The sequence below is a fragment of the Mycobacterium hippophais genome (assembly GCF_027529605.1).
GTDB classification, from domain to species: domain Bacteria; phylum Actinomycetota; class Actinomycetes; order Mycobacteriales; family Mycobacteriaceae; genus Mycobacterium; species Mycobacterium arseniciresistens.
Genome location: NZ_JAPZPY010000007.1, coordinates 112,614 through 225,398, shown reverse-complemented (window position 1 = coordinate 225,398; position 112,785 = coordinate 112,614). Strand labels below are relative to the sequence as shown.

The 112,785-nt window shown below is 69.3% G+C and carries 108 protein-coding genes (2 of these 108 running past the window's edge); 62 read left to right on the top strand and 46 right to left on the bottom strand.

The annotated features are described in order from the left end of the window. A protein-coding gene (locus O6P37_RS16975; protein WP_269895176.1) for a mycofactocin-coupled SDR family oxidoreductase crosses the window boundary here: on the bottom strand, window positions 1–803 show its 5' portion. Its footprint begins 16 nt before the window's first position; the window shows 803 of its 819 coding nt (coding positions 1–803); its start codon is at window positions 801–803; its stop codon lies beyond the left edge, outside the window. A gap of 48 nt (window positions 804–851) precedes the next feature. Beyond that, complete coding sequence (locus O6P37_RS16970) at window positions 852–2,027, bottom strand: acyl-CoA dehydrogenase family protein (protein ID WP_269895175.1); 1,176 nt, start codon at window positions 2,025–2,027, stop codon at window positions 852–854. Between the two features lie 96 nt (window positions 2,028–2,123). Between O6P37_RS16970 and fabG the strand changes: the two genes are divergently transcribed. The 6 genes from fabG to O6P37_RS16940 all read left to right on the top strand — a co-directional run bounded on the left by fabG (window position 2,124) and on the right by O6P37_RS16940 (window position 7,813). Then, a complete protein-coding gene (gene fabG / locus O6P37_RS16965) occupies window positions 2,124–2,864 on the top strand; it encodes a 3-oxoacyl-ACP reductase FabG (protein ID WP_264012087.1) in 741 nt (246 codons plus the stop codon). Next, window positions 2,864–4,078 (top strand): acetyl-CoA C-acetyltransferase, encoded by a 1,215-nt coding sequence (locus O6P37_RS16960; RefSeq protein WP_269895174.1) that lies wholly within the window; start codon window positions 2,864–2,866, stop codon window positions 4,076–4,078. The genes fabG and O6P37_RS16960 overlap by 1 nt, the downstream gene beginning before the upstream one ends. Next, on the top strand, window positions 4,075–5,268 hold the full coding sequence (locus O6P37_RS16955; RefSeq protein WP_269895173.1) for an acyl-CoA dehydrogenase family protein: 1,194 nt from the start codon (window positions 4,075–4,077) through the stop codon (window positions 5,266–5,268). Before O6P37_RS16960 ends, O6P37_RS16955 begins: the two co-directional genes overlap by 4 nt. A 3-nt stretch (window positions 5,269–5,271) precedes the next feature. Continuing rightward, window positions 5,272–5,940, top strand: a complete 669-nt coding sequence (locus O6P37_RS16950) for a GntR family transcriptional regulator (RefSeq protein ID WP_269895172.1) — start codon at window positions 5,272–5,274, stop codon at window positions 5,938–5,940. 82 nt (window positions 5,941–6,022) lie between these two features. Beyond that, the gene (locus O6P37_RS16945) at window positions 6,023–7,207 is read left to right on the top strand and encodes a CaiB/BaiF CoA transferase family protein (protein ID WP_269895171.1); all 1,185 of its coding nucleotides are present in this window, start codon (window positions 6,023–6,025) and stop codon (window positions 7,205–7,207) included. Window positions 7,208–7,414: 207 nt separating this feature from the next. Then, window positions 7,415–7,813, top strand: coding sequence for a hypothetical protein (locus O6P37_RS16940; protein ID WP_269895170.1), 399 nt, complete (start codon window positions 7,415–7,417; stop codon window positions 7,811–7,813). Window positions 7,814–7,840: 27 nt separating this feature from the next. Here O6P37_RS16940 and O6P37_RS16935 read toward each other — a convergent pair whose 3' ends face one another. Continuing rightward, entirely contained in the window at window positions 7,841–10,471 is a 2,631-nt protein-coding gene (locus O6P37_RS16935; protein WP_269895169.1) for an ATP-binding protein, read from the bottom strand. 417 nt (window positions 10,472–10,888) lie between these two features. Between O6P37_RS16935 and O6P37_RS16930 the strand changes: the two genes are divergently transcribed. Continuing rightward, window positions 10,889–11,842, top strand: a complete 954-nt coding sequence (locus tag O6P37_RS16930) for an alpha/beta hydrolase (protein ID WP_269895168.1) — start codon at window positions 10,889–10,891, stop codon at window positions 11,840–11,842. A 27-nt stretch (window positions 11,843–11,869) separates the two neighbouring features. On the opposite strand, the gene O6P37_RS16925 is transcribed toward O6P37_RS16930, so the two are convergent. The 7 genes from O6P37_RS16925 to O6P37_RS16895 are packed head-to-tail and all read right to left on the bottom strand — an operon-like array spanning window position 11,870 to window position 20,065. Further along, window positions 11,870–12,997, bottom strand: a complete 1,128-nt coding sequence (locus tag O6P37_RS16925; RefSeq protein ID WP_269895167.1) for an NDMA-dependent alcohol dehydrogenase — start codon at window positions 12,995–12,997, stop codon at window positions 11,870–11,872. Next, the gene (locus O6P37_RS16920) at window positions 12,994–14,553 is read right to left on the bottom strand and encodes a class I adenylate-forming enzyme family protein (protein ID WP_269895166.1); all 1,560 of its coding nucleotides are present in this window, start codon (window positions 14,551–14,553) and stop codon (window positions 12,994–12,996) included. Before O6P37_RS16920 ends, O6P37_RS16925 begins: the two co-directional genes overlap by 4 nt. Then, on the bottom strand, window positions 14,550–16,115 hold the full coding sequence (locus O6P37_RS16915) for a class I adenylate-forming enzyme family protein (RefSeq protein ID WP_269895165.1): 1,566 nt from the start codon (window positions 16,113–16,115) through the stop codon (window positions 14,550–14,552). The genes O6P37_RS16920 and O6P37_RS16915 overlap by 4 nt, the downstream gene beginning before the upstream one ends. Continuing rightward, window positions 16,105–17,604 carry a class I adenylate-forming enzyme family protein gene (locus O6P37_RS16910; protein WP_269895164.1) on the bottom strand — a complete coding sequence of 500 codons (1,500 nt, stop codon included), beginning with the start codon at window positions 17,602–17,604 and terminating at the stop codon, window positions 16,105–16,107. The genes O6P37_RS16915 and O6P37_RS16910 overlap by 11 nt, the downstream gene beginning before the upstream one ends. Continuing rightward, window positions 17,605–18,399, bottom strand: coding sequence for an enoyl-CoA hydratase/isomerase family protein (locus O6P37_RS16905; protein ID WP_269895163.1), 795 nt, complete (start codon window positions 18,397–18,399; stop codon window positions 17,605–17,607). After that, window positions 18,396–19,208 carry an enoyl-CoA hydratase/isomerase family protein gene (locus O6P37_RS16900; protein WP_269895221.1) on the bottom strand — a complete coding sequence of 271 codons (813 nt, stop codon included), beginning with the start codon at window positions 19,206–19,208 and terminating at the stop codon, window positions 18,396–18,398. The genes O6P37_RS16905 and O6P37_RS16900 overlap by 4 nt, the downstream gene beginning before the upstream one ends. A 23-nt stretch (window positions 19,209–19,231) precedes the next feature. Beyond that, on the bottom strand, window positions 19,232–20,065 hold the full coding sequence (locus tag O6P37_RS16895; RefSeq protein ID WP_269895162.1) for an enoyl-CoA hydratase-related protein: 834 nt from the start codon (window positions 20,063–20,065) through the stop codon (window positions 19,232–19,234). A 102-nt stretch (window positions 20,066–20,167) separates the two neighbouring features. Between O6P37_RS16895 and O6P37_RS16890 the strand changes: the two genes are divergently transcribed. The 3 genes from O6P37_RS16890 to O6P37_RS16880 all read left to right on the top strand — a co-directional run bounded on the left by O6P37_RS16890 (window position 20,168) and on the right by O6P37_RS16880 (window position 23,148). Beyond that, window positions 20,168–21,004 carry a FadR/GntR family transcriptional regulator gene (locus tag O6P37_RS16890; RefSeq protein ID WP_269895161.1) on the top strand — a complete coding sequence of 279 codons (837 nt, stop codon included), beginning with the start codon at window positions 20,168–20,170 and terminating at the stop codon, window positions 21,002–21,004. Further along, window positions 21,001–21,894: an enoyl-CoA hydratase/isomerase family protein gene (locus O6P37_RS16885; RefSeq protein WP_269895160.1), complete on the top strand. Its 894-nt coding sequence runs from the start codon at window positions 21,001–21,003 to the stop codon at window positions 21,892–21,894. The genes O6P37_RS16890 and O6P37_RS16885 overlap by 4 nt, the downstream gene beginning before the upstream one ends. 78 nt (window positions 21,895–21,972) lie before the next feature. Further along, complete coding sequence (locus O6P37_RS16880) at window positions 21,973–23,148, top strand: thiolase family protein (RefSeq protein WP_269895159.1); 1,176 nt, start codon at window positions 21,973–21,975, stop codon at window positions 23,146–23,148. A 19-nt stretch (window positions 23,149–23,167) separates the two neighbouring features. Here the strand turns inward: O6P37_RS16880 and O6P37_RS16875 are convergent, their stop codons facing one another. Continuing rightward, window positions 23,168–23,962 carry a TetR/AcrR family transcriptional regulator gene (locus O6P37_RS16875; RefSeq protein ID WP_269895158.1) on the bottom strand — a complete coding sequence of 265 codons (795 nt, stop codon included), beginning with the start codon at window positions 23,960–23,962 and terminating at the stop codon, window positions 23,168–23,170. Window positions 23,963–24,284: 322 nt separating this feature from the next. On the opposite strand from O6P37_RS16875, the gene O6P37_RS16870 reads away from it, so the two are divergent. From O6P37_RS16870 to O6P37_RS16835, 8 genes are all read left to right on the top strand, one after another. Further along, window positions 24,285–25,082 (top strand): SDR family NAD(P)-dependent oxidoreductase, encoded by a 798-nt coding sequence (locus tag O6P37_RS16870; RefSeq protein ID WP_269895157.1) that lies wholly within the window; start codon window positions 24,285–24,287, stop codon window positions 25,080–25,082. Window positions 25,083–25,293: 211 nt separating this feature from the next. Next, window positions 25,294–26,145 (top strand): enoyl-CoA hydratase, encoded by an 852-nt coding sequence (locus O6P37_RS16865; RefSeq protein WP_269895220.1) that lies wholly within the window; start codon window positions 25,294–25,296, stop codon window positions 26,143–26,145. Beyond that, window positions 26,142–27,350 carry an amidohydrolase family protein gene (locus tag O6P37_RS16860; RefSeq protein WP_269895156.1) on the top strand — a complete coding sequence of 403 codons (1,209 nt, stop codon included), beginning with the start codon at window positions 26,142–26,144 and terminating at the stop codon, window positions 27,348–27,350. Before O6P37_RS16865 ends, O6P37_RS16860 begins: the two co-directional genes overlap by 4 nt. Before the next feature lie 8 nt (window positions 27,351–27,358). Continuing rightward, window positions 27,359–28,990, top strand: a complete 1,632-nt coding sequence (locus tag O6P37_RS16855) for an acyl-CoA synthetase (RefSeq protein ID WP_269895155.1) — start codon at window positions 27,359–27,361, stop codon at window positions 28,988–28,990. Further along, window positions 28,987–29,838 carry an amidohydrolase family protein gene (locus O6P37_RS16850; protein WP_269895154.1) on the top strand — a complete coding sequence of 284 codons (852 nt, stop codon included), beginning with the start codon at window positions 28,987–28,989 and terminating at the stop codon, window positions 29,836–29,838. The genes O6P37_RS16855 and O6P37_RS16850 overlap by 4 nt, the downstream gene beginning before the upstream one ends. Before the next feature lie 3 nt (window positions 29,839–29,841). Then, the gene (locus O6P37_RS16845) at window positions 29,842–30,903 is read left to right on the top strand and encodes an acyl-CoA dehydrogenase family protein (protein ID WP_269895153.1); all 1,062 of its coding nucleotides are present in this window, start codon (window positions 29,842–29,844) and stop codon (window positions 30,901–30,903) included. Window positions 30,904–30,914: 11 nt separating this feature from the next. Next, window positions 30,915–32,108 (top strand): acyl-CoA dehydrogenase family protein, encoded by a 1,194-nt coding sequence (locus O6P37_RS16840; protein WP_269895152.1) that lies wholly within the window; start codon window positions 30,915–30,917, stop codon window positions 32,106–32,108. After that, a complete protein-coding gene (locus O6P37_RS16835; protein WP_269895151.1) occupies window positions 32,105–33,148 on the top strand; it encodes an NAD(P)H-dependent amine dehydrogenase family protein in 1,044 nt (347 codons plus the stop codon). The genes O6P37_RS16840 and O6P37_RS16835 overlap by 4 nt, the downstream gene beginning before the upstream one ends. A gap of 79 nt (window positions 33,149–33,227) precedes the next feature. Here O6P37_RS16835 and O6P37_RS16830 read toward each other — a convergent pair whose 3' ends face one another. Beyond that, a complete protein-coding gene (locus O6P37_RS16830) occupies window positions 33,228–34,373 on the bottom strand; it encodes a thiolase family protein (protein ID WP_269895150.1) in 1,146 nt (381 codons plus the stop codon). An 82-nt stretch (window positions 34,374–34,455) separates the two neighbouring features. Between O6P37_RS16830 and O6P37_RS16825 the strand changes: the two genes are divergently transcribed. Beyond that, window positions 34,456–35,997, top strand: coding sequence for an aldehyde dehydrogenase family protein (locus tag O6P37_RS16825; protein ID WP_269895219.1), 1,542 nt, complete (start codon window positions 34,456–34,458; stop codon window positions 35,995–35,997). 4 nt (window positions 35,998–36,001) lie between these two features. Here the strand turns inward: O6P37_RS16825 and O6P37_RS16820 are convergent, their stop codons facing one another. Continuing rightward, entirely contained in the window at window positions 36,002–37,201 is a 1,200-nt protein-coding gene (locus O6P37_RS16820) for a cytochrome P450 (RefSeq protein WP_269895149.1), read from the bottom strand. Window positions 37,202–37,299: 98 nt separating this feature from the next. Then, a complete protein-coding gene (locus O6P37_RS16815; protein WP_269895148.1) occupies window positions 37,300–38,085 on the bottom strand; it encodes an SDR family oxidoreductase in 786 nt (261 codons plus the stop codon). A 203-nt stretch (window positions 38,086–38,288) separates the two neighbouring features. On the opposite strand from O6P37_RS16815, the gene O6P37_RS16810 reads away from it, so the two are divergent. Continuing rightward, the gene (locus O6P37_RS16810; protein WP_269895218.1) at window positions 38,289–39,719 is read left to right on the top strand and encodes an aldehyde dehydrogenase family protein; all 1,431 of its coding nucleotides are present in this window, start codon (window positions 38,289–38,291) and stop codon (window positions 39,717–39,719) included. Here the strand turns inward: O6P37_RS16810 and O6P37_RS16805 are convergent. The 4 genes from O6P37_RS16805 to O6P37_RS16790 are packed head-to-tail and all read right to left on the bottom strand — an operon-like array spanning window position 39,703 to window position 43,578. After that, window positions 39,703–41,340: an acyl-CoA synthetase gene (locus O6P37_RS16805; RefSeq protein ID WP_269895147.1), complete on the bottom strand. Its 1,638-nt coding sequence runs from the start codon at window positions 41,338–41,340 to the stop codon at window positions 39,703–39,705. The genes O6P37_RS16810 and O6P37_RS16805 overlap by 17 nt on opposite strands. A gap of 14 nt (window positions 41,341–41,354) precedes the next feature. Further along, the gene (locus O6P37_RS16800) at window positions 41,355–41,966 is read right to left on the bottom strand and encodes a PaaI family thioesterase (protein ID WP_264012059.1); all 612 of its coding nucleotides are present in this window, start codon (window positions 41,964–41,966) and stop codon (window positions 41,355–41,357) included. After that, window positions 41,963–42,580 (bottom strand): cysteine hydrolase, encoded by a 618-nt coding sequence (locus O6P37_RS16795; RefSeq protein ID WP_269895146.1) that lies wholly within the window; start codon window positions 42,578–42,580, stop codon window positions 41,963–41,965. The genes O6P37_RS16800 and O6P37_RS16795 overlap by 4 nt, the downstream gene beginning before the upstream one ends. After that, window positions 42,577–43,578, bottom strand: coding sequence for an aromatic ring-hydroxylating oxygenase subunit alpha (locus O6P37_RS16790; RefSeq protein ID WP_269895145.1), 1,002 nt, complete (start codon window positions 43,576–43,578; stop codon window positions 42,577–42,579). Before O6P37_RS16790 ends, O6P37_RS16795 begins: the two co-directional genes overlap by 4 nt. Before the next feature lie 145 nt (window positions 43,579–43,723). On the opposite strand from O6P37_RS16790, the gene O6P37_RS16785 reads away from it, so the two are divergent. Next, window positions 43,724–44,398, top strand: a complete 675-nt coding sequence (locus tag O6P37_RS16785; protein WP_269895144.1) for a Crp/Fnr family transcriptional regulator — start codon at window positions 43,724–43,726, stop codon at window positions 44,396–44,398. Between the two features lie 9 nt (window positions 44,399–44,407). On the opposite strand, the gene O6P37_RS16780 is transcribed toward O6P37_RS16785, so the two are convergent. Beyond that, the gene (locus O6P37_RS16780) at window positions 44,408–45,376 is read right to left on the bottom strand and encodes a diguanylate cyclase domain-containing protein (protein WP_269895143.1); all 969 of its coding nucleotides are present in this window, start codon (window positions 45,374–45,376) and stop codon (window positions 44,408–44,410) included. Between the two features lie 166 nt (window positions 45,377–45,542). Here O6P37_RS16780 and O6P37_RS16775 point away from each other — a divergent pair, with 166 nt between their 5' ends. From O6P37_RS16775 to O6P37_RS16765, 3 genes are read left to right on the top strand one after another with little or no spacing between them, the layout of a single operon-like run. Continuing rightward, window positions 45,543–46,574 carry an NAD-dependent epimerase/dehydratase family protein gene (locus O6P37_RS16775; protein ID WP_269895142.1) on the top strand — a complete coding sequence of 344 codons (1,032 nt, stop codon included), beginning with the start codon at window positions 45,543–45,545 and terminating at the stop codon, window positions 46,572–46,574. Next, window positions 46,571–48,196, top strand: a complete 1,626-nt coding sequence (locus O6P37_RS16770) for a flavin-containing monooxygenase (RefSeq protein WP_269895141.1) — start codon at window positions 46,571–46,573, stop codon at window positions 48,194–48,196. The genes O6P37_RS16775 and O6P37_RS16770 overlap by 4 nt, the downstream gene beginning before the upstream one ends. 9 nt (window positions 48,197–48,205) lie before the next feature. Further along, window positions 48,206–49,354, top strand: a complete 1,149-nt coding sequence (locus O6P37_RS16765) for an alpha/beta hydrolase (RefSeq protein ID WP_269895140.1) — start codon at window positions 48,206–48,208, stop codon at window positions 49,352–49,354. Here the strand turns inward: O6P37_RS16765 and O6P37_RS16760 are convergent. Next, window positions 49,309–49,926, bottom strand: coding sequence for a TetR/AcrR family transcriptional regulator (locus O6P37_RS16760; protein ID WP_269895139.1), 618 nt, complete (start codon window positions 49,924–49,926; stop codon window positions 49,309–49,311). The two genes, O6P37_RS16765 and O6P37_RS16760, sit on opposite strands and share 46 nt — an antisense overlap. A 69-nt stretch (window positions 49,927–49,995) precedes the next feature. Here O6P37_RS16760 and O6P37_RS16755 point away from each other — a divergent pair, with 69 nt between their 5' ends. The 3 genes from O6P37_RS16755 to O6P37_RS16745 are packed head-to-tail and all read left to right on the top strand — an operon-like array spanning window position 49,996 to window position 52,501. Then, window positions 49,996–51,051, top strand: a complete 1,056-nt coding sequence (locus tag O6P37_RS16755) for a phosphotransferase (RefSeq protein WP_269895138.1) — start codon at window positions 49,996–49,998, stop codon at window positions 51,049–51,051. Then, window positions 51,048–51,422, top strand: coding sequence for a nuclear transport factor 2 family protein (locus O6P37_RS16750; RefSeq protein ID WP_264012049.1), 375 nt, complete (start codon window positions 51,048–51,050; stop codon window positions 51,420–51,422). Before O6P37_RS16755 ends, O6P37_RS16750 begins: the two co-directional genes overlap by 4 nt. After that, complete coding sequence (locus O6P37_RS16745; RefSeq protein ID WP_269895137.1) at window positions 51,419–52,501, top strand: TIGR03857 family LLM class F420-dependent oxidoreductase; 1,083 nt, start codon at window positions 51,419–51,421, stop codon at window positions 52,499–52,501. Before O6P37_RS16750 ends, O6P37_RS16745 begins: the two co-directional genes overlap by 4 nt. A gap of 55 nt (window positions 52,502–52,556) precedes the next feature. Here the strand turns inward: O6P37_RS16745 and O6P37_RS16740 are convergent, their stop codons facing one another. Continuing rightward, window positions 52,557–54,053 (bottom strand): acyl-CoA carboxylase subunit beta, encoded by a 1,497-nt coding sequence (locus O6P37_RS16740; protein WP_269895136.1) that lies wholly within the window; start codon window positions 54,051–54,053, stop codon window positions 52,557–52,559. 86 nt (window positions 54,054–54,139) lie between these two features. On the opposite strand from O6P37_RS16740, the gene O6P37_RS16735 reads away from it, so the two are divergent. Both O6P37_RS16735 and O6P37_RS16730 read left to right on the top strand, forming a co-directional pair. Then, window positions 54,140–55,198 carry an LLM class F420-dependent oxidoreductase gene (locus tag O6P37_RS16735; RefSeq protein ID WP_269895135.1) on the top strand — a complete coding sequence of 353 codons (1,059 nt, stop codon included), beginning with the start codon at window positions 54,140–54,142 and terminating at the stop codon, window positions 55,196–55,198. Then, window positions 55,195–56,430 (top strand): cytochrome P450, encoded by a 1,236-nt coding sequence (locus tag O6P37_RS16730; protein WP_269895134.1) that lies wholly within the window; start codon window positions 55,195–55,197, stop codon window positions 56,428–56,430. Before O6P37_RS16735 ends, O6P37_RS16730 begins: the two co-directional genes overlap by 4 nt. Before the next feature lie 9 nt (window positions 56,431–56,439). Here the strand turns inward: O6P37_RS16730 and O6P37_RS16725 are convergent, their stop codons facing one another. Genes O6P37_RS16725 through O6P37_RS16705 form a run of 5 tightly spaced genes read right to left on the bottom strand, consistent with a single transcriptional unit; the run spans window position 56,440 to window position 63,434 of the window. Further along, window positions 56,440–57,723 carry an amidohydrolase family protein gene (locus tag O6P37_RS16725; RefSeq protein ID WP_269895133.1) on the bottom strand — a complete coding sequence of 428 codons (1,284 nt, stop codon included), beginning with the start codon at window positions 57,721–57,723 and terminating at the stop codon, window positions 56,440–56,442. 55 nt (window positions 57,724–57,778) lie between these two features. Continuing rightward, window positions 57,779–57,982 carry a YbdD/YjiX family protein gene (locus O6P37_RS16720; RefSeq protein ID WP_269895132.1) on the bottom strand — a complete coding sequence of 68 codons (204 nt, stop codon included), beginning with the start codon at window positions 57,980–57,982 and terminating at the stop codon, window positions 57,779–57,781. Then, window positions 57,916–60,222, bottom strand: coding sequence for a carbon starvation CstA family protein (locus tag O6P37_RS16715; RefSeq protein WP_269895131.1), 2,307 nt, complete (start codon window positions 60,220–60,222; stop codon window positions 57,916–57,918). The genes O6P37_RS16720 and O6P37_RS16715 overlap by 67 nt, the downstream gene beginning before the upstream one ends. Window positions 60,223–60,278: 56 nt before the next feature. Continuing rightward, a complete protein-coding gene (locus O6P37_RS16710; protein WP_269895130.1) occupies window positions 60,279–61,814 on the bottom strand; it encodes an ATP-dependent DNA ligase in 1,536 nt (511 codons plus the stop codon). Between the two features lie 54 nt (window positions 61,815–61,868). Next, window positions 61,869–63,434, bottom strand: coding sequence for a molybdopterin-dependent oxidoreductase (locus O6P37_RS16705; protein WP_269895129.1), 1,566 nt, complete (start codon window positions 63,432–63,434; stop codon window positions 61,869–61,871). Between the two features lie 111 nt (window positions 63,435–63,545). On the opposite strand from O6P37_RS16705, the gene O6P37_RS16700 reads away from it, so the two are divergent. From O6P37_RS16700 to O6P37_RS16690, 3 genes are all read left to right on the top strand, one after another. Beyond that, window positions 63,546–64,313, top strand: coding sequence for an SDR family NAD(P)-dependent oxidoreductase (locus tag O6P37_RS16700; RefSeq protein ID WP_269895128.1), 768 nt, complete (start codon window positions 63,546–63,548; stop codon window positions 64,311–64,313). 109 nt (window positions 64,314–64,422) lie between these two features. Further along, a complete protein-coding gene (locus O6P37_RS16695) occupies window positions 64,423–65,775 on the top strand; it encodes a neutral zinc metallopeptidase (RefSeq protein WP_269895127.1) in 1,353 nt (450 codons plus the stop codon). A gap of 51 nt (window positions 65,776–65,826) precedes the next feature. Further along, a complete protein-coding gene (locus O6P37_RS16690) occupies window positions 65,827–66,903 on the top strand; it encodes a phosphotransferase family protein (RefSeq protein ID WP_269895126.1) in 1,077 nt (358 codons plus the stop codon). On the opposite strand, the gene O6P37_RS16685 is transcribed toward O6P37_RS16690, so the two are convergent. Then, window positions 66,894–67,652, bottom strand: a complete 759-nt coding sequence (locus O6P37_RS16685; protein WP_269895125.1) for a sulfite exporter TauE/SafE family protein — start codon at window positions 67,650–67,652, stop codon at window positions 66,894–66,896. The genes O6P37_RS16690 and O6P37_RS16685 overlap by 10 nt on opposite strands. Before the next feature lie 250 nt (window positions 67,653–67,902). Between O6P37_RS16685 and O6P37_RS16680 the strand changes: the two genes are divergently transcribed. Then, window positions 67,903–68,439: a 2-isopropylmalate synthase gene (locus O6P37_RS16680; protein ID WP_269895124.1), complete on the top strand. Its 537-nt coding sequence runs from the start codon at window positions 67,903–67,905 to the stop codon at window positions 68,437–68,439. 38 nt (window positions 68,440–68,477) lie between these two features. Here the strand turns inward: O6P37_RS16680 and O6P37_RS16675 are convergent, their stop codons facing one another. Next, the gene (locus O6P37_RS16675; protein ID WP_264012031.1) at window positions 68,478–69,962 is read right to left on the bottom strand and encodes a cytochrome P450; all 1,485 of its coding nucleotides are present in this window, start codon (window positions 69,960–69,962) and stop codon (window positions 68,478–68,480) included. A gap of 118 nt (window positions 69,963–70,080) precedes the next feature. Between O6P37_RS16675 and O6P37_RS16670 the strand changes: the two genes are divergently transcribed. Together O6P37_RS16670 and O6P37_RS16665 are read left to right on the top strand one after the other, a co-directional pair. Further along, window positions 70,081–70,710, top strand: a complete 630-nt coding sequence (locus O6P37_RS16670) for a TetR/AcrR family transcriptional regulator (protein WP_269895123.1) — start codon at window positions 70,081–70,083, stop codon at window positions 70,708–70,710. A gap of 16 nt (window positions 70,711–70,726) precedes the next feature. After that, the gene (locus O6P37_RS16665; protein ID WP_269895122.1) at window positions 70,727–71,593 is read left to right on the top strand and encodes an SDR family oxidoreductase; all 867 of its coding nucleotides are present in this window, start codon (window positions 70,727–70,729) and stop codon (window positions 71,591–71,593) included. Here the strand turns inward: O6P37_RS16665 and O6P37_RS16660 are convergent. Genes O6P37_RS16660 through O6P37_RS16650 form a run of 3 tightly spaced genes read right to left on the bottom strand, consistent with a single transcriptional unit; the run spans window position 71,590 to window position 74,469 of the window. Beyond that, the gene (locus O6P37_RS16660; RefSeq protein ID WP_269895121.1) at window positions 71,590–72,777 is read right to left on the bottom strand and encodes an AAA family ATPase; all 1,188 of its coding nucleotides are present in this window, start codon (window positions 72,775–72,777) and stop codon (window positions 71,590–71,592) included. The two genes, O6P37_RS16665 and O6P37_RS16660, sit on opposite strands and share 4 nt — an antisense overlap. Before the next feature lie 10 nt (window positions 72,778–72,787). Further along, complete coding sequence (locus O6P37_RS16655; RefSeq protein ID WP_269895120.1) at window positions 72,788–73,867, bottom strand: DNA polymerase IV; 1,080 nt, start codon at window positions 73,865–73,867, stop codon at window positions 72,788–72,790. Further along, the gene (locus tag O6P37_RS16650) at window positions 73,867–74,469 is read right to left on the bottom strand and encodes a TetR/AcrR family transcriptional regulator (protein WP_269895119.1); all 603 of its coding nucleotides are present in this window, start codon (window positions 74,467–74,469) and stop codon (window positions 73,867–73,869) included. The genes O6P37_RS16655 and O6P37_RS16650 overlap by 1 nt, the downstream gene beginning before the upstream one ends. Before the next feature lie 87 nt (window positions 74,470–74,556). On the opposite strand from O6P37_RS16650, the gene O6P37_RS16645 reads away from it, so the two are divergent. After that, window positions 74,557–75,099 carry an NADPH-dependent FMN reductase gene (locus O6P37_RS16645; RefSeq protein WP_269895118.1) on the top strand — a complete coding sequence of 181 codons (543 nt, stop codon included), beginning with the start codon at window positions 74,557–74,559 and terminating at the stop codon, window positions 75,097–75,099. 5 nt (window positions 75,100–75,104) lie between these two features. Here the strand turns inward: O6P37_RS16645 and O6P37_RS16640 are convergent, their stop codons facing one another. Further along, window positions 75,105–75,239: a hypothetical protein gene (locus O6P37_RS16640; protein WP_269895117.1), complete on the bottom strand. Its 135-nt coding sequence runs from the start codon at window positions 75,237–75,239 to the stop codon at window positions 75,105–75,107. Window positions 75,240–75,989: 750 nt separating this feature from the next. On the opposite strand from O6P37_RS16640, the gene O6P37_RS16635 reads away from it, so the two are divergent. The 4 genes from O6P37_RS16635 to O6P37_RS16620 are packed head-to-tail and all read left to right on the top strand — an operon-like array spanning window position 75,990 to window position 79,063. Continuing rightward, on the top strand, window positions 75,990–76,232 hold the full coding sequence (locus O6P37_RS16635) for a redoxin NrdH (protein ID WP_264012022.1): 243 nt from the start codon (window positions 75,990–75,992) through the stop codon (window positions 76,230–76,232). 40 nt (window positions 76,233–76,272) lie between these two features. After that, window positions 76,273–76,719, top strand: coding sequence for a class Ib ribonucleoside-diphosphate reductase assembly flavoprotein NrdI (gene nrdI, locus O6P37_RS16630; protein ID WP_264012021.1), 447 nt, complete (start codon window positions 76,273–76,275; stop codon window positions 76,717–76,719). Then, on the top strand, window positions 76,689–78,854 hold the full coding sequence (nrdE, locus tag O6P37_RS16625) for a class 1b ribonucleoside-diphosphate reductase subunit alpha (RefSeq protein WP_269895116.1): 2,166 nt from the start codon (window positions 76,689–76,691) through the stop codon (window positions 78,852–78,854). The genes nrdI and nrdE overlap by 31 nt, the downstream gene beginning before the upstream one ends. A 44-nt stretch (window positions 78,855–78,898) precedes the next feature. Next, window positions 78,899–79,063: a hypothetical protein gene (locus tag O6P37_RS16620; RefSeq protein WP_269895115.1), complete on the top strand. Its 165-nt coding sequence runs from the start codon at window positions 78,899–78,901 to the stop codon at window positions 79,061–79,063. Between the two features lie 18 nt (window positions 79,064–79,081). On the opposite strand, the gene O6P37_RS16615 is transcribed toward O6P37_RS16620, so the two are convergent. Beyond that, window positions 79,082–79,468, bottom strand: a complete 387-nt coding sequence (locus O6P37_RS16615; RefSeq protein WP_269895114.1) for a DUF5997 family protein — start codon at window positions 79,466–79,468, stop codon at window positions 79,082–79,084. Window positions 79,469–79,496: 28 nt separating this feature from the next. Here O6P37_RS16615 and O6P37_RS16610 point away from each other — a divergent pair, with 28 nt between their 5' ends. Further along, a complete protein-coding gene (locus O6P37_RS16610; protein ID WP_269895113.1) occupies window positions 79,497–80,210 on the top strand; it encodes a LysR family substrate-binding domain-containing protein in 714 nt (237 codons plus the stop codon). A gap of 15 nt (window positions 80,211–80,225) precedes the next feature. Here O6P37_RS16610 and O6P37_RS16605 read toward each other — a convergent pair whose 3' ends face one another. The 4 genes from O6P37_RS16605 to O6P37_RS16590 form a co-directional block, all read right to left on the bottom strand. After that, on the bottom strand, window positions 80,226–80,852 hold the full coding sequence (locus O6P37_RS16605; protein ID WP_269895112.1) for an SMI1/KNR4 family protein: 627 nt from the start codon (window positions 80,850–80,852) through the stop codon (window positions 80,226–80,228). Between the two features lie 488 nt (window positions 80,853–81,340). Beyond that, the gene (locus O6P37_RS16600) at window positions 81,341–81,616 is read right to left on the bottom strand and encodes a hypothetical protein (protein WP_269895111.1); all 276 of its coding nucleotides are present in this window, start codon (window positions 81,614–81,616) and stop codon (window positions 81,341–81,343) included. Between the two features lie 18 nt (window positions 81,617–81,634). Continuing rightward, on the bottom strand, window positions 81,635–82,045 hold the full coding sequence (locus O6P37_RS16595) for a VOC family protein (protein WP_269895110.1): 411 nt from the start codon (window positions 82,043–82,045) through the stop codon (window positions 81,635–81,637). Between the two features lie 120 nt (window positions 82,046–82,165). Further along, window positions 82,166–83,347: an NAD(P)/FAD-dependent oxidoreductase gene (locus tag O6P37_RS16590; protein ID WP_264012011.1), complete on the bottom strand. Its 1,182-nt coding sequence runs from the start codon at window positions 83,345–83,347 to the stop codon at window positions 82,166–82,168. A gap of 153 nt (window positions 83,348–83,500) precedes the next feature. Between O6P37_RS16590 and O6P37_RS16585 the strand changes: the two genes are divergently transcribed. From O6P37_RS16585 to O6P37_RS16575, 3 genes are all read left to right on the top strand, one after another. Next, complete coding sequence (locus O6P37_RS16585) at window positions 83,501–84,241, top strand: TetR/AcrR family transcriptional regulator (protein ID WP_264012010.1); 741 nt, start codon at window positions 83,501–83,503, stop codon at window positions 84,239–84,241. Window positions 84,242–84,376: 135 nt separating this feature from the next. Further along, window positions 84,377–85,339: a class 1b ribonucleoside-diphosphate reductase subunit beta gene (gene nrdF, locus O6P37_RS16580; RefSeq protein ID WP_408633189.1), complete on the top strand. Its 963-nt coding sequence runs from the start codon at window positions 84,377–84,379 to the stop codon at window positions 85,337–85,339. 124 nt (window positions 85,340–85,463) lie between these two features. Further along, window positions 85,464–85,916 carry a hypothetical protein gene (locus tag O6P37_RS16575; RefSeq protein ID WP_269895108.1) on the top strand — a complete coding sequence of 151 codons (453 nt, stop codon included), beginning with the start codon at window positions 85,464–85,466 and terminating at the stop codon, window positions 85,914–85,916. Here O6P37_RS16575 and O6P37_RS16570 read toward each other — a convergent pair. Next, the gene (locus O6P37_RS16570) at window positions 85,888–86,514 is read right to left on the bottom strand and encodes a TetR family transcriptional regulator (RefSeq protein WP_269895107.1); all 627 of its coding nucleotides are present in this window, start codon (window positions 86,512–86,514) and stop codon (window positions 85,888–85,890) included. The genes O6P37_RS16575 and O6P37_RS16570 overlap by 29 nt on opposite strands. 111 nt (window positions 86,515–86,625) lie before the next feature. Between O6P37_RS16570 and O6P37_RS16565 the strand changes: the two genes are divergently transcribed. The 4 genes from O6P37_RS16565 to O6P37_RS16550 are packed head-to-tail and all read left to right on the top strand — an operon-like array spanning window position 86,626 to window position 90,552. Then, window positions 86,626–87,456 (top strand): mycofactocin-coupled SDR family oxidoreductase, encoded by an 831-nt coding sequence (locus tag O6P37_RS16565; RefSeq protein ID WP_269895106.1) that lies wholly within the window; start codon window positions 86,626–86,628, stop codon window positions 87,454–87,456. A 6-nt stretch (window positions 87,457–87,462) separates the two neighbouring features. Further along, entirely contained in the window at window positions 87,463–88,275 is an 813-nt protein-coding gene (locus tag O6P37_RS16560; protein ID WP_269895105.1) for a mycofactocin-coupled SDR family oxidoreductase, read from the top strand. Between the two features lie 13 nt (window positions 88,276–88,288). Then, a complete protein-coding gene (locus O6P37_RS16555) occupies window positions 88,289–89,101 on the top strand; it encodes a carboxymuconolactone decarboxylase family protein (protein WP_269895104.1) in 813 nt (270 codons plus the stop codon). Then, window positions 89,098–90,552 (top strand): aldehyde dehydrogenase family protein, encoded by a 1,455-nt coding sequence (locus O6P37_RS16550; RefSeq protein ID WP_269895103.1) that lies wholly within the window; start codon window positions 89,098–89,100, stop codon window positions 90,550–90,552. Before O6P37_RS16555 ends, O6P37_RS16550 begins: the two co-directional genes overlap by 4 nt. Before the next feature lie 2 nt (window positions 90,553–90,554). Here the strand turns inward: O6P37_RS16550 and O6P37_RS16545 are convergent, their stop codons facing one another. Further along, window positions 90,555–91,835 (bottom strand): cytochrome P450, encoded by a 1,281-nt coding sequence (locus tag O6P37_RS16545; protein ID WP_269895102.1) that lies wholly within the window; start codon window positions 91,833–91,835, stop codon window positions 90,555–90,557. A gap of 250 nt (window positions 91,836–92,085) precedes the next feature. On the opposite strand from O6P37_RS16545, the gene O6P37_RS16540 reads away from it, so the two are divergent. Beyond that, entirely contained in the window at window positions 92,086–92,688 is a 603-nt protein-coding gene (locus O6P37_RS16540) for a TetR/AcrR family transcriptional regulator (RefSeq protein ID WP_269895101.1), read from the top strand. A gap of 13 nt (window positions 92,689–92,701) precedes the next feature. Here the strand turns inward: O6P37_RS16540 and O6P37_RS16535 are convergent, their stop codons facing one another. Both O6P37_RS16535 and O6P37_RS16530 read right to left on the bottom strand, forming a co-directional pair. Beyond that, window positions 92,702–93,541, bottom strand: coding sequence for a mycofactocin-coupled SDR family oxidoreductase (locus O6P37_RS16535; RefSeq protein WP_269895100.1), 840 nt, complete (start codon window positions 93,539–93,541; stop codon window positions 92,702–92,704). Window positions 93,542–93,544: 3 nt separating this feature from the next. Further along, window positions 93,545–94,354, bottom strand: a complete 810-nt coding sequence (locus O6P37_RS16530; protein ID WP_269895099.1) for a hypothetical protein — start codon at window positions 94,352–94,354, stop codon at window positions 93,545–93,547. Between the two features lie 328 nt (window positions 94,355–94,682). Between O6P37_RS16530 and O6P37_RS16525 the strand changes: the two genes are divergently transcribed. Then, on the top strand, window positions 94,683–94,874 hold the full coding sequence (locus O6P37_RS16525) for a hypothetical protein (protein WP_269895098.1): 192 nt from the start codon (window positions 94,683–94,685) through the stop codon (window positions 94,872–94,874). A 194-nt stretch (window positions 94,875–95,068) separates the two neighbouring features. Further along, a complete protein-coding gene (locus tag O6P37_RS16520) occupies window positions 95,069–96,028 on the top strand; it encodes an alpha/beta hydrolase (RefSeq protein WP_269895097.1) in 960 nt (319 codons plus the stop codon). A gap of 57 nt (window positions 96,029–96,085) precedes the next feature. On the opposite strand, the gene O6P37_RS16515 is transcribed toward O6P37_RS16520, so the two are convergent. Both O6P37_RS16515 and O6P37_RS16510 read right to left on the bottom strand, forming a co-directional pair. Continuing rightward, window positions 96,086–97,132: an NAD(P)-dependent alcohol dehydrogenase gene (locus tag O6P37_RS16515; protein ID WP_269895096.1), complete on the bottom strand. Its 1,047-nt coding sequence runs from the start codon at window positions 97,130–97,132 to the stop codon at window positions 96,086–96,088. A 93-nt stretch (window positions 97,133–97,225) separates the two neighbouring features. After that, the gene (locus O6P37_RS16510; protein WP_269895095.1) at window positions 97,226–97,501 is read right to left on the bottom strand and encodes a YciI family protein; all 276 of its coding nucleotides are present in this window, start codon (window positions 97,499–97,501) and stop codon (window positions 97,226–97,228) included. Between the two features lie 74 nt (window positions 97,502–97,575). Between O6P37_RS16510 and O6P37_RS16505 the strand changes: the two genes are divergently transcribed. Continuing rightward, window positions 97,576–99,450, top strand: coding sequence for a hypothetical protein (locus tag O6P37_RS16505; RefSeq protein ID WP_269895094.1), 1,875 nt, complete (start codon window positions 97,576–97,578; stop codon window positions 99,448–99,450). Here O6P37_RS16505 and O6P37_RS16500 read toward each other — a convergent pair. After that, entirely contained in the window at window positions 99,443–100,522 is a 1,080-nt protein-coding gene (locus O6P37_RS16500; protein WP_269895093.1) for an ABC transporter substrate-binding protein, read from the bottom strand. The two genes, O6P37_RS16505 and O6P37_RS16500, sit on opposite strands and share 8 nt — an antisense overlap. Before the next feature lie 171 nt (window positions 100,523–100,693). Here O6P37_RS16500 and ctaD point away from each other — a divergent pair, with 171 nt between their 5' ends. Together ctaD and serB are read left to right on the top strand one after the other, a co-directional pair. Continuing rightward, window positions 100,694–102,424 (top strand): aa3-type cytochrome oxidase subunit I, encoded by a 1,731-nt coding sequence (gene ctaD, locus O6P37_RS16495; protein ID WP_264011993.1) that lies wholly within the window; start codon window positions 100,694–100,696, stop codon window positions 102,422–102,424. Window positions 102,425–102,446: 22 nt separating this feature from the next. Beyond that, entirely contained in the window at window positions 102,447–103,685 is a 1,239-nt protein-coding gene (gene serB, locus O6P37_RS16490) for a phosphoserine phosphatase SerB (protein WP_269895092.1), read from the top strand. Here the strand turns inward: serB and yczR are convergent. Then, the gene (gene yczR / locus O6P37_RS16485) at window positions 103,682–105,139 is read right to left on the bottom strand and encodes a MocR-like transcription factor YczR (protein WP_269895091.1); all 1,458 of its coding nucleotides are present in this window, start codon (window positions 105,137–105,139) and stop codon (window positions 103,682–103,684) included. The two genes, serB and yczR, sit on opposite strands and share 4 nt — an antisense overlap. Before the next feature lie 62 nt (window positions 105,140–105,201). Here yczR and O6P37_RS16480 point away from each other — a divergent pair, with 62 nt between their 5' ends. From O6P37_RS16480 to O6P37_RS16445, 8 genes are all read left to right on the top strand, one after another. Next, window positions 105,202–105,357, top strand: a complete 156-nt coding sequence (locus O6P37_RS16480) for a hypothetical protein (protein ID WP_269895090.1) — start codon at window positions 105,202–105,204, stop codon at window positions 105,355–105,357. Between the two features lie 68 nt (window positions 105,358–105,425). Next, window positions 105,426–106,100, top strand: a complete 675-nt coding sequence (gene yczE / locus O6P37_RS16475) for a membrane protein YczE (protein WP_264012251.1) — start codon at window positions 105,426–105,428, stop codon at window positions 106,098–106,100. Continuing rightward, window positions 106,052–106,900, top strand: coding sequence for an ABC transporter ATP-binding protein (locus O6P37_RS16470; RefSeq protein WP_264011990.1), 849 nt, complete (start codon window positions 106,052–106,054; stop codon window positions 106,898–106,900). The genes yczE and O6P37_RS16470 overlap by 49 nt, the downstream gene beginning before the upstream one ends. Next, a complete protein-coding gene (locus O6P37_RS16465; protein ID WP_269895089.1) occupies window positions 106,897–107,727 on the top strand; it encodes an NUDIX hydrolase in 831 nt (276 codons plus the stop codon). The genes O6P37_RS16470 and O6P37_RS16465 overlap by 4 nt, the downstream gene beginning before the upstream one ends. A 2-nt stretch (window positions 107,728–107,729) precedes the next feature. Beyond that, on the top strand, window positions 107,730–108,407 hold the full coding sequence (locus tag O6P37_RS16460; RefSeq protein WP_269895088.1) for an enoyl-CoA hydratase: 678 nt from the start codon (window positions 107,730–107,732) through the stop codon (window positions 108,405–108,407). A gap of 10 nt (window positions 108,408–108,417) precedes the next feature. After that, window positions 108,418–109,392, top strand: coding sequence for a class I SAM-dependent methyltransferase (locus O6P37_RS16455; RefSeq protein ID WP_264011987.1), 975 nt, complete (start codon window positions 108,418–108,420; stop codon window positions 109,390–109,392). Further along, window positions 109,326–110,564, top strand: coding sequence for a THUMP-like domain-containing protein (locus tag O6P37_RS16450; RefSeq protein ID WP_269895217.1), 1,239 nt, complete (start codon window positions 109,326–109,328; stop codon window positions 110,562–110,564). Before O6P37_RS16455 ends, O6P37_RS16450 begins: the two co-directional genes overlap by 67 nt. A 75-nt stretch (window positions 110,565–110,639) precedes the next feature. Continuing rightward, a complete protein-coding gene (locus O6P37_RS16445; RefSeq protein ID WP_269895087.1) occupies window positions 110,640–111,335 on the top strand; it encodes an esterase in 696 nt (231 codons plus the stop codon). Here O6P37_RS16445 and O6P37_RS16440 read toward each other — a convergent pair. After that, a protein-coding gene (locus O6P37_RS16440) for an alanine/glycine:cation symporter family protein (protein WP_269895086.1) crosses the window boundary here: on the bottom strand, window positions 111,332–112,785 show its 3' portion. Its footprint extends 97 nt past the window's final position; 1,454 of the gene's 1,551 nt are visible here — the last part of the coding sequence; the start codon falls outside the window, past its right edge; the stop codon is at window positions 111,332–111,334. The genes O6P37_RS16445 and O6P37_RS16440 overlap by 4 nt on opposite strands.

The following is a 112,785-nucleotide window of genomic DNA, read 5'->3' as shown; positions in this document are numbered from 1 at the left end:
CCGCAGTCGACAGCGATCGCGGCCGCGGTCACGAAGCGTGACTCGTCGCTGGCCAGCCAGGCCACTGCGTCGGCGATGTCCTCGGGCTGGGCGATGTCGGGGATGAACGGGGTGACCATGTTCATCAGACCCGGGTTCGTCGCGTCGGCGCGAACCAGTCCTTCCACCATGTCGCCGGTGCCCATCGGCGTGTTGACCGCTCCGGGATGCACACTGTTGACCCGGATTCGGTGCTTGCCCAGTTCGGCGGCGAACGCCCGCGCCATGCCCGTGACGGCGTGCTTGCTGGCCGTGTAGTGCACCATGAATGGCTGCATCTTCAACCCTGCGGCCGAACTGATCAGGATCACCGATCCGCCGCGGCCACCGTCGATGAGGTGCTGTGCGGCTGCCATCACCGTGTTCCAGGTGCCGGTGATGTTGACGTCGGTCACGTCGCGGAAGTCCTCGGGCGTGATGGTGTTCCACGCCTGCGGTGCGGTGATTCCGGCGTTGGCGACGACGACGTCGAGCCGGCCCAGCTCGGCGACCCCCGCGTCGACCGCCTCGCGGAGTCCGTCGTGGTCGCGGGTGTCGACCACCGTGGACAGGATCCGTCGTCCGGTCGCCTCCACGAGATCGACGGTCTCGGCGAGGTCCTCCGGAGTGGCGGAATCGTAGGGAACGCACGACGGCAACTTGCCCGCGACGTCCACCGCGATGATGTCGGCGCCCTCGGAAGCCAGCCGGACGGCGTGGGCGCGCCCCTGTCCGCGCGCGGCCCCGGTCACGAACGCCACTCTGCCACTGAGTCTCTCGCTCAAATCCGTACTCCTATGTCGTCTTGGTCATGTGGGTCGACAGAAGGTGGCTCAGCTTCGGCGCTGTGCCGCCCGCACCAGCCCGCCGCCGATGATCAACCGCTGGATCTCGCTGGTGCCCTCGTAGAGGCGCAGCAACCGGACATCGCGGTAGATCCGCTCGACGGGCACGTCGCGCATGTAGCCGCTGCCGCCGTGCACCTGCACCGCCAGGTCGGCGACCTTGCCGACCATCTCGGTGCAGAACAGTTTCGCGGTGGACGGGGCGATCCGGCGGTCCTCACCGGTCACCCACATCCTGGCCGCGTCGCGCACCAGCGCACGGCCGGCCATCACGCCCGCCTGCATGTCCGCGAGCATCGCCTGGACGAGCTGGAAGCTGCCGATCGGCGTACCGCCCTGAGTGGCGTTGGCGGCGTAGGCGACCGACTCGTCCAGCGCACGCTGGGCCGCCCCGACCGACAGCGCGGCGATGTGGATCCGTCCGCGGGCGAGTGACGTCATCGCGGCGCGATAGCCGATGTCCTCGGCGCCGCCGATCAGCGCCGAGGCTTCGACCCGGACGTCGTCGAAGTTGACGTCCGCGGTCCAGGCGCCCTCCTGGCCCATCTTCGCGTCCTTGGCGCCGACCGTGACGCCGTCGGCGTCGGCGGGAACCAGGAACACCGCGATGCCAGGCCCGTCGGAATCCGCCGGCCGGGTCCGCGCGAAGGTGACGAAGAGGTCGGCCGTCGGGGCGTTGGTGATGTACTGCTTGCTTCCCGTGATCACCCAGTCGTTATCGTCTTGCGAGCCGTCGCGAACCGCCTTCGTGCGCAGCCCCGCGGGGTTCGAACCGGCGCCGGGTTCGGTGAGCGCGAACGACGCGACCACGGCGCCGGACGCGATGTCCTCGAGCCAGCGGGTCTTCTGTTCATCGGTGCCGAAGCCCACGAGCACCTGTCCGGCGATGCCGTTGTTGGTGCCGAACATCGACCGCAGCGCCAGCGAGGTGTAGCCGAACTCCATCGCCAGTTCCACGTCCTGGGCCAGGTCGAGGCCGAGGCCGCCCCACTCCTGGGGGATCGCGTAGCCGAACAATCCCATCTTCTTGGCCTGCTCACGCAGGTCGTCGGGGACGCGGTCGGCGGCCAGGATCTCCTGCTCGCGCGGCACCACGGCGGTGCGCACGAAGTGCCGGGTCTGGTCGAGGATCTCGCGGAAATCTTCGTCGCCGACTTCACTCATGGAGATTCTCCTTCCGCGGGCCAGTGTTCTCGTGCATCGTATATGAAATATGATCACCCGAACCGGGCGGTCCGGGGTCGAGGAGAGGGGTAGGCAGTGTCGTTGCTCAGTGGTCAGACGGCGGTCGTCACCGGCGGTGCGCAGGGTCTCGGCCTGGCCATCGCCGAGCGATTCGTCGCCGAAGGGGCACGCGTCGTACTCGGCGACCTGAACCTGGAGGCCACACAGGCCGCCGCCGAGCGGCTGGGAGGGGACGACACGGCGGTCGCAGTGCGGTGCGACGTGACCTCGGGCGCCGACGTCGACGCCCTGGTCGCCGCGGCGACCGAGCGGTTCGGCCGGTTCGACATCATGGTGAACAACGCAGGCATCACCCGCGACGCGACCCTGCGCAAGATGACCGAGGACCAGTTCGACCAGGTGATCGCCGTCCACCTGAAGGGCACCTGGAACGGCCTGCGGGCAGCCGCCGCGGTGATGCGCGAGAACAAGCGCGGCGCCATCGTCAACATGTCGTCGATCTCGGGCAAGGTCGGCATGGTCGGGCAGACCAACTACTCGGCGGCCAAGGCGGGCATCGTCGGGATGACCAAGGCCGCCTCCAAGGAGCTCGCCCATCTCGGGGTGCGGGTCAACGCGATCCAGCCGGGACTGATCCGGTCGGCGATGACCGAGGCGATGCCGCAACGCATCTGGGATTCCAAGGTGGCCGAGGTCCCGATGGGCCGGGCCGGCGAGCCCGAGGAGGTCGCCAAGGTGGCCCTGTTCCTTGCCTCCGACCTGTCCTCGTACATGACGGGCACGGTCCTCGAGGTCACCGGGGGACGGCATCTGTGATGCGTGAGGCGGTCATCTGCGAACCCGTGCGCACGCCGATCGGGCGCTACCACGGATCGCTGACGTCGCTCACCGCGGTCGACCTCGGCGTCGCCGCACTTCAGGGACTGCTCGAGCGGACCGGTGTGGCTCCCGACGCGGTCGAGGACGTGATCGTTGGGCACTGCTATCCGAGCATGGAGGCGCCGGCGATCGGGCGGGTGATCTCTCTCGACGCGGGACTGCCGGTGACGGTGCCCGGTATGCAGATCGACCGTCGCTGCGGATCCGGGTTGCAGGCGGTGATCCAGGCGTGCATGCAGGTGGCGGGCGGCCACAACGAACTCGTCGTCGCCGGGGGCGCCGAGTCCATGAGCAACGTGGTGTTCCACTCCACCGACATGCGATGGGGTGGCGCCCGCGGCGGCATCACCGTCCACGATGCGCTCGCGCGCGGCAGGACGACCGCAGGCGGCAGGAACCATCCCGTGCCCGGCGGCATGCTGGAGACCGCCGAGAACCTGCGCCGCCGGTACTCGATACCGCGCGAGGAGCAGGATGAACTGGCCGTGTTGTCCCACCGGCGTGCCGTCGGGGCGCAGACCGACGGGCTGCTGGCCGAGACGATCGTCCCGGTCACGGTGTCGACCCGCAGCGGAACAGAGGTGGTCGACACCGACGAGCACCCCCGCGCCGACACCTCGCTGGAGTCGCTGTCGAAACTCAAGCCGGTGCTCGGCAAGACCGACCCGGAAGCCACTGTGACGGCGGGGAATTCGAGCGGGCAGAACGACGCCGCGGCGATGTGCCTGGTGACCACGGCGGAGCGGGCGGCCGACCTCGGGCTCACGCCGCTGGTCCGGATGGTGTCCTGGGCCGTCGCCGGCGTGCCGCCCGAAGAGATGGGCATCGGCCCGGTCCCCGCCACCGAGGCCGCGCTGGCCAGGGCCGGACTCGGCCTCGCCGACATGGATCTCATCGAACTGAACGAGGCGTTCGCCGCGCAGGCGCTGGCCTGCACCCGCGAGTGGGGATTCTCGTCCGGCGATCTGGAGCGCACCAACGTGCACGGCTCGGGGATCTCGCTCGGCCACCCGGTGGGAGCGACCGGGGGACGGATGCTGGCGACACTGGCGCGCGAACTGGACCGCCGCGGCGGGCGCTACGGCCTGGAGACCATGTGTATCGGCGGCGGCCAGGGGCTGGCGGCGGTGTTCGAGAGGGTGGGCGCATGACCAGACTCGCGCAGACACTGGGGCTCAGCGAGTTCCAGACCGAGATCCTCGCCACTGTGCGGCAGTTCGTGGACAAAGAGGTGATCCCGACCGCACAGGAACTCGAACACGCCGACACCTACCCGCAGGCGATCGTCGACGCCATGCGGGAGATGGGTCTGTTCGGACTGATGATCCCGGAGGAATACGGCGGCCTCGGTGAGTCGCTGCTCACCTACGCGTTGTGCGTGGAGGAGCTGGCGCGCGGGTGGATGAGCGTGTCGGGGGTGATCAACACCCACTTCATCGTGGCGTACATGATCCGTCAGCACGGCACCGACGAGCAGAAGCGCCACTTCCTGCCGCGGATGGCCACCGGCGAGACCCGCGGTGCGTTCTCGATGTCCGAGCCCGAACTCGGCTCCGACGTCGCCGCCATCCGCACCCGTGCCAGGCGCAACGGCGACGGCGGATACACGATCGACGGGCAGAAGATGTGGCTCACCAACGGCGGGAGTTCGACGCTGGTGGCCGCCCTGGTGCGCACCGACGAGGGCGCCGACAAGCCGCACCGCAACCTGACCGCGTTCCTCGTCGAGAAGCCGGCCGGCTTCGGCGAGGTCTCACCGGGGCTGCTGATCCCCGGCAAGCTCGACAAGCTCGGGTACAAGGGAATCGACACCACCGAGATGATCTTCGACGGCTACCAGGCTGCCGCGGACACCGTGCTGGGGGAGGCGCCCGGACAGGGTTTCTTCCAGATGATGGACGGCGTCGAGGTCGGCCGGGTCAACGTGTCGGCCAGGGCGTGCGGTGTGGGTGTGCGGGCCTTCGAGCTGGCCGTCCGGTACGCACAGCAGCGCCAGACGTTCGGCAAGCCCATCGCCGAGCACCAGGCGATCGCCTTCCAGCTGGCCGAGATGGCCACGAAGGTGGAGGCCGCGCATCTGATGATGGTCAACGCCGCCCGGCTCAAGGACTCCGGCGAGCGCAACGACGTCGCGGCGGGGATGGCCAAGTACTTCGCCAGCGAGGTGTGCTCGGAGGTCACCCAGCAGAGTTTCCGGATCCACGGCGGCTACGGCTATTCCAAGGAGTACGAGATCGAACGGCTGATGCGCGATGCGCCGTTCCTGCTCATCGGCGAAGGCACCAGCGAGATCCAGAAGAACATCATCAGCAAGCGCCTGCTGGCCGATTACCGGGTCTGACCGATGACCGTCCCGGATTTCGCTGCGCGGCCTCAACTCTCGGAGGACGTCGCCCGGCTGGTGCGCAGGCGGATCTTCGACGGCAGTTACCCGGCGGGGGAGTACATCCGGCTCGACCAGCTCGCCGTCGAACTCGGCATCAGTGTCACGCCGGTGCGCGAGGCATTGTTCGCGTTGCGCGCCGAGGGCCTGCTCGACCAGCAGCCGCGCCGGGGGTTCGTGGTGCTGCCGGTCACCAGCCGGGACATCGCCGACGTGGCCAACCTGCAGGCCCACGTCGGAGGTGAACTCGCCGCGCGGGCGGCCGGCGCCGTCACCGACGAGCAGGTCCGCGAGCTGGCCGCCATCCAGGAGGCGCTGGAGGCCGCCTACGCCCGCGACGACGACGAGGCCGCGACGCGGCTGAACCACGATTTCCACCGGGCCATCAATGTCGCCGCGGACTCGCCGAAGCTGGCGCAGCTGATGTCGCTGATCACCAGATACGCACCGGAGTCGGTGTTCCCGACGATCGCCGGTTGGCCCGCCCAGTCCACCGACCACCACCGCAGGCTGCTGGCCGCGCTGGCGGCGCACGACGAATCGATGGCGCGCGAGGTGATGTCGGAGCATCTCGCGGCAGGCGCGGAGCCGCTGACCGCCCACCTGCTCACCCGCGGCGTGGTCCGGTGATCCCGCGAGCAGACGCAAAGTCGCACAACGCGGAGCTGTTCCGTGCGAATTCGTGTCTGCTCGCGGTCAAGAGGGGTACGTGATGGGTGTCCTCGACGGCGTGCGGGTGCTCGACTTCGGCCGGTTCATCGCCGCGCCGTGGTGCAGCGCACTGCTGGCCGACATGGGCGCCGACGTCATCCGTATCGAGAAACGCGAAGGCGGCGAGGACCGTTGGGTGCAGGCGGTCACCGAGAGCGGTGAGGGCGGCACCTTCCTGCAGTGCAACCGCAACAAACGCTCGCTGACGCTGGACACCACCACCGACGCCGGCACGCAGATCACCCGCACGCTGGTGGCGGACGCCGACATCGTCGTCGCGAACATGCCCGCGGCGGGCATGCGCGCCAACGGGCTGGACTACGAGACGCTGCGCGCCGTCCGGCCCGACATCATCCTGGCCAGTGGCACCGCCTACGGCGAGGGCGGTCCCTACAGCGACCGCATCGGTTTCGACGGCGCCGGACAGGTGATGTCGGGCGCGGTGTACCGGCAGGGACTGCCCGACATGCCCATCCGGACCGTCGTGCCCTACGCCGACTTCGGCACGGCGCTGACCCTGACCATCGGTGTGATGATGGCGCTGTATCACCGCGAGCGCACGGGGCAGGGCCAACACGTGGAGGGTGCGTTGCTGCCGACCGCGATGATGCTGTCCAATGCGTTCCTGATCGAGCGCGAACTGCTCGGCACCGACAAACCCCGGATGGGGAACCAGGGTGCGTCGGTGGCGCCGTGCGACCTGTACCGCACCGCCGACGACGGCTGGGTGCTGCTGCAGGTGGCCGGGCAGCCGATGTTCAAGCGGTGGTGCCGGCTGATGGGCCGGGAGGACCTGTTCGACGATCCGCGGTTCGCCGACGACGACAAGCGGTGGAAACACGGCGACGTCCTCAACGACCTGATGTCGGCGTGGTGTGCGGACAAGACCAAGACCGAGGTGCTCGCGCTGCTCGAATCCGCGAAACTACCTGCGGCTCCGCTGCACTCGACTCAGGACGTGCTCGATGACCCGCATGTTGAGGCGATGGGTTATCTGCGGCGCGTCCCGTTCCCCGGCGCAGCGCGCGACGTGCCGATCCTCGACACACCGTTCCGGATGTCCGCGACGCCCGGCACGATCCGCCGGCGGGCACCGCTGCTGGGCGAGCACACCGACGAGATCCTCGGTGAGATCGGCTACGGCGCCGCCGACATCGCCGACCTACGGCGTCGACAGATCGTGTGACGGTTTTCCCGGGCCTGGCCGGGGCTCCGAATATGGGGTGATCACCTCATGCGCCGGCTTGCGTCGACCTCGCAGAATACCGACACAACGCGCGCCGGCACTGCCACCCTCTCCGATGGCGGCTTGGTTGGGATCGGTAGCGCTCGCACCACTGTCGACTCGGCGTGGACGAGGCCGACTGCGGCGCACGACGAGAGGGAACTTGCCATGACCACTCACCAGCGAAAGCGGCTCATCGCGGGAGCCCTGATGTCGGCCACCATTGCCGCCGCCGGTCTGGGACTGTCCGCCGGTGTCGCCGGCGCCCAGACCCCTCCGGGCGGCCCCCATCAATGGTGCCCGGGGGATCCACCGGTGGAAACCGGAAACAAGAGGGTCAACCCGGTGCGCTGGGACGAGAGCATCTGCCACGAGTACTGGTTCGTCTACCACGGGCAGGGCAACGTCGCGCAGAACATCTGGGACGGACCGAACCCGCCCGGACCGCCCCCGGGCATGGGGTTCAAGCCCGGGCCGCCCATTCCGCCGGGCTGGTGCTACGGCCTGTTCCTTCCCTCGCCGTGCCCCCCGGGTGTTCAGGGTCCGGTGCCGCACACCGCACCCTAGACGGATACGTCCGCCGTCGAGCCGGGGTCACGGCGACGACGACGCAGGGCGCTGGTGGGCGTAAGCCGCTGCCTGTGTGCGATTTCGGACGCCCAGCTTGGCGAGGATGGCACCGACGTGCCGGTTGGCGGTCTTCGGACTGATGAACAGTTCCGCGGCGATGCCGGCGTCACTGTGTCCGGCGGCGACGAGTTCGAGCACGTCGCGCTCGCGCGGTGTCAGCCCGTACGGGTCGGCAATCGTGGCCTTGCGCCGGGTATCCGAGTCGCGGCCGCGTAGTCGAGCCAGGCGCTGCTGTGCACGACGGGCGGCGGCCCGTGCGCCGAGCCGGCGGAAAGTGTCCAGTGCCGCCTCCACGTCGGCGATGTCGCCGCCGAGTTGGGCCACCGCCGCGTCGTAGGGGCATCCGAGGCGGGTCCACTCGGCGGCGGCTGATGTCCAGTCCCCGCCGACCTCCAGCCGGAAGGGAGTGATGGTGTCGAGTGTCGGTGCATCGTCGAGCAGGCCGCCGGTCAGATGTGCCCAGCGCCGAAGACCGCCGACCAGCCACGGGTCGGCGCGCTCGGTGGCCACGGCCAACCCGGCGAGCGCCGTAGCCCGGGCGGTGTCGTCGTCGCCGGCCAGCCACGCCGCTTCGGCGCGGGCCACCCACACGAGTCCGAGGAGGAAGAGATTGTCAGGGTCGGCGGCGGCGAGGGTCTCGTCGTGCAGGCCGGTGGCGTGTTGTTCCCCGCGCCGTGCCCGCACCAGACCCATGCTCACCAGTGGCAGCACCCGGTGCATCGCCGCCAGAGACGGGCGGGTGAGTACGTCGTCCGCGTAGGCGAGGGCACGGTCCCACTCTCCGCGGTGCAGGGCAGCCAGGGCGGCCGCACCCGTGGCGAACACCTGAAACGCTCCCAGATCGTGAGCCTCGCAGAATGCGGACGTTTCGCCGATGTAGGCGTCGGCGCGCTCGAGCTGTTGGTGCAGCGCGGCGAACCAGCACATCCCCGCCGCGATCGGACCGGCATGTAGTGCCGCCTCGTCGAGAACCTTGGCGCTGCGCCAGGCCTCCTCGAGTTCGTCCCAGCCGGTGCCGTCGCGCAGCACACCGGCTATGGCGACGACACTTCGAGCCCGCACGACGACGGCGCTGTTCCCCAGTTCGGTGCCGACCGCGATGGCGCGCGCCGCGAAATCCGGGCAGCGGGCGTCATACGCGCCTGCGGTCAGGTCGGCCATGTTGCCCAACGACCAGGCAAGCTGTTGACAGGACTCCCCGCCCTCGAGCAGGTGCAGCGACGCCTGGCCGGCTTCGAGGGCCTCGGTCGTGCGCCCGAGCAGCCACAGGATGTAGGACAGATTGCGCAGATCGGCCGCCTCGTCGAGCCGGTCACCGAGCGCGTGGCGCAGCGCGGCAGCAGCTCGGAACGAGCTCACCGCGGCGTCGGGGAGTCCGCTCAGATGACTGCTCAGAGCGTGGTTCTCGAGCCAGATCACCCGCCGCTCATCGGGGACGGCGTCAGCGTGGCGCAGCGTCAAAGCGTAGAGCTTCGCGGCCTCACGATTCGCTCCCAGTGCAGACGCCCGCTCGGCTGCTGCGGGCCCGTGGGTGATGACCGCCTCGTAGTCCTCTGCCTGGTCGGCGTGAAAGGTCAGGGCGCTGAGTACGTCCGGGTCGGTCGGTGGCTCCGCGAGCACCGTCATTGCCTGCCTGTGCAATTCCCGCCGTCGGTAGGCGGGAATCTGCTCGAGGGCGGCCCGTCGTGCGAGTTCGTGGCGAAAGCCGACGGTCTGCGCGTCGGCCACCAGGACACCGGCGTTGAGGCATTCCGGCAGACCGTCCTCCGCCGCGGGGCACACCCGCTGCACCAGAACGGGATCGGCGCGCGGGCCGCAGACCGCAGTCGCATGCGCGGTCTCTCGGCCCACTGTCGTCAACCGCGCCAACCGACCCCACACCGCCTCGGAGACGCTGCGAGGCAACGCCTCAGGCGTCATCGCGCCTGAGCCTGCGGCGAGCACCTCGGTGACGTAGAAGGGATTGCCTGCGGTGAGACGATGCAGCTCCTCGGCGTTGATCCCGCTTCCGGTAGACAGCTCGCCCACTGCTGACACGCTCAACGGTTGCAGCCCGATACGGGTCACCACCGGCGAGGTCGCCACATCTCCGAGCAACATCGCCAGTGGATGCTGGTCGCCGATTTCATCGTCGCGATAGGAGACCACCAGCAGCAGTGGCAGCGAATCGATCCGGCGAACCAGAAAGCGAAGGAGATCAAGCGTTGCGCCATCGGCCCAGTGCACGTCTTCGACGACCCACACCCACGCGGTCTCGTTACCGAACAACCCGAGCAGTCCCGCGTAGACCGCCTCGATGTCACCCGTTTCGATGGCCGCTCGCAGTGCTGTCGCCCGCTCGCCAGAGATGTCGGCGAGCATGTCGATCAGCGGGCCCAACGGCCGCGGCGCTGTCACGGCGTCACACCAGCCGTGCGTCACGCGCAGCGGGCCGCCCAGCCCGGCGACGAATCGTCCGATCGTGGTGGTCTTGCCGATGCCGGCCTCCCCACGGAGCAACAGCAGCCGCCCGCTACCTCGTGCGGTCGCTCGTTGCAGGCGGTCGAGCTCCGCCAACACCGCATCACGCTCGAGTAGTCGGTCCTTCGAGGCCACGTCACTCCCGTCGCGGGGCCACGGCATCCGAGGCCGTGCGGTCACAGGCGAACATGAGGTGAAAGCCCCATGCGCCGCGGCCATTCGGCCGTGCACACTGCTCGACAGCGCACGGGCAGGCCGGCCGCGGGCATCAGCAACCGTCGTCGGGTCAGGATGCGGTCGGAAGCTTAGTTCAGCTAGCTCGCGTGCGCTCGAGAAGTGTCAGAGATGCTGCGGCGCAGCGCGGTCGCGCGGCTCACGATCGGGGCCAATATGCGGTGAACACCTCATGCGGCGGCGCGGATCGATCGTGCACAGTCGACGGCGACCATGACCGGACGTCGACAGCAGAGGGGTGCAGTGCACACCAGATTCGCTCATCAACGCGCAAGGGACGAAGTCGGAGGCGTCAGGAAGAGCCCGTTCAGAAGCGCGATGGCCATGGTGCTGACCTCGGTGCTTTCACTGCTTCTCGCCCCGACCGCCGCCGGTCAGCCGACGCCCGGGGGCGCCCACATCACCGGCGTCGAGCACGTCAACGAGCGCTGGGACAAGGTCTCGGTCTTCTCGCCGTCGATGAACAAGGTGATCGTCAACGACGTGTTCAAGGCGCCCGAGGCGGGTGCGCCGACGTTCTACCTGCTGCCCGGCATCGACGGCGGCGACGACATCGCCGGCGGCGGCATCGCTCCCGGCGGCAAGAGCTGGTTCGGCATGACCGACATCCAGGGCTTCTTCGCCGACCGGAACGTCAACGTCGTCTCTCCCCTCGGCGGTCAGTTCAGTTGGTGGACCAACTGGGTCAGCGACCCGGGCAAGCAGTACCAGACCTACATGACGCGGGAACTGCCGCCGCTGATCAACGCCGAGTACGACACCAACGGCCGTAACGCGGTCGGCGGACTGTCGAGCACCGGCGGCACGGCCCTCGACTACGCCGTGCAGGCGCCGGGGCTGTTCCAGGCGGTGGGGTCCTACAGCGGTCTGCTGAACCCGGCAGACAATGTCCAGCAGGTGTCGCTGACGCTGGGCACCGGCGGCCAGAGCGCCGAGGCGATGTGGGGTCCCCCGGGCGGACCGGAGTGGATCGCCCACGACCCGACGAGGAACGTCGCGAAGCTCAAGGGCACCGCGGTGTATGTCGCGGCCTCGGCCAGCGGCGGCGTCGGCGCGGTCGACCGGCTCCCACCGGGGTTCGGTCCGAACATCACCGGCGGGTTCATCGAACGCGTGGTGTTCGACAGCACCCGGATCTTCGCCGATGCCGCTGCCGCCGCCGGTGTCCCGGTCACCTACATCGTGCGCCCCGAGGGCTCCCACACCTGGGGCCTGTTCGAGTCCGAGATGCAGGAGTCCTGGAACACCACCATCGGGCCGGCACTGACATGACTACTGCCCGCACCGACCGCCCGCGCGTCACCAGTCCGCGTCGGTGAACCGGATGACGCCGCGGATGTTGCGGCCCTCGAGCATGTCGCGGTAGCCCTCGTTGATCTGTTCGAGCGGGTACTCGCGGGTGACCATCCCGTCGAGGTCCAGGCGGCCCGCACGGTAGAGGGCGAGCACCTCCGGGATGTCGTGCTGCGGGTTGGCGCCGCCGAAGATGCTGCCGCGCAGACTCTTCTGCAGCAGGGTGAGGAGTGCGACGTTCATCGTGACGTCGTTCGCCAGGACATCTCCCATCGCGGTGACCACGCAGGTGCCTGCCTTCGCCGTGAGCGCGAGCCACGAGTCGACGTCTGCGCCCTCGGCGCGTCCGACGGTGACGATCACCTTGCGGCACATCACCCCTTCGGTCGCCTCGGCGATGCCGGCGGCCGCGGACGCCAGGTCCGGATAGGTGTGCGTGGCGCCGAAGCGCCGCGCCTGGTCCCGCTTCCACTCCACCGGGTCCACCGCGAAGATCCTGCGCGCACCCGACAGGGCCGTGGCCTGCAGCGCCGCCGTTCCCACGCCACCGACGCCGACGATCGCCACGTCCTCGCCCGGCCGCACCTCGGCGGTGTGGACCGCCGAGCCGTATCCCGTCGTCACGCCGCAGCCGACCAGGCAGGCCACCTCGAACGGGATCGCGGGATCGATCGGAACCACCGAGCTTCGGTGCACCACGACGTAGGGCGCGAAGGTGCCGAGCAGCGACATCGCGGTCACGTCCGTCCCGCCCGCCTGGATGCGGAAGGTGCCGTCGGACACCGACGCCCCCGACAGCAGGCCGGCCCCGAGATCGCACAGGTTGCGCAGTCCGCTCCGGCACGGCGGACACGTGCCGCACGACGGGATGAACGACATCACCACGTGGTCGCCCACCTCCAGATCGTGCACCCCCGGGCCGATTTCGATGACCACGCCGGCGCCCTCGTGCCCGCCGAGGATCGGAAAGCCCGCCGCCGGGATGTCGCCGGTGACGAGGTGGTGATCGGAGTGGCACAGACCGGCGGTCTCCAGCCGGACCTTCACCTCACCCGCACGGGGGTCGCCGATGTCGATCGGCTCGACCGACCACGGCTGGTGGAAGTCCCACAGCAGTGCGCCCTTGGTTCTCATGTGTCCGCCTCACCTTCCAGGAGCGTTCGTAGTCCGCGCACGTCGACCTTGCCCGACGCCAGCCGAGGGACCGCGTCGTCGGAGTCCAACAACACCCACACCGTCGGCACCTTGAAGGCGCTCAATGACTTCCGGAGCGCCGCGGCGAGTCGCCCGACGGTCATCGTTGCGGGGTCGCACACCACGGCGGCCCCGACGCGGTCGTCGAGCACGTTGGTGACCGCCGCGAGCCGCACGCCGTCGACGGCACGCAGGGCCCGTTCGACCTCTGCGGGGTAGACGGTGGCGCCGCTGACCTTGAACATGTCGTCGACGCGGCCGTGGTAGAAGAGAAATCCGGCGTCGTCGAGGTGGCCGAGATCGCCGGTGTCATACCAGCCGTCGGGGGTGAACAGCTCCCCGCGGCTGCGCCGGCACATCCCCCGCATGATGTGCGGCCCGCGGATCTGGATCACGCCCGTTGTCCCGTCCGGTACCACCGCACCGGTCGACGGGTCGGCGATGCGCACCGTCATCCCGTCGAACGGGCGTCCGCAGCTGCCCCACTGCGGACGAGGCATGTCGGTGTCGGCCGGATAGCCGCTGTACGGGCCGAAGGATTCGGTCATGCCGAACAGCCGGGCACGGGCACCCGGCTCGGCGTGGAGCTCCGGCGCCAGCAGCGCCTCCAGGCTGCCCGGCCGCAGCGCCGAGAGGTCCGCCTGTCCCGCCGCCGACGCCCGCGCCAGCGCCTCCGCCTGCTCGGGCCAACCGCGAAAGAGCGTGACGCGCTCGCGCTCCAGCAGCGCCAGCGTCGTTTCGGGGCGCGGGATCTGCTCGGTCACCAGGGTGGCGCCGGCGACCAGCGCCGAGATGACGCCGCTGCCGAATCCGCCCACCCAGAAGAACGGCATCGGCAGGTAGAGCCGGGTGTCGGCGCCGATGCACCTGGCGCTCAGTCCGGACCGCGCGGCGGACAGCGCGTTGCCGTGCGAGTGGATCACCGCCTTCGGCGCGCCGCTGCTGCCGGAGGTGAACAGGATCACCAGCGGGTCGCTCGGCTCGACGGCACCGGCCATGGCCGCCACCATGCTCGTTGCGCGCCCCGTGGCGTCGTTGACCTCGTCGAGTCGGTCGATGGTCCAGATGCTGCGCAGCGCAGGCAGTTCCGTTGATCGCAGAGGGCCGCTCAGGTCGTCCGGCAGGTCGACTTCCGACCGGAGCCCGTCCAGGTAGCGGTGGCCGCGGAACTCCTCGACCGTGAGGAGGAACCGAACGGCTGCGGTGCGCAGCTGGGCGAGGAGTTCGGGCGCGCTCAGCAGCGTGCTCAACGGTACGAGGACCGCTCCGATCCGGGTGAGTGCCGTCGCGACGGCCACCCACCGGGCACTGTTGGGCATGATCAGCCCGACCCGGGTGCCCTTGGTGACACCGGCCAGAATCAACCTCGTCGCGAGTTCGGCTGTCTCAGAATCGAGATCGGCGTAGGTCAGGCGGGTGGTCGGGTCGATCACCGCGGGCCGGTCCGGGCATCCGGCTGCGTGGCCGCGCAGCACGTGGTCGATCGTCTGTGTCATCGGAAGAATTCCGCAAGGCCGCCGACGTCGACCTTTCCGCTCGGCAGCAGCGGCACCTCGCCGCGGGGCAGCACCACGACCCGGCGCGGGATCTTGTAGCTGGACAGTTCGGCGGTCAGGCGGCGCGCGAGGCCGGCCTCGTCGACCTCGACACCGGGGTCCGGGGTGAGCACGGCGGCGACGAGCTGGCCGCGGTCGGCATCGGGGATGCCGATCACGTGCGCGGGCACACCGGTGACTCTGGCGATGGCCCGCTCGACCTCGGCGGGAGCGACGTTGGCGCCCGCGGTCTTGATCATCGCCCCGAGCCGGCCGAGGTAGTACACGAATCCGTCGGCGTCGGTGCGCACCAGGTCGCCGGTGCGGAACCATCCGTCGGCTTCGAAACTGTCCTCCCGGCTGCGGCGGTGGTAGTGCTGCATCAGGTAGGGCCCGCGGATCCACAGCTCGCCGGATTCGCCGGTCCCGACGGCCGCGGCGGTGCCGGGATCGACCACCTGGATGTCGAATCCGGGCGCCGGCCTGCCGAACGAACCGCGGCGGTGTTCCGGTTGGTCGGTGTCGTCGTCGCTGAGCAGCACCACGCCGCCGGCCTCGGTCATCCCGAGCATGTTGTGGCGCAGTTCGGGGTCGGTGGGCCGCACCTCGGGCGCCATGATCGGGTAGAGGTTGCCCCGGCGCAGCCCCGACAGGTTGCGGCCGGCGAAGCTCGGATGCCGCGCCAGGTGGGCGATTCCGGCGGCGAAACCGTTGGTCAGCGTGGGTGATTCGCGTTCGATGAGGTCGAGGGTGACGCCGGCGTCCTCGGCGTTGGAGCACACCAGGGTGGCGCCTGCGGCCACCGTGGCCAGCAGGGCAAAGGCGAAGCCGCCGATCCAGAAGAACGGCGAGTTGCAGAACAGCGTGTCGTCGGCGGTGTAGCGGCGGACCGCGTTGAGGTTGTGCTGGTGGCCGAGCAGCGCGGCATGGGTGTGCACGGCGCCCTTGGGGGCGCCGGTCGACCCCGAGGTGTACACAATCGCCAGCGGATCGCTTCCGTCGACGTCGTCCTCCATCGCCGCGAGCAGCGTGTGGTCCACCGGACCGACGGTCGTGTCCGGCGACTGCGGGCCGAAGACCGCGTGCCGCAGGTTGGGCACCGCGGGATCGAACAGATCCGTTGTCCGGCCTGCGGTTTCGCCTGTCAACACCGCGGCGAGCCGTTCGCGGTAGTCGTGGGACCGGTATGCCGTTGCGGACAGCAGGATCGAGACGTCGCTGTGACGCAGTTGGTCGCCGAGTTCGCGGGCCGTGACGAAGGTGGAGAACGGCACCACCGTCGCGCCGATGCGGGCGGCGGCCAGCGCGGCGACGACGAAGCCGGGGCCGTTCGGATACAGCACGCCGACGTGTGTGCCCTTGCCGGCGCCGAGCCCGATGAGGCCGCGGCTCAGCCGGGCCGACCGGTCAGCGGCCTCGGCGTAGGTCAGCCGGTCGTCGTCGCAGACCAGCAGCGGGTGTGTCCCGCGCAGCCGTGCCTGTCGGCGCAGCAGCGCGGGGACCGTCTGCGGGTCAACCGGCATCGTCGCGCTCGGTGCCGGCGGGGGAGCCGAAGAACCGGCGGACGGCGGCGAGGTCGGCCTTGCCCGACGGTGTGCGCGGGATCGCGTCCACCACCACGATCTCGGTGGGAATCTCGTAACGCGCCAGCCTGTCCGACAGATACCGCGTGAGAGCGGCGGTGTCGGTGCTGCGCCGATCGCGCAGCTCGACCATCGCGACCGGGGTCTCGCCGAGCCGGTCGTCGGGCCTGCCGACCACGGTCGCGCCTGCGACGTCGGGATGGCGCTCCAGCGCGGTGCGCACGTCGTCGGGCATGACCTTGAAGCCGCCGCGGATGATCGCCTGGTCGGCCCGTCCGACTATCCACAGGAACCCGTCGGCGTCGATGCGGGCGAGGTCTGTGGTGCGGACCCAGCCGGCTTCGGGACGGAGCTGTGCCGGTCTGACCTCGAGGACCCCGGGATCGCCGGGCGGCAGCGGGGTGCCGTCGTCACCGACGACACGCAGCTGCGCACCCGGGTTCGCGCGGCCGACGCTGCCGCGCTTGGCGGCCCAGAATCGCCGGTGGTCGGCCAGGGTCCAGCCGGCGACGCCGCCACCGAACTCGGTGGCGGCGTAGGACGTCAGCACTGGGACACCGAATCGCTCGGTGAAGGCGTCGGCGTCGTCGGCCGACAGCGGCGCGGTGCCCGAGGTGACCACCTGCAGGCTGCTGAGGTCGTCGCGGTGCAGATCGGAATGCAGCACCATGCGCAGCGCGGCGGGCACCAGCGAGGCGGCCCTGGGCCGGTGGCGCCGCACGGCGTCGGCCCAGCGGTCCAGGTCGAAGCGCTCGAGCAGCACGAACGGGCGGGCCTCGGCGATACACGACAACACCCGGAAGACGCCGCCGATGTGCACCAGAGGGGAGTTGACGATCGCGACGCCGCTGCGCGGTGCGGTGGGCGCATCCGCCGTCTCGAAGTCCGCGCCGATCACGCTGTGCGCCAGCATGTCGTAGCCGAGGTCGACGCGCTTCGGCGGGCCGGTGGTGCCGCTGGTGAGCATCCGCACCGCGACGCCCGGCCGGGTTTCGCAGGTGGCGCCGGCCTTCTCCGCCGCGGTGACCCTCGGCGCGGTGTCCATGCCGGACAGCCCGACGAGCGTGGTGTGCGGCGAGGGCGCCACCAGTGCCGACAGGTCGTCCGGTTCCCCGATCACGACGGGCAGGGAGAGCGCGGCGATGTCGGAGCGGGTGCGTTCGTCGCCGCGGGACGGGTTGATCACCACGACGGTCGCCTCGCGCATCAGGACGCCGAGCAGCGCGGCGACATGCGCGGGGCGGTTGCGCAACAGCACTCCGACCTGTGCGGGGCGCTGCGCGGTGTGTTTGCAGACGAGGGTTCCGATGCCGCGGGCGAGGTCGCGCAGGTGTCCCCGGCTGACCCACTGCCGGTCGAACTCCACGGCGCCGGACTCGGCCTGCAGGCCGAGTACGTCGTCGATCCGTCTGCTGAGCGGGTGCGGCATCTAGCGCACTCGGGGCGGACGGGCGGGTACGGTGCCGCGGGCGGCCAGTTCGGCGGTGCCGAGCGGATTTCCGAGGCGGGTGTAGATCAGGCCCTGCTCCATCGCCGCCCGGTAGGGCCGGTCGAGTGATTCCCAGATGGCCTTGACGGTGCCCTGGGTCGCCGACGGCGGCTTGGCGGCGATGGTGGCGGCGATGTCGTGTGCGCGCGACCAGAGGTCGGCGGTGTCGACCACCTCGGTCACGAGTCCGATCCGCAGGGCGGTCTGCGCGCCGACCCGTTCGTCGTTGCCCATCAGCGCGATGCGAAGCGTCTCGCCGAGGCCCACCTTGCGCATCAGGCCGATTGGCTCGAGTGCGCATACCAGGCCCGCGGTGACGTGCGAGTCGAAGAACGTGGCCTCGGTCGAGCAGATCACCACGTCGGCCTCGTTGACGAAGTAGAAGGCGCCTGCGGTGCACATTCCCTGCACCGCGCAGATCACCGGCTTCCACATCTTCTGCCACTTGGGGCTGAGCAGTTCGCCGGGATCTTCGTGGTTCCACACGTTGTCGGGTTGGCCGTAGGAGCTCTTGATGTCGAGGCCGGCGGAGAACGCACGCTCGCCTGCGGCGCGCAGCACGACCGCGTGCACCGAGTCGTCGAGCTTGACCGTCCGCCAGGCGCGCGCCATCTCCTCGCACATCGTGCGATCGAAGGCGTTGAGCCGCTCCGGCCGGTTCAGCGTGATGGTGGCGACGTGGTCGCCCGCATCGACGTCGAGCAGGATCGTCTCGAAGTGCGGCGACCCCGTCATCGGCACTGCCAATTCGGTTTCCGCTTCTCCGTGAACGCCTTCGGTCCCTCGGCGGCGTCCTCGGTGCGCACCACGCGTTCACGGAAGGTCTCGGCGAGGATCTCCGCCTCGTGCAGCGGCAGATCGAGCGTCTTGTGGATCGCCAACCTGGTGCCGCGCACCGCCAGCGGCGCGTTGGAGTTCACGATGTCGGCGATCTCGTGTGCGCGTTCGAGTAGCTGGTCGTGCTCGACGACCTCGCTGATCATGCCGAGTTCGTAGGCGCGCTGGGCACTCATCCGCTCATGCTTGCCCATCAGCGCGGTGCGCAGTGCGATGTTCCGCGGCAGCACCCGGGCCAGCCGCACCATCTCGCGCCCGGCGACCAGGCCGATGCTGACGTGGGGGTCGAAGAAGGTGGCCTGGTCGGAGGCGATCACGATGTCGCCGGTGGTGACCCAGTCGAGTCCTGCGCCGCAACACAATCCGTTGATGGCGGCGAGCACCGGTTTGGCCATGGTGCGAAACGGCGGCGTGCCCTCCTGCGGCGCCTCCCACTGGTCGTAGGTGGACAGATAGGGCCGCTCGTAGATCACCCGGCCGTCCTCCGGGATCTCGGTGACGTCGGCGCCGGTGCAGAAACCCCGGCCGGTGCCCGTGACGATGAGCAACCACACCTCGTCGTCGTTCTCCGCCTCCTGGTATGCCGAGCGGAGTTCGGCGATCATGTGCGGGCTCAACGCGTTGAGGGCCTGGGGGCGGTCGAGGGTGATGGTCGCCGTGTGTCCGTCGACCTCGTATCTGATGTCGTCGTAGGACCTGCCGGACATGGGTGTCCCTTCCTGGGTGATGGTCATCGGCCGCGGAACTCCGGGTCACGGCGCTCTCGGAACGCCGCCAGCCCCTCCTTGAAGTCGGTTGTGCGGCATGAGAGTTCGAGGTGGTGGAGTTCCCGGGTCATGGCCTCGGCGAGTCCGGTGGATCCGGCGGCGCCCAGTGCCTGCTTGGCCAGCCCGATCGCCACCGTCGGCCCGGCCGTGAGCCTGGCCAGGAGGTCCGCGACGGCGTCGTCCAGACCCGCCGGCGGAACGGCCTGGTGGATCATGCCCCACTGCGCCGCGTCGGCACCGTCGACCTTCTCGCCGAGCAGCAGCATGCGCCTGGCCCTGGCCAGTCCGACCAGGCGGGGGAGCAGCCAGGTGGCACCGGAGTCGGGGGAGAACCCGCGGATGACGAAGGGTTCCCAGAACGTGGCGTCCTCGGCGGCGACGGTGAAATCGGCCGCCAGTGCCAGATTGCAACCGAGGCCGACGGCCCACCCCCGCACGCCGCACACGACCGGCAGATGGATGCCGTGCAGGAGTTCGACCACCCGGTTCGCGGTGTGCGGGATCCGCCGGACCAGGTCGCCGGTGCGGGGTCGCGTCGAGGACTCGTTCGTCGCGACCCAGTCCGCGCCCGTGCAGAAGTCCGCGCCCGCTCCGGTGAGGTGTATCGCGCGCAGGGCGTCGTCGGTCGCCGCGCGGGTCAGGGTGTCGACCAGGGTGTCGACCATCGTGTGGCTGAGCGAATTCCGCCGGGACGGCCGCTCGATGGTGATGCGCAGGACGGCGCCGGAGTGTTCCACGCGGACGGTGCCCTCGGCCGGGGTGCCACCTTCTGGACTCACCGCGCCCCGCCTCTCCATAACGTTACGGTTAGCCCTACAGTAGCCAATACAATTACTATCTTGTACAAGTTAGCAAGGAAAGCGCTTCGACGGAACCGACGACGGACGGGATGTGGGCAGGTGGTCGTGCCGCGCATACGCCAGCCGCGGGTGGCCGAGATCGTGGCGTCCCGGCTGCGCGACGACATCCTGTCCGGACGGCTGCGGGAGGGCGACGTGCTGCCGAGCCAGGAGCAACTCTTCGGCGAGTTCGGGGTGAGCCCACCCGCGCTGCGCGAGGCGATCCACATGCTGGAGGCCGACGGCCTGATCTCGGTGCGCCGGGGCAACGTCGGCGGCGCGGTGGTGCATCTGCCGTCCGCCGAGCGGACCGCGCACATGATCAGCATGGTGCTGCAGTCACGGGCCGCGACGCCCGCCGACGTCAGCGGCGCGCTCACGCATCTCGAGCCGATCTGTGCCGGGATGTGCGCCACCCGTGACGACCGGCTGACCGAGGTGGTGCCCTACCTGCAGGCCGAGATCGACAGGCAGAGTGCGCAGTTCGAGGACGTGTCGCGCTACGTGCCTAACGCGCGGCGGTTTCACGAAGCCCTCGTCGCGCGGTGCGGCAACGAGCCGATGATCCTGCTGATCGGATCGCTCGAACTCATCTGGTCGGCGCACGAGTCGGCGGTGTGGAGCGACGACGGTGAAGGACCGGTGGCGCGGCGGACCATGCGCGCGGCGCTGCGCGATCACCAGCGGCTGCTCGACGCCATCGTCGACGGCGATGCCGTGCGGGCGGAGCGCCTCGCAGGCAATCACCTGGCCGCCGCCCGGCGGAACACGCTGGAGTACGGCAGGGACAGGACCATCGAGGCGAGATTGATCGCCGACGAGCACTTCGGGCTCTACGCCGGCGGCGAGGGTCGCCATCGACCGGCCACACCCCAACGAGAGGAGTCCGGTCGATGACGACTTCGGATGCAGGAGACGACCGGGTGCTGTTCGAGGCCGACCCGGAGAAGCGGATCGCCACCATCACGCTGAACAATCCCGCGCAGCGGAACTCCTACGACGCGACGATGCGCGACGCGCTCGCCCGCTGCCTGGACCGGGTGGCCGAGGACGACGACCTCACGGTCGTGCTGCTGCGCGGAGCGGAGGGAGTCTTCTCCACCGGCGCGGACATGAACAACGCCTACGGGTGGTACGGCGCGAGCCCACCGGCGGACGAGCGCGCCACACGCAGGCCGAGTCAGCGCCGGCGGCTGACCGTCGACCGCAAATCGTTCGGCTTCTACCACAACCTGATGGGCTTTCCGAAGGTCACCGTCGGTGAGGTCAGCGGGTACGCGCTCGGCGGCGGGTTCGAGATGGCGTTGATGACCGACATCTCGGTGATCGCCCGCGACACCAGGATCGGGATGCCCGCCACCCGCTTCCTCGGACCGGCGCTGGGCAGCCTGCACATGTTCTTCCACCGCCTCGGACCGGTGCTGGCCCGCCGGATGTTGCTGACCGGCGACATCATCGAGGCGGGTGCGATCGAGCACCTCGGCGTGTTCACCGAGACCTGCGCGGCGACCGCCGTCACCGCGCGGGCACGGTACTGGGCGGAGAAGGCGGCCAAGATGCCCGCCGACGGCGTGGTCATCGCCAAGGAGGCGTTCCGGCTGGTCGAGCAGAGCCAGGTCTACCAGGGCGAGGAGGTGGCGAGCTACCTCTTCCACGCCTACGGCACGAATCTGCAGTTTGCGCCCGGCGAGTTCAACTTCGTCAAGACCCGTGCCGAGCACGGCACGAAGGAGGCGTTCCGGCTGCGTGACGAGCACTTCCACGTCCCGGAACCGGATACGGACTAGAACGGCCCCCGTTACACCTGATACCTTTTGTGTCAAGTATCGCCGCTGCGGCGGCCCGACACACCGAGGTTCGACACCATGGGCACACCCGTCATCGTCGGCGCGACCCGCACGGCCATCGGCCGATCGTTCAAGGGCACGCTGGTCAACACGCCGCCCGAGACCCTCATCACCACGGTGCTGCCCGAGGTGGTGCGGCGATCCGGCGTGGATCCGGCGGCGTTCGACGACATCATCTTCGCCGAATCGCACTACGGCGGAGGCGATCTCGCCCGGTATGCCGCCACGGCCACCGGGATGGAGCAGGTGCCGGGCCAGTCGGTGAACCGGCACTGCGCGGGCAGCCTCACCGCGATCGGCAACGCATCGGCCCAGATCGGATCCGGCATGGAGCGGGCGCTGGTCGCCGGCGGCGTGCAGTCGCTGTCGATGACACCGCTGACCAACTGGCGCATCCCCGGTCCCGAGCTGAAGTTCGAGGAGCGGTGGATGCCGCCGACGCACGTCGAGACCCCCGACGCGCCGGCCAAGGACATGTCGATCACGGTCGGCTGGAACACCGCACAGGCGGTCGGCATCACCCGCGAGGAGATGGATGCGTGGGCCGCGCGGTCTCACCAACGGGCCATCGCCGCGATGGACGCCGGGAAGTTCCTCGACGAGATCGTCTCGCTGAAGGTCACCCAGGCCGACGGCTCGTTCGTCGACTTCCACGTCGACGAGCACCCGCGCCGTGACACCACCGTCGAGAAACTCGCCGGGCTCAAGGTGCTGCACCCGGAGATCGAGGGCTTCTCGATCACCGCGGGCAACAGCAGTGGCACCAACGACGCGGCCGCCGCGGTGGCCCTGGTCGACGCGGACTACGCCGCCGCGGAGAATCTCGCCGTGCTGGCGACGGTGCGGGCATGGGCCTCTGCGGGCGTCGCGCCGCGCGACACCGGCCTCGGCGCCGTGAAGGTGATCGGAAAGGTGTTGCAGCGGGCCGGATTGTCGCCGGGCGACGTGGCGCTGTGGGAGATCAACGAGGCGTTCGCGTCGGTGCCGATCGCGGCATGCCGCGAGTACGGACTGGACGAGGAGAGGGTGAACTTCTCCGGAAGCGGTTGCAGCCTCGGCCATCCCATCGCCGCGTCGGGCGCGCGCATGGTCACCACCCTCATCTACGAGCTGCAACGGCGCGGCGGCGGGATCGGCGTGGCGGCGATGTGCGCGGGCGGCGGTCAGGGCGGCGCGGTCGTCGTCGAGGTCTGAGGCGGCGCCGGGCCGTCGCTCAGGCGCGCCGCGTCGGCGCCTTGCGGCGCGGTGTCGCCGCCTTGGCGGTGGACTTGGCCGCTTTGCGCGCGGGCCGGCGGCCCTCCTCGATCAGGCGGCCGGCGTTGTCGAGGATGCAGTTCAGCCCGTACTCGAAGTTGGTCTCGTCGGCCACACCGATCCGGTGGCCCTTGGCCGTCAGCTCGGCGATCAGCGGAGTGGTCTCCGGGTCGATGGCCGACGGTTCGTCGAAGCTGCCGCTGCCCTCGTGCAGCTCGCGGGTCTTCTGCGAGAGCCGCTCGAGCACCACCGATCCCCGGACGTGCACCGACACCGCCGAGTAGGTGTCGAACGCGTCCTGCGCGGACAGCCCGACCTCGACGAGTTCGGCGATGGCCTTCTCCATCTGCTGAACGCCGAGCCTGCGCACCTTGGGACTCAGCGCGCCGCGGATCAGCACGAGGTCGCAGAGGATGGGACTGGCCAGAAACGTCTTGCGCATGTTGTGGGCGTGGTTGTGCAGCGACTCACGCCAGTTGGTCGCCTCGACATAGGGCGACTCGAACACGATCTGGCGCAGCGCGCGATCGGTCATCGCGTTGAGCAGGTCGTCCTTCTTGCGGAAGTACCAGTAGATGCTCGTGACACCGACACCCAGATGCTTGCCGAGCAGCGGCATGCTCAGGTTGTCGATCGACACCTGTTCGGCGAGTTCGAAAGCACCGCTGATGATGTCCTCGGGATTGATCGAACCCCGTTCACGTCGCTGACGCTTCTCGGCCGTCGCCTGCTTTGCCACGAGGGGCACCTCCATCACACATCGATGCTGCGCATGCAGCCCTCGGCACCGGGTCGGTCGACGTGAATCTACCCGTCCCCACCGCCTGAGCTGCGAGTACGCCTGCGTGTCGCCGTCCAACCGTAACCGTCGACCTTACCGGTCGCCTTCCCGTCGCGCGCCGGCCCGTTGCGGCGCGGCCGGTGCGTGCCTCCCGGGCGGCGCGGGTGAACGTGTTCCAATCTCGCTACCGTAAGCGCTCTAGTAAGGTTTTTGACACAGTGACCGGCGCGTGCGCCGGGACCGGCCGCCGCGACCGGGTCGCGGGCGGCGCAGCGACTGGAGGCGGTGAGCGGCGGTGGATCTCGGCTTCGCCGATGCGACGGCGGTGGTGGTCGGTGGCGGCAGCGGGATGGGCCTGGCAACCGCCCGGTGCATGGCCGCCGACGGGGCGAGAGTCGCGGTGGTGGGCCGCACGGCCGCCGCACTCGACCGCGCCGTGGCGCAGCTGACAGAACTGGGCAGCCCCGATGCGGTCGCCCTCGCCGGCGACGTCTGCGACACCGACGCCGTCGGCCGCATCTTCGAGGCGGTGGCGCAGCGCTGGGGCGGCGGCCTCAACGTGCTGATCAACGCGGTCGGGCCGACCGTGCGGGGCACGTTCGAGGAGTTGACCGACGCGCAGTGGCGGGAGGCCGTAGACCAGGGCGCGATGGGCATGGTGCATTGCGTCCGGGCGGCGCTGCCGTTGTTGCGCCGCGCCGAGTGGGCCAGGATCGTCAACTTCTCCGCGCACTCGACGCAACGGCAGACCGTCATCCTGCCCGCCTACACCGCCGCCAAGGCGATGGTGACGAGCATTTCGAAGAATCTGTCCCTGCTGCTGGCCAGGGACGAGATCATGGTCAACGTGGTCTCGCCGGGCAGCATCGCGACCGAGGCGCTGCGCGGCTGGGCGTCGACGGTCGGTGTCGACGGTGACGACCCGTATGCCCTGATGTCCGCGATCGACGAGCACTTCGGTCACCCCGCGCACCTGCCGCGTGCGGGGCTGCCGGACGAAGTCGGGCCGGTGGCAGCGTTTCTGGCGTCGCGTCGCAACTCCTACATGACCGGGGCGAACGTCAACGTCGACGGCGGCAGCGACTTCACCTAGACGGATCCGATCGACGAGGGAGGTCGACGTGGCACGAGTTGTCCTGGCGGTTCGCACGCGGCTCCGACAGGTCGGTCGGCGGGCCGGCAGCGGGCCGCCGCGCGCTTGCGGAAGGCGCTACCGATAGGTGTACAGTATGTCCATTAGTCCAGCTGGTGACACGTCCGAGGAGGTCGACTTGGCCGGTGCGTCCGAGGGCATCGCGGAAGCCGTGACCGATCGCCCGCGCGGCGACAACGACGTCGTCCGCTACGAGGTCCACGACACCGGCGTAGCGGTGGTGACCTTCAACCGGCCGGAGCGGATGAACGCCTGGGGCGGTGGCCTCGCAGCCGGCTTCTACTCCGCGCTCGACGCCGCCGAAGCCGACCCCGCCGTCCGGGTGGTGGTGCTGACGGGCAGCGGGCGGGCCTTCTGCGCGGGCGCCGACATGGGCGACCTGTCGTCGATCGAGGGCGCCTCCACCGGCGGTGACACCGACGTCACGAAGATGGTCGGTGAACGCCACCCACACTTCGTCACGTCGCTGCGCACGCCGATCATCGCCGCGGTCAACGGCGCCTGCGCCGGGATCGGGCTCACCCAGGCGCTGATGTGCGACGTGCGGTTCGCCGCCGCGGGCGCGAAGTTCACCACGTCGTTCGCCAGGCGCGGACTCATTGCCGAATACGGGATCTCGTGGATCCTGCCGCGCGTGGTGGGCTGGGGCGCGGCGATGGACCTGCTGCTGAGCGGCCGGGTGTTCCACGCCGAAGAGGCCGCCGAACTGGGACTGGTCAAGGCCGTCGTGCCCGCCGGCGAGCTGATGCCGACCGCGATGGCCTACGCCGAGGACATCGCCGCGAACTGTGCGCCGAGCGCGCTGGCGGTGATCAAGCAGCAACTCTACGGCGATGCCATGAGCGGAGTCATGGAGACCAGCGCGAGGTCCGAGCGGCTCATGCACGAGTCGATGCTGCGGCCCGATTTCATCGAGGGCATCACGGCGTTCTTCGAGAAGCGGCCCCCGAACTTCCCGCCCATGGGCGAGGCGACAGCCACCGGAAAGGACTCAGCCGAATGACGTTGGACTACCGCGCCATCGACGTGGACAACCACTACTACGAGCCGATCGACTCCTTCACCCGGCACCTGCCCAAGGAGTTCAAGCGCAGGGGCGTCCAGATGCTCACCGAGGGCAAGCGCACCTTCGCCGTCATGGGTGGCGTCGTCAACCACTTCATCCCGAACCCCACCTTCGACCCGATCATCGAGCCGGGGTGTCTGGATCTGCTGTTCCGCGGCGAGATCCCCGAAGGCGTCGAACCGGCGTCGCTGATGAAGGTGGACCGCCTCGCCGATCACCCCGAGTACCAGAACCGCGAAGCGCGGCTCGCGGTGCTCGACCGGCAGAACCTCGAGACGGTGTTCATGCTGCCGACGTTCGCGTGCGGAGTGGAAGAGGCGCTCAAGCACGACATCGACGCCACCATGGCGTCGGTGCACGCGTTCAACCTGTGGCTCGACGAGGACTGGGGCTTCGACCGTCCCGACCACCGCTTCCTGTCGGCGCCGATCATCTCGCTGGCCGACCCGCAGAAGGCGGTCGAGGAGGTGGAGTTCGTCCTCGGCCGTGGCGCCAAGATCGTCTGCGTGCGGCCCGCCCCGGTGCCCGGTGTGGTCAAGCCGCGCTCGCTCGGCGACCCGGCGCACGATCCGGTGTGGGCGCGGCTGGCCGAAGCCGGTGTGCCGGTGGTCTTCCACCTGTCCGACAGCGGCTATCTGGCGATCGCGGCGCTCTGGGGTGGCAAGGCGACGTTCGAGGGCTTCGGCAAGAAGGACCCCCTCGACCAGGTACTGCTCGACGACCGCGCCATCCACGACTCGATGGCCTCGATGATCGTCCACCAGGTCTTCACCCGGCATCCCACCCTGCGGGTCGCCAGCATCGAGAACGGCTCCTACTTCGTCCACCGGCTGATCAAGCGACTGAAGAAGGCCGCCAACACCGCGCCCCACCACTTCAGGGAAAACCCGGTGGAGCAGCTGCGCAACAACGTCTGGATCGCCCCCTACTACGAGGACGACGTGAAGCTGCTCGCCGAGACCATCGGTGTGGACAAGATCCTGTTCGGATCGGACTGGCCGCACGGCGAGGGCCTCGCCGATCCGATGACCTTCACCGCCGACATCCCGCAGTTCCCCGAGTTCAGCGCCGAGGACACCCGGAAGGTGATGCGCGACAACGCGCTCACCCTTCTCGGCGCCGACGTCACAGCGAACGCCTGACCGCCGTCATGGCCGAGTGGACGATAGGCGACGTCGTCGACGCCGTCGCCGACGCCGTCGGTGACCGCACCATGACGGTCTGCGGTGACCGCCGCACCACCTACCGCGAGATGGCGGACAACAGCCGGCGGTTCGCGAACTTCCTCGCCGACAGGGGCTTCGGCGCCCACTGCGAGCGGGATGCACTGGACAACTGGGAGTGCGGCCAGGATCGCGTCGCGCTGATCATGTACAACGACCGCTACCCCGAGATGGTGGTGGGCGCACTCAAGGCACGCTGCGTCCCGGTGAATGTCAACCACAACTACTCACCGCGCGAAGTGGCCGAACTCCTCGACTACGTCAAGCCCAGAGCCGTCGTCTACCACCGTTCGCTGGGCGCCAAGTTCGCCGACGTGCTGCCCCCGGCGGGTGTCGACCTGCTCGTCGCGGTGGACGACGGCAGCGACGTGTCCGACCTCGCCGGCGCGGTGCCGCTCGAACAGGCGCTGGCGCAGGGCGATCCGGAACGCCGTATCGCCGGTTCGCCGGACGACCTGATCATGTACTGCACAGGTGGAACGACGGGCAGGCCGAAAGGCGTGCTGTGGCGGCAGAGCGACTCCTACGTGTCGTCGATGGTGGGGGCCGACCACGAATCGGTCGCCGAGATCCACGAGCGGGTGAGCGGCAGCCCTGGGGCACCCTGGTTCGCCGTATCCCCGCTGATGCACGCCGCCGGGCTGTGGACCGTCTTCTCGGGGGCGCTGGCCGGTCAGACCGTCGTCGTCTACGACGACCGGACGAGGTTCGATCCGAAGACGGTGTGGGAGACCGCCGAGCGGGAGAAAGTCGGCCTGATGACGATGGTCGGTGACGCCTACGCCGCACCGCTGATCGAGGAGCTGAAGCGGCGTCACTACGACCTGTCGGCGCTGTACGCGATCGGCACCGGCGGCGCCGCGACCAACCCGAAACACCGTGCTGCGCTGCTGGACCTGTTGCCGCAGCTCACCCTGATCAACGGCTACGGCTCCTCGGAGACGGGCAACGTGGCGTTCGGCCACAGCAGCCAGGGCAGCAGCCGGGACACGTTCGACCTGCGGGTCGGTGGCACGATCGCCTCCGACGACCTCACCCGGTTCGTGTCACCCGGCGAGGACACCGTCGGCTGGGTGGTGCGCACCGGCCGGATACCGCTGGGCTATTTCGACGACCCCGAGGCGACCCGGCGGACGTTCCCGGTGGTCGAAGGGCAGCGGGTGGTGGTGTCGGGGGATCGCGCCGCACTCGAACCCGACGGCACCATGCGGCTGTTCGGCCGCGACTCGCTCGTCGTGAACACCGGAGGGGAGAAGGTGTTCGTGGAGGAGGTGGAGGCGGTGCTGCGGATCCAGCCCGGTGTCGCCGACGCGGTCGTGGTCGGCCGGGACAGCGAGCGCTGGGGCCAGGAGATCGTCGCCCTGGTCCAAGCCCATCCCGGTGTCACCGTCGACGCGGCGGCGCTGCACGCCGCCTGCGTCGAGCAGCTGGCCCGGTTCAAGGCGCCCAAGGAGTTCCTCGCCGTCGAGCGGGTGCGTCGGCTCGGCAACGGCAAGGCCGACTACCGCTGGGCCAGAACCGAAGTGGCGCAGCGCGCCGCCGTTGCGAGCCCGTCATGACCGGAGACGCCAGGCCTGAGGTGATCGACTGCCTGGTCAACGTGCACTTCGGCGAGACGGCCAAGCAGCCCGACTTCATGCTCAAGGTCCGCGACGACTACTTCAAGGGGCCGTCCTCGCTCTACGATCCGGTCGACCTGCCGCAGCTGCTCGACGAGATGGACGCCCACGGCGTTGTCAAGGCGATCCTGATGGACAACCTGCGCACACCGTCGGTGACGGCCCGCAAGTTCGTGGCGGAGCGGCCGGACAGGTTCGCGCTGGCGATCGGGGGAATCGACCTGCTGCGCCCGGTCCCCGCCCTGCGCGAGTTGTCCGCCGCGGCGCGTGACCTACCGGTGGCGTACGCCGTTGTCGGACCGAGCTTCTGGGGCGACGGAATGTACCCGCCCAGCGACGCCGTGTACTACCCGCTGTACGCCAAATGCGCGGAGCTCGAACTGCCGCTGTGCGTCAACACCGGCATCCCCGGCCCGCCCATCCCCGGAGAGGCGCAGCACCCGATCCACCTCGACCGGGTGTGCGTGCGGTTCCCCGAACTGAAGCTCTGCATGATCCACGGCGCCGATCCGTGGTGGGACGTCGCCATCCGGCTGCTCATCAAATACCGCAACCTCCGGTTGATGACGTCGGCCTGGTCGCCGAAACGATTGCCCGACAGCCTGTTGCACTACATGCGCACCCGCGGCCGCGACAAGGTCATCTTCGCCTCCGACTGGCCGGTGCTGCGCCAGAGCCGCGTGGTTCCCGAGGCGCTGGCGCTGGACCTGCCGCCCGACGTGCTCGACAACTACCTCCACCACAACGCCGCAGAGTTCTTCTTCGGCAGCCGACGCGAGGAGATCTGACCGATGGACCGGTACGAACTGCGCAGACAGGACTACAGCCTGTCCGAGGACCACCAGGCGGTCCAGGAGGCGTATCGAGACTTCTTCACGACGCACTGCTCGATCGACACCGTGCGGGCGGCCGAGGTGACGGGCTTCGACAAGAGCCTGTGGGAGCGGCTGTGCGCCACGGGCGCCACCACCATGGCCGTGCCCGAGGACGCCGGCGGCGACGGCGCGACGCTGGTCGACCTGACGCTGGTCGCCGAGGAGATCGGCCGCGCGCTCGCGCCGGTGCCGTGGATCGACCATGTCTGCGCCACCCGGCTGCTCGCCCGGTTGGGCGCGCTCGGCTCCGACTCCACCGAGATCGTCAGCGGCACCCGCATCGTCGGACTCGACGCGCGGGAGGAGGACGGTCCCGGTGTCCGGCTCATCCCGTCGGGTTCGATCGCCGACCACATCGTGCTGCGGGACGGGGACGCGGTCGTGCGGCTCACGTTCGACACGCGGCCGGCCCGGGTCGACAACATCGGCAAGTTGCCGATGGCGTGGGTGGATCCCGCCGCCGCGGACAGCCGCACTGTGCTCGCCGAGGGCCCGGACGCCCTCGCGGCGTACCAGCGCGCACTCGACGAATGGCGGGTGCTGACGGCCGCCGCACTGGTGGGTCTGGTCGAGGAGACCATGACGATCGCCGTTGAGTTCGCCAAGACCCGCTACACGCTCGGCGTCCCGATCTCGACGCTGCAGGGCATCTCACATCCGCTGGCCAACATGGCCATCGCCGTGCAGGGCGGCCGCGGCCTCGCGCGGCGGGCGGCCTGGTTCGGCGACAACGAACCCGACGAGCGGCCCGAGCTGGCGCCGTCGGCCTTCGTCTTCATGGCGGAGGAGGCGCCGCGGGCCGCCACCATGGCGGTGCACGTGCAGGGCGGGCTCGGAGTGTCGGCGGAGGCGGCCGCGACGGCGTATCTGGTGCGGGCCCGGGGCTGGGCGCTGGCGGGCGGTGACCCCGGCGCGAGCGCCAAGCGCATCGCGCGCATCGTCGCCGCCCGGGAGACCGCATCGGCAGGGCCAGGGTAGGAGCAACGGACATGGATTTCTCACGCGTCGAACTGTCCGACGATGACCAGCGTTTCCGCGACGAGGCACGCGCGTTCCTCGCCGAGCACGTCACCGAGGAGGTGCTGCGGCGCGACCGGGAAACCGGCGACAACTTCGATGAGGGCGTGCATCTCGCACTCGGTGCGGCCGGCTACCTCGAAGGCGAGTGGAAGCCGGCACACGAGGGCGGCTTCACCCGGGTGCGGCGGCGGATCTGGGAACTCGAGAAGCGCAGGTCGCACGTTCCGTGGGTGACCTGGGGCACGACGTCGATGGTGGCGCGGTCGGTGGCCAGGTTCGGATCCCCCGAACTCGTGGCCGACGTCCTGCCGAGGGTGTTCAGCGGACACGTGCGGCTGTGCCTGGGCTACACCGAGCCCGAGGGCGGCTCCGACATCGCGACATGTAAGACCCGTGCGGTGCGCGACGGCGACCAGTGGGTCATCAACGGCTCGAAGATGTTCACCACCGGCGCGCACAACTGCCAATACGTCTTCCTGATCACCAACACCGATCCCGCCGCTCCGAAACACAAGAGCCTCACCATGTTCCTGGTGCCGCTGGACACCCCGGGAATCGAGATCCAGGGCATCCGCACCGTCGACGGCGACCGCACCAACATCGTGTACTACAGCGACGTCCGGGTCGACGACCGGTACCGCCTCGGCGAGGTCAACGGCGGCTGGACGGTGCTGCGCGAGCCGCTCAACGCCGAACACGGTGCGGTGGAGGCGAGCGCCGATGGGCTGCAGGACGTCTCGATCATGATGCATCAGGGCGGTTTCATGGTCACCGCCTGCGACCGGGCCGCCGCTGTGGTCGGGACACCGGGTCCCGACGGGCGCCGCACCATCGACGACGACTCGGTCGCCTACCGGCTGGGCCGCAGCATCGCCCGCATGGAGACCGCGATCAGCACACCGAACATCTTCGGCCGGGTCGCCCTCGCGCAGAGCATGCGCGACGTGTCGCCCGACCTGATGGACATCCTGGGCACCGCGTCGGCGCTGCCGGTCGGCACCGACGGCGCGCCGGATGACGGTGCGGCGGAGTACGTCTACCGGTTCGCGCCGCTGGTCGGGATCTACGGCGGCACCCTCGAGGTGTTCCGCAACATGATCGGCCAGTACGTGCTCGGCCTCGGTAAGCCGAACTACGCCGCGCCGGTGAAGAAGGCGTCATGAGGCACCGCGTCGTCCAGTGGACCACCGGCAACGTCGGAAGGCAGTCCGTCGCGGCGATCGCCGCACACCCCGATCTCGACCTCGTCGGCTGCTTCGCCTGGTCGCAGGACAAGGTCGGCCGTGACGCCGGTGAGCTCTGCGGGCTCGCCGACGTCGGCGTTGCCGCGACGAACGACGTCGACGCACTGCTGTCTCTGAAACCGGACTGTGTTGTCTACAACCCGATGTGGATCGACGTCGACGAGCTGGCGCGGATCCTCGAGTCCGGCTGCAACGTCGTCACCACCGCGGCGTTCATCACCGGCCACTCGCTGGGCGACCGCCGCGACCGCATCGTCGAGGCCTGCGCCCAGGGCGGGTCGTCGATCTTCGGGTCGGGCATCAACCCGGGATTCGTCGACCTGCTGGCGGTGGTGGCCGCGGGTGGCAGCGAACGGATCGACAAGGTCACCGTCATCGAGGAGGCCGACATCAGCGGCTACGACTCCCCGGCGACCGAGATCCCGGTCGGCTTCTCTCATCCCATCGACCACCCGGGCCTGCAGGCGATGACGGCCAAGGCCACCGACGTGTTCATCGACGCCGTTCACCTGCTCGGCGACGTCCTGGGTGTCGAGTTCGACGAGGTCGTCTGCGAGGCCGAGTACGCCGAGACCACCGCCGACGTCGACCTCGGCTCCTGGACCATCGCCGCCGGGTGTGTCGCGGGTATCGCGTTCAGCTGGCATGGCAAGGTCGCCGGCCGCAGCATCGTCGAGCTGAAGTTCGTGTGGCGCAAGGGGCAGACGCTCCAGCCGGACTGGCCGATCGACACCGGACACCGCATCAAGGTCGAGGGCTGCCCGAACATCGATTTGCGAGTGGACATCTCACCGCCGCCGGACTTCGCGGGCACCACCATGAGCGACTTCATGCGGCTGCCGATGATCCTCACCGCGATGCCGGCGATCAACGCCATCCCGAAGGTGGTCGCTGCGGCGCCGGGCATCGTCACCTACGCCGACATCCTCCCGCTGCCCCGCGGCCTGGTCTCGGTGTAGTTCGCTCCCCGGCGAGCAGACGCAAAATCGCGTTCGGCTGGGCGATTCCGTGCGAATTTGCGTCTGCTCGCGGAAAGAGTCAGGTGGTCAGGACGGTGGCGCCTGCTGTGCCCGGGGCGCCATAGAGCTGGGCGAAGCCGACCTTCGGCTCGCCCGGCACCTGACGGTCGCCGGCCTCGCCGCGCAGTTGGCGCACCAGCTCGTGGATCTGGCGCAGACCCGACGCACCGATTGGCTCGCCGTTGGCTATCAGGCCGCCGTCGGTGTTGACCGGGAGCGTGCCGGTGATCTCGGTGGCCCCGTCGGCCAGCAGCTTCTCCTGCTCGCCGTCGGCGCAGAACCCGCACTCGGCCATGTGGATGATCTCCGCGCCGGCATCGGTGTCTTGCAACTGGACGACGTCGACGTCCGCGGGCGCCACCCGGGCCTTCTCGAACGCCGCCCGCGCGGCGTGGACGGTGGGGGAGACGCCCTCCTCGACCGGTGCGAAGGTGGTGTTCACCTCGTAGGCGCCGTAGCTGCGGGTGCGGACCTCGACCGCGCGCAAGTACACCGGTTTCGACGTGTAGCGGTGCGCGATGTCGGCGCGGCACATCACCACCGCGGCGGCGCCTTCGTCGGGAGCGCAGAACATGTACTGCGTCAGGGGGTAGTTGAGCATGGCGGAGCCGAGGATCTGCTCCTCCGACATCGGTTTGCGGCGGAACGCGTTGGGGTTCAACGCGCCGTTGCGGAAGTTCTTGGCCGCCACTTTCGCCAGGCTCTGGTGCGAGATGTCGTGGTCGTGCAGGTAGCGATTGGCCTTCATGCCGAAGAACTGCGTGGTCAGATACTGCCCGTTCTCGGCGTACCAGGCCGGCATACCGACCAGTGCGGGATCCTCGGTGAACGCGCCGCGCGGATGCTTGTCCAAGCCGACGGCGATACCGATGTCGTAATCGCCGAGCCGGATTCCGTCGGCGCAGACCTTCGCGGCACTCGCCGCCGTGGCGCAGGCGTTGAACACGTTGGTGAACGGGATGCCGGACAGACCGACCATGCCGACGATCGCGTCGGGGTTGGCGACGGTCCAGCTGCCACCGGACGCGGCGCCGATGTCGCGCCATTCGACGCCCGCGTCGGCGACCGCCGCGAAGATCGCGTCGACCCCCATCTGCATCGCGGACTTGCCCTCGAAGCGGCCGAAGGGGTGCAGGCCGACCCCGATGATGGCGACGTCGTTCATGCGAACCTCCGTGATCAGAAGCCGAGCGTATCGCAACTGTAACTCTTACAGTATCTTAGTCGAAATGGAGACCGAGACGGACATGGCCGAGGTCGCAGGGCGGGAGTCGGCCCCCAGCGTCCCCATCGGCAGACGGGCCGCGCAGCGTGCCGAGTCCCGCATGCTCATCGACGGCGAACTGGTGGGCGCGCAATCCGGTGACGAGTTCGGCAACGAGTCTCCCTCGACGGGTTCGGTGTTGGGCACCGTGGCTGCCGCCGGTACGTCGGACATGCTGCGCGCCGTCGCCGCGGCCCGCCGCGCGTTCGACGACACCGACTGGTCGACGAACCGCGCGCTGCGCAAGCGCTGCCTCACCCAGTTGCAGGAGGCGCTGGCGTCCGAGCGCGATCAGTTGCGCGAGGAACTGATCGCCGAGGTGGGCTGCCCCGAGATGACGGTGACCACAGCGCAACTCGACTGGCCACTCGCCGAGGCGCTGCGCTACCCCGCCGGGCTGATCGACGACTTCGAGTGGCAGCGGGTGCTCGACGGCGGCGGCCTGTTCGGGGACCGCAACGTGCGCACGGTGGTCAAGGAACCAGTGGGCGTCGTCGCGGCGATCACGCCGTCGAACTTCCCGGTCGAGGTGATCCTCAACAAGCTCGGCCCGGCGCTGGCGGCGGGCAACACCGTGGTGCTCAAGCCCGACCCGCACACCCCGTGGAACGCCACCCGGCTCGGCAGGCTCGTCACTGAACGCACCGACATCCCCGCCGGCGTCCTCAACGTCGTGCCGACGCCGTACAACGAGGTCGCCGAACTGCTGGCGACCGACCCGCGGGTCGACATGATCTCCTTCACCGGGTCGACCGCCGTCGGCAAGCTGCTGACCCGGCTCGGCGCCGAGACGATGAAGCGGACGTTCCTCGAGCTGGGCGGCAAGTCGGCGCTGGTCGTCACCGAGGACGTCGACCCGGCGAGGGTGATCCCCGCCGCGGCGGGTGTCTGCGTGCACGCCGGCCAGGCCTGCGCGTCGACGACCCGGCTGCTGGTGCACCGGTCGCGCTACGACGAGGTCGTCGCCGGTGTCACCGCGGCGTTCGGCATGCTGCCGGTGGGGGACCCGGCATTGCCGCAGACACTGGTGGGGCCGTTGATCAGCGCCAGGCAGAAGCGCCGGGTGCTCGAGGCCTGCGAGCAGGCACGTCGGGAGGGCGCCGAGATCACCACCGGCGGAACATCGTTCGATGACCTGCCCGACGAACTCCGCGGCGGGTACTTCGTGGCGCCGACCGTCGTGGTCGGGGTCGACAACTCGGCGGCCATCGCCCGGGACGAGATCTTCGGCCCGGTGCTGGTGGTGCTGCCGTTCGACGACGACGACCACGCCGTTCAGATCGCCAACGACAGCCCGTTCGGCCTGGCCGGGGCGGTGATGTCGGGATCCACTGACCGTGGCCTCGCCATCGCGCGGCGGATCCGCAGTGGCGCACTCGGTGTCAACGGCGGGATGTACTACGGCGCCGACGCCCCGTTCGGCGGATACAAGAACTCCGGCGTCGGCCGCCAGTGCGGACTGGAGGGATTCGAGCAGTACCTGGAGACCAAGACCATCGCACACCGGACCCCCAGGCAGGCGTGAGGGCTCAGCCCTTCGGCGTGAACGTCACCGGCAGCCGCTTGGGCGACCGGAACGGCTGCCCCCAGATGTGCGGATCGTCGTCGGTGACCAGCGCGATGTCGTCCAACCGCGCCAGCAGGCACTCCAGGGCGACGCGGGTCTCCATCCGGGCGAGATGCAGCCCCATGCAGGTGTGCTCACCGGCCGCGAAGGTGATGTGCGGGATCCGCCTGCGGAAGATGTCGAACTCCTCCGGTCGCTCCCAGCGGGATTCGTCCCGGTTGGCCGAGCCGATGCAGACGTCGATCACCGATCCGGCCGGGATCGGCACGCCCTCGAGTTCGGTGTCCCCGGTGGAGAACCGCTGCACGGTGGTCAACGGTGTCTCGTACCGCAGCCCCTCCTCGATGGCGGCCGCGATCAGCTCGCTGTCGGCGCGTACCGCCGCGAACTGGTCGGGATGGCTCAGCAGCAGGTACAGCAGATTCCCCGAGGACCGGTAGGTGGTCTCGAGGCCGGCGGGCAGCAGCAGCCGCAGGAACGAGTAGATGGCTTCGTCGCTGAGCTTCTCGCCCTCGATCTCAGCGGTGACCAGGTCGCCGATGATGTCCTCGGTCGGCTGGGAGCGACGCCGGTCGATCTGGGTGAGGAAGTAGTCCTTGAGCGCGGCGGACGCCTCGAAGGCCCGCTTGTACTTGATCGTGTAGCTGATCAGTTCGACGGCGCGGGCGCGGAACCAGGGCAGGTCCTCCTCGGGCAGTCCGAGCAGGGTCGAGATCACTCTGGTGGGGAACTCGAAGGTGAAGTCGCGCACCAGATCGGCGGTGCCGCGCTCGGCGAACTCGTCGATCAGCGCATCGCAGATGGGCCGGACGATCTCCGGTTCCCACCGCGCCAGCGATTTGGACTTGAAGGCCGCCGACACGAGATTGCGGTGCTCGCGGTGCGGTCTGCCCTCCATCGCCAGGATCGTGGGACCGATGAACAGGCCGATGGTGTTGTCGTAGATCGACGAGTTGAACAACTTGCCGTCGCGGAACACCTTGTTGACGGCGTCGAAAGACACGGCGGCGTAGAGCTTGTCGGGGCGCAGTCCCTCGGGCGTCTTCGACCAGTCCATCACCGAGCCCTCGAACACCCCGGCCTGCCTGCGGTGCCGGGCGAACAGCGGATACGGGTCGCGCAACAGGTCGACCTGGTGGTCGGTGTCGGGGACTTGGCTCACGGCTGACTCCAGCATGGGTTGGGGGAACGCCTTCGCTGCACGACTTTACTGTAATTCTTACAGTAGAGCCTCGCACCGAGTTTGCGCAGGCTGTGTGATCACACCTGGATGGGCACGCCGGCCAGCAGTCCGGCGAGGTAGCCGGCGTCGGCCTGGATGTCCTGCCCGTTGATCCAGCGTGCCTCCGGCGAGGCGAGGAACGAGATCAGCGGCACCACGTCGTCGACGGTGCCGTGCCTGCCGACCGCCGAGCGCACCGCGTCGAGGACGTCGACGCCCATCGACTGTTCGAAGTCGGCCAGGATCGGCGTCTGCACGGGGCCGGGGCTGACGGTGTTGACCCGCACCCCGTACCTGCTCCACGCCGGGCCGGAGAGCCGCTTGGCGTAGAGGATGACGGCCTGTTTGGACGTGCTGTACACCGGATAGGCCGGATCCTGCGCCGCCTGCCACGCCTGCACCGCGGCGGCGTCTCTGGCGGCGAGCAGGCCGTCGAGGACGTCGGTGCGCAGCTGCCAGCCGACCGCGGCGGTCGATGCGACCGCGACCACCGATCCGCCGCGCCTCAGCCGCGGCAGCATGCCCTCGGTCATCAGCCGCATGCCGAGGTAGTTCACCCCCAGCACGTCGTCGGCGGACGCGGTGCCGGGCACCCCGGCCACGTGCGCGAGTGCATCCCAGCCGTCGCCGATCCGGTCGAGCAGCGCGGCGATCTCCCCGGCGTCGCGCAGGTCGCAGCGCAGGTGCTGCGACGCGGGAGTCTCGGAGGCGCGCAGATCGACCGCGAGCACGTGGTCGCCGCGTTCGAAGAAGTGTGCCGCCGTCGCCGCGCCGATGCCCGATCCCGCACCGACGACCACGATCTTCCGTTGCTCTGAGTCCATCCGCCCACCTCCGTCGAGTCCCGAACTGTAAGCATGACTGTAAACACCTCGACAAGGCGGGTCGAGCCTGCCGCGACGGTGTTAGGTTGATGCTCACCGGAGGGCCGATGGCCGGACGGTTGGGGGAAGGGAGTCCCGTGGTGGCGACGAGTGAGGCGACGACTGTGCCGGGGACTCCGGCCGCGGCTTCGGATCTGCCGTCGGTGCTCGACGCGCAGCGGAAGTCGTTCGTCGCCGATGGGCCACCCGATGCCGCGTTGCGGCGCAACCGCATCGACCGGCTGCTGGCGATGGTGCTGGACAACACCGAGGACTTCGTCGACGCGACCGCCACCGACTACGGGTCACGGTCCCGGTCGGCCGCGCTGTTCGCCGAGATCCTCGGCATCATCTCGGTGATCGAACACACCAGGACCCATCTCGGGGCGTGGATGCGGCCGAACCGGTTGATGCGTGCGGCGGGTGCGTTCGGCCTGCGCGCCGAGGTGCTGCCGTCGCCGCTGGGGGTCGTCGGCGTCATCGGGCCGTGGAACTTCCCGGTCAACCTCACCGTGCTGCCCGCATCCGCAGCCTTCGCCGCGGGCAACCGCGTGATGGTCAAGATGTCCGAGATCACGCCGCACACAGCCGAACTCATGCGCGCCATCGCGCCGCGCTACTTCGACGCCACCGAACTCGCGATCGTCACAGGCGGGACCGATGTCGCCGCGGCGTTCGCCGGGCTGCCGTTCGACCACCTGTTCTTCACGGGCTCACCCGCCGTCGGCGCACTCGTGCAGCAGGCGGCCGCCCGTCACCTCGTCCCGGTCACCCTCGAACTGGGTGGCAAGAATCCCGTCGTGGTGGCGCCGGACGCCGACATCGACCGGGCGGCGACCCGGATCGCGCACGCGCGGATGGTCAACGGCGGTCAGGTGTGCGTCTGCCCCGACTACGTCTTCGTCCCCGACGGAGCCGTGCAGCGGTTCGTCGACACCGCCCGCCGGACACTGCGCGACACGTACCCGACCGTCATCGCCAACGCCGACTACTGCTCGTCGGTCAACCAGGCGAACTTCGACCGGGTGGTGCGCTTGATCGAGGATGCGCGGGAGCGCGGCGCGCGCATCGACTCCGTCGCGCCGCCCGGCGAGATGCTGCCAGATCACACCTCGCGCAAGATCGCTCCCACCCTCATCCGCGACGTCGACGATCGGATGCTCATCGCCGATGAGGAGGTCTTCGGGCCGGTGCTGGTGGTGCGCGGCTACGGCGACCTGGCCGAAACGGTCGACTACATCAACCGACGGCCCGCGCCGCTGGTGGCGTACTGGTTCGGGGCCGACGACGACGACTTCCGGCACTTCGTCCGTCACACCCGCAGCGGCGGTGTGGCGCGCAACGACTTCGCCGCCCAGATGATCCCGTCGGCAGCGCCGTTCGGCGGGGTGGGCCGCAGCGGCATGGGGGCCTACCACGGCAAGGCCGGCTTCGACACGTTCAGCCATCACCGGACCGTGGTGGGCAGCGACCTCCCGTTCAGCATCACCGGCCGCGCGGCACTTCCGTTCACGAGGCCGATGGGGCTCGTCGCCGGCCTCGCGCTGCGCCGGGCGCGCAGCAGGACCCGGCGTCGGCTCAGGGCGAGCCGCTGACCGCCTGCTCGCGCGCCCACCGGTAGTCGGCCTTACCCGCGGGTGAACGCACGACGACGGGCCGGAACACCACAGCCTTGGGCAGCTTGTAGCGCGCCAACGACGTTGCGGCATGGGCGATCAACTCGTCGGCATCGGCTGCCGCGCCATCGGCGAGGGCGACCACGGCCACCACCTCCTGACCCCACCGCTCACTGGGCCGGCCCGCGACCACCACGTCGGCGACCGCGGGATGCGACGCGATGGCCGTCTCCACTTCTTCGGCGAAGATCTTCTCGCCGCCGGAGTTGATGGTCACCGAGTCACGGCCGAGCAGTTCGACGACGTCGGCGTCGAGATGGCGGGCGCGGTCACCGGGCACGGCGTAACGCACCCCCGCCACGACCGGGAACGTGGCCGCCGTCTTGGCGGCGTCGCCCTTGTAACCCAGTGGCACGTAGCCGCGCTGGGCGAGCCAGCCGATGCCGTCGTGGCCGGGCGCCAGCACGTCGGTCAGGTCCTCGGACACCACGACGGTGTCGGGTCCGGGCTTGAACCGGCCCGTCGACACGGCGCCCGGTGCGGACATGTGGGTGAGTTGGGCGCCCGTCTCCGATGAGCCGACGCCGTCGACGACCACCATCCCGGGTTTGGCGTCGATCAGGCGCTGTTTGGTGGTCGGCGTCAGCAGCGCACCGCCGTTGGCGACCACGGCCAGCGGTGTGTCGCCCGCCCGCTCGATGGCCGCCGCCAGCGGACGCGCCATCGCGTCACCGACCACCGTCGCCACCATCACCTGCTCGCGCTCGATCGTGGCGACGATCTCGTCGGCGTCGAACCGGTCGACCACCGACGAGAACACGACGGTCTGACCCGTGGTCAGCGCCGTCATCACCGCCCACTGTGCGGCGCCGTGCATCAGCGGCGGGAGCACCATCAGCTTCGTGCCGGGATTCGCCGCGGCACGCTCAACGAGCGCCGCGTAGGAGTCGAACACCGTGCCGGCGAACAGATCACGGCCGCCGAACGACGTGACGAAGATGTCGTGCTGGCGCCACAGCACGCCCTTGGGCATTCCGGTGGTGCCGCCGGTATAGAGCACGTAGAGATCGTCGGGCGAGGGCTGCACGTCCGGTGGCTGCGGCGCGGCTGCGGCCAGCGCCGCCTCGTAGTCGACGGCGCCGTCGAGCAGCTCGTTGCCCGATTCGTCGGCGATCTGAATGAGCACCTTCAGGTCGGGCAGGCCGGGCAGGACCTCGGCAACGCGTGGCGCGAACGCTGCGTGGTACACCAGGGCCGACGCGCCGGCGTCGGCGAGCAGGTACTGCAGTTCGTCGGCGACGTAGCGGTAGTTGACGTTGAACGGCGCGACGCGGGCCCGGAACGAGCCGAGCAGCGACTCGACGTATTCGTGGCCGTTGTAGGCGTAGATGCCGAGCAGGTCCTGGCCGACCTCGTGGCCCGCCAGCCCGGAACGCGTTGTGTGACAGCCGAGTCCGCGTGCGTGCAGATAGGACGCCAGCCGGTTGGACCGGTCGGCGACATCGGTGTAGGTGTGCCTGCGCCCGCTCTGGCACAGCAGGACCCGGTCGGGCAGCGCGGCGGCGATCGCGTCGAGCACGGCGGGCACGGTGAACTCCATGAGCGGACTCCTCGTCAGGGCTGGTGGGGGAGGAGCTTGATCATCAGGCCGTTCGCCTCGGACAGCACTGTGCCGTCGGCGTCGGTCATGGTGGCGGTGAGGAAGGCCTTCCGGCCGTCGAGTCGCTCGATACGGCCCCTGCTGATCAGCGGCGCGTCGATCGGTGTGACGGCACGGTAGTCGACGTGCAGATAGGCGGTGCGGCTGATGGGCCGGCCCGCGGCCGACACGATCATGCCGAAATGCCAGTCGTAGAACAGCGGGATGACACCGCCGTGCACGGCCATGTTGCCGCCGACGTGAAACCTGGTGAAGTGGCCTTCCATCGTGACGTTGCCGTCGCGGTCGGCGGCCGTGAACGTCCACGGCGGCATGAGCGGATGGCCGAGACCGGGCAGCGTCGTGGCGCGCCCGGCGGGTGCCTGCCCGTCGGGCACCGCGTGCGGTTCCAGAGCCGCACACACGCGCTCGATCTGCTCGGAGGCGGCGGTCCATGCCGCGCCGGGCGGACTGGTGGACACCGCCAGGTCCTGCAACCGCCGGACGGCCGCGGCGAACCGCTCCAGTTCGGGCGGCGCGTCGACGGGCGTGATCTCCGGGAAGCCGCGGGTCTCGGGGCCGGTCACGGCGCCCACGTGGCGATGAGGTCGTCGGTGGTGGTGATCGTCGCCAGCAGCGACAGGCTGTTGTCGATGACGGCGGCCCCGTACTCGGCCGGCACGCCGGCGACGGCGTCGCGCGGCAGCACCACCCGGTAGCCGGCGTTCACCGCGTCCATCACCAGGTTCGGGATCGCGATGTTCAGCGAGACGCCGACCGCCACGATCGTCGTCACCCCGAGGTTGCGCAGCACCGCGTCGAGGTCGGTGCCGCCCATCGGACCGACGCCGTGCCACCTGGTGAGTGTCAGATCGTCGTCCTCGGGGCCGAATTCGGGCAGCAGGGTGGCGCCCGGGCCACCCGGTGTTATGTCGACCTGGCGGGCGCCGGCCGCGAACAGCCGCGCGTTGTGGTTCGACCCGCGGCCGTCCGCACGGCGGTGCACGAGGCAGTGCACCACCTGGTTGCCTGCGGTGCGGGCTGCGGGCAGCAGGCGTGCGATGTTGGGCAGCGCCACCCGGGCCGCCTCCTGGGCGAGCACCGCCAGACCGGCGTGCGGCCCGACGACCGCGCCCTGCAGTTCCTGGGTGACGACGGCGGTGTGCGCCGGGGCGACGAGTTCGGGCAGCGGCGTCCTCATACCGGGGCGGCGGCGACGTCGTAGAACTGCTCGGCCCACTTGCGCATGGCCATGTACGGTGCGGCGTCGATCCTGGCCAGCGGCGGGTGCTCGACGTAGCGCTGGTAGCGCCAGATGTCGAGGTCCTCCCACACCGTGCGCAGGAACCGTTTCTCCACGTGGCTGCGCACCTGTTCGGGCGGCACATCCGAGGTCTCACCGGGCAGCTTCGGCCACCAGATCGAGTAGAAGAGGTTCGACACCTCGTCGTCGACCGGTGTGCAGGCGAAGATCAGGCGGTGATTCGACGAGCCCTCGAAGGCGCTCATCGCGAAGCCGAGTCCGGAGAAGTGACTGTGGATGCGTAGCGCCATCGAGTTCGGGTCGTCGCTGCGCGCGTCCGGCCAGCCGGTCAGGAACCGCCATTCCTCGGCGACGGCCTCCCACTCCAGACACACCGGCGTGACCGTGGCGCCGTGCACGTAGTGGAAATGTGAACTGTCCGGGCCGTTCTCGGCGACGATCTGCGGATGCACCGGTTCGCCGTCGGCCCGCCGGGAGAACTCGGGATAGGGCCGGTAGTAGGCGCCGGCATCCGTCTCGAACTGGGGGAACTTGCGGAAGATGTCGGGAAGTGGCCACTGCGGCTCCTTGCCGTCGGGATGGTGCCACATGAACACGCAGTCGTACTGTTCGCGCACCGGGTAGGTGCGCAGCGTCAGTCCGCGGTTCGGCCGGTCCGGCTGGTAGGGGATGTAGCGGTTGGTGCCGTCGGGTCCCCAGCGCCAGCCGTGGAACGGGCACTCGACACAGTCGCCGACCACCTTCCCGCCGTGTCCGATGTGGGCGCCGAGGTGCTTGCAATGGCCCTCGAGCACGTGCAGGACACCGGAATCGTCGCGGTAGGCGACCAGTTCCTCACCGAAATACTGGATCGGGCGGACCTCGCCCACGGGGAACTCCGGCGACCAGCCGATCATGAACCAGCCGGTGACTTTCCAGGTGAATGGGACTTTCACGCCGAAGCGACCTCCTGATGCGGGTCCGTCCACTGACTACGGAGGAGATTACAGTATTGTTTTCGGCAGGTGGTCGCGATCCGGCGGGCGGGTAGGTTCATTGCCAGAGTGGGGATCCGCTGCGGCCGAGAGGACTGGGAACACGGTGTACGAGATTTTGGCCAAGGCTGGAATCTTCCAGGGTGTCGAGCCCGACGCTGTCGCGGCGCTCGGCGAGCGCTTGCCGACCATCGACTTCCCCCGCGGGCACACCGTGTTCGTCCAGGGCGAGTTGGGTGACCGGCTGTACGTCATCGTGTCGGGCAAGGTCAAGATCGGCAGCCGTGCCAGCGACGGGCGGGAGAACCTGCTCGCCGTGCTGGGTCCGGCGGACATGTTCGGCGAGCTGGCCATCTTCGACCCGGGTCCGCGCACATCGAGCGTCACGACGCTGACCGAGGTGCGCACCGTCTGCATGGATCGCGACCTGCTGCGCACCTGGCTCACCGAACGGCCGGAGGTCGCCGAACAGCTGTTGCGGGTGCTGGCCCGGCGGCTGCGGCGGACCAACGACAACCTGTCCGACCTGATCTTCACCGACGTCCCCGGACGGGTGGCCAAGCAGCTGCTGATGCTGGCGCAGCGCTTCGGGGTGTCGGACAACGGCGAGCTGCGGGTCACCCACGACCTGACCCAGGAGGAGATCGCGCGCCTGGTGGGTTCCTCGCGGGAGTCGGTGAACAAGGCGCTGACCGATTTCACCGAGCGCGGCTGGCTCCGCATGCGGGGCAAGACGGTGTGGATCACCGACACCGAGCGACTGGCCCGCCGGGCGAGGTAGCCCGCCGGGTCATGGCGGGGCGGACCGGAAGTGGCTCGTGTTGCCCCTGCCCTTCGCCTTGGCCTGGTACATCGCCACGTCGGCATCGCGCAGCAGTTCGGCGGGGGTGCGGGCGTCGCCGGGTGCGACGGTGGTGATGCCGATGCTCGCGCCGATCCGCACCCGGACGGGCCCGACGGTGATCTCGTCGAGCAGCACCCGGTGCAGTCGCCGGGCCACCTCGTCGACCTCGCCGGGGCCGACGGGATCCAGCAGCAGCGCGACGAACTCGTCGCCGCCCAGCCTGGCCAGCAGGTCCTGCGGCCGGGTGACCGACCGCATCCGCTGGGCCGCGATGCGCAGCACCTCGTCACCGGTCGAGTGACCGTGCCGGTCGTTGACCGACTTGAGCTTGTCGAGGTCGATGAACAGCGCGGCCACCAGGCGGCCGTCGTCGCGCGCCGACAACGCCACTTCGGCGCGCTCCAACACGAATCCGCGGTTCGGCAGGCCGGTCAGCCAGTCGTGGGTGGCATCGTGGCGCAGCCGCTCCCGGGTGTCGTAGTGCTCGGTGATGTCGGTGAACGAGAACAGCACCGACGAGTGCTGCGGATCGTCGGGGTCGAGCAGGCAGCCGTGTCCGGTCACCCAGATCCGGGTGCCGTCGATGCGGTCGACGCCCACCACCTCACCGCTGAGCGTCATCCCGGTGCGCTGGATCCAGTGGATGGGGTGCTGGTCGGAGGTCATCTCGCGGCCGTCGCCGTCGTAGAGGGGGAGGTCGACACCCTGGTCGCTGTGGTGCACGCCGACGAGATCGCGCGCATCGGCGCCGAGGATGCGCCGCGCCGCGGCGTTGGTGAGCTCGAAGTGCCCGTCGCTGTCCATGATGACGACGCCCTCCTGCAGGAGGTCCAGCACGGTCCGGAAGCGTTCTTCGGACCACGTGGTCCGGGAAGGCGGCGCCGCCTCGGCGGCTCCCTCACCGTCGTTCGACACGTCGGACGGCACGTCAGCCGGCGTTCGCGTGACGCGGTGTGCTCATGGTGTTCGTCTTCCCCGGTGTCCCCAGCGCGCCGTCGATTCCGCCGCAATACTGTAATGGTTACAGTAACTTCTAGGATACCGACCGGCGGGCCGAGCTGCCCCGGCTGATGGGACATCGATGCACGAATCACCTCCGGCGCCGCGCAGGGCGCTCGTCATGGGCGCGAGCGGCAACGTCGGCGCCGCGGTCACCCGCCACCTGGTGGCCCGCGGCGACGATGTACGGGTGCTGCTGCGCCGGAGCAGTTCGACGAGGGGGATCGACGGCCTCGACATCGAACGGCACTACGGCGACATCTTCGACATCTCGGCGGTCACCGCGGCCATGGCCGACCGGGACGTCGTGTACTACTGCGTCGTCGACACCCGCGCGCACCTCGCCGACCCGGCGCCGTTGTTCCGGACGAACGTCGAGGGGCTGCGCGGCGTCCTCCACGTCGCCGTGCACGCCGACCTGCAGCGGTTCGTGTTCCTGAGCACGATCGGCACGGTCGCCGTCGGCAGCGGTGGGGCGGCGGTCGACGAGGACACCCCCTTCAACATGGCGGGACGCGGTGGCCCCTACATCGAGTCCCGTTGCCGTGCCGAGGATTTGGTGCTGCGGTGTGCGCGTGAGCGCGGCCTGCCCGCCGTCGCGATGTGCGTGTCCAATCCGTACGGCCCGCCCGACTGGCAGCCCAGGCAGGGATCACTGGTCGCACTCGCCGCCTTCGGCAAGATGCCGTGTTTCGTCCGCGGCGTCGGGGCGGAGGTGGTCGACATCGACGACGCCGCCGCGGCACTGCTGCTGGCCGCCGATCGGGGCCGCAACGGCGAGCGCTACATCATCTCCGAACGATTCATGACGCAGCGGGAGATGCTGCGCATCGCCGCCGACGCGGTCGGGGTGCGGCCGCCTCGGTTCGCTCTCCCGCAGGCTGCGGTGTATCTCGCCGGGGTGCTGGCCGGCGCCGCCAACCGGTGGCTCGGCCGCGACTACCCGCTCAACCTCCCCAGCGTCCGGCTGATGGTCGAGACGTCGCCGGCCAGCCACGACAAGGCCACCCGCGAACTGGGCTGGCGACCGGGCCCCACCGAGGACGCGATCCGCCGGGCCGCGCGCTTCTACGTCGAGCGCCGCGACCGCGACGAGGACGTGGTGAAGCTGTGAGCGCCGACTGCTCGGGGCACTACGACGTGCTCGTGATCGGCGCCGGGTTCTCCGGGCTGTACGCGCTGCACCGGCTGCGCGGCCTCGGCCTGCGCAGCCTCGTCCTGGAGAAGGCCGGGGAAGTGGGCGGCACCTGGGCGGTCAACCGGTATCCCGGCGCCCGCTGCGACATCGAGAGCATCGAGTACTCCTACAGTTTCTCCGAGGAGATCCAGCAGGAGTGGGTGTGGACCGAGACGATGCCGGCACAGCCCGAGATCGAGGCCTACGCGAACTTCGTGGCCGACCGCCTCGACCTGCGCGGCGGCATCGCGCTGCACACCGAGGTGGTCGCGATGACGTTCGACGAGCCGAGCGCGCAGTGGCGGGTGCGGACCCGCTGCGGGCAGACGTTCGTGGCGCCGTTCGTCGTCGCCGCGTCCGGGATCCTCTCGGTGCCGCTGGAACCCGACATCGCCGGCATGGACACCTTCGCCGGCACGTCGCTGTTCACCGGGCGGTGGCCCCGCGACGGTGTCGACCTCGGCCGGCGGCGGGTCGCGGTGATCGGCACCGGCTCCACCGGTGTGCAACTCATTCCCGTGGTGGCGCGGGACGCGGCCGAGCTGGTGGTGTTCCAGCGGTCACCGGCCTTCACGCTGCCGTGGCGGGTGCGGCCCTTCGAACCCGGCGAGCTCGACGGACTCAAGGCCGGGTACGCCGAGATCCGGGCCGCCCAGCGCGCCCACCCGGTCGGTGCGGCACGGCTCAGCGCCTTCTCCGTGCTGCTCGAGATGCTCGCGCGGCCGCCGATCAAGTCGGCCACTCCGCAGGAGCGCAGCCGCGCCGTCGAAGAGCACGGCGTCCTCGGCGCACTGAACTGGGGCGACGTCTTCTTCGACATCGAGGCCAACCGGATGGCGACCGAACTGTACGGCCAGGCGATCGCCCGCATCGTCGACGATCCGGACACCGCCGCGGCGCTGGTGCCCAGTCACCCGTTCGCGTGCAAGCGACCGATCATCGACCAGGGCTACTACGAGACGTTCAACCGCGACAACGTCACCCTGGTGGACCTGCGCCGCGGCGGCATCAAGGCGGTGACGCCGACGGGCATCGACACCGAACAGGGCGCGTTCGAGGTCGACGTGATCGTCTACGCCACCGGTTTCGACGCGATGACCGGCGCGCTGAGCCGCATCGACATCCGCGGCCGCGACGGCGTGGCACTGCGCGACGTCTGGGCCGATGAGGGTCCGGTGTCCTATCTCGGGCTGCAGGTGGCCGGTTTCCCCAACCTGTTCACCGTGCAGGGGCCGGGCAGTCCGGCGGCGGCGACGAACTTCATCGCCGCCCTCGAGCACCACGTCGAGTGGATCGGCGACTGCGTGAGTTCGCTGCGCGCACAGGGCTATCGGACGATAGAGGCGCTGCCCTCGGCCCAGGAGGAGTGGATCGAGCACACCACGTCGCTGGTGGCGCCGACGGTGCTGGTCCACCCCACGTGCAACTCCTGGTACAACGGCGGCAACGTGCCGGGCAAGAAGCGCATGTACATGGGCTACACGGCGGGGCTTCCGGAGTACCGCCGTCGCTGCGAGGAGATCGCCGCCGGGGGATACACCGGATTCAAGCTCTCGTAGGGTGACACGATGAGGCACACCGGGCAGGTCGTCCGTCAGCTCGCCGGTGTCCTGCCGCGCTCCGCGGACGCGCTGACGGGCTCGGCGGCGTGGGACGGCTTGTCCGTCGCCGGGGTACGCCAGTTCGGCGAGGTCGCCCTCGATGAGCTGGTGTTGACCGCGATGACGCTGAGCGGCCCTGGCCCGCGGCTGCGCAGGCCGGTCAGCTCCTGCGCCGCGGCGGCCGAGGAGTTCGCCGGCCACACGCCGGCAGAACTGCATGCGCCGCCGAACCCGTTGCAAATCAAGCGCATACAGCGGCAGTGGGTGGCGGGCCTGGCCTACGAGCGGATCACCTACGACCACGATCCGATGCTGCCGTCCGCGCTGACCGCCGACGGTCTCGGTGGGCCGGCGACGGCGGTGGCGCACCTGTGCCGGCACCGCGAGGGACCGCGGCCGTGGCTGGTGTGGGTGCACGGCGCCGGGCAGGGTGGGGCGTCGGACTTCCTGTTCGCCCGGGCACGGCGGCTGCACCAGCGGCTCGGGTTCAATCTCGCGATGCCGGTGCAGCCGGGCCACGGTGTGCGCCGTGACGTGTGGCCGCCTTATCCCGACATGGATCCGCTGACCAACGTGGCCGGGATGATGCGCGCGGTCTCGGAGGTGCGCGCGGTGGTGCGGTGGCTGGAGCCGCAGAGCACCGTGATCGCGGTGTCCGGTCTGTCACTCGGCAGTGCGGTGGCCGCCCTGGTGTCGCACCTGGAGGACGCGGCAGCGGCGGTCGCGCTCTACACCCCGATCCTCGGGCTGAATGCGATGATCGGGCAGCACATCTCGCGGTGGGGCCGCAGCGGTGACGAGTTGGCGGCCGCATTGGGATCCGACGTCGTCGCCGAATTGACCAAGGTGATCGACCCGCTGTCCGTGCTGCCCGCCGCGCCGCCGGAGCGCCGGCTGATCGTGGCGGCCTGGCAGGACCGGATGGCGATGCGGGGTCCCGCGCTGGCGCTGCACGAGCGGTGGGGCGGCCGGGTGCACTGGCATGACGGCGGCCACGTCGGGCACCTGTTCTCGGGCCGCGTCCAGCGGGTGACCGAGGAGTTCCTGCGGGAGGTGCGGGATTCGGCGGCTCAGTCGCCCGCGCCGTACTCGGCGACGATCCGCGACTCCAGGTAGTCGAGTTCGCGCGGCAGGTCGTAGTCGTCGGCGAGCACGATCCACTGGAACGCCGCTCCGAACGCGGCGGCGCTGATGGCGTTGACGGCGCGGTCCATGTCGATGTCGGGCCGCACGGACCCGTCGATGATCCCGTTGCGCAGACCGGCCGCCACCTCGTCGACGCCGCGCCGGAACCAGTCGTCGAGCCGCCCCCGTACCGGCGATGTGGTCTTGACCGCCTCGAAGGTCATCACGAACGTCGCCCGCAGGAAGTCCCGGTCCACGTCGTACAGCCGGCGGATCCGGCCGAAATGGGCGACGGCGTTCTGCAGGCCGGTGGAGTCCGGCTCAGCGGCGGGCATGATGTTCTGTGCCTGCGCGTGGGCCAGGATCGCCTCGAGGATGGCGTCCTTGCTGCCGTAGCGGGCGTGCACCATCGCCCTGCTGTATCCGGCGCGCCGGCCGATCTCGGCCGCCGACGTTGCCTCCCAGCCCTTCTCGGTGATCAGTTCGGCCGCCGCCGTGATCAGGCGGCGATTCGACAGCTCGACACGCTGCGGCTGGGTCAACCCGCGGGCGGGGGTGGGCACCCTTGCATATTAGACGCTCGACAACTAACTTAGTTGTTCATCGTCAACTACCTCGCCGGGGAGGCCCGCGTGACATCAGCGGCCCCGGCCATCCCGTCGGGCATCGACGGCGTCACCGCGGGCTGGCTGAGTGATGCGCTCGGCGCGCAGGTCGACGGTGTCCGAAGCGAGCAGATCGCCCTCGACAGCGGCTTCTCCTCGCTGCTCTACCGGCTGCACCTGACGGGCGATGCCGTACCGGCCACCGTGATCGCGAAGCTGCCCGCGCAGTCGGAGGCCCGCGGCGCGATGGAGCTGCTCGGCGGGTACCGGCGCGAGCTGGCGTTCTACCGCGCAGTGGCCGGCCGTGCCCCGATCGAGACGCCGCACGTGTACGCCGCCCGGATCGCCGACAACGGCGTCGACTTCGTGCTGCTGCTCGAGGATCTCGCCGACTGGGACAACGCCGACCACCTGGCCGGGCTGTCGATGCACCGGGCCCGACTGTGCGTCGCTCAGCTCGCCGGGCTGCACGCCTGGTCGGCCGATCCGGCGAACGCTTCGGCGCTGCAGCCGTTTCCGAGCCTGGACACCCCGATCGCACGCGACCTGCTGCTGCCCGCCTTCGCGCCGGGCTGGCAGATCTACCGTGCCCACACCGAGGCGACGGTGCCCGCAGCGGTGGCGGCGTTCGCCGAACGGTTCGCCGAGCGGGCAGTCGCGGCGCTGCCGGCACTGACCGAGCGGGACACGTTGCTGCACGGCGACATCAGGGCCGACAACCTGTTCTTCGACGGGGACCGCATGAAGGTGGTCGACTTCCAGTTCGCGTCGCGGGGCTGCGGCGCCGCAGACATCGCCTACCTCGTCACCCAGGGTCTGCCCGCCGGCGTGCGGCAAGGACACGACGAGGCGCTGCTGCGCGAGTACCTCGAGCGTCTCGACGGCCACGGCGTCGGCGGCTACGGCTTCGACGAGGCCTGGCGGCACTACCGGATGGCTGCGGTGTACCTGATGCTGCTGCCCGTCATCACCCTCAACGGCTGGGACGCGCTGCCCGAGCGGTCCCGCCGCCTCTGCCTCACACTCACCGACCGGGCGGTCGCGGCGATCTGCGACATCGACGCACTGGAGGCGTTCGGGTGACCCGCACCGCGCGTGAGGTCGTCGAGCTCTACAACCTGGTGGTGTGGAACGAGCGCGACTTCGCCCTCGCGGAGGAACTGATGGGAGACACCGTGACGCGGCACGAAGTGGGCGAGGCGACGGTGCTCACCCACGAGCAGGCCGTCGCACGCATCGTCGACCACTGGGCGATGTTCGACACCATCCGGTTCGAGCTCGACCTGGTGGTCGCAGGCGACGACGGCGAGCACGTGGCGATCGTGTACCAGTCGCCGATGAGGTTGAAGGACGGCACCGAGACCACCGTCGGCAGCATGGAGATCTTCCGGGTGGTCGACGGCCGGATCACCGAGGTGTGGAACTGCGGCTACAAGCAAGGGGTTTGGGCATGACACATTCGGCGGGCAGCAGCGAAGCGACCCGGGGAAGTGCGGAGACATTGGACGAGCTGGGCTACTACCTGCTGGCCGGCGCCGGAGGTGAGGGGCCGGCCACGCTGATGGACGAGGCCCGCCGGGGCGAGCAGCTGGGCTTCGGCACGGGCTTCATCTCCGAGCGGTGGAACGTCAAGGAGGCGTCGTCGCTGACCGGCGCCGCGCTCGCGGTCACCGAGCGGATGCAGATCGCCACCGCGGCAACCAATCACAACACCCGCCACCCGCTGATCACCGGATCGTGGGCGACGACCATGCACCGGCTGTCCGGCGGACGGTTCACCCTCGGCCTTGGCCGGGGGATCGCGGCGATGTACAACGCGTTCGGCGTGCCCGCGGTGACCACCGCGCAGATGGAGGACTTCGCGCAGGTGATGCGCAAGCTGTGGCACGGCGAGGTGGTGTTCAACCACGACGGGCCCCTCGGCAAGTACCAGGTGCTGTTCCTCGACCCGGACTTCAGGGAGGACATCCGGCTGGCGATCGTGGCGTTCGGCCCGCAGACCCTCGCACTCGGCGGCCGCGAGTTCGACGACGTCATCCTGCACACCTACTTCACCCCCGAGACGCTGCAGCGGGCCGTCAGGACGGTCAAGGAGGCGGCCGAGCAAGCGGGCCGCGACCCGAACAGTGTGCGCGTGTGGTCGTGCTTCGCCACCGTCGGTGACCACCTGCCCGAGGACCTGCGGCTGAAGAAGACCGTCGCCCGGCTGGCCACCTACCTGCAGGGCTACGGCGACCTGCTCGTGAAGACGAACAACTGGGATCCCGCGGTGCTGCAACGCTTCCGCGACGATGCGGTGGTGCAGTCGATCCCCGGCGGCATCGACCACAAGGCCGGCCCCGAGCAGATCGAGCACATCGCCGGCCTGATACCCGAGGAGTGGCTCGAACCGTCGGCCACCGGGTCGGCGCAGCAGTGCGTCGCCCGGGTGCGCAAGGAGTTCGAGTACGGCGCCGACGCGGTGATCCTGCACGGCGCCACGCCCGATGAACTGGAGCCGATCGTCACCGAGTACCGCGCCTCCAGATCGTGATTTCGGCGCGGTGACGTTCGCTGACCGAACGAAAGCGCGCCGAAATCGCTGATGGCTAGGGGGTGATGACGGTACGGCTCACCGGTTCCGCGACGGCCTGCCTGCTGAAGACGCCGCGCTGCAGCGTCGCCAGCAGTGCGTCTCGGGTCTCCTCCGGTGAGATGAGCTCGTCGAAGCCGAGGTGGCCCGCCGACCGGTAGGACGCCTCGAGTTCCATCTGTTTGAGCACCTCGGTGTAGTCCTCGCCGGCGTTCGTCGCCTTGCTCAGCGCGGCGGCGCCCATCGCCCCCATGGTGGCGCCCGGGTAGGCGAACGTCGCCACCTGGTCGTCGAACCCGAGCAGTGACATCACCATCGAGCCGAAGCCGAACGCCTTGCGCAGCGTCACATGGAGTTTCAGCGTGGTGGCGGAGGTCTGCGCGGCGAACATCCGCGCACCGCTGCGCAGCACGCCCCTGCGCTCGGACCGGCTGCCCGGCAGCATCCCCGGGTTGTCGGCGAGGAACACGATCGGCAGGTGGAACGCGTCGGCGACCGCGATGAAGTGCGCGGCCTTGTCCGCGGCGTCCGCGTCGATCGAGCCGGCCAGCACCTCCGGCTGGTTCGCGACGACCGCGACCGGATACCCGCCGAGATGGGCCAGCGCGCAGATGACGGCGCGGCCGAACGTCGGCTGTACCTCGAACCAGTCGGGCCGGTCGAAGATCACGTCGAGCACCGCGCGCATGTCGTAGATGTGCCGGTTGTCCCGCGAGACGATGTCGCAGATCTCCGGCGTCGGCCGCGGGCCCGCGGTGTCGTCGGCGAGCCGGGTCGGCGGATACGACCATGCGCTGGACGGGAAGTAGGACAGGTAGCGGCGGATGTCGTCGAGCACCGTCTCGTCGTCCTCGGCGTGGTTGTGGATCACCCCGCTGGCGAGTGCGACGCCCGGCCCGCCGAGGTCCTCCTTCGAGATGTCCTCGCCGGTGGACTCTTTCACCACCGGCGGACCCGCGGTGAAGATCGCGCCGTGGCTGCTCATGATGGTGAAGTCACACACCGGGGCCACCAGTGCGCCATGCCCGGCAGAGGGACCCAGCACCGCCGACACGGTGGGGACCTTGCCCGAGCACTTCGCCTGGGCGATGAGATCGGTGGGCGTGCGGCCGTAGTGCTCACCGCTGGGCCGGAAGCCGGCGCCCTCGAGCAGCATGACCAGTGGGATCTTGTTGCGCAGCGCCAATTCCGCCAGCCGGTAGCGCTTGGAGTTGCCGCCCGGTCCGATGCTGCCCGCCAGTGTGGTGAAGTCCTCGGCGCCGACCATCACCGGAACGCCGTCGATCCGGCCCGCGCCCGCGATCAGCCCGTCCGCGGCGACGTCGCCTCCGACCAGGGTGCCGAACTCCTGGAACGAGCCATCATCGAGGAGGCGGTCGAGCCGGGCCCTGGCGTCGAGCTTGCCCTTGGCGTGGTGTCTGGCCACCCGCTCCGGTCCACCCATGCCGAACGCGCGCTCGCGGCGACGGTCGAGGTCGGCGAGCGTTTCCTTCCAGTCCTGCGCGTGGTCCATTCGAGAGCTCCTGACGTCGAAGGGCATCGTCGCACCGGCGTGGTCACGTTGACCATACTGAATTGCTTACTGTAGCTTCTGCGGGTATGGGTGGAGGCGGTGCTGCCGGCCCCCCGATCGGCCGTCTCGCGATCGACCGGGGCATCCCCAGCGACCTGACGCGGGTCCGGGGAGTCGCCGAGGGGTTGGAGCGGCAGGGCTTCGACGGGTGCTGGACCGGTGAGATCTCCCACGACCCTTTCCTGCCACTGCTGCTCGCCGCAGAACACACCACGCGGCTGCAGATCGGCACCAGCATCGCGGTGGCCTTCGCGCGCAGCCCGATGACCGTCGCCAACGTGGCGTGGGATCTGCAGGCGTACTCCCGCGGTCGGTTCATCCTCGGCCTCGGCACGCAGATCAAGCCGCACATCGAGAAGCGGTTCAGCATGCCGTGGAGCCGGCCGGTTTCGCGCATGCGGGAATTCGTGCAGGCGCTGCGGGCGATCTGGGCGTGCTGGCACGACGGCACCCGGCTGTCGTTCGACGGCGAGTTCTACACCCACCGGCTGATGACGCCGATGTTCACCCCTGAGCCGCATCCGCACGGCACGCCACCGGTGTTCGTCGCCGCGGTCGGCGAGGCGATGACCGAGATGTGCGGAGAGGTGGCCGACGGCCTGCTGGCGCATGCGTTCACCACCAAGCGCTACCTCGACGACGTCACGCTGCCCGCGCTGGAGCGCGGGCTCGCCACGGCCGGGCGCACCCGCGCCGACGTCGCGGTCTCGTGCCCGGTGTTCGTCGTGACCGGCGAGACCGAGGAAGGCTTCGCCGCCGCGGCCGCCGCCACCCGCAAGCAGATCGCCTTCTACGCCTCCACGCCGGCCTACCGCAATGTGCTCGACCTGCACGGCTGGGGTGAGCTGCAGACCGACCTGCACCGGCTGTCCAAGCAGGGCGAATGGGATGGGATGGCCGCGCTGATCGACGACGACGTGCTCGGCGCGTTCGCCGTGGTGGCGCCGCTCGACGAGGTCGCCGCGGCGCTTCGGCGCCGGTGTTCGGGGGCGATCGACCGTGTGCTGCCGGGTTTCCCGTCGACGGTGCCGGACAACACCGTCGCCGCCGTACTCGAGGAACTGCGTCACGAAGGAGCCCGATGAGCACACCGATCATGGACGAGGCCGCCAGGGTCTTCGCCGACCCGAAGTCCTACACCGACGAGTCGACACTCCATGCCGCGCTTGCCCATCTGCGGGCGAACGCGCCGGTGTCGTGGGTCGACGTGCCGGGCTACCGGCCGTTCTGGGCGATCACCAAGCACGCCGACGTGATGGCCGTCGAGCGCGCCAACACCGTCTTCACCAACGCGCCGCGGCCGGTGCTGATGACCGCGGAGTCAGACGAACTGCAGGCCGGCGTCGGGGTCAGCACCCTGATCCACATGGACGATCCCCGGCACCGGGTGGTGCGGGCGATCGGCGCCGACTGGTTCCGTCCGAAAGCCATGCGCGCGCTCAAGATCCGGGTCGACGAACTCGCGAAGACCTACGTCGACAAGATGGCCGCGATCGGCCCCGAATGCGACTTCGTGCAGCAGGTGGCGGTGAACTACCCGCTGTACGTGATCATGTCGCTGCTCGGCGTGCCGGAGTCCGACTTCCCGCTGATGCTCAAGCTCACCCAGGAACTGTTCGGCAGCGACGACGACGAGTTCAAGCGCGGCGCCGACCAGCAGGAGCAGATGTCGGCACTGCTGGAGATGTTCCAGTACTTCACCGCGCTCACCGCCGCGCGCCGCGAGCACCCGACCGACGACCTCGCCTCGGCGATCGCCAACGCGCGCATCGACGGTGAACCGCTGTCCGACATCGACACCGTGTCCTACTACGCGATCATCGCCGCCGCCGGCCACGACACCACCAGCGCCACCATCTCGGGCGGCATGCTGGCCCTGCTGGAGAATCCCGAGCAGTGCGACCGGTTGCGGGCCGATCCCGGTCTGATGCCGACGGCCACCGAGGAGATGATCCGCTGGGTCACGCCGGTGAAGGCCTTCATGCGGACCGCGCAGGAGGACACGCAGGTGCGCGGCGTGCCGATCGCGGCGGGGGAGTCACTGCTGCTGTCCTACCCGTCGGCCAACCGCGACGAGGACGCCTTCGCCGACCCGTTCCGCTTCGACGTCGGGCGCGACCCGAACAAGCACGTCGCCTTCGGCTATGGCGTGCACTTCTGCCTGGGCGCCGCGCTGGCCCGGATGGAGGTCAACAGCTTCTTCTCCCAGCTGATCCCGCGGCTCGAGTCGATCGAACCGGCGGGGAAGGCCCAGCACGTCGCGACGGTGTTCGTCGGCGGCCTCAAGCACCTGCCGATCCGGTACACGCTGCGCTGAGCCAGCGCCCTACTCGCCGGAGTTGCCGCGCGCCGCCGCGTGCAGAGCGTCTGCGCGACTGCCCTTCTCGTGATGGCTCAGCGCCTGTATCGACACGTCGTGGCCCTCGGCCGCCCGGCGCAGCGCCCCGACGGTGGCCTGTTCGCGCGGGATGTGGGCGAACGGGTCGAAGGAGTACCAGCGCATCGCGTTCTCGTGGGTCATCTTGTTGATGTCACCCTCGGACACGCTGTGCTCGGTGAGCACCTCCCACAGTTCCTCCGGGGCGCCCGGCCACATGGAGTCGCTGTGCGGATAGTCGGCCTCCCAGCAGATGTTGTCGATGCCGATCCGGTGGCGGAGCTGCACGCCGACGGGGTCGCTGATGAAGCAGGTGAGGAAGTGGTCGCGGAACACCTCGCTGGGCACCTTGCCGCCGAAATCCTGCTTGGTCCAGGTGGAGTGCATCTCGTAGGTGCGGTCCACCCGTTCGAGGAAGTAAGGGATCCACCCGGTACCGCCTTCGGACAGCGCGATCTTGAGGTCGGGGTACTCCTTGACCGGCCGTGACCACAGCAGGTCCGCGGCGGCCTGCACGATGTTCATCGGCTGCAGGGTGATCATCACGTCCATCGGCGCGTCGGGCGCGGTGATGGCCAGTTTGCCCGACGAACCGATGTGCACGTTGAGCACCGTGTCGGTGTCGCACAGCGCTTTCCACAGCGGATTCCAGTACTCGTTGTGGAAGCTCGGGTAGCCCATCGCGGCGGGGTTCTCCGTGAAGGTCAGTGCGTGCACACCCTTCTCGCTGACGCGGCGCACCTCCTGGGCGCACAGTTCGGCGTCCCAGATCACCGGGATCGCCATCGGAATGAAGCGCGCAGGGTAGGCGCCGCACCACTCGTCGATGTGCCAATCGTTGTAGGCCTGCACCAGCGCCAGCGAGAACTCGGAGTCCTCGGTGGCGAACAGCCGCCCGGCGAATCCCGGGAACGACGGGAAGCAGATCGAGCCGAGGATGCCGCCGGCGTTCATGTCCTTGACGCGTTCGTCGACCTGCCAGCAGCCCGGCCGGATCTCGTCGAGGCCCTGCGGTTCGAGGCCGTACTCCTCCTTCGGCCTGCCCGCGACCGCGTTGAGGGCGACATTGGGGATCACGATGTCGCGGAACTGCCACGTGTCCGAGCCGTCGGCGTTGTGCACCAGTCGCGGCGCCTCGTCGGCGTACTTCTTCGGCAGATGGTTGGCGAACATGTCCGGCGGTTCCACGATGTGGTCGTCGACGCTGATCAGGATCATGTCGTCCTTGTTCACGAGGACGCTCCTTCGACTAGGTGGCCTTACCGTACGGCTTACAGTTTAGCGCCAGTCAGCAGCAGCGGGCGCCCGGATTCGCATCCGCGGCGGCGTGCCGCAGGCGCCAGTACTCCCGTTCCGAGGGCACCGGCTCGCCCGGGTGGAGCCGCCTGCGGTGTTCGACGTACCGCCGGTAGTGGTTGTCGCCCATCAGTGTGGCGCAGTACCAACGGATCTGACGCGCGAGTTCTGCAGATCTTCTGGCAGCTCGTCCCATTGCTTGGCCACCTCCTTCTCGGCCTTGGTCGCAACCATGCCCGACGGGGCGAACAGTCGCGACGGCACCGGGTCGTCCTCCGTCAGTGGGCTGCCGGTGCCCCTGACGGCCCGCAGCGCCATCACCACCCCCGCGGCGAACACGATGACCACCAGCACCGCGAACACGATCGACAGGGTGCCCTGGATGAACGTGTTGCGGATGACGGCGTCGAGCTGACCCGCGTCCTTCGCCGCATTGAACGCCGTCTTGCCCGCCTCCTTGGCCTCGCGGTACTGGAAGTGCTGCGTCCAGTACCCCACCTTCGGATCACCGGAGAAGATCTTCTGCCAGGACGCCGTCATGGTGACCACCAGGTCCCACAGCAGCGGGATCCCAGGTATCCACGCCCATTTCAGCAGCCCGCGTTTGATGACCACCACGGTGACCACCGTGAGCGCGATGGCGGCGAGCAACTGGTTCGCGATGCCGAACAGCGGGAACAACGTGTTGATGCCGCCGAGCGGATCGGTGACGCCCATCAGCAGGATGCTGCCCCACGCGGCGACGACGATGATGCTGCAGATCCATGCCCCGACGCGCCAACTCGGGTTCTGCAGCCTCTTCAGCGGTCCGCCGAGATTGCCCAGCGCGTCCGACAGCATGAACCGCGCCACCCGGGTGCCCGCGTCGACCGTGGTGAGGATGAACAAAGCCTCGAACATGATCGCGAAGTGATACCAGAAGGCCTTGAGGCTCTCGCCGCCGAAAACCTGGAGCACTTCGGACATGCCGAACGCCAGCGTCGGCGCGCCACCGGTGCGCGACACGATCGACTCCTCGCCGACGCCCTTGGCGGCGGCGTCGAGTTCGGCGCCGGTGATGGGAGCGTCCGACAGTCCGAGGCTGTTGACGTAGTCCGCCGCGGTCTGGGCGGTGCCACCGGTGGACGCCGCAGGCGCGTTCATCGCGAAGTACAGGTGCTGGTTGAGGATCGCCGCGGTGATCAGCGCCATGATCGCGACGAACGACTCGGTCAGCATGCCGCCGTAGCCGATCAGCCGCATCTGGCTTTCCTTCTCCAGCAGCTTCGGTGTGGTGCCGGAGGAGATCAGCGAGTGGAAGCCCGACAGCGCGCCGCAGGCGATCGTGATGAACAGGAACGGGAACAGCGACCCGGCGAACACGGGCCCGGTGCCGCTGGCGGCGAACGACGAGATCGCCGGGGCCTCCATGATCGGGCGCGCCAGCAGGATGCCGATCGCCAGCAGGACGATGGTGCCGACCTTCATGAACGTCGAGAGGTAGTCGCGCGGGGCCAGCAGCAGCCAGACCGGCAGCACCGATGCGGCCAGCCCGTAGATGATGATGCACCACGACAGCGTCACCTTCGACAGCGTGAACCAGTCGGTGCCCCAAGCGGTCTCGGCCACCCAGCCGCCGGACGCCACCGCCAGCAGCAGCAGTGCGACGCCGATCAGCGACACCTCCGACACCCGGCCGGGTCGCAGATACCGCAGATAGACACCCATGAACAGCGCGATCGGGATCGTCATCGCGATGGAGAACACGCCCCAGGGGCTCTCCGCCAGCGCGCCGACCACGACCAGCGCCAGCACCGCCAGCAGGATGACCATGATGACCAGCACGCCGACGATCGCGGCGACGCCGCCCACGGTGCCGAGTTCGTCACGGGCCATCTGGCCCAGCGAGCGGCCCCGGCGACGCACCGAGATCGACAGCACCAGATAGTCCTGCACACAGCCGGCGAAGACGGCGCCGATGATGATCCAGATGGTGCCCGGCAGGTAGCCCATCTGCATCGCCAGCACCGGCCCCACCAGCGGGCCCGCGCCGGCGATCGCGGCGAAGTGGTGCCCGAACAGCACCCGCCGGTCGGTCGGCATGTAGTCGGTGCCGTTCTCGAAAACCTCGGCAGGCGTGGCGTTCTCGTCCTTGGGCTGGACGATCTTCATCTCGATCAGCCGGGCGTAGAACCGGAAACCGATGACGTAGGTGCAGATCGCGGCGATGACGAACCAGACGGCGTTGACCGTCTCACCCCGGAAGAAGGCGATGACCGCCCAGGCGACCGCCCCGATCACGGCGATGACGCCGAAGATGGTGCGGTGCTTGGCGGTGATGGGGGAGCGGTCGACGACCGCCACCGGCGGTAGGTCCTTGTCCGTCCGGACGTAGGTGATGTGGCCGTCTGTCGTCTGCTCCGCAGAAGGAGCCGCGGGCGCGGGGGTTGAAGCCATGGGCCGATCTTTCCACCGGTGCCCGGCCGATTGGGTGGATTCGTTCGGTCGGCTCGTCAGCGCTCGTAGAAGGCGCGCACCGTGTCGACGGTGTCGGCCTCGGCCGGAGCCTTGTCGTCCCGGTAGCGCAACACCCGCGCGAAGCGCAGCGCCATCCCGCCGGGGTAGCGGCTCGACCCCTGCACTCCGTCGAACGCGATCTCGACCACCTGTTCGGGCCGCACCCTGACCACGTAGCCATCGGTGGGTCCGTCCGCCAGGTCGAGGAAGCGCGCGGTCTGCCAGTCGAGCATCGCGTCGGTCATGCCCTTGAATGTCTTGCCCAGCATGACGAATCCGCCGGTAGCCGGATCACGGGCGCCGAGATGGATGTTGGAGAGCTTGCCGGTGCGCCGTCCCGAACCCCACTCCACGGCGAGCACCACCAGATCCAGGGTGTGCACCGGCTTGACCTTGAGCCAGCCCGCGCCGCGCCTGCCCGCTTCGTACGGCGCCGTCGGCGATTTCGCCATCACGCCCTCGTGCCCCGCCGCCAGCGTCGCGTCGAGGAACCGCTGCGCCGCCGCGGAGTCGGTCGTGTGCAGCCGGTCGACGCGCTGCGCGGCGGGCACCAGCACGTCGAGCCGGGCCAGCCGCTCGGCGGTCGGCAGGTCCAGCAGGTCGTCACCGTCGACGTGCAGCAGGTCGAAGAAGAAGACCGACAGCGGCTGGCCCTCGGCGTCGCGACCGCCGCGGCGTCCGAACCGCGACGCCGTCACCTGGAAGCGGTCCGGCCGCCCGTCGGATCGCAGGGCGATCGCCTCGCCGTCGGCGATCAGCGTTCGGACCGGCAGCGCCCGGGCGGCCGCCACCACCTCGGGCAGTCGGTCGGTGACGTCGTCGAGGCTGCGGGTGTAGATCGAGACGTCGTCGCCGTCGCGGTGGATCTGCACCCGGGCGCCGTCGAGCTTGGCTTCGAGCACCGCCTCGCCGCCGAGCCGGTCGAGGGCATCGGCGACGCCGGTCGCGGTCTGCGCGAGCATCGGCCCCACCGGCCGGCCCACCGTGAGCGTGAACTGGTCGAGGGCCGCGTCGTCGCCGGTCAGCGCCGCGGCCGCCACCGCCGGCAGGTCGCCTGCGAGCATGGCGGCCCGCCGCACCGCAGGCGCCGGGATCCCCGCCGCCTTGGCGACGGCGTCGGCCATCACGCCGGCCAGGGCGCCCTGGCGCAGTTCGCCCGACAGCAGCCGGCGCAGGAAGGTCTGCTCGACGTCGGTGGCGGCGGCGAACAGGGCGGCGAGCAGTCCGGCCCGGCGCTGCTGTGATCCCTTGCCGGCCACCGCGCCGATCTCCGACAGCGTCGCGTCGACGCCGCCGACGGTCAGCGACGGCTCCTCGGCAGGCGCGGGCAGCGAGCGCAACGCCGCCCAGCCCACCCCGATCTGGCGTTGCGGCAGCTCGCCGGACAGCCACGACACCACCACCGCGACGAGCCGGGCGTCGCGCTCCTCGGCGGCGCGGGCGAGCAGTTCGGCGATCCGCGCGATCTTGGCCAGCCGCGCCGACGTGGCGCCCACATCGGCGGAGGCGGTGGCGACGTCGACCAGGTGCACGGGTCCAGCGTGGCACGCGGGTCGGACACGCGGCGGGCACCCGCCGCGAGACGGTTATCTGACCGCGAAGATGATCGACTGCCAGCCCGACGCGCCGTCGGGAACCGGATCGGCGCGCTCCTCGGTCTGCACCGCCCCGGTGTTGTCGGTGGCGCGCACGGAGATCGTGTGCAGGCCGGTCTGCTCGGCCCGCCAGTCGATGCTCCAGAGCCGCCACGTCTCGTTGGAGTAGCTCGCGCCCAGCGTCGCGGGGCGCCAGTCACCCTTGCCGCCGGGCGGGTCGATGCGCACCTCGACGGCGCGCACCCCGCGGTTCTGCGCCCAAGCCACACCGCCGAAGGTCGCCGGTCCCAGCGCGACGTCCTGCCCGGTGCGCGGCACGTCGATGCGCGACTGCGTCTTGATCGGACCGCGCGCCGACCAGCCCAGCTTCGTCCAGTAGGCCTCGGCACGGTCGAAGCGGGTCAACTCGATGTCGACCACCCACTTGGTCGCGGACACATAGCCGTACAGCCCGGGCACCACGAGGCGCGCCGGGTAGCCGTGCTCGGTGGGCAGCGGCTCGCCGTTCATGCCGACCGCCAGCAGCGCGTCGCGGTCGTCGGTGAACGCCTCAACGGGCGTGCCCGCGGTGAACCCGTCGACCGACGTGGACAGCACCATGTCGGCGTCGGGATGCACGCCCGCGTCGGCCAGTAGATCGCGGACCCGGTAGCCGGTCCACTTGGCGGTGGAGATGAGGTCCCCGCCCACCGGGTTGGACACACACGCCAGCGTGATGATGTCCTCGACGGCCTCGAACCGGTCCAGATCCTCGAAGGTGTAGGTGATTTCGCGGTCGACCATGCCGTGGATGCGCAACTTCCAGTCGGCCCGGCTCAGCTGCGGCACCGTCAGGGCGGTGTCGATGCGGTAGAAGTCGGCGTTCGAGGTGATGAACGGCGCCACGTCGACGTTCGCCGGCTGCACCGCCGCCGGCACCTCGGGTGCGGTCCGCCCGACCCGTGGCAGCGCGAAGTTCTGCCGGTCGCCGGACACCGACGAGGTCAGCCGGGACAGCACCGCGCCCGCCACCCCGCTGGCCGCGCCCACCGCCAGGAACCCGACGCCGAAGAGGGTGAGCCTGCGGCCCCGGTCGGCGGGGTCTCCTTCGGTGCCCGCGGATTCGGCGCCGTCGTCGGGCGCGTCCTTGATGCGGCCGGACGTCAGCAGCCGCAGCACCGCGATTCCGCACACCGCACCGATCACCGTCGGCAGCACGTCGATTGCCGACGACCCCGGCCGCGAGAGCACCGCCGCAGCGCCGAGCACACCGGCCGCGGCGATCGCCAGGCTGCCGATGGGCATGCGCCGCGACTCGAAGCGCGCGCTGATCGCGGCGATCACCAGGATGACCGCCACCACGAGAACGGTGAGCACGAGTTTGTCCGCAGTGCCGAAGGTGGCGATGGCCCATTCCTTGACCGGGCCCGGGGTCCGGTCGATGACGGTGGACCCGACCGCGGTGCGCGCATCGGCGGCCGGACCGAACGGCACGGCGACGAGCTCGGCGACGCCGAGCGCCACCGCGGCGGCGGCGATCCCGCACAGCGCCCAAGGGCCTCGCGGCGGTACGGCCATGTCTGCCAAGGTACTGCCGGGGAAACCCCAGGTCGGACCCGAAACGCTTACCGAAGGGTGACGTCGGCTAGGTTGCTTTACAGTTCAACCCCGATGTGGAAAGGAAGCTAGATGGAGATCGAGGGCAAGAAGGCCATCGTGGTCGGCGGGGCCTCCGGCTTCGGCCGGGCGACCGCCGAGCTGTTGGCCAAGCGCGGCGCGAGCGTTGCCGTGCTGGACCGTCCGCAGTCCAAGGGCAAGGAAGTGGCCGACTCGATCGGCGGTTCGTTCCACGAGGTGGACGTCACCGACTTCGACGGCACGGAGAAGGTGATCGAGCAGGTGGTCGCCGACCTCGGCGGACTGCACATCGCGGTGACCACCGCGGGCGGCGGCATCGGCGAGCGCACCATCAAGAAGGACGGTCCGCACAGCCTGGACTCGTTCCGCGCCAGCGTCGACCTCAACCTCATCGGCACTTTCAACATCAGCCGGCTCTCGGCGTGGCACATGAGCAAGAACGAGCCCGTCGACGACGAGAAGGAAGAGCGCGGCGTCATCATCAACACCGCCTCCATCGCCGCGTTCGAGGGACAGATCGGGCAGGTCGCCTACACCGCGTCGAAGGCCGCGATCGCCGGCATGTGCCTGACCATGGCCCGCGACCTGGGCAGCCTGGGCATCCGGGTGCTCGCCATCGCCCCAAGCCTGTTCGCCACCGGGCTGACCGAAGGAATCCCCGACGAGTTCGCCAGTCAGCTGACCAAGGACGCCGCCTTCCCCAAGCGCCTCGGCCGGCCCGACGAGTACGCCAAACTCGCCGCGGCGATCGTGGAGAACGCGATGCTCAACGGCCAGTGCCTGCGACTGGACGCCGGTCAGCGCTTCGCCCCCAAGTGACCTCGTGATCTCGGTGTCGTCGGTTGCGCTCGCCGCGACCGGCGACACCGAGATCGCATAGGGCTTTGCTTTCCAGCTGAATTCCAATCGGCGCCGCTACCGTTTGCCCATGCGCATCAGAGTGTGGTCGACGGCGGCGGCCGTCGTGGTGCTCCTCGCGGGCTGTGCCGGTCCGGATCCGGAGGTCCCGGGTTCGTCGAAGGCGGCGGCGCCCGACGCCAGTGATGTCGAGATCGTCGGCGACCCGTCCGACCCGGTGAACAGAATCGCCATGCAGGCGATCGCCGATCTGCAGGACTACTGGGGCAAGCAGTACCCCGACCTCTACGGCGCCGAGTACGAACCCCTGGCGGGCGGGATGTATGCAGTCAATCCCTCCAGCGACGACGCGCCGCCGTGCACCACCAGTGCCGAGGAGGTGGCAGGCAACGCGTTCTACTGTCCCAGCAAGGATGTGGTGGCGTGGGACGCCGAGGGGTTGCTGCCGGGATTGCGGGAGAACTTCGGCGACTTCGCGATCCCGGTGGTGATGGCTCACGAATGGGCGCATGCGATCCAGGCGCGGTCGAACTTCACCGCGCGCGCGGTGACCCGGGAACTGCAGGCCGACTGCATGGCAGGCGCATGGGCCCGGCATGCCAAGGACGACGGCGTGTTCGACGTCTCGAGCGCCGACCTCGACACCGCGCTCGCGGGCATCCTCGAACTGCGTGACACCCCGGGCACGTCGAAGATCGACCCCAACGCCCACGGCAGCGGGTTCGACCGGGTGGGCGCCTTCCAGGACGGCTTCGACAAAGGGCTGGAGCGCTGCAAGGTGTACCGCGACGACGATCCACTGGTGCTCGAATTGCCGTTCAACGACGTGATGGACGCGGCGAGTGGCGGTGACGCCCCGTACGACTCGATCGTCAACGGCGTGCCCTATGACCTGGAGGACTTCTGGAGCCGGGCGTACCCCGAGGTGACCGGCGAGCCGTGGTCGCCGCTGGCCGGCCTGCAGCCCTTCAGCCCCGACGAACCGCCGATGTGCGGTGACCAGTCGGCCGAGGGCTTCGCGCTGTTCTATTGTGTGCCAGACGATTACATCGGATGGGACAACGAGGCCTTCATGCCCCGGATCTACCAGCAGGGCGGCGACTACGCGGTGGCCTCGCTGCTGGCCACCCAGTACGGACTCGCGGCGCTGACCCGGCTGGGCGACCAGTCCGACGAGAAGACCTCGACTTTGCGCGCGGACTGCCTGGCCGGGGCGTACACCGCGAGTGTGATCCTCTACAACCGCGCGGACACCAGCACCTACCGCATCTCACCCGGTGACCTCGACGAGGCGATCAAGGCCCTGCTGGTGTTCCGCGGCGACGCCGACGTGGAGCGTCAGGGTGCGGGCTTCGCCCGGGTCCGGGCGTTCCGGGAGGGCGTGATCAACGGCGTCGCGCCCTGTCTGGAGTACCAGGCCTGATCGTCGGGGGAGCCGGCGACGCCGTGTCGCGCGGCTGAGACGATGTCTCCCATGCCCGACGACGCGCTGTCCCTGCCCACGCTGAGCGACGAGGCGCAGGCCGCCCTCGCGCGCTGGCTGGCCCGCGAGGGCCTCGGCTCGACCGTCACCGACGTCGAACCGCTGACCGGTGGTTCGCAGAACATCGTGGTGCGGCTGCGGGTGGACGGGCGAGCCATGGTGCTGCGCCGCCCGCCCCTGCATCCCAGACCGACCAGCGACAAGACGATGCTGCGTGAGATCGCGGTGCTGCGCACATTGGCCGGGACGACGGTGCCGCATCCCGGATTCATCGCCGGCTGTGAGGATCTCGACGTCCTGGGGGTGGTGTTCTACCTGATGGAAGAGGTCGACGGCTTCAACCCGGGCAACGAGATGACCGACGCCTACGTCCGCGACGCCGGCATGCGCCACGAGGTCGGGCTGTCGTATGCCGCGAGCCTGGCCCGGCTGGGCAACGTCGCCTGGGAGGGCAGCCCGCTGGCCGCCATCAAACGCCCGGGATCCTTTCTGGAACGCCAGGTTCCGCAGTTCCTGCGGCTGCTGGAGAGCTACCGCCACGACGACTACGCACCCGAGTCGTTCCCGGCCGTCACGTCCCTGGCGCAGTGGCTGACCGACAACCGGCCCCCGGACCGCGAACCCGGCATCATGCACGGCGACGCGCATCTGAACAACGTGCTGCTGCGGCGCGACCGTCCCGAACTCGCCGCGTTCATCGACTGGGAGATGTGCACCGTCGGCGACCCGCTGCTCGACCTCGGGTGGATGCTGATCTGCTGGCCGCTCGATCCCAACCCCATCGACGCCGGTTCGCAGCTCGCCGCGCTCGGCGGGATCGCGAGCCGGCGCGAACTGCTCGAGGCGTACCTGGACGCCGGCGGTCGCGAGACATCGCGGCTGAACTGGTATCTGGCGATGGCGTGTTTCAAGCTCGGCATCGTCATCGAGGGCACGTGGTCGCGCTACCTGGCCGGGCAGGCCAGTCCGGAGGCGGGGGAGCGGCTGCACGCGTCGGCGCAGAATCTCGTCGACCTCGGAAGCCGGGTCGCGAGCGGCGACAACCCGTTCGGCCTGTCTCAGGTGTAGGCGTCGACGCCGAGCTTGACGGCAAGGGCGATACCGCCGAGCCCGACGGCCACCCGCAGCGGACCGGCGGGTGCGTGGCGGACGACGATCGGGCCCAGTCGCGATCCCACCAGGCAACCGAAGCCCAGCGTCACCACCGCCGGCCAGTGCACCGGCGCAAGGAAGACGAACAGAACGGCCGCGGTGGCGTTGGACGCGCCGAGGATGACGTTCTTGTCCGCGCTGGCGTGCGGCATCGTCTCACCGGCGGCGAGCATCAGCGCCAGCAACAGCACGCCGGCGGCCGCGCCGAAGTACCCGCCGTAGATGCAGATCAGAAAGACCGCCCCGGCCTGGGCGATCCTCGCCGCGCGGCCGCGCGGCTCGTCCTCGCCGGTGGTGCGGCCCCGGCGGCGCGGGATGAGGATCGCCACGGCGGCGAAGCCGATCAGCGCGGGCACCACCTTCTCGAAGCCCTCCGCCGGTGTGGACAGCAGCAGCACCGCGCCCACCGCACCGCCGAGGATGGCGCCGGGCACGATGCGTTTGATGGCGTCGCCGCGGCCCTTCAGCTCCGGACGCGAGCCCAAGATCGACCCGACCCCGTTGAACACCACGGCGACGGTGTTGGTGACGTTGGCGGTCACCGGCGGCAGGCCCACCAGGAGCAGCGCCGGGTAGGTCGCCACCGACGCCAGGCCGGCGATGCTGCCCGTGAGCCCGCCGGCGACACCCGCCACGACCAGGAAGACGCCCTCGTGCCAGGTCACCGGCACCACACTAGGGTCCGCGGCCGTGCCCGGACCGCCACCGACGGTGTGGTCTTCGGCACCCCGCACGGGGCCGTCGGCGGGGGCGCCGAAAGTGTTTGCGTCGCGGCGTGGGGACGTCTACAGTCGCGGTCGTGCCAAGGCGACTCGTAGTAGCAACCCGCAGCGGGGTCTGATCTCGACCGACCCCTCGCTGTGGGTCGTTGCTACATCGTCGGTCACTTCCTCGAACCAGAGATGACCGGCACACATGTTCACTACTTCGGCAAGTTCATCCGCGATACACACCGCAATCAGCGCCGCGCCCCAGAACCGGGCGGGTGCCACTGCTGCGCCGTTCGCGGCCGGCGTCCACGCCCCGGTTCCCCGTGGCCTGCGCAAGGAGGCCGACGCGTTGTCCTGGAACGAATTCCTCGCCGAGTACGCCCCGCACTCCGGCCCGTTGCGGCTGGGCCACTGGGCGTGCACCGATGCCGACCGGCCCGCCACGCGACTGGGCCCGCAGGCCCGTAACTACCAGGCCACCCTGGCCGTCGGGGACCGGATCGACACGTCGTCCGCCGCCGCGTCGGGACCGGTGGCCGCACTGACCGCGATGCTGCACGACCGCGGTTTCCCGGTGGAACTGGTGGCCTTCCACCAGATGCCGGCCGACCAGGGCATCGCGACATTCCTGCGCGGCTCCGACGGCACGCGCACGGAGTGGGCGATGGGCCTCTCCGACGACGCCACCCAGTCGGCGTTGCGCGCGGTGATCGCGTGTGCGAACCGGCTGCTGGCGGCGTGAGCGGCTAGGGGCGGTTCAGCGCCCACGCCGCGACGGCGTCAGTGCAGCGGCCGAAGGACGATGCGCATGCCGTCCTTGGGCACCGGCATACCGCCGTAGTCCCACTCCGTCGTGTACTCGGGGTGCGGCAGTTCCAGCCGGTACTTGCGCAGCAGCCGGTGCAGGATCGTCTTGACCTCGAGCTGGCCGAACGTCATGCCGATGCACTTGTGCGCGCCGCCGCCGAACGGGCTGAACGCGTAGCGGTGCTTCTTGTGCTCGTTGCGCGGCTCGGTGAACCGCAGCGGGTCGAACTTCATCGGTTCGGGGTAGAGCTCCTCGAGCCGGTGGTTCATGCCGGGGTAGGCGATGACGTTGGTGCCCTTCGGCAGGTAGTAGCCGAGCAGTTCGGTGTCGCGCACGGTCTGGCGCATCGCCCACTGGACGGGCGTGACCAGGCGGATCGACTCGTTCATCACCAGGTCGAGCGACTCGAGCTTGTCCAGCGACTCGATGTCGACGGGGCCGTCGCCCAGCCGGTCGGACTCGTCGCGGCAGCGCTCCTGCCACTCGGGGTTCTTGGCCAGGTGGTAGATCATCGTGGTGGCGGTCGAGGTGGACGTGTCGTGCGCGGCCATCATCAGGAAGATCATGTGGTTGACGATGTCGGCGTCGGAGAACTTGTTGCCGTCCTCGTCCTCGGTCTGACACAGCACGGTCAGCAGGTCGGAGCCCTCATGGCCGCGCCGCTCGCGGACCCGCTCCTCGAAGTAGTTCTCCAGCAGCTTGCGGGCCTGCATGCCGCGCCACCAGGTGAACGGCGCGACCGGCTTGCGGATGATGGCGTTGCCGGCCCGCGTGGTGGTGGTGAACGCCTTGTTGACCTTGGTCACCAACTCCTTGTCGGTGCCCGGCTCGTGGCCCATGAACACCATCGAGGCGATGTCGAGGGTCAGTTCCTTCATGGCCGGATACATCAGGAAGCGCGCGTCGTTGGCCACCCAGTCCTTGGCGATCACCTGCGACACGACCCGGTCGACCTGCTCGGTGTAGCCGACCAGGCGGGTGCGTACGAACGCCTCCTGCATGATCCGGCGGTGGAACATGTGCTCCTCGAAGTCGAGCAGCATCAGGCCGCGGTGGAAGAACGGCCCGATCACCGGCACCCAGCCCTGCTGGGAGAAGTCCTTGTTGCGGTTGGAGTAGACCGCCTGCGCGGCGTCGGGTCCCAGCGCGGTGACCGCGGGCAGCGCGGGGGAGTCGGCGTAGTACAGCGGGCCGTACTTGCGGTAGATGTGCAGCAGGTAGTCGGGGCCGCCGCGGAACATCTCGACCATGTGGCCAAGCACCGGCAGGCCGGCGTCGCCGATCACCGGCTTGAGGTCGCTGCCCGCAGGCGGCGTGGACATCGGCTTCTGCGGGAACTCGGTCTGCAGCAACCTGCGCTCGAGCGCGCCGAGCCCGGGGAAGTTGTTGATCGACGGTGTCAATCGACGCTTCGCCTGGTCGAGCAGGTAATCCGTCGTGTTGATCGTCGCCGTCATGTCATGCTCCTCACGCACAGAAACTGTGGCCGCTGTCACTCCCGATCATCATCCTGCTGGGCGCAGTTGACGCCTGTCAAGTTTGGTTCTGGCCTGCTGCGTGCAAAGGTCTAGAGACATGACCGCCGAAACGGAACCGGCGCCGCGGCGCAGCCGTGGCGACCGGCAGCGCGACGCGATCGTCGTCGCCGTCCGGGAACTGCTCGAGGAGAGATCGTTCGCCGATCTGTCCGTCAGCACCATCAGCGAGCGGGCCGGTGTCGCCCGGTCGGGCTTCTACTTCTACTTCGACTCGAAGTACGCGGTGCTGGCGGTGATCGTCGCCGACGCGATGGCCGAACTCGACAAGCTCACCCACGATTTCGCGCCGAGGGAGGCCGGGGAGTCACCGGCGGAGTTCGCCAAGCGCATGGTCGGTTACGCGGCCGCGGTGTTCGCCAGCAACGATCCGATCATGCGGGCGTGCACGCTGGCGCGGAACACCGACGCACAGATCCGCGAGATCATGAACGACTTCGAGGATGGCGTGATCGACAAGATCGTCGGCCTCGTCCGGTCGGACGGCGGTGCCCGCCCGATCACCGACGACCTCCCTGCCCTGGTCCGCACGCTGACCGCCACCACGGCACTGACGTTGTCGCACGACAGCGGGTTCGTCGGCCGCGGTACCGACCCGGCGCGCGGCGTCGACGTCGTGATCCGGTTGTGGCTCAACGCGCTCTGGGGCGGAACCGCCGATCTGGGCTGACGGTAGGGTCACCGCCATGGCGCGAAGCAGTGGTTTCGACGGCAGGCGTTGTCTGATCACCGGGGCCGCCAGCGGCATCGGCCGGGCCACCGCACTGCGGCTGGCCGCCGACGGCGCCGAACTCTTCCTCACCGACCGCGACGAGGCGGGTCTGGAGACCACGGTCGCCGACGCCAGGGCGCTCGGCGCCAGCGTGCCCGCGCACCGGGCACTCGACATCTCCGACTACGACGCGGTCGCCGCGTTCGCCCGCGACGTCCATGCCGATCACCCGGCGATGGACGTGGTGATGAACATCGCCGGGGTGTCGGCGTGGGGCACCGTCGACCGGCTCACCCACCAGCACTGGAAATCGATGGTCGACATCAACCTGATGGGTCCGATCCACGTCATCGAGACCTTCGTGCCGCCGATGGTGGCGGCCCGCCGCGGCGGGCACCTGGTCAACGTCTCGTCGGCCGCCGGACTGGTCGCGCTGCCGTGGCACGCCGCCTACAGCGCCAGCAAGTACGGGCTGCGCGGACTGTCGGAGGTGCTGCGCTTCGATCTCGCCCGGCACCGCATCGGGGTGTCGGTGGTGGTGCCGGGTGCGGTGAAGACGCCGCTGGTGCAGACGGTGCAGATCGCCGGCGTCGACCGCGACCACCCGAACGTGGCCCGCTGGACCGGCCGGTTCGCCGGGCATGCGGTCTCGCCCGAACACGTCGCCGACCGGATCCTGCGCGGCGTGCGGCGCAACCGCTATCTGATCTACACCTCACCGGACATCCGGGCGCTCTACATGTTCAAGCGCACCATGTGGTGGCCGTACAGCGTGGCGATGCGTCAGGTGAACGTGCTCTTCAGCCGGGCGTTGCGGCCGGGCCTGCTGCCGCGGGACTAGCGACCGCCCCAGTGCCACGGCGGCGTGTCGAGCATGCTGAGGCCCTCGACGCGGGTCTCCCCGAAGTCCTTGTGCAGGCGGATCTCCGTCGCGGGGGCGCCGGCATCGGCGTCGGCGACGGGCACCGCCTCCAGCACGTCGAGCACGGCCCCCGAGTGGGTGACCACCACGACCTGGGTCTTGTCGGCGGCTGTGCGGATCAGCCGGGCCAGCGGGCGAACCAGGTCCGGGTGCAGCGAGGTCTCCGGTTCGTTGAGCACCATCAGGGACGGTGGCTGCGGGCTGAGCAGAGCGGCTGCCCACAACAGGAATCGCAGTGTGCCGTCCGACAATTCGGCAGAGCGTAGCGGCCGCAGCATGCCGCGCTGGTGGAGTTGGAGGTCGAACAAGCCGTCGGTGACCGCCACCGAGACCGTCGAGCCGTCGAACGCGTCGCCGACCGCCCGCTGCAGGTCGTCGAACCCGCCCTCGATGATGGTCTGCACCGCGGCGGCGACGTCGCTGCCGTCGTCGGACAGCACCGGGGTGCGGGTGCCGACCTGCGGGCGGCGGGCGGCGGAGCCGGCGTCGACCCGGAATCCGTCGTAGAACCGCCAGTTGCGCAACCGATCGCGGACGGCGGCGAGTTCCGGGTGGGCGCCGGGGTGGGCGTATTCGGCCAGCAGGCTGCGGTAGGGCGGCAGGGACCGGGACAGTTCGTCGAAGCCGCGGCCCGATTCCGATGCGGCCTCGGCGTAGTCGCGGGTGCGTCTGACCAGTGTGGAGGCATCCCGTGCGACGGCGCCGGCGAACACGGCCTCGCGTTTGATCTCGGGGTCGCGCCCGAACTGCGACCTGTGGCCGGGGTCCTGGGGCAGTCCGAGATCCACCAGATAGCCGAAATCATCTGCCGCATAGCCGAGTTCGAGGGAGACCGGCCCGGTTCGCACGGTTCCTTCTACGCGGCCGGTGCGGCGAGCGCCACCGAGTTGCTCGGGCCCGGCCCAGAGCGCCGACTGCAGGCCGCCCTCGCGGGCCAGCGAGCCGATCACCTCGCCACGGCCGCAGTCGGCGAGCAGGCGCAGCGCCCGGTAGAGCGACGACTTGCCAGTGCCGTTGGCGCCGGTGACGACGGTCAGCGCGGAGAGCGGGAGGACGACATCGCGCAGCGACCGGTATCCGCGCACAGCGACCGTCGTCAGCATGGTGTGCACGCTATGGGCCGCCACCGACAGCCACGCCGGGTGCCGCCGCGGCCGACGGCATCGCCAGCTCCAGCCGCACGCCGAGCAACCGCACGGGCCGGTCCAGCTCGAACTGCCCGAGCAGCGCCAGCGCCGTCTGCGTGATGGGGACCGGGTCGTTGCCGGGCGCGGCGAGTTTGCGGATCTTGGTGCGGGTGTAGAAGGTGCTGGTGCGCACCGTGACCGCCACCCGGGTCACCACCCGGCCCTGTGCGGTCACCTCGTCGAGGGTGCGGCGGGCGAGATCGACCACGGCCGAGTCGATCTCGGCGCGGTCGGTGAGGTCGTCGGCGAAGGTGACGACATGGCTGCGCGAGCGCGCCACCCACGGTTCGGCGGTCACGGTGGTGTCCCCGCCGCCCTTGGCCAGCAACAGGATCCACAGTCCGGTGGTGGGTCCGAACGCGGCGGTGAGCACGGTGGCGTCGGTGGCGGCCAGGTCCGCGACGGTCTCGATGCCCATCCCGAGCAGCTTCTTGGCGGTCTTCGGGCCGACGCCCCACAGTGCGTCGACCGCGCGGTCACCCATCACCGCCATCCAGTTGGCGTCGGTGAGGGTGAACACCCCGCCGGGCTTGCCGAAGCCGGTGGCCACCTTCGCGCGCTGCTTGTTGTCGCTGATGCCCACCGAACAGGCCAGCCCGGTGTGGGCCGCGACGCCGGTGCGGATCCGCTGCGCCAGCTCCTGCGGGTCGAGCGTGCCGTCCGGGTCGTCGACGCCGACGTAGGCCTCGTCCCAGCCCCACACCTCTACCGGGTGGCCGAAGTCCCGCAGCAGGCTCATCACCTCGTCGGACGCCGCGTCGTAGGCGTCGGTGTCGAGCGGCACGAACACCGCGTCCGGGCACTTGCGGGCCGCTGCGCGCAGCGGCATACCGGCGCGGATCCCGAACGCACGGGCGGGATAGGACGCACACGTGACGACCTTGCGCGCCTCGGTCGGGTCACCGTTGCCGCCGACGACCAGCGGCAGGTCGGCGAGGCCGGGGTTGCGGCGGATCTCGACGGCGGCCTGGAACTGGTCGAGGTCGACGTGCAGCACCCAGTGCATCAGGTGCCGCACAGCTTGCGCGCCACGGCCTCCCACGCATCGCCGAGCGTGTCGAGGGTGTGGCCCAGGTCGGCGAGCTGGTGTTCCACGTAGTCGGCGTCGAGGAGACCGAGCAGGGCATCGGCCTGGGCGTTGAGGTCGCCGGTGGTGCCCGCCGCCTCGAGCAGCATGCGGACGTGGGTGCGGTGCAGGGTGGCCGGCGCGCTGAAGCGGGTCTGCGGGTCCCGCGCCGCGTCGGACAGCAGCGCGTGGTGGGTGTGGACGAACCGCAGTCGGCTGCGTCCGTAGGCGAGCAGCCGCTCGAGCGGCGGCGCCCCGGGTCCCAGCGGCGGCGGGCCGAACAGGAAAGCCTGCTGTTCGGTCTTCTCGTCCTCGTCGAGCAGCACGATCATCAGGCCGGCCCGGCTGCCGAACCGGCGGAACAGCGTGCCCTTGCCCACCCCTGCGGCCGCCGCCACGTCGTCCATGCTCACCGCGTCCGCGCCCCGTTCGGCGATGAGATCGCGCGCGGCGTCGAGCAGCAGGGCACGATTGCGGGCGGCATCGCCTCGCTCCTGCGGCGCCTGCTGCGGCAGCGGCGTCGGGGGTTGCGTCGCGGGCATGCCCTCACTTTAAATCAGCGGGATGAAATCGGACTGTAGTCCGGTTCAACTGTGTGAAGATCCGTCCGGACGAATGAAGGGGTGCACATGTCGGATATCAAGGTGATCGTTCTGGTGGGGAGTCTGCGCGCGGCGTCGATCAACCGTCAGATCGCCGAACTCGCCGTGGAGGCGGCTCCGCAGGGCGTGACGCTGGAGTTGTTCGACCGGCTGGGTGAGCTGCCGTTCTACAACGAGGACATCGACAACGACGACGTGGCCGAGCCCGTGGTGGCGCTGCGGCGAGCGGCGGCCGAGGCCGACGCGGCGCTCGTCGTCACGCCCGAATACAACGGGAGCATCCCGGGAGTGCTCAAGAACGCGATCGACTGGCTGTCGCGGCCGTTCGGTGACAGCGCACTCAAGGGCAAGCCGCTCGCCGTCGTCGGCGCTGCGCTCGGGCAGTACGGCGGCGTGTGGGCGCACGACGAGACCCGCAAGAGCTTCGGCATCGCCGGGCCGCGGGTGGTGGAGGACCTCAAGTTGTCAATTCCGGCGAAGTCCCTCGACGGCAGGCACCCGCGGGAGAACGCCGAGGTCGCGGCGAACCTGCGCGACATCGTCGGCAAGCTGGTCGCCGAGGTCGGCTGAGGCCGCTACTCGCGGGGGCGCGGCCGCAGCGCGTGGTCGCGGTAGCGCTGCCAGCTGTCGAACGCCTCGCCGGCCGAATCGGGCTCGAGGAACACGCCGCTGCCGAGTGCGCGGGCGTCGAACCGTGCCGCCAACGCCATGGCGAGGTTCGCCGCGTCGCCCCCGGCCGCGGAACATCAGGGTGAAGCCGTTGACGGGTGCGTCGTCGGGCTCTCGTAGCGACGTCTCGACCGAGAAGCCGTCCCCGGTGCCCTGGCCCCAGCCGTCGGAACCCCAGGCCATGTCGGCGATCAGGGCGTCGATCGCGGCACGGACCTCCCCGGCCGTCCCGATGTCCTCCGGATGCCAGTCCGCCGGTATCTCCGCCGGCGTCGCTACGTGCTCCGGGAACCTCATGACGTACACGTCCCAACTCATGGGTCCAACCTAAGCGGGTCGGCGGACGTCGACGGTCACCAATCCGGCGCGCCCGTCGGCGTTTGCTGGAGCGCCTCGGGCGTTGCCCTGGTGCCGGGCCGTTGTCGGTGCCCGGTGGTAGACATCTCCCATCTTGCGACACGCGGCGCGTCATCGGGCGCGACACGCCGGGACTGCGGCTGTGCGTGGGCTTACGACCTGGGAATTCCAGAAATGTTATTCAGAACATCTGGTATCCCCTGGCTTTGTCGGACACCAGGTGTAGTGTCTTGCACACCGACAGACCCCCACGGTTCGGAGGTCGGCCGGAGCGCAGATCCAGTGGTCAGAGCATTTCGGCACCACCGGTCGAGCACCCCGGGCGTCCAGGAATTTTGTGAGTCTGCGGGTCGCTGAACTAGAGCGATATGCAGTCTCCGTTCCGTTGCCAGTCCGTTCGCCTCACCACCCGTCACACGCCCGAGGAGCCGTCAATGACCGTCACCGTTTACACCAAGCCGGCTTGCGTGCAGTGCAACGCCACCTACAAGGCGCTGGACAAGCAGGGCATCGCTTACGAGACGGTCGACATCAGCCTCGACAGCGAGGCCCGCGACTACGTGATGGCCCTGGGCTACCTGCAGGCGCCCGTCGTGGTGGTCGGCAACGACCACTGGTCGGGCTTCCGCCCCGATCGCATCAAGGCGCTCGGAGGAGCCGTCGCAGCGACGGCCTGACGGGGGTACACGCGAGGCAGGAAGGAGGGCGAACTCGATCATGACCGGCAACATCGTGTACTTCTCCAGTGTCTCGGAGAACACGCACCGGTTCGTCGAGAAGCTCGGCCTGCCCGCCACGCGCATCCCGCTGCGTGAGCGCATCCAGGTCGACGAGCCCTACGTCCTGGTGCTGCCGACCTACGGTGGTGGGCACGCCAACGGTCCGGATCCCGATCACGGGGGCTACGTCCCCAAACAGGTGATCGCCTTCCTCAACAACGAACACAACCGGTCGTTGATCCGCGGCGTCATCGCCGCGGGCAACACCAACTTCGGCGCCGAGTTCGGCTACGCGGGGGTCGTCGTCTCCCGCAAGTGCGCCGTCCCGTACCTCTACCGCTTCGAACTCATGGGCACCACGGACGACGTCTTCGCCGTCCGCGCGGGCCTGGAAGACTTCTGGAAGGACCAGACGTGTCACCAACCGTCACTGCAGAACCTGTAACCACCGGCGTGCACGCGCTTCCGGGCGAGACGGACTACCACGCGCTCAACGCGATGCTGAACCTGTACGACAAGGACGGCAAGATCCAGTTCGACAAGGATCGGGAAGCCGCGAACCAGTACTTTCTGCAGCACGTCAACCAGAACACGGTCTTCTTCCACAATCAGGACGAGAAGCTCGATTATCTGGTCCAGAAGGAGTACTACGAGCGCGAGGTGCTCGACCAGTACTCGCGCAACTTCGTCAAGACGCTGCTGGATCGGGCCTACGCCAAGAAGTTCCGCTTCCCGACGTTCCTCGGCGCGTTCAAGTACTACACCTCCTACACGCTGAAGACCTTCGACGGGAAGCGCTACCTGGAGCGGTTCGAGGACCGGGTGGTGATGGTGTCGCTGACGCTGGCCGCCGGTGACACGGCGCTGGCCGAGAAGCTCGTCGACGAGATCATCGACGGCCGTTTCCAGCCGGCCACCCCGACGTTCCTCAACTCGGGCAAGAAGCAGCGCGGCGAGCCGGTGTCCTGCTTCCTGCTGCGTATCGAGGACAACATGGAGTCCATCGGGCGCTCCATCAACTCCGCACTGCAGCTGTCCAAGCGCGGTGGGGGGGTGGCGCTGCTGCTGTCCAACATCCGCGAGCACGGCGCCCCGATCAAGAACATCGAGAACCAGAGTTCGGGCGTCATCCCGATCATGAAGCTGCTCGAGGACTCGTTCTCCTACGCCAACCAGCTCGGCGCGCGGCAGGGTGCGGGCGCGGTGTACCTGCAGGCCCACCACCCCGACATCTACCGCTTCCTCGACACCAAGCGCGAGAACGCCGACGAGAAGATCCGGATCAAGACGCTGTCACTCGGCGTGGTGATCCCGGACATCACGTTCGAGCTGGCCAAGAAGAACGAGGACATGTACCTGTTCTCGCCGTACGACGTGGAACGCGTTTACGGCGTGCCGTTCGCCGACATCTCGATCACCGAGAAGTACTACGAGATGGTCGACGACGCCCGGATCCGCAAGACCAAGATCAAGGCCCGCGAGTTCTTCCAGACCCTGGCCGAGCTGCAGTTCGAGTCCGGCTACCCGTACATCATGTACGAGGACACCGTGAACCGGGCCAACCCGATCGAGGGCAAGATCACCCACAGCAACCTGTGCTCGGAGATCCTGCAGGTGTCCACGCCGTCGGAATTCAACGACGACCTGTCGTACAAGAGGATCGGCAAGGACATTTCGTGCAACCTCGGGTCGCTGAACATCGCCAAGGCGATGGACTCCCCGGACTTCGCGCAGACGATCGAGGTGGCGATCCGCGGGCTCACCGCCGTTTCCGATCAGACGTCGATCACGTCGGTGCCGTCGATCGAGCAGGGCAACAAGGAGTCCCACGCGATCGGCCTGGGGCAGATGAACCTGCACGGCTACCTCGCCCGTGAGCGGATCCACTACGGCTCCGAAGAGGGCGTCGACTTCACCAACATGTACTTCTACACGGTGCTCTACCACGCGCTGCGGGCGTCGAATCGCATTGCGATCGAACGTGGTTCGAAGTTCGGCGGGTTCGAGAAGTCGAAGTACGCGTCGGGGGAGTTCTTCGACAAGTACACCGACCAGGTGTGGGAGCCGGCCACCGAGCGGGTGCGTCAGCTGTTCGCGGACGCCGACATCCGCATCCCCAACCAGGACGACTGGAAGCGGTTGAAGGAGTCGGTGCAGACGCACGGCATCTACAACCAGAACCTGCAGGCCGTCCCGCCGACGGGGTCGATCTCCTACATCAACCACTCCACGTCGTCGATCCACCCGGTCGCGTCGAAGATCGAGATCCGCAAGGAAGGCAAGATCGGTCGCGCCTACTACCCGGCGCCGTACCTGACCAACGACAACCTGGAGTACTACCAGGATGCGTACGAGATCGGTTACGAGAAGATCATCGACACCTACGCCGCGGCCACCCAGCACGTGGATCAGGGCTTGAGTCTGACGCTGTTCTTCAAGGACACGGCCACCACGCGCGACGTGAACAAGGCGCAGATCTACGCCTGGCGCAAGGGCATCAAGACGCTCTACTACATCCGCCTACGCCAGATGGCGCTGGCGGGCACTGAGGTGGAAAATTGCGTCAGCTGCATGTTGTGACGCAGGGTCTCTGACAGCAGAGTGTGGTGCGCGAGGATGTTGCGATGTCGACGACCGTCGAGGTCATTCTCGTCACCGCTCTGGTGCTTGGGATCGTCGTCGCCATGTTCGGCCTGATCTACGCGTGGGAGAAGTGGGCCCGGGGCAGTCGGCTGGAGCGCGGCGTCGATCGCTTCTTCGATCGCCTCAGCGACATGTTCTTCCGTTGACGCTGACCGCGGCGTCGCTCAGCTCTCGCGAGCCTGATCCTCGTGCAGTGCTTTGATGCGTCGTTCCTCGCGCTGCACGTTCTGATAGCTCTCGCGCTCGGCGATCAGCCACTCGGGCTTGTCTTCGAGCAGCTGATTGATCTGCTCGGTGGTCAGCGCCTCGGTGACGCCGCCGCGCGCGAGACCCGCGATCGAGACGCCGAGCTTGGCTGCCACGAGGTTCTTCGGGTGCGGCCCGTTCTTGCGGAGGTCCTTGAGCCACTGTGGCGGGTCCGCCTGCAGCGCGGCGATTTCCGACCGGGTGATCGGGTTCGCCTGGAATTCCGCAGGCGTCGCGGGGAGGTACACGTCCAGCTTCCTCGCCGCCGTGGCGGGTTTCATGAACTGCGCATTCGCCCTGCTCATGGCACAAGCCTATCGGTAGCCTGATGCGGTGGATCCGGCCTCGCTCACCCTCGGTTACGTCCCAGGTGGGACGCCCGCGAAGTGGGCCCGGATCTGGGCGGAGCGCCACCCCGACGTCCCGCTGCGGTTGCGCGTCGTCGTCGCGGCGGACGCGGCCGCCGAAGTCAGGCGGGGCGCCCTCGACGTTGCGGTGCTCCGGCTGCCGGCCGAGACGTCCGGGCTGGCCGTCATCCCGCTCTACGAAGAGATCACGGTCGCCGTGGTGCCGACCGATCACATCCTCACGGCCGCCGACGAGATCACCGCCGCGGACCTCGACGGTGAGCCCACGTTGCTCCCACGCGACGACGTCCTTGGCTGGGTGGACGCACCCGGCGCCCCGGTTGATCACCGGCCCGAGACCACCGGGGAGGCAATCGAACTCGTCGCCGCGGGGATCGGCACACTCCTGGTTCCGCAGTCGCTGGCGCGGCTTCACCACCGCAAGGACCTCACGTACCGCCCCATCACGGATGCGCCCACGTGTCCGGTGGCGCTCGCCCTCCGGGAGGGCCCGCAGCCGGTGCTGGTCGAGGAGTTCATCGGAATCGTGCGGGGCCGCAAGCCCGGTTCGTCGCGGACACAGGACCAGCCGGCACCGAAACGCACCGCACGGGAGAAGACCCTCGCCAAACAGGCGGCCCGCGCCGCTGCCGGAAAAGTCGCTCGCAAGCCGGGCCGGGCCGCGCGCGGGCGCCGCTGACACAACGTGCCCGCGTCAGTCGATCAGGTCCGACCAGAATTCGACGTGGCGTGCGGCGACCGGCGTCTGCGCAACGCCGGGGCTGACGAGGGACTCGACGTACTCGGCGATGTCTCGGCCCACGACGGTGACATCGGCCTGCACCACCGACAGAACGGGCGCGCCGGACGAGCCGGCACCGGCAGGCAGGTAGTGGTTCGAGTGCAACGGCAGCAGCCGGGGCGCGCGCGCCAGCTCGTAATTCGCCGTCCGAAGGGCATGTTTCATGCTTGCGGGCCGCTGCCCCCACGCCGGGGGCCAGAACGCACTCCATTCCACCGCGAACAGGATTCCGTCGAGCGGCAGTCGCAGCCGCTTGTGCAGGCTCCGGCGACCTTCGCTGCGCCAGTCCGGCCACGACGGGCCCACCGGTAGCCCCGCGGCGAGGAAGGCCCGGTGGTCGTCGGCGAAGGTGAAGCCCAACGCCTGCTCGACATCCGCGAGCTCGGCGTCCGTCAGGCCCTGTTCGATGGTCACCACGCCGGCGGCGGCCAGCCGAGCCGCCGCGGTCAACTCAGCGCACCGTCGGTCATCAACGGCGGCAGGCGCGTACAACGCCGCGGAGTCGTGCGGCGCGCGCAGGTCGTCGCATGCGATGGCCATGGACAGAAACACTAGAGGCGTCTGCGGACCCGGCGGGACGCCCATCCGCTGCTGCACATCGCCTCGCGACCAGGGGAGTACTTGCAAAGTGAAATGTCTTCTACCCCCGTCGCGCCGAGCGCTATCGATCTTGGCTCGCGTCGGTGTGTACTGGTCTTTCCACAGGGAGGGGAGCCCATGACATCGTTCCGGGGATTTGCTGTACAGAGTCTCATGGTGGCGGCTGCTGCGGCCGCGATCCTGGTCGGTGCGCCGATCGCAGGTGCGCAGCCCTTCGAGCCCGCCATCGACTGCGGCCCGCTGGAGCCGGACGAGGCGCCTCGGGCCCCTTGGCATCAGCAGGTATGCGATGAGCGCCAGCAGGGGCAGTAGTAGCCCGGCCTGCCCGAACTTCCCGACCATGAGGTCGCCCGCACTGACCGTCTGCTGACGGCTTCCCACCGACCGTGCGGGTGCCGCCGACATGTCGGCACGAGTTCGACGACGGTCTACACAGTCGACGCGGCCGGTGCGTCACCCGCCCGTAGGCTGTCCAGGAGCTGTCCCGCGTCGTCGTCGAGGTCGCGATGCCGCACCTCGACCGCAATGCCCGACTTGGCGCCGGCGAGCGCGGGCAGCAGGTGGTTCATCACCTGTTCGGCGGTCGCAGGCATCCGGCGTCCGCGTGTGGTCACCTTGGTCCACCGCTCGCCGTCGCGGAAGTAGTGCTCCACACCTGAATCGAAGCGCAGCGTCACGAGGTAACAGTCGTTGGTGAGTCGCATGCCCGGCACATTAGCCGCTCACCAGTCGTCGCCCGGCTGCCCCGGCAGGTAGGAGCCGATCGACCACTGCCGGCCCTCCGGGTCGAGGAGTTCGACGCGGTGATTGCCCCATGGCGTGGTCTCCGGCGGGATGAGCACCGTGGTTCCGGCGGCCGTCGCGCGGTCGTGGATCGCGTCCACGTCGGCGGCGTCGACCACGACGTACAGCCCGGAGCCCACACAGTCGCCCTTCACGGCCGGGATGTCGTATCCACGGTCGTCGCGCTGGATGCACACCACCGCGTCGCCGCGCCTGAGCTCGGCGTGGGCGAGGTGGCCGCCATCGCGGAAGCAGCGCACGACGTCGAACCCGAGAACCTTGGTCACCCAGTCGACCATCGCGTCCGGGTCGCGGTAACAGATGAAGGCGGTCAACTGCGCTGCGGTCACAGGAAAAGGTCTACCGAAAGGGTCCGACACGAAGAACGCCGAGTGTGGACCAAGCACGGAGAACGTGCCTGGGTCCACACTCGGCGGCGCCGATGAATCGGCGGGGCAGAAACTTCGGGGTCAGTACTTGTGCTGCGGGCCCTGCGCCTTCTTGTACAGCGACTTGAGCATGCGATCGCGGAAGAGCGCGTTGTCGATCAGCTTGATGCCGTTGTTCGCGACGGCGGGGATGCCTGCCAGCTTGTGGAAGTAGCGGCCGCGCTTGTACTCCCGGCCCCACGCCGCTTCCATCCGATTGGCGTAGTTGGTGAAGTCGTCGGGGCCGCCGTTGGTCAGCGCGGCGATGGCGCACTCGCCTGCGGCGAGCCCGGACTCCAGCGCCTTGGAGATGCCCGCGCCGGACGCCGGCTTACCCGCACCCAGCGAGTCGCCGGTGAACAGCACGCCCGGTCGCCACGGCGGCCACGCGGTGAAGCCCATCGGAAGTCGCCACGCCCGGACGCTCTTGTTCTTCTTGAGCTCCTCGATCGGCGGCAGGTCCCACTCGCGAGGCAGCGTGCGGAGGAACTCGCCGAGGAACTGGGTGGCGTTGATCGACTGCCAGTTCTTGTAGCTGTTGACGTAGCCCAACCCGATGTTGAAGATGCCGTCGCCCATCGGGAACACCCAGCCGTAGCCCGGCAACTGGTCGCCCTGGAACGCCAGCTTGAGGTAGATGTCGAGCGAATCGGAGTCCGGCCGGTTGGCGTGCATCTCCGACCGGATCGCGATGGCCTGGTAGCCGTTGTACTGCGAGTCGATCTTCAGCGCCCGCTTGATGGGGGAGTAGGCGCCGTCGGCCGCGATCACCGCGTCCCCGTAGACCTTCTCGCCGCCCTTGAGCACCACGCCGATGACCCGGCCGTTGGCGTCGACCTCGGGTCCGGTGACCTCGGCGCCCTGCCGGACCTCGGCGCCCGCGGACTCCGCGTGCTTGAGCAGCACCGTGTCGAGGTGGGTGCGGCTGACCGTGTGGCCGTGGTCGGGCATGCCGGGCCGCGTCGGGAACGACAGTTCCCACTGGCTGGGGCTGAACACCGTGACCCGGTTGACCCGGTGGTAGGTGGCCACCTCGTCGGCCAGGCCCATCTTCTGCAGGTAGCTGACCGCGCGGGCGGTCAGGCCGTCGCCGCACGGCTTGTCGCGCGGGAACTCGGCCTTGTCCAGGACCACGACCTTCGCGCCGGTCTGGGCGGCCTGCCAGGCGGCGGCCGAACCCGACGGTCCACCGCCGGCGATCACCAGGTCGTATCGCTGCGTCATACTTCTCGTCTCGTCGATTGAGCTGTCGCAGCGATAGTACCCAAGTCGGGGGAACCGGTCTCCCCGGGCGAACCGCAGGCCAGCGGCGGTAAGGAATGCGTCACACGCCGCCTATGAGCAGGTCAGCGGCTACGAGGCGGGTACAGTGAGCCCGTGCGACGAGGGTCGAGGTCACGCACCGGTGACGAAACGGGCGCCAAGGTGGACGCCCGTAGCGAACGCTGGCGCGAACACCGCAAGAAAGTGCGGTCGGAGATCGTCGACGCCGCGTTCCGGGCGATCGACCGGTTGGGCCCCGATCTGAGCCTGCGCGAGATCGCCGAGGAGGCCGGGACGGCCAAGCCCAAGATCTACCGCCACTTCGCCGACAAGTCCGACCTGTTCCAGGCGATCGGCCAGCGGCTGCGGGACATGCTGTGGACGGCGATCTTCCCGTCGATCGACCTGAACTCCGACCCGGGTCGCGAGATCATCCGGCGCAGCGTCGAGCAATACGTGCGGCTGGTCGACGAGCACCCCAACGTCATCCGCTTCCTGATCCAGGGCCGCTTCGCCGAGCAGAGCGAATCGACCATGCGCGCGCTCAACGAGAGCCGCGAGATCACCGTGGCGATGGCCAGCATGTTCGACAAGGAACTGCGCGAGATCGAGCTGGACGCCGACGCGCTGGAACTGGCCGCCTACGCCGCCTTCGGCTCGATCGCCTCGGCCACCGACTGGTGGCTCGGCCTCGGCGTCGACACCCCGCGCCGGATGTCGACCGACGACTTCGTGGCGCATCTGACCACGATCATGGTCGGCGCGATCGGCGGCACCTGCGACCTGCTCGGCATCAAACTCGACCCGGATCTGCCGCTGCACGAGGGCGTCCGGCGCCGCGAGAACGTCGCCTGAACGACACGCCGCAAACCCAATATCTTGGGTTCCCTCGAGGTGTCGGACACTACGAGTAGTGTCGCTAGTGGCTATAGAGCGGCTATAGCGGACGTGCGAAAAGCCTGGTGAAGTGGGGTTCTGGTGAGCGATGGCATGAAGTTGGTCGACCGCGTCTCGGCGATCAACTGGAACCGGGTGCAGGACGAGAAGGACGCCGAGGTCTGGGACCGGCTGACCGGTAACTTCTGGCTGCCGGAGAAGGTCCCGGTGTCCAATGACATCCCGTCCTGGAACACGCTCAACGCCCACGAGAAGCAGTTGACGATGCGGGTCTTCACCGGCCTGACCCTGCTCGACACCATCCAGGGCACCGTCGGCGCGGTCAGCCTGATCCCCGATGCGCTCACCCCGCACGAGGAGGCGGTCTACACCAACATCGCGTTCATGGAGTCGGTGCACGCGCGCAGCTACAGCAACATCTTCTCGACGCTGTGCTCGACGGCCGACATCGACGACGCGTTCCGCTGGTCGGAGGAGAACCCGAACCTGCAGCGCAAAGCCGAGATCGTCATGCAGTACTACAAGGGCGACGAGCCGCTCAAGCGCAAGGTGGCCTCCACGCTGCTCGAGAGCTTCCTCTTCTACTCCGGCTTCTACCTGCCGATGTACTGGTCGAGCCGGGCCAAGCTGACCAACACCGCCGACATGATCCGGCTGATCATCCGTGACGAGGCCGTGCACGGCTACTACATCGGCTACAAGTTCCAGCGCGGCCTGGCCCTGCACGACGAGGCGACCAAGGCCGAACTCAAGGACTACACCTACGAGCTGCTGTTCGAGCTCTACGACAACGAGGTCGAGTACACCCAGGACCTCTACGACGAGGTGGGCCTGACCGAGGACGTCAAGAAATTCCTGCGCTACAACGCCAACAAGGCCTTGATGAACCTCGGCTACGAGGCGCTGTTCCCGCGGGACGAGACCGACGTGAACCCGGCGATCCTGTCGGCGCTGAGCCCCAACGCCGACGAGAACCACGACTTCTTCTCCGGCTCCGGGTCCAGCTACGTCATCGGCAAGGCCGTCGTCACCACCGACGAGGACTGGGACTTCTAGCGCAGGCTTTATAGCGCGCACGACGGCGTTCCGCCGGCAAACGACAAATCGCCCGAAATCGGCCATCCGGAGCCGCGGGTCGTGGAAGCATCACGACCCGACAAGGATGTCGACTCGAATCGGGATGACCATGGTTGGAACATTCCTCGCGGCGTCGGCGGCAGTGATCGCCGTGACCGCGTATCCCCTCGCCGCGCAGGCGGGCGCCGCCGACGGTGACCAGGTGGTTCGCGTCCAGGACGGCAAGCTCAGATGCCTCATCAGCACCGATGACGTCCCGCGCGGCGGCGGGCCGATGGCGGTGTGTGGGCTGTCGAACGGCCAGCCCTTCGGCACGTCACCGGCGGTCGCCCGCTACTCCCCGCAGCAAAGCCTCGCCGTGGTCCGCGGCACGGGCGAGAGGTTCTGGTTCAGCGGGACGCTTCCTCCCGCTGACGGCGATGTCGTGCTGGGTCCCGGTGAGACCTACCGCGTCAACGGCTGGACGATCCGCAACGACCCCTTCAAGGCGTTCATCGTCAACGACTTCTACGAGCACGGGATGACGATCAACGAGACGGAGATGCGTCAGATCTGACCGACGCCGTCCCGGTCGCCTGGTAGCCGGCCGTGAGCCAGTAGACGGTGCGGTCCAGGCTGGGGAGGATGTCGGTGATCGCGATCTCGCCCGCCGCGAACCGGCCGAGCAGCCCGTAGATCACCGTCGACAGAATGGTCTCGAGATCGCGGACGAATGCGTCGTCGACGCCCGCGAGCACCTGCATGAACGACGGAACGGTGATGTCGAGACCGCGGCGGAAGATCTGCTGTCCGCGCGGCGCGGCGCGGGCCCGGAAGAACGCCGTCAGCATCGCCGGATGGTGCTCCCACGGCTCGAAGATGGTGCGCAACAACCGCATCATCCCGTCGTAGACCGACTCGCCGGGGGCGGGACTCTGATGCACCAGGCCCGAGTACCGATGCTCGTCCATCCAAGAGTGCAGCGCCGCGATGATCAGTTCGTCGCGGTTCGGGTAGCGCTTGTAGATGGTGGCGAGCGACGTCCGGCTGCGACGGGCGACCTCGCGCAACTGAACCGCGTCATAGCCCTCGGTCTCGAGCAGTTCGGCGACGGTGTCCAGGATGGCGTCGCGGCCCTCGGCGCGTCGCGCGTCGGTGCTCTCCGCGCTGGCCACCTGATGAACCTCCCTTGCCGTCAGTGGGTAACGCGGTTACTGTACCCGGTGTAACACGGTTACTCACGTCACGCCGCCTTCGGTATGTGACCAGCGCAATGGAGCGGATACATGGGTTCTCTGGACGGCAAGGTCGCATTCATCACGGGCGTCGCACGCGGCCAGGGGCGCAGTCACGCCGTGTGCCTCGCGGCAGACGGCGCCGACATCATCGGTGTCGACATCTGCGCCGACATCGCGTCCAACGGCTACCCGATGGCCAGCCGCGAAGAACTCGACGAGACGATCGCGCTCGTCGAGCGAGCCGGGGGCAAGATGCTCGGGTCGGTCGCCGACGTCCGCGACTACGCCGCCGTCGACGCGGCGCTCACCGCGGGCGTTCAGCACTTCGGCCGCCTCGACATCGTCTGCGCCAACGCGGGTATCGCAATTATGGCGTTCCGCGAACTGACCATCGAGGAAGAACTCGAGCAGTGGACCGACGTGCTCGACGTCAACCTGGTGGGCGCGTTCCACACCGCGAAGGCCGCGATTCCGCACCTGATCGCCGGCGGCCGGGGCGGGTCGATCGTCTTCACCAGTTCCACCGCGGGCCTTCGCGGGTTCGGCGGCCTGCAGGGCGGCGGCCTCGCGTACGCCGCGTCCAAGCACGGCATCGTCGGGCTCATGCGAACGCTGTCCAATGCGCTTGCCTCCGAGAGCATCCGGGTCAACACCGTGCACCCGACCGCGGTCAACACGATGATGGCGGTGAATCCGGCGATGACGTCGTTCCTGGAGAACTATCCGGGCGGCGGCCCGCATCTGCAGAACCCGATGCCGGTCGGACTGCTCGAACCCGAGGACATCAGCGCGGCGATCGCCTATCTGGTGTCCGACGCGGCCAAGTACGTCACCGGGGTCACGTTCCCGGTGGACGCCGGCTTCTGCAACAAGCTGTAGGCCGCGATGACGTCAACACCCGGACGGGTCGCGGGCAAGCGGATCCTGGTCACCGGCGCGGGCCGCGGCATGGGCCGCAGCCACGCGGTGCGGCTGGCCGAAGAAGGCGCCGACCTCATCCTCGTCGACATCTGCGCGTCGCTGGCCGAGGTCGAGTATCCGCTGGCGACCCGCGACGACCTCGAAGAGACTGCGCGCCTGGTCGAGGAGCACGGCAGGCGCGCCCTGACCCACGTCGTCGACGTGCGCGACGCCGCTGCGCTGGCGGCCGCCGTGGCCGACGGCGTCGCGGAACTCGGCGGACTGGACGCATCGGTGGCCAACGCGGGCGTGCTGACCGTGGGCACCTGGGACACCACCACGCCCGAGCAGTGGCGCACCGTCGTCGACGTGAACCTGATCGGAACGTGGAACACCTGTGCTGCCGCGCTGCCCCACCTCGTCGACCACGGCGGCAGCCTGATCAACATCAGCTCGGCGGCCGGGCTGAAGGGCACGCCGCTGCACACGCCGTACACCGCGTCCAAGCACGGCGTGGTGGGGCTGAGCCGGGCACTCGCCAACGAGCTTGCAGCACAGAACATCCGGGTGAACACCGTGCACCCGACCGGGGTCGAGACGGGCATGCAGCCGGCGTCGCTGCACGGCCTGCTCGCCGATGCGAGGCCCGATCTCGTGCCGATCTTCCTCAACGCCATGCCGATCGTGATGGCCGAGGCGATCGACATCAGCAACGCGGTGCTGTTCCTGGCGTCCGACGAATCCCGCTACGTGACCGGCCTCGAGTTCAAGGTCGACGCGGGCGTCACCCTGCGATGAGTGGAGACTTCAGATGACGACGACGGGCGCCGAACGTTCGACCCGCGGCAGGCACGCGTTCTCCGACGTGATGACCTTCACCGCCCCCGACGACATGACACCCGCATCCATCGGGCTGGTCGACTTCGTCTTCGGCGAGGTCTGGGACCGGCCGGGACTCAGCCGCCGGAACCGGCGGTTCGTCACGCTGCCCTGCGTCGCAGCCGCCGACGCCGAGGGCCCGTTGCGCGACCACGTCTACGCCGCACTCAACAGCGGTGATCTGACGATCACCGAGATGCGGGAGACCGTACTGCATTTCGCTGTTTACAGCGGCTGGCCGAAGGCCTCGCGGTTCAACATGGTCGTCGACGAGCAGTGGGAACGCATCCACCGCGAGCGCGGATCGCAGACCCCGCACCCGGACCCGCTGCTCCCACTGGTGACACCGAGCGATCCGGAGGACCGCCTCGTGAGCGGTGAACAGGCCTTCCGCGATGTCAACTGCGTGCCGTATGTGCCCACGCGTGACAACCCCTACTCCGGTGCGGGCATCCTCAACTTCGTCTTCGGTGAGATGTGGCAGCGCCCGGGACTGGGCATGAGGGAACGTCGCTTCGTCACCGTCGCGTGTGTGGCGTTTCAGGACGCGCCGTATCCGATCCTGAGCCACGTCTACGCCGCACTGAAGAGCCGCGACATCTCGTTCACCGAAATGGACGAACTGGCACTGCAATTCGCCGCCTACTACGGCTGGGCGAAGGCCTCGCAGCTCAACGACGAGATCGGACGGCAGAAGGAGCGGGTGCTCGAGGAGTGGCGGGCCGAAGGGGGCGTGCCGCAGTGAGCACCGCACTCTCGCTGCCCAGCGGTCTGCTGATCGACGGCGAACGCGTCACCCAGTCCTCCGGCGGCCGCCACGAGCACATCTACCCCGCCACCGGTGAGCCCAATGCCACCGTGACCCTCGCGGGTGCGGCCGAGATGGACCGCGCCGTCGCCTCCGCCTGGGAGGCGCACCGCGCCTGGATGTCGCTGACCGTGGACCGGCGTCGCGACCTCATGGTCGACCTCGCCGACGTCGTGCGCGACCACCTCGACGAACTCGCCCTGCTCAACGTGCACGACTACGCGGTGCCGGTGTCGTTCGCGGGCACCGCGCGAATGCTCGAGTGGTTCATCCGTCACTTCGCGGGCTACGCCGACAAGCCGCACGGCACCAGTTCGCCGGTCAACGGGTCCTTCGACGTCAATCTCATCGAGCGGGAACCCTACGGCGTGGTCGCGGTGATCACTCCGTGGAACGGTGCGCTGGCGGTCGCCGCGTCGTGTGTCGCGCCGGCGCTGGCCGCGGGGAACGCCGTGGTGCTCAAGCCCTCCGAGCTCGCGCCGATGGCTGCGCTGCGGTTCGGCGAACTCTGCATCGAGGCGGGCCTGCCGCCGGGTCTGGTCAACGTCGTCCCGGCCGGCGCCGAGGGCGGGGAGGCGTTGGTCCGCCACCCCGGCATCCGCAAGGTCCATTTCACCGGTGGCGACGCCACGGCACGCCGCGTGCTCGTCGCCGCCGCGGCGAACCTGACGCCGGTGGTCGCCGAACTGGGCGGCAAGTCCGCGAACGTCGTCTTCTCCGACGCCGACCTCGATCAGGCCGCAGCGTTGGCGGCCCATCAGGGACCGCTGATGCAGTCCGGGCAGAGCTGTGCCTGCGCCAGCCGCGTGCTGGTCCACGATGCGGTGTACGACGAGTTCCTCGAGAAGTTCCTCGCCGCGGTCGCCGCGGCCAAGATCGGTGACCCGCTGGACCCGACGGTGTTCTTCGGCCCGGTCATCAGCGCCGCCGCGGCTGACCGCATCCTCGGCGTCATCGGGGATGCGGTGGCGCAGAAGTCGGGTGAGCTGCTGCTCGGCGGCACCCGTATCGGCGGCGGACTTGCGCCGGGCTACTACATCGAACCGACCGTCTTCGGCGATGTCGACAATGTCTCCGCACTCGCACAGACCGAGACGTTCGGCCCGGTGGTCTCGGTCATCCGCTTCCGCGACGAAGCCGAGGCGCTGCGCCTCGCCAACGACACCCCCTACGGGCTGAACGCATTCGTCCACACCCGCGACCTCACCCGCGCCCACCGCGTCGCCCGGCGGCTGGAGGCGGGCTCGGTGTGGATCAATCAGCTGAGCATCATCTCCCCGCAGGGCCCCTACGGCGGCTACAAGAAGAGCGGGTTCGGCCGCACGGGTGGCCTCGATGGCCTCCACGAGTTCATGCAGGTGAAGAACATCCGCATCGGCATGGGCTGAGCTCACCCCGCCTGGGTGAACTCGATGTGCAGTTCGGTCAGCCCGCGGAGCAGGAACGTCGGCTCGTAGCCGTAGCGACGGCTGCCGGCGGGACCGTGATCGGATTCGCTGATGGTGATGTCCCGCATCCGGTCGAGGAGCCGGTGCACGGTGATGCGTCCCTCGACGCGGGCCAGGGGAGCGCCTGCGCAGGTGTGGATTCCCCGGCCGAACGCGATGTGTTCGCGGACGTTCTTGCGATCCAGCCGGAACTCGTTCGGCTCGTCGAACTTTCGCGGGTCCCGGTTCGCCGCGCCGAGGCAGAGCATCAGCACAGTGCCGGCCGGGATGTGCACCCCCGCCAGCGTCGTCGTCTTGCGGGCGAGCCGGAAGTCGACCTTGGTCGGGCTCTCGAGCCGGAGGGACTCCTCGATGAACGCCGGTATCAACTCCCGGCGTTCGCGCAGGATCTCCTGGAACTCCGGGCGGTCCCCGAGAGTCTGCACGGCCGCGCTCAACAACTTGGTGACGGTTTCCTGGCCGGCCGCGAACAGGAAGGTGGCCGGCTTGGCGACCTCGAGCACTTCAGGCACCGAACCGTCGGGATACGTCGCACACGCCATGCCGCTCAGCACGTCCTCGCGGGGCTCGCGCCGGCGCTCGGAGATGTACCCGCAGAACTTGTCGTCGAGGTACTCCAGCGGATTCAAGCCCACCGGTTCACCGTCGAGCGCGCCCACCCGGTTACCTGCCGGCTTCTCGGCGCCCAGGGCGCGACGGAACTCGGCGCGGTCCTCGGCCGGCACGCCCAGCAGGTCGGTGATCGCGAGCGTCGCGAAGGGGCGGGCGTACTCGGAGAGGAACTCGCATCTGCCGTTGGCGATGAACTCGTCGAGCTGGTCGTCGACCAGCCGCCACATGAACTCCTCGTTCTCCTGGAGCCGTCGCGGTGTCAGCAGCCTGCTCAGCAGCGACCGGGCCCGTTCGTGCGCGGGCGGATCCATGACCACCATGTGTTCGAAGATCGGGAACTCGTGCCGGTGTGCCTCGATCTGTTCGGTGATGTCGTCACCCTCGGGTTCGAACGGCAGCGGAGGGAACGGGCCGCCGATCGCATTGACCGCGGAGAAGGAATCGAAGTCCTTGAACGCCGCCATGACCTCCGCATAGCCCGTCACGGCCACCACGCCGTGGTGTGGTTCGCGGTACACCGGGCCATGGCTGCGGAGCCACTCGAGATAACCGTAGGGATCCTGGGCGGTCGCCGCGTCGGTGAAGTAGTCCACTGAAGCCAGATCGGTCATGCCGTCGCCGTCCTTCCGGTCCGGTCGTTCGATGAATGCTGCTCGGGTACAACGCTGATCGCGCCACACAGATGTGTATCGACGTGGACACGTCGAGCTGACGCAGACACCGGCGACGCCCTCCAAAAACTGATCGATCGATCAAATTCTGTGACTGGTCATGGATACCATGCGTCGATTACGGTGGTCAAGACGCGGGCCGCCGACGGCGAATCGCCCGATGCGACAACGGATCGTGGAGACTGCTGAGATGGCTGCCCCCGGAAAGCTGAAGGCGAAGGACGCCGGCGCACGGCTTCGCCTGATCGAGGCCACCGCTCAAATCATGCGGGACGAGGGCTATGCCGCGGCCACCTCGCGGCGGGTCGCCGCCGTGGCCGGCGTGAAGCCGGCGCTGGTCTACTACTACTTCGACACGATGGATGACCTGTTCCTGGCGGTGCTGCGGGCCGGAGCCGAGATCTCCCTGGCCGAGATGCGCAAAGCGCTCACCGAGGACAACCCCCTGCGGGCCCTGTGGGTGATCAACTCCGATCCCCGCCGCACCGGTCTGAACACCGAGTTCATGGCGATGGCCAATCACCGCAAGGTGATCGGCGCCGAACTGAAGGCCTACGCCGAGCGGGTGCGCGACATCGAGACGGCCGCGGTGACCGTCGCGCTGCGCACCCACGGCGTGGACCTCGAGGACTACCCGCCGGTCGTCGTCTCGATGCTGGTGGCGCAGATGGCACGCAGCCTGTGCAACGAGATCGCCATCGGTGTCACCGACGGGCACGATCAGATGCGCGCGTTCCTCGAACGCTTCCTGGCCCGGTACGACGGCGGCATGCCGTCAACGCGGAAGCCGTGACACCGCACCCGGGTCACTTCAGCATGCTGCCGGCGTCCACCGTCATGGGAAGGCCGGTCACGTAACGCGCCTCGTCGGAGGCGAGGAACAGCACGGCATTGCTGATGTCCTCGGGTTCGACCCATCCGACGGGCAGCACGTGCATCATCCTGGCGACCACCGCCATGTCGTCCGGTCCGGGCGCGTCCAGGTCGGGCCGGAAGAGGCGCATCGTCCCCTCGTTCATGAACATCGGGGTGTTGACGTTGGTCGGGTGCACGGAGTTGACCCGGATGGAATGCTCGCCCAGTTCGACCGCGAACGTCCGCATCAGGCCGACCACACCGTGTTTCGCAGCGATGTAGTGGCCGGTGTGCGGATAGGCCTTGAGCCCGCCGACCGAACTTGTGAGCACGATCGAGCCGCCGCGCCCACCCGAGAGAATGTGTGGCACACCGGCCTTGACCGTCTTCCACACCCCGGACAGGTTGACGTCGATCATGTCCTGCCAGTCCTGCTCGCTGGTCTTGTCCAGTGTCTGTCCGCCGTTGCCGATGCCTGCGTTGGCGACGATGATGTCCAGTCGCCCGAGCTGTTCGACACCGCTGTCCACGGCGGCCGCCAGCGCGTCGTAGTCGCGGACGTCGACCTCGGCGGTGACGATGCGGCGGTTATGCCCCTTGATCAGGTCGGCGGTCTCGGCCAGGTCGTCCGGTGTGGACGGCGGGATCACGCTGTTGCTGCTGACCGGCGCGCAGACGTCCACCGCGATGATGTCGGCGCCCTCCTGTGCGAGTCGCAGGGCGTGGCTCCGGCCTTGGCCCCGGGCCGCTCCCGTGACGAATGCGACCTTGCCCGCTACGCGGTCACCCATGCTCTACACCTCCGGTTGGCGCCGCACTCGGGCGGGCGACAGGAAACTGATCGATCGATCAGGACTCTGGCAGTGACGGGCCGCGGAGTCAAGGGGCGCTCGACTTCTTTTCGCGGGGGACCGGACGGGCGGAGTTCGCGTCAGACCGTCGCGCGCAACGCGAGCCGGCGCGCGGACAGCATTGCGTCCCACACCCGCTCGCCGGTGGCCGCCGAGATGCGTTCCGCCGCATCGAGCGCGGCCACTGCGTGCGCCCGGCCCCGATGAGTGGACTCGACGTCGGAGAGCAGCGCGTAGTACAGCGGCGAGAAGATCCGTCGTCCACCCCCTGGCATGCGCGGCGATCGCGTGGTGCATGTCCTCGGTGGTGTCGATGCTGTCCGGCCCCGTCGCGAGCGCCCAGCCGCGGATGAGCTGAGCGCCCGGAATGAACTGCTCGACACCGAGTTCGGTGAGCTCGCCGAGCATCGCGGACAGCTGCACCGCCGCGGTCCGGACGACCGCTGTGCCGAAACCGTCGTTGCGCGCGCCGCCCAGTGCCACCCCTCGCGCGATCGCCGACTCGGCCGCATCCAGGTCACCGCGCAGCGCATAAGCGTGGCACCCGACGCCGTAGGCGATGACGTCGAGCGAGGCCAGCGCGCCGTACCGTTCCCAGTCGGCCGGATGCTCCCAGAGTCGTTCAAGCGTGTCCACGCACGGGTCGAGCTGCCCGCGCATCAACTGCGCGAGTGCCCGGATGTAGTGCCCGGCCGATCCGGCGAGGCCGTCGCCGGCCGATTCGTGGTAGGCGATCAACCCCTCGGAGAGCATGCGCGCCTCGTGGTAGCGCCCCGATCCACAGGCTTCGAGGCACCATCGAACTCTGGCCGTTCATCACCGCTTCGACCGACGCCAGCTGCCTCCGCAGATCGGTCTCGCGTGCGGTGCGTCCGGGGTCGGCGGGCAGCCGGGCGCAGACCTCCAGTGCGCGCGGCGGTCCAGTTCGTCCACTTCGGCGTACATCGACCGCGTCCACGCATCACGGCGCGCCCCGTCGATGAGCGCGAGCGCGGTGTTCGGGTCGAGGGCGCCACCCGCACGCCAGGCATGCAGCGCCGTCGGCCGTCGCCTGCGGTGTGCGGCCGGCCGACGCCGCCGCATGGGCGCGCGCGAGTTCGGCATGGAGTTCGGCGCGGGCCACACCGGCGATCTGCGACGCGATCGCGCGCAGCGGGCGCTGGTCGCCGCCGGCCTGCCAGGTGGCGAGGATCAGCAGCGGCGCTCGGTGTACGGCGTCGGACAGCAGTTCGAGGACGTCGCAGGTGAGACCGTCATCGCGGTGACGTATTGATGACGTGAAGGGTTGGCGGCGTAACGGCGGGGTACCGGTGGGCGACAAAGTCCATGTCAACACCGAAACAGTCGGTCGTTGGGCTTTCGTCGCGGCGGATGCCAAGCAGCGGCATCCCGAGCCGGGTGACTCGTGAGCCGGGCCGCGTCCTGCGATGTGCCGCGCCGCGGCACCCTTCAGATGGAGCGTGAGAGATGACATCAATATCCCGATCGGTCCGCCGCTTCGCGGCGGGCGCGCTGGCGGCGCTCATGCTGCCGGCGCTCGTCGCGGTCGCCGGTGGGTCGGCCTCCGCGGCGGCGTACTCGAGGCCGGGCCTGCCGGTCGAGACGCTGATGGTGCCGTCGGCGGCGATGGGCCGCGACATCCCGGTGAAGTTCCAGGGTGGCGGACCGAAGGCGGTCTACCTGCTTGACGGGCTGCGTGCCCGCGACGACAACAGCGGGTGGGACATCGAGACCGCCGCGTTCGAGAACTACTACCAGTCGGGCCTGTCGGTCGTCATGCCGGTCGGCGGCATGTCGAGCTTCTACACCAACTGGCAGAGCCCGGCCGTCGGCAACGGCAGGACGCAGAGCTACCAGTGGGAGACGTTCCTGACCTCCGAGCTGCCCGCCTACCTCTCGGCCAACAAGGGCATCTCGCCCAGCGGAAACGCCGTGGTCGGGCTGTCGATGTCGGGTAGCTCGGCGCTGATCCTCGCCGCCTACCACCCGGGCCAGTTCTCCTACGCGGGATCGCTCTCGGGATTCCTCAACCTGTCCCAGGGCATCTGGCCGACGCTGGTGGGCTTCTCGATGCGTGACGCCGGCGGCTTCGACGCGACCGCCATGTGGGGGCCGGGCGGCGGTCCGGCCTGGCAGCGCAACGACCCGACGCTGCAGGCGGGTCGGCTGGCGGGCAACGGCACCCGGATCTGGGTGTACACCGGCAACGGCAGGCCGGGTGACCTCGGTGGCGGCGGTGACATCCCCGGTCAGTTGCTGGAGAGCATCACCCAGGACAGCAACCGGGCGTTCCAAGAGGCCTACACGGCGGACGGTGGCAGCAACGCGACCTTCAACTTCCCGGCCAACGGCACGCACGGCTGGGGCTACTGGGGTTCGCAGCTCAACGCCATGAAGGGCGACATCCAGCGCACGCTGGGCGCCTGAGGTTTCGAAGGCAACGGCCGGAGCGGACATCCGCTCCGGCCGTTGCCTTCGGTCGTCCTAACGCAGTGACGAGGTGTCGATGACGAACCGGTACCGGACGTCGCTCGCCAGCACCCGCTCGTAGGCCTCGTTGACGTACTCCGGCGCCACCACCTCGATCTCGGGGCGCACATCGTGCTCGGCGCAGAAGTCGAGCATCTCCTGGGTCTCGCGGATCCCGCCGATCAGCGAACCGGAGATGCTGCGCCGCCCGAAGATCAGCGCACCCGCAGGCACCGCCATCGGGTTCTCCGGCATGCCGAGCTCGACGAGGGTGCCGTCCAGCTTCAGCAGTTTGAGATAGTCGGCCAGGTTCAGGTTCGCCGACACGGTGTTGATGATCAGGTCGAAGGTTCCCGCCAGCTCCTTGAAGGTGTTCCGGTCGCTGGTCGCGCGGTAGTCCCGCGCGCCGAGACGCAGCCCGTCCTCCATCTTCTTGAGCGACTGGCTCAGCACCGTGACCTCGGCGCCCATCGCGACGGCCAGCTTGACGGCCAGGTGACCGAGCCCGCCGAGGCCGATGACCGCGACCGAGGTGCCCGGCCCGGCGCCCCAGTGCCGCAGCGGGGAGTAGGTGGTGATCCCCGCGCACAGCAGCGGCGCCGCCTCGTCGAGCGCGATGTTCTCGGGGATGCGCAGCACGTAGTTCTCGTCGACGACGATCGCTCCGCTGTAGCCGCCCTGCGTCGGCTCGCCGTCGCGGCCCACACCGTTGTAGGTGCCGACCATGCCGCCGCCCGTGCAGTACTGCTCGTTGCCGGAGCGGCACTCGGGGCATTCGCGGCAGGAGTCGACGAAGCAGCCGACGCCGACCCGGTCGCCCACCTGGTACTTGGTGACCTCGGAGCCGACCTCGGTGACCACGCCGGCGATCTCGTGGCCGGGCACGATCGGGTACTTCGCCGGGCCCCATTCGGAGCGAACGGTGTGGATGTCGGAGTGACAGATGCCGGCGAAATGGATGTCGAACGCGACGTCGTGCGGCCCGACCGGGCGGCGGGTGACGGTGGTCCTGGTCAGCGGCTCGGTGGCCGAGGTCGCGGCGTAGGCGGAGACGGTGGTCATGCAGTCCTCTTCGTGCTCGTCGATTTTCGAGTGCAACCGGGAACAACGGAGGCCGGCGGACGGATTAGTCCCGGCCGGGCTGTGAGATATCCCCTACAGGCCCGGCGCGCGGAAGGCGCCGTTGAACGACAGCCGCGTATACGACACCACGCCGGCCTGCTGATAGGGGTCGGCGGCAATCACCGCCTCGGCGTCCTCGACACCGATGTCACCGGTGACCAGGACGCCGCCGGCCTGGGACTCCTGCCGGCCGGCCAGCAGGAGGCGGCCCGCCGCGATCTCCTCTTCCAGCCACGCGAGGTGCGCGGGCCGGGTCTTGTCGATGACGTCGAGGGGCTGCTGGTAGGTCAGCGTGAGGACGTGAAACACGCCGACGACACTACTCGATCTCGCCACTTCACGATAAAGTCATGTCAGCCAACGTATTTCGCTAAGATCGGCTAGTGAATCAGCGACCGCGGGTCACCCGCCTGGTGATGTACAAGCACGGCGTGGCCTACCTGGAGCACAGCGGTCCCGCCGACGGGTCCTTCGAGATGTCCTTCCGGCAGGGCGACATGAACGACGTGCTGAAGTCGTTGGCGGTCGGCGTCGTCAGCGGGACGGCCGCCTTCGGCGGGGTCGGATTCGAGACCCCCAGTGACTCCGATGCGCTGCTGGCGGCCCGCAAGCTGCTGCTCACGCCGGGTGCGGCGCTCACCGGCCTGCTCGACGCCGTGCGCGGGCGCACCGTCGAGGTGGCCGCCGACGACGGTGTCCACCGTGGCGAGGTGATCGGCGTGGACGAAACGGATGGCGGTACCGCGGCGCCGCAGCGGCTGCTCGTGCTGCGGACGGGGGAGGGGGCACTGCGCCTTGTGGACCTCGCCGGTGTCCGCGGCGTCGATCTGGTCGAGGAGCCGTCCCGGGACGACCTGGGCTATCTGGTGGAGCGGTCCCGCGCGGCGACGGCCGGGGAGCAGCGCACCGTGGCGGTCCGCCTCGACGGCGCCGCCGACGACGTGCGGGTCTCCTACGTCGTGCCCGCACCGGTGTGGCGGGTGTCCTACCGGCTGGTGTGCGACGGCGCGGCGGTCACGCTGCTCGGGCTGGCCATCGTGCACAACCCCGTCGACGAGGAACTGGCCGACGTGGCACTGACCCTCACCACCGGGCAGCCGGTGTCGTTCGACATCGACCTCTACCACGGCAAGTGGGTGCGGCGGACGGTGGTGGAGGAGGAGGAGCGCGTGGCCTCGGCGCCCGCGCCGAGCGGTGCTCCGATGCCCGTGAGGGCCATGACGGCGCGGGAGACGGCCTATGCCGACCCAGCTGCGGCGGACCCCGACTACTCCGAAACCGGTGACCGCGGTGAGCATTTCGAGTACCGGCTGACCGCACCCGTCACGTTGGCGCGCGGCGGGTCGGCGATGGTCCCGATGGTGACCACCCGGCTCGACGACGCCCGCCGGGAGCGGGTCTGGCGCGACGGGTCGGGCTCGGCGCCCGACATCGTGCTGGTGTTCACCAACTCCACCGGCGTGGTGCTCGAGGAGGGTGCCGCCGTCGTGTACGACGACGGCAGTTATGCCGGAGAGGCGATGCTGCCCTACACCGCCCGCGGTGCCCAGCTGCGGCTGACGTTCGCCAAGGACCTCGCGGTGCGCTGCGCCAAGTCCACCGGCCACCGGACGGTGACCACGAAGGTGCGGCTCGGCCGGGAGGGCCTGGTCGAGGAGCAGCGTCGTGACGAGCAGCACCTGTGGCGCGCCGACAACGACGGCGACACCGCCGTCGAGCTCTGGGTCGAGCTGCGCCGTCGTACCGGGTACCAGCTGGACGGCGCGGTCGCACCCGTCGAGCAGACCGCCACCCACCACCGGTTCCGGATCGACGTGCCCGCGCACGGGCACGCGGAACTGACGGTGCTCGAGTCCTACCGGACGCAGATCACCGCCGGCTACGACCGGCTGTCGCCCGACCAGCTCGGCGACTGGCTGTCGCGCAGGCTGCTCGACGAGTCGACGTTCCGGGAGCTGCGCGGGGTGCTGGAGCACTGGGAGGCGGCCCGCCGGCTGGAAGCCGAGCGCGACCGGATGGTCGAGGAGCGCAACGAGGCGTTCGCCGGCCAGGCCCGGATCGCCGAGCAGCTCGAGGTGCTCCGTGACGCGGGCCCGGAGGGCGAGGTGCGCGCCCGCACCGTCGATCAGCTGGTGGCGTTGCAGGACCGGGCCGCCGCCCTCGATGCCGACATCCGGCGCAACCGCGACCGCGTCGACGCCGAGAATCGTTCCGCAGCAACCGAACTCGAGCGGTTGATCGCGAGCGGGGTCAGTTGATCGGGGCGTTGACCTGCCGCAGGTCGGCAAGGATGCCGCGCGCCGCGACGATGCCCTGGCCGGTGTGCCAGATCTCGTTGTTGACCGTGAACACGCGGTGGTCCCGGGTGGCCGACAAAGCGCGCCAGGCGTCGCTGTCGAGTACCTCGGCGGCACGCTCACGTGCGGCGGCCGACGCGAAGGACAGATAGACGATGTCGCCGTTGGCGATGGCGTAGTCGGGGGAGTCGGCCGTGGCCACCTCGACGTAGGGCTTGTCGGTGAAGCGCTGCGCGGCGGGGCGATCGAGCCCCACCTCCGCGAGCACGCTGCCCGCGAAGTCGTCCACGCCGTAGACCCGCAGCGTGGTGTCGGTCAGCTGCGCCACCGAGGCCTGGAAGTGCGCGGCGTCGTTCTCGGCTCCGGTCCTGCGGGCGGCGTCGTCGAAGCCGTCGATCAGGTCGCCCGCGGCGTCGAATCGGCCGGTGGCCGCACCGACCGTGCGCAGATTGGCCTTCCAGTCCACGCCGGGCGGGCCGGTGAACACGGTCGGGGCGATTGCCGACAACGCGGGGTAGGCCTGTGGTGTCAGGGCCTGCGAGCCCAGGACGAGGTCGGGGTCGGCGGCTTCGATCGCCGCGAGGTCGGGATCGCTGCGGCTGCCTGCGCCCGGCACGTCGTGCACCACGCGGCCCAGGTAGGAGGGCTGGTCGGCCGCACCGTCGGGCAGCGCCGCGGCGACGATGCGGCCCTGCAGCCCGAGCGCACACAGCGCGTCGAGCTGGTCACCGGAGAGCACCACGATGCGCTGCGGGTCCGCAGGCACCCGCGTCTCGCCGACGGCATGGCGGACGGGGCGCTCACGCGCACCCGGGTCGACCCGCGCCGGCTCGGGCGCACAGGACTCGTCGGGCCTGCGGTCGTTGCCCAGCACACCCGCACCGGCGATGCTCGTCGTACTGGTCACCAAGGTCGACGCCGCGGGCGGGGCGCCTGCCGGCTCGCCCGACGATCCGCAGGAGGTCACGGCGACCGCCACGACCACGGCCGATGCCGCTGCGCACAGCCGCATCCGCGGTCCGCTGATCAGCACGTGGCCGACGGTAACATCCACCGCGGTGACCACCGGTCCAGCGGTCGGACCGCCGATCCGAGCCGAATTACGACAGTTTGTAGGACCCAGGCTGACCCGGCCCCCGCAGAGCGATAAGATTCAGTACGAAACACGCGGGGCCCGCCCCGCGCAGGACCTTTGGAGGATCTCTTGGTAGCCGAAGCGCCCCCAATCGGAGAACTCGAGGCACGGCGCCCCTTCCCGGAGCGGCTCGGCCCCAAGGGCAACCTGATCTACAAACTGATCACCACCACCGATCACAAGCTGATCGGCATCATGTACTGCGTCGCCTGCTTCGTGTTCTTCTTCATCGGCGGGTTGATGGCGCTGTTCATGCGCACCGAACTCGCGGTGCCGGGCCTGCAGTTCCTGTCCAACGAGCAGTACAACCAGCTGTTCACCATGCACGGCACGGTGATGCTGCTGTTCTACGCCACGCCCATCGTGTTCGGCTTCGCCAACCTGGTGCTTCCGCTGCAGATCGGCGCGCCCGACGTGGCGTTCCCGCGGCTCAACGCCTTCTCGTTCTGGCTCTTCCTGTTCGGCGCGCTGATCGCGATCGCCGGCTTCATCACCCCCGGCGGCGCGGCCGACTTCGGCTGGACCGCCTACTCGCCGCTGACCGACGCCATCCACTCACCGGGCGCCGGCGGCGACCTGTGGATCATGGGCCTGGCCGTCGGCGGTCTGGGCACCATCCTCGGTGGCGTCAACATGATCACCACGGTGGTCTGCATGCGCGCGCCCGGCATGACCATGTTCCGGATGCCGATCTTCACCTGGAACATCCTGGTGACGTCGATCCTGGTGCTGCTGGCCTTCCCGCTGCTGACCGCGGCGCTGTTCGGCCTCGCCGCCGACCGCCACCTCGGCGCCCACGTCTACGACCCGGCCAACGGCGGCGTGCTGCTCTGGCAACACCTCTTCTGGTTCTTCGGCCATCCCGAGGTGTACATCATCGCCCTGCCCTTCTTCGGGATCGTGACCGAGATCTTCCCGGTGTTCTCGCGCAAGCCGATCTTCGGCTACACCACCCTGATCTACGCGACGCTGGCCATCGCCGCGCTGTCGGTAGCGGTGTGGGCGCACCACATGTACGCCACCGGCGCAGTGCTGCTGCCGTTCTTCTCGTTCATGACCTTCCTCATAGCCGTGCCCACCGGTATCAAGTTCTTCAACTGGATAGGCACGATGTGGAAAGGCCAGTTGACGTTCGAGACACCGATGTTGTTCTCGGTCGGCTTCCTGGTGACCTTCTTGCTCGGTGGCCTGTCCGGTGTGCTGCTGGCCAGCCCGCCCATCGACTTCCACGTCACCGACAGCTACTTCGTCATCGCGCACTTCCACTACGTGCTGTTCGGCACCATCGTGTTCGCCACGTACGCCGGCATCTACTTCTGGTTCCCGAAGATGACCGGCAGGCTGCTCGACGAACGGCTGGGCAAGCTGCACTTCTGGCTCACCTTCATCGGCTTCCACGCCACCTTCCTGGTGCAGCACTGGGTGGGCGACGAGGGCATGCCGCGCCGCTACGCCGACTACCTGCCGTCGGACGGCTTCACCACGCTCAACATCGTGTCGACCATCGGTGCGTTCATCCTCGGCATCTCGACGCTGCCGTTCGTCTGGAACGTCTTCAAGAGCTGGCGCTACGGCGAACCGGTGACCGTCGACGATCCGTGGGGTTATGGCAACTCGCTGGAGTGGGCGACTAGCTGCCCGCCGCCGCGGCACAACTTCACCGAGCTGCCGCGGATCCGGTCCGAGCGCCCGGCGTTCGAGCTGCACTATCCGCACATGGTGGAGCGGATGCGCGCCGAGGCGCACGTCGGACGCGACCACCATGCGGACGAGCCCAAGCCCATCGACGCGTCCAGTTGATGGACTGCTGCGACATCAGGGGATGAACGCAGCAGACAAGGTGTCGGTGCTGATCACCGTCACCGGGGTGGATCAGCCGGGCGTCACGTCGGCGTTGTTCGAGGTGCTCTCGCGGCACAACGTCGAACTGCTCAACGTCGAACAGGTGGTCATCCGGGGCCGGCTCACCCTCGGTGTGCTGCTGTCGGCGCCCCCGGCCGTCGCCGATGGCGATGCGCTGAGCGCCGAGGTGACCGAGGTGATCCACCGGCTGGGCCTCGAGGTGACCGTCGAACCCAGCGGCAACTCGCCGGTGATGCGGCACCTGTCGACGCACACCATCGTCGCCCTCGGGCGGCCGTTCACCGCCGGTGCGTTCAATGCGCTGGCTCGCGAGCTGGCGTTCCTCGGAGTGAACATCGACTTCATCCGCGGCATCTCGGACTATCCGGTCACCGGGTTGGAGCTCGGGGTGTCGGTGCCGACCACGGTGCTCGCCAAGCACGTGCAGTCGGCGCTCGCGCGGGTGTCCGCCGACGAACAGGTCGATCTCGCGCTGGAGGACTACAGCATCTCGCGGCGTGCCAAGCGGCTGATCGTGTTCGACGTGGACTCGACGCTGATCCAGGGTGAGGTCATCGAGATGCTCGCCGACCGGGCCGGCGCGCTGGCCGCCGTCGCCGAGGTCACCGAGGCGGCCATGCGTGGCGAACTCGACTTCGCGGAGTCGCTGCACCGCCGGGTGGCCACGCTGGCCGGGCTGCCCGCCGAGGTGCTCGACGAGGTCGCCGAACAGCTGGAGCTCACGCCGGGCGCCCGCACCACGATCCGGACACTGCGCCGGCTGGGCTACCACTGCGGCGTGGTGTCGGGCGGGTTCCGCCAGGTGATCGAACCGCTGGCCCACGAACTGATGCTCGACTACGTCGCGGCCAACGAGCTGGAGATCGTCGACGGCAAGTTGACCGGCCGGGTCGTCGGGCAGGTGGTCGACCGGCCCGGAAAGGCAAGGGCGCTGCGGGATTTCGCGCAGCAGGCCGGGGTCCCGATGGAGCAGACGGTGGCCGTCGGCGACGGCGCCAACGACATCGACATGCTCGCGGCGGCCGGGCTCGGCGTGGCGTTCAACGCCAAACCCGCGCTGCGTGAGGTCGCCGACGCGTCGCTGAGCCATCCGTACCTGGACACCGTGCTGTTCATCCTGGGTGTCACCCGCGGCGAGATCGAGGCCGCCGACGCGGTCGACGGCATGGTCCGCCGCGTGGAGATCCTCGACGACTAGACGACCAGGGCCTGGGGTTCCGGTCCGGTGGAGCCGGTGACGCTGCGCCAGGCCCGCGCGAGCAGCCGCACCGCGTCGGCCATCTGATCCGGCGGCAGGGTGTACGGAATCCGGACGAACCGCTCGAGGGTCCCGTCCACACCGAACCGCGGTCCCGGCGGCACGTCGAGCCCCATCCGCGACGCTGCCGCCGACAGCGCCGAACTCATCGGGGCGGGCAGCCGCACCCACAGCGCAAGGCCGCCACCGCCCGGGCACGGCCGCCAGTCGGGCAGGTGCTCTTCGAGCAGCGACAACATCAGCGCCCGCCGGGTGCGCAGCAGCTCACGCCGCTCCGGCAGCACGTCCTCGGCCACCCGCAGCAGGTCCGCGGCGGCCAGCTGCTCAAAAATCGGCGTGCCCATGTCGATCGACGGCCGCAGCGCCGCGACGGTGGCCAGGGTGCTGCGCTCGGCGCGGATCCAGCCGATGCGCAGGCCGCCCCAGAACGACTTGGACATCGAACCGAGGGTCATCACCAGGTCGCGCCGCCGATTCAGGAAGCTCGCGACGGGTGCGGGGACGGGCTCGTCGATCCACACCTCGGTCATCGTCTCGTCGATGATGGTGCGGGTACGGGTGTCGGCGATCAGGTCGGCCAGTTCCCGGCGATGGGCGGCCGGCATGGTGAGCCCGGTCGGGTTGTGGTTGTCGGGCACCAGATACGCCAGGTTCGGCGCCAGCTGCCGGATCGCGGCGTTCATCGCGCCGAGATCCCAGCCGTCCTCGGTGAGCGGCACCGGCACCGGGCGACCGCCCGCGGTGGTGATGGCCGCGATGGCGCCGTGGTACGTCGGCTGATCGACCAGCACCCGGTCGCCCGGCTGGGTGTAGGTCGCCAGGATCAGCCCGAACGCGTGCAGCGTTCCGGTCGTGACCATGATCTCGTCCGGCTCGGTGGGCAGCCCCCGGGCGCAGTAGCGTTCGGCGATCGCCTCGCGCAACGGCAGCACACCGGTCAGTTCGATGCCGATGTCCTGCAGATAGGGCGTGATCTGCCGGGTCGCGGTGGTGAAGGCGTCGAGCACCGCCGTCGCGGGAGCCGCAAGGGCGGCGTTGGCGAGGTTGACCGAGATCCCGGGTGTCGTGAACGCCTCGACCGTGGTGGACGCCGTGGCCGTGACCGGGAGCGCGGTGGTGCTGCGGGCGCCGCGGCGGGCCACCAGGTAGCCGTCGTCGCGCAGCTGCGCGTAGGCGGCGGTGACGGTGGTGCGCGACACCCGCAGTGCGTCGGCCAGCGCCCGCTCGCTCGGCAGCCGGGCGCCGACCGGCAGCCGGCCGTCGATGATGAGCATCCGGATGCCGTCGGCCAGGCCCTGGTACGCCGGGCCACTCCTGCTCGACGTCCGCCAGTTGCCCAGATCGCGGGCCAGTAGATCCTCGTCGAGCGCGCGGGCCATCGTGTCGATGCTCATTTGCAGCCAGTATGAGCCAACTGGCTATTGGACCGCAAGCCAGCCAAGGCCAGAATCGACGTATGGCTTCGAACTGGATACTAAAATTGGGTGAGCGCCTCGCAAACCTGTTCTCGTACCGCCCGATGGGGTCCACCTCGGGCGAACTGGACTCTGATCTGCGGCGGATACGCAGCGAACTGGACGCCATCCGCGTCCGGTTCCCCGACCACGCGTGACGCGGACCCGAAGGGCGTCGCTGCGCGGCGCCGCACTCCTCGCCGGCCTGATCGGTTACGGATTCTCGATGGCCCTGATGGTGCGGGCCGGCCTCGGCCTCGACCCCTGGGACGTGTTCCACCAAGGCCTGGCCGGCCACACCGGGATGTCGTTCGGCCTCGCCACCGCGTTGGTCGGCGTCGCCGTGCTGCTGGCCTGGATCCCGCTGCGCAACCGCCCTGGCGTGGGCACCGTGGCCAACGTGATCGTCATCGCGGTCACCGTCGACGCCACCCTCGCCGTCCTGCCTGCGCCGGTGTCGATGCCGGTCCGGATCGGCTGGATGGTGACCGCCGTCCTGCTCAACGCGTTCAGCACGGTCCTCTATGTCGGCGCAGGCCTCGGACCGGGACCGCGGGACGGCCTGATGACCGGGCTGGTCGCACGCACCGGCCGTTCCGTGCGGCTGGTGCGGACCACGATCGAGGTCACGGTGCTGACGGTCGGCTGGCTGCTCGGCGGCACCGTCGGCGTCGGCACGCTGGTCTACGCGTTCGGGATCGGGCCGCTCGTGCAGATGTTCGTGTGGCTGACGCCGAAACGGCTCCTCGCCGTCAGCGGCTGGGCGCCGGTGGTCGGCGCGGACGATTCCGGCGGGCGAATCGCCGCGAGGCGGCCGGCGTCGCGACGGCGGCGCAACACTACGATGGGCGAGTGCCGGAAGAAGACACCGCAGCTGACACGGCCGACCCCGACCTGCTGATCGATTTCGCCCGGGTCACGCTGCGCCGCGGCGGCCGGACGCTCGTCGGACCCGTCACCTGGGCGGTGGAACTCGACGAACGCTGGGTGGTGATCGGGCCGAACGGCGCAGGCAAGACGTCGCTGCTGCGGATCGCGGCCGCCATGGAGCATCCGTCGAGCGGCACCGCGTTCGTGCTGGGCGAACGGCTCGGCCGGGCCGACATGGCCGAGCTGCGCTCGCGGGTCGGGCTGAGTAGTTCTGCACTGTCGCAACGGGTTCCGGACGACGAGGTGGTCCGCGACCTGGTGGTCTCCGCCGGATATGCGGTGCTGGGGCGCTGGCGGGAGTCCTATGAGGACGTCGACTACGCGCAGGCGGTCGACATGTTGGAGAGCGTCGGCGCCGAGCACCTCGCCGAACGTCTCTACGGCACGCTGTCCGAAGGGGAACGCAAGCGGGTGCTCATCGCTCGGTCGATGATGACCGACCCCGAACTGCTGCTGCTCGACGAGCCGGCGGCCGGCCTGGACCTCGGCGGGCGCGAGGAACTGGTGGCGCGGTTGGAGGATCTCGCCGCAGACCCCGACGCGCCGGCCATGGTGCTGGTCACCCACCACGTCGAGGAGGTGCCCCGCGGGTTCAGCCACGGCCTGATCCTGTCGGAGGGCCACGTGGTCGCCTCGGGTCTGTTGACCGACGTGCTCACCGCCGAGAACCTGTCCACGGCATTCGGCCAGTCGATCGCCCTGGAGAACGTCGACGGCCGCTACTTCGCGCGGCGCACCCGCAGCCGCGCGGCACACAGGAGGCGTGCATGACGGAGGGATCCCCCGATCCTCTGGTGCCCCGGCCCGCGGCGACGGTGATGCTGATCCGCGACGGGCGTCAGGGCGCACCCATCGAGGTCTTCCTGATGCGCAGGCACTCGGCGATGGACTTCGTGGCCGGGGTGATGGTGTTCCCGGGTGGCGGCGTCGACAAGCGCGACCGCAACGCCGACATCGCCTGGGCCGGCCCGGAGCCGGCATGGTGGGCCGGACGGCTCGGCGTGGACACCGATCTGGCCGGCGCGCTGGTGTGCGCCGCCGCCCGCGAGACGTTCGAGGAGTCCGGCGTGCTGTTCGCGGGCGCCGCCGACGATCCCGACGTGCTGGTCGACGACGCCTCGGTGTACCGGGCGCAGCGGCAGGCGCTGGTCGACAGGTCGCTGTCCTTCGCCGAATTCCTGAAGACGGAGAAGCTGGTGCTGCGGGCCGACCTGCTGCGCCCGTGGGCGAACTGGGTGACCCCGAAGGAGGAGCGCACCCGCCGCTACGACACCTACTTCTTCGTGGGCGCGATCCCGCAGGGCCAGCGCGCCGACGGCGACAACACCGAGACCGATCAGGCCGGCTGGATCACCCCGACCGAGGCGCTCGACGACTTCGCCGCCGGGCGCACCTTCCTGCTGCCGCCGACGTGGACCCAGCTCGACTCGCTGGCCGGCCACACCGTCGCCGAGGTGCTGGCCGTGGAGCGCAGGATCGAGGCCGTCGAACCTCACCTGGCCGCGCGCGACGGCAACTGGGAGATCGAGTTCTTCGACAGCGACCGCTACAACGCCGCCCGGGACCACCGCGCCCCGCAGGGCTACAGCGGCGACTGAACATGGGGGAGTTCGTCGACGTCGTCCTGGGTGGGCCGGGGAACGGCTCGGTCGATGACCGGCCACGAATCGCGACGCTGCTGCTGTCGCGGCCGCCGACCAATGCGCTGACCCGACAGATGTACCGGGAGGTGGCCGCCGCGGCGGCCGAGGCCGGCGACCGCGACGACGTCCTCGCGGTCATCGTCTTCGGTGGGCACGAGATCTTCTGCGCCGGGGACGACGTCCCGGAACTGCGCACCCTGGATCCCGAGGAAGCCGACGCGGCCGCCCGCACGGCCCGTGAGGCGATCGCCGCGCTGGCCGCTCTGCCGAAGCCGACCGTCGCCGCGATCACCGGCTACGCGCTGGGCAGCGGGCTGACGCTGGCGCTGGCCGCGGACTGGCGGGTCAGCGGGGACAACGCGAAGTTCGGGTCCACCGAGATCCTCGGCGGCCGGTCACCCGACGCCTCCGCCGCAGCACGGCTGACCCGTGCGGTGGGCGAGAGCAGGGCCAAGGACCTGGTGTTCAGCGGCCGGTTCGTCGGCGCCCCCGAAGCACATGCACTCGGGCTGGTCGACGAGCTGGTCGCCCCCGACCACGTCTACGACGCCGCGCTGGCCTGGGCACTGCGCTTCGCCGACTATCCGCCGCAGCTGCTGGCCGCCGCGAAAGCCAGCTTCGGGGCCGCCGGTTAGGCTGCCCTGCATGACGAGTACCGATTCGGCTCCGGTCCCGAACCCGCACGCCACGGCAGAGCAGGTCGAGGCCGCCCGCCACGACTCCAAACTCGCCCAGGTGCTGTACCACGACTGGGAGGCCGAAAGTTACGACGACAAGTGGTCGATCTCGTACGACCAGCGCTGCATCGACTACGCCCGCGGCCGGTTCGACGCCATCGTGCCCGCCGAGGAACAGCGTGAACTGCCCTACGACCGGGCGCTGGAGCTGGGCTGCGGCACCGGGTTCTTCCTGCTCAACCTCATCCAGTCGGGCGTGGCACGGCGCGGATCGGTGACCGACCTGTCGCCCGGCATGGTGAAGGTCGCCACCCGTAACGGCCAGTCGCTCGGACTGGACGTCGACGGCCGGGTGGCCGACGCCGAGGGCATCCCGTACGAGGACGACACCTTCGACCTGGTGGTCGGCCACGCGGTGCTGCACCACATCCCCGACGTGGAACTGTCGCTGCGCGAGGTCGTGCGGGTACTCAAGCCCGGCGGCCGGTTCGTCTTCGCCGGCGAGCCGACGACTGTCGGCAACACCTACGCCCGCACGCTGGCCGACCTGACCTGGAAGACCACCGTGGCGGCGATGAAGCTGCCCGGACTGAGCAGCTGGCGCCGGCCGCAGGAGGAACTCGACGAGAACTCGCGGGCGGCCGCGCTGGAGTGGATCGTCGACCTGCACACCTTCGACCCGGCCGACCTCGAGAAGATGGCGACCAACGCCGGTGCGGTCTCGGTGCAGACGGCCAGCGAGGAGTTCACCGCGGCGATGCTGGGCTGGCCGGTGCGCACCTTCGAGTCGACGGTGCCGCCGGGCAAGCTCGGATGGGGCTGGGCGAAGTTCGCGTTCAACGGCTGGACCACGCTGAGCTGGGTGGACGCCAACGTCTGGCGCCGCGTCGTGCCGAAGGGCTGGTTCTACAACGTGATGGTCACCGGGGTCAAGCCGTCGTAGCGTTCACGCTCGACGACGTCGAGTACCTGCAGGGCGAGGCCGGCGCGAGCGCGCTGCGGGAGGTCGCGGACCTGGAGCTGGTCGACAGCACGCTGGTGCGCGACATCGCCTCTGTGAGAACCCGATTCGGTACGCGTGCGACCGTCCTGGTGGAGACCGTGCGGCTGCGCAGGCGCGCCGTCGCCAAGGTCGGCGACCCGTCGGGCTGGCTGTTCACCGACGAGGCGCTGCAGCAGGCGACGGCCGCTCCGGTGGCCGCCCACCGGGCGCGTCGCCTTCGCGGCGCACGTGTGCACGACGCCACCTGCTCGATCGGCAGTGAGCTTGCCGCTCTTCGTGATTCGGCTTCGGTGGTGATGGGCAGCGACATCGATCCTGTGAGATTGTCGATGGCGCGGCACAACCTCGCGCAGAGCGGCGCCGAGGTCCTGGTGTGCCGGGCCGACGCGCTCCGGCCGGTCAGCCGGGACACCGTCGTGCTGCTCGATCCCGCCCGCCGCAGTGCAGGGCGACGTCGGTTCGACCCACGCGACTACACCCCGGCCCTCGATGCGCTGTTCGACGTGTACCGCGGCCGCGAGATCGTCGTGAAGTGCGCTCCCGGAATCGATTTCGGCCGGCTCACGGACCTCGGATTCGCCGGCGAGGTCGAGGTGACGTCGTTGGCGGGAAGCGTGCGGGAGGCGTGCCTGTGGTCGGCGGGGCTGACCGCCGGCGGTGTCACCCGGCGCGCGACCGTGCTCGACCGCGCCGAGGAGATCACCGACACCGAACCCGCCGACTGCCCGGTCGGACCCGCAGGCCGGTGGATCGTCGACCCCGACGGCGCGGTGGTGCGCGCCGGGCTGGTGCGGCACTGGGCCGCCCGCCACGGCCTGTGGCAACTCGACCCGGACATCGCCTACCTGTCGGGTGACTCGGTGCCCGATGGTGTGCGCGGATTCGAGGTGCTCGACGAGGTCGGTTTCAGCGAGCGGCGGCTGCGCGATGCGCTGGCGGCCCACGATGCCGGGGCGGTCGAGATCCTGGTCCGCGGCCTCGATGTGGACCCCGATGCGCTGCGGCGGCGGCTGCGGCTGCGCGGTTCGGCGCACGCCGCGGTGGTGCTGACCCGGCTCGGGTCCGGGACCGCAAGCCGGGCAACGGCGTTCATCTGCCGGCCGGACCGCTGAGCGGACACGTACGCTGACAGGGACGCGCCGGTGACTCGAACCGGTGTCCGACATCATCTGCGAGGACGACTGACGATGGGTATTGCCAAGATGGCCGCCGTACTGGCGGCCGGTGTCCTGGTCGGCTGGCCGGGCATGGCCGTCGCGGGCGCGCAGTCGGCGTGCGCCGATCTGGGCGGCGCGCTCGACGGCGAGCAGACATGTCGCGTGCACGCCGCCACCTCGACATACACGCTGGACTACAGCTTCCCTGCCGGATATCCCGACGAGCAGGCGGTCGCGGCCTACCTCACCCAGACCCGGGACGGATTCGTCAACGTGTCGCAGACGCCCGGCAACCGCGACCTGCCCTACGTGCTGGACGCCAAGGGCACCACCTACCACTCGGGAATGGCGCCGAAGGGGACGCAGAGCCTGGTCTTCGAGGTCTACCAGAACGTCGGCGGCGCTCACCCGAGCACCTGGTTCAAGGCGTTCAACTACAACCTCGACGGTCAGCGTCCGGTCACGTTCGACAACCTGTTCAAGCCCGGCACCCTGCCGCTGGACACGATCTACCCGATCGTCCAGCGCGAGGTGCAGCGCCAGCTCGGCCCCGACGTGGCGATCGCCCCTGAGGACGGAATGAACGCCGACAACTACCAGAATTTCGCGATCTCCGACGACGCGGTGGTGTTCTTCTTCGCGCAGGGCGAGCTGATGGCCGGCGCCGCGGGGGCGAACCAGGTGTCCGTCCCGCGGGCCGCCATCGCTCCGATGCTGGCGGTCTAGTCGCCGCTGGTCTGACCCGCGGCCGTCGTCTGCGGTCTGCGCTCGTAGGTCTCCCAGAACGTCGCGCCCGTGATGTTGAGCGCCATCGGATCGAACACCGGGTCCAAGCCTTGCTTCTTCTGTTTCTCGTAGTCCCAGAGGGCGAGGTAGGCCGGCTTCTGCAAGATGATGATGCCGACGATGTTGAGCCAGGCCATCAGGCCGACGCCGATGTCACCGAGCACCCACGCCTCGGTCGCCGTGGACACCGCGCCGATCACCACCGACACCAGAATCAGTGCCTGCAGCAGCATCGTCAGACCCGTTCCGAGCGTGCCGCCGACCCCCGGGATCTGCACCTTCGCGTGCCTGCCCAGCATGAACCGCAGGTTGGTCTCGGCCATGTAGTAGTAGGCGACCAGGGTGGTGAAGCAGAAGAACGCCAGGGAGATGGCGACGAACGACGCGCCTGCCCCACTCCACAGAGTGTCGAATCCGACCTGTGCGAACCCCGGTCCAACCTCGGTGTCCGCGGGCAGTGCACCGCCTTCGGCGATGACCGCACCGGACTCGCTCTCGCCTTCGAACACCCGGTAGGCGCCGGTGGACAGGATCAGGAAGCCGGTGGCCGAGCAGACGAACAGCGTGTCGACGTACACCGCGAAGGCCTGCACGAGCCCCTGCTTGGCCGGATGCGAGACCTCGGCGGCCGCCGCGGCGTGCGGCCCGGTGCCCTGGCCGGCTTCGTTGGAATAGATTCCGCGCTTGACGCCCCACATCACCGCGGCGCCGATGATGGCGCCGAACGCGGAGTCGAAGCCCAGCGCCGAGGAGAAGATCAGGCTGATGATCTCGGGCACCTGATCGGCGTTGAGCAACACGATGATCATCGCCAGCACGATGTACACCACCGCCATGAACGGCACCACGACCGACGCGAACGCCGCGATCCGCTTGACACCGCCGATGATGACGAACGCCAGCACGATCACCGTGCCGACCGCGACCCACCACTTCGAGAAGCCCCATGCCGAGCTCATCGCGGTCGCCATGGAGTTCGACTGCACACTCGGCAGCAGCAGGCCGCAGGCGAGCACGGTGACCGCCGCGAAGATGTATCCGTACACCTTGAACGCGCCCGCCGCACGGGTGTGCGCCATGGCACGGCTGAGGTAGTAGGCCGGGCCGCCGCGGTATTCACCGGTCAGCTGGTCGCGGGTCTTGTAGATCTGACCGAGGGTGCATTCGACGAAGGACGTCGAGGCGCCGAGGAAGGCGACCGTCCACATCCAGAACAGCGCGCCGGGCCCGCCGAAAGCGATCGCCGTCGCCACACCCGCGATGTTGCCGGTGCCGACGCGGCCGGCCAGCGACATGGTCAGTGCCTGGAACGAGGACACGCCCGATGGTGACTTCTCGCCCCGCACCAAGAGCCGGAGCATCTCCGGCACCTGGCGCACCTGAACGAACT

What these genes read in the sequence shown, in the direction of transcription:
- O6P37_RS16970 (WP_269895175.1), bottom strand. Translation starts at nt 2,027, where the DNA reads ATGAGTGAAGTCGGCGACGAAGATTTCCGCGAGATCCTCGACCAGACC.
- O6P37_RS16960 (WP_269895174.1), top strand. Translation starts at nt 2,864, where the DNA reads ATGCGTGAGGCGGTCATCTGCGAACCCGTGCGCACGCCGATCGGGCGC.
- O6P37_RS16955 (WP_269895173.1), top strand. Translation starts at nt 4,075, where the DNA reads ATGACCAGACTCGCGCAGACACTGGGGCTCAGCGAGTTCCAGACCGAG.
- O6P37_RS16950 (WP_269895172.1), top strand. Translation starts at nt 5,272, where the DNA reads ATGACCGTCCCGGATTTCGCTGCGCGGCCTCAACTCTCGGAGGACGTC.
- O6P37_RS16945 (WP_269895171.1), top strand. Translation starts at nt 6,023, where the DNA reads ATGGGTGTCCTCGACGGCGTGCGGGTGCTCGACTTCGGCCGGTTCATC.
- O6P37_RS16940 (WP_269895170.1), top strand. Translation starts at nt 7,415, where the DNA reads ATGACCACTCACCAGCGAAAGCGGCTCATCGCGGGAGCCCTGATGTCG.
- O6P37_RS16930 (WP_269895168.1), top strand. Translation starts at nt 10,889, where the DNA reads ATGGCCATGGTGCTGACCTCGGTGCTTTCACTGCTTCTCGCCCCGACC.
- O6P37_RS16925 (WP_269895167.1), bottom strand. Translation starts at nt 12,997, where the DNA reads ATGAGAACCAAGGGCGCACTGCTGTGGGACTTCCACCAGCCGTGGTCG.
- O6P37_RS16920 (WP_269895166.1), bottom strand. Translation starts at nt 14,553, where the DNA reads ATGACACAGACGATCGACCACGTGCTGCGCGGCCACGCAGCCGGATGC.
- O6P37_RS16915 (WP_269895165.1), bottom strand. Translation starts at nt 16,115, where the DNA reads ATGCCGGTTGACCCGCAGACGGTCCCCGCGCTGCTGCGCCGACAGGCA.
- O6P37_RS16910 (WP_269895164.1), bottom strand. Translation starts at nt 17,604, where the DNA reads ATGCCGCACCCGCTCAGCAGACGGATCGACGACGTACTCGGCCTGCAG.
- O6P37_RS16905 (WP_269895163.1), bottom strand. Translation starts at nt 18,399, where the DNA reads ATGACGGGGTCGCCGCACTTCGAGACGATCCTGCTCGACGTCGATGCG.
- O6P37_RS16900 (WP_269895221.1), bottom strand. Translation starts at nt 19,208, where the DNA reads ATGTCCGGCAGGTCCTACGACGACATCAGATACGAGGTCGACGGACAC.
- O6P37_RS16895 (WP_269895162.1), bottom strand. Translation starts at nt 20,065, where the DNA reads ATGGAGAGGCGGGGCGCGGTGAGTCCAGAAGGTGGCACCCCGGCCGAG.
- O6P37_RS16885 (WP_269895160.1), top strand. Translation starts at nt 21,001, where the DNA reads ATGACGACTTCGGATGCAGGAGACGACCGGGTGCTGTTCGAGGCCGAC.
- O6P37_RS16880 (WP_269895159.1), top strand. Translation starts at nt 21,973, where the DNA reads ATGGGCACACCCGTCATCGTCGGCGCGACCCGCACGGCCATCGGCCGA.
- O6P37_RS16875 (WP_269895158.1), bottom strand. Translation starts at nt 23,962, where the DNA reads ATGGAGGTGCCCCTCGTGGCAAAGCAGGCGACGGCCGAGAAGCGTCAG.
- O6P37_RS16860 (WP_269895156.1), top strand. Translation starts at nt 26,142, where the DNA reads ATGACGTTGGACTACCGCGCCATCGACGTGGACAACCACTACTACGAG.
- O6P37_RS16855 (WP_269895155.1), top strand. Translation starts at nt 27,359, where the DNA reads ATGGCCGAGTGGACGATAGGCGACGTCGTCGACGCCGTCGCCGACGCC.
- O6P37_RS16850 (WP_269895154.1), top strand. Translation starts at nt 28,987, where the DNA reads ATGACCGGAGACGCCAGGCCTGAGGTGATCGACTGCCTGGTCAACGTG.
- O6P37_RS16845 (WP_269895153.1), top strand. Translation starts at nt 29,842, where the DNA reads ATGGACCGGTACGAACTGCGCAGACAGGACTACAGCCTGTCCGAGGAC.
- O6P37_RS16840 (WP_269895152.1), top strand. Translation starts at nt 30,915, where the DNA reads ATGGATTTCTCACGCGTCGAACTGTCCGACGATGACCAGCGTTTCCGC.
- O6P37_RS16835 (WP_269895151.1), top strand. Translation starts at nt 32,105, where the DNA reads ATGAGGCACCGCGTCGTCCAGTGGACCACCGGCAACGTCGGAAGGCAG.
- O6P37_RS16830 (WP_269895150.1), bottom strand. Translation starts at nt 34,373, where the DNA reads ATGAACGACGTCGCCATCATCGGGGTCGGCCTGCACCCCTTCGGCCGC.
- O6P37_RS16825 (WP_269895219.1), top strand. Translation starts at nt 34,456, where the DNA reads ATGGCCGAGGTCGCAGGGCGGGAGTCGGCCCCCAGCGTCCCCATCGGC.
- O6P37_RS16815 (WP_269895148.1), bottom strand. Translation starts at nt 38,085, where the DNA reads ATGGACTCAGAGCAACGGAAGATCGTGGTCGTCGGTGCGGGATCGGGC.
- O6P37_RS16805 (WP_269895147.1), bottom strand. Translation starts at nt 41,340, where the DNA reads ATGGAGTTCACCGTGCCCGCCGTGCTCGACGCGATCGCCGCCGCGCTG.
- O6P37_RS16795 (WP_269895146.1), bottom strand. Translation starts at nt 42,580, where the DNA reads ATGAGGACGCCGCTGCCCGAACTCGTCGCCCCGGCGCACACCGCCGTC.
- O6P37_RS16775 (WP_269895142.1), top strand. Translation starts at nt 45,543, where the DNA reads ATGCACGAATCACCTCCGGCGCCGCGCAGGGCGCTCGTCATGGGCGCG.
- O6P37_RS16765 (WP_269895140.1), top strand. Translation starts at nt 48,206, where the DNA reads ATGAGGCACACCGGGCAGGTCGTCCGTCAGCTCGCCGGTGTCCTGCCG.
- O6P37_RS16745 (WP_269895137.1), top strand. Translation starts at nt 51,419, where the DNA reads ATGACACATTCGGCGGGCAGCAGCGAAGCGACCCGGGGAAGTGCGGAG.
- O6P37_RS16740 (WP_269895136.1), bottom strand. Translation starts at nt 54,053, where the DNA reads ATGGACCACGCGCAGGACTGGAAGGAAACGCTCGCCGACCTCGACCGT.
- O6P37_RS16735 (WP_269895135.1), top strand. Translation starts at nt 54,140, where the DNA reads ATGGGTGGAGGCGGTGCTGCCGGCCCCCCGATCGGCCGTCTCGCGATC.
- O6P37_RS16730 (WP_269895134.1), top strand. Translation starts at nt 55,195, where the DNA reads ATGAGCACACCGATCATGGACGAGGCCGCCAGGGTCTTCGCCGACCCG.
- O6P37_RS16720 (WP_269895132.1), bottom strand. Translation starts at nt 57,982, where the DNA reads ATGGGACGAGCTGCCAGAAGATCTGCAGAACTCGCGCGTCAGATCCGT.
- O6P37_RS16715 (WP_269895131.1), bottom strand. Translation starts at nt 60,222, where the DNA reads ATGGCTTCAACCCCCGCGCCCGCGGCTCCTTCTGCGGAGCAGACGACA.
- O6P37_RS16705 (WP_269895129.1), bottom strand. Translation starts at nt 63,434, where the DNA reads ATGGCCGTACCGCCGCGAGGCCCTTGGGCGCTGTGCGGGATCGCCGCC.
- O6P37_RS16700 (WP_269895128.1), top strand. Translation starts at nt 63,546, where the DNA reads ATGGAGATCGAGGGCAAGAAGGCCATCGTGGTCGGCGGGGCCTCCGGC.
- O6P37_RS16695 (WP_269895127.1), top strand. Translation starts at nt 64,423, where the DNA reads ATGCGCATCAGAGTGTGGTCGACGGCGGCGGCCGTCGTGGTGCTCCTC.
- O6P37_RS16690 (WP_269895126.1), top strand. Translation starts at nt 65,827, where the DNA reads ATGCCCGACGACGCGCTGTCCCTGCCCACGCTGAGCGACGAGGCGCAG.
- O6P37_RS16680 (WP_269895124.1), top strand. Translation starts at nt 67,903, where the DNA reads ATGTTCACTACTTCGGCAAGTTCATCCGCGATACACACCGCAATCAGC.
- O6P37_RS16675 (WP_264012031.1), bottom strand. Translation starts at nt 69,962, where the DNA reads ATGACGGCGACGATCAACACGACGGATTACCTGCTCGACCAGGCGAAG.
- O6P37_RS16670 (WP_269895123.1), top strand. Translation starts at nt 70,081, where the DNA reads ATGACCGCCGAAACGGAACCGGCGCCGCGGCGCAGCCGTGGCGACCGG.
- O6P37_RS16665 (WP_269895122.1), top strand. Translation starts at nt 70,727, where the DNA reads ATGGCGCGAAGCAGTGGTTTCGACGGCAGGCGTTGTCTGATCACCGGG.
- O6P37_RS16660 (WP_269895121.1), bottom strand. Translation starts at nt 72,777, where the DNA reads ATGCTGACGACGGTCGCTGTGCGCGGATACCGGTCGCTGCGCGATGTC.
- O6P37_RS16655 (WP_269895120.1), bottom strand. Translation starts at nt 73,867, where the DNA reads ATGCACTGGGTGCTGCACGTCGACCTCGACCAGTTCCAGGCCGCCGTC.
- O6P37_RS16650 (WP_269895119.1), bottom strand. Translation starts at nt 74,469, where the DNA reads ATGCCCGCGACGCAACCCCCGACGCCGCTGCCGCAGCAGGCGCCGCAG.
- O6P37_RS16645 (WP_269895118.1), top strand. Translation starts at nt 74,557, where the DNA reads ATGTCGGATATCAAGGTGATCGTTCTGGTGGGGAGTCTGCGCGCGGCG.
- O6P37_RS16640 (WP_269895117.1), bottom strand. Translation starts at nt 75,239, where the DNA reads ATGGCGTTGGCGGCACGGTTCGACGCCCGCGCACTCGGCAGCGGCGTG.
- O6P37_RS16635 (WP_264012022.1), top strand. Translation starts at nt 75,990, where the DNA reads ATGACCGTCACCGTTTACACCAAGCCGGCTTGCGTGCAGTGCAACGCC.
- nrdI (WP_264012021.1), top strand. Translation starts at nt 76,273, where the DNA reads ATGACCGGCAACATCGTGTACTTCTCCAGTGTCTCGGAGAACACGCAC.
- O6P37_RS16620 (WP_269895115.1), top strand. Translation starts at nt 78,899, where the DNA reads ATGTCGACGACCGTCGAGGTCATTCTCGTCACCGCTCTGGTGCTTGGG.
- O6P37_RS16615 (WP_269895114.1), bottom strand. Translation starts at nt 79,468, where the DNA reads ATGAGCAGGGCGAATGCGCAGTTCATGAAACCCGCCACGGCGGCGAGG.
- O6P37_RS16605 (WP_269895112.1), bottom strand. Translation starts at nt 80,852, where the DNA reads ATGGCCATCGCATGCGACGACCTGCGCGCGCCGCACGACTCCGCGGCG.
- O6P37_RS16600 (WP_269895111.1), bottom strand. Translation starts at nt 81,616, where the DNA reads ATGCGACTCACCAACGACTGTTACCTCGTGACGCTGCGCTTCGATTCA.
- O6P37_RS16590 (WP_264012011.1), bottom strand. Translation starts at nt 83,347, where the DNA reads ATGACGCAGCGATACGACCTGGTGATCGCCGGCGGTGGACCGTCGGGT.
- nrdF (WP_408633189.1), top strand. Translation starts at nt 84,377, where the DNA reads ATGAAGTTGGTCGACCGCGTCTCGGCGATCAACTGGAACCGGGTGCAG.
- O6P37_RS16575 (WP_269895108.1), top strand. Translation starts at nt 85,464, where the DNA reads ATGACCATGGTTGGAACATTCCTCGCGGCGTCGGCGGCAGTGATCGCC.
- O6P37_RS16565 (WP_269895106.1), top strand. Translation starts at nt 86,626, where the DNA reads ATGGGTTCTCTGGACGGCAAGGTCGCATTCATCACGGGCGTCGCACGC.
- O6P37_RS16560 (WP_269895105.1), top strand. Translation starts at nt 87,463, where the DNA reads ATGACGTCAACACCCGGACGGGTCGCGGGCAAGCGGATCCTGGTCACC.
- O6P37_RS16555 (WP_269895104.1), top strand. Translation starts at nt 88,289, where the DNA reads ATGACGACGACGGGCGCCGAACGTTCGACCCGCGGCAGGCACGCGTTC.
- O6P37_RS16545 (WP_269895102.1), bottom strand. Translation starts at nt 91,835, where the DNA reads ATGACCGATCTGGCTTCAGTGGACTACTTCACCGACGCGGCGACCGCC.
- O6P37_RS16540 (WP_269895101.1), top strand. Translation starts at nt 92,086, where the DNA reads ATGGCTGCCCCCGGAAAGCTGAAGGCGAAGGACGCCGGCGCACGGCTT.
- O6P37_RS16535 (WP_269895100.1), bottom strand. Translation starts at nt 93,541, where the DNA reads ATGGGTGACCGCGTAGCGGGCAAGGTCGCATTCGTCACGGGAGCGGCC.
- O6P37_RS16530 (WP_269895099.1), bottom strand. Translation starts at nt 94,354, where the DNA reads ATGCTCTCCGAGGGGTTGATCGCCTACCACGAATCGGCCGGCGACGGC.
- O6P37_RS16525 (WP_269895098.1), top strand. Translation starts at nt 94,683, where the DNA reads ATGGGCGCGCGCGAGTTCGGCATGGAGTTCGGCGCGGGCCACACCGGC.
- O6P37_RS16520 (WP_269895097.1), top strand. Translation starts at nt 95,069, where the DNA reads ATGACATCAATATCCCGATCGGTCCGCCGCTTCGCGGCGGGCGCGCTG.
- O6P37_RS16515 (WP_269895096.1), bottom strand. Translation starts at nt 97,132, where the DNA reads ATGACCACCGTCTCCGCCTACGCCGCGACCTCGGCCACCGAGCCGCTG.
- serB (WP_269895092.1), top strand. Translation starts at nt 102,447, where the DNA reads ATGAACGCAGCAGACAAGGTGTCGGTGCTGATCACCGTCACCGGGGTG.
- yczR (WP_269895091.1), bottom strand. Translation starts at nt 105,139, where the DNA reads ATGAGCATCGACACGATGGCCCGCGCGCTCGACGAGGATCTACTGGCC.
- O6P37_RS16480 (WP_269895090.1), top strand. Translation starts at nt 105,202, where the DNA reads ATGGCTTCGAACTGGATACTAAAATTGGGTGAGCGCCTCGCAAACCTG.
- yczE (WP_264012251.1), top strand. Translation starts at nt 105,426, where the DNA reads ATGGCCCTGATGGTGCGGGCCGGCCTCGGCCTCGACCCCTGGGACGTG.
- O6P37_RS16465 (WP_269895089.1), top strand. Translation starts at nt 106,897, where the DNA reads ATGACGGAGGGATCCCCCGATCCTCTGGTGCCCCGGCCCGCGGCGACG.
- O6P37_RS16460 (WP_269895088.1), top strand. Translation starts at nt 107,730, where the DNA reads ATGGGGGAGTTCGTCGACGTCGTCCTGGGTGGGCCGGGGAACGGCTCG.
- O6P37_RS16455 (WP_264011987.1), top strand. Translation starts at nt 108,418, where the DNA reads ATGACGAGTACCGATTCGGCTCCGGTCCCGAACCCGCACGCCACGGCA.
- O6P37_RS16445 (WP_269895087.1), top strand. Translation starts at nt 110,640, where the DNA reads ATGGGTATTGCCAAGATGGCCGCCGTACTGGCGGCCGGTGTCCTGGTC.